Raw genomic sequence first — 115343 nt, forward strand, 5'->3', positions numbered from 1 at the left:
TCTGATTTCATAGAAGTGCCGGTAGGGACCCGTAATGTGGACATCCGTTATGCAGACTCTTCCCTGAGCCTGACGGGGACTAACAGTCCTACTTATGAAATCCAGGACCAGAAGCAGTATACCATTATCGCTTACGGGGACGCATTGAAGGCAAATTCTTTCAAACTAACGACATTCGCGCATTAACGGGGCTTCCGGAGCTGGGAAAAAATTTATATGTGAAAGTGTTGTTAAGAAAGCCGGGGACTAAGTATAATCATCTAAAAACCTTATTTTAGCCGTTCAATTTTAAAAATGTATTTAAGGAGATTAAAAAATCCACCTAACAACATGCGCACTACTAAACAACTTGTGAAAAGCGGATTACTAGCGGTACTGACAGCCGGAACATTTATTGCTTGCCAACAGACTAACAAACAGGGAAACAATAGTCCGGCGGCGGCTGCCAAGGACGGCAGTGTTGCATCTAATAACGGCTTTATCATTGCATATGTGGATATCGATACCGTTGAAGCTCACTATGAATATTTTAAAGAGAAAAAGGCAGAGTTAGAGAAAAAGCAGCAGGCTATTGACAATGAACTGCAGGCTAATGTACGCGCATTACAGAACGAAGCGGCTGATTTTCAACGCAGAGCTAATACTATGACGCAGGCAGAGGGAGAAGCAACCCAGCGTGCTTTATATAACAAACAGCAGCAGCTGGAAGGCAAGGCGCAGAATATGCGTTCCCAGTACGCAGAGCAGGAAAACAAGTTCAACGAAGAACTGCAGAAAAGGCTGAACGATTTCCTGGCTAAGTATAACAGCAATAAACGTTATGCCTATATCCTTTCGTACCGTACCGGAGCCAGCAATGTTTTGTACAAAGATGAGAAGTATGATATTACAAATGAAGTAATTAAGGGCCTGAACGAAGCAAATGCATCAACTACCGAGAAAAAATAATAGTTGCTATAGCAAAAACGTTTGAAAAATAATTATAAATTGGAATCCCGTCTCGTAAACAGTACTGAGACGGGATTTTTTTAATCATATAGACACACAGAACATATGGAAAACCACAACACAGCCTTTCGCCCCAGTTTAAGTTTACTGGATGCAACCATGATCGTAGCTGGTTCCATGATAGGGTCCGGCGTATTCCTTGTATCTGCAGAAATAGCCCGTAACGTGGGTTCTGCAGGTTGGTTAACATTGATGTGGGTATTGGGCGGTATCGTTACGATTATCGCAGCGGTGAGCTATGGAGAGTTATCTGGCATGTATCCGAAAGCAGGAGGACAATATGTTTACCTGCGCGAAGCCTATAATCCATTGGTCGCTTTCCTGTTCGGCTGGACGCAGTTCAGCGTGATCCAGACGGGAACCATTGCGGCGGTGGCAGTAGCGTTTGCCAAGTTTTCCTCTTATCTCATTCCAGCCTTTAGTGAAGAGCATATACTGCTGAACGCCGGTTTTGTGAAAGTGTCTGCTGCGCAGATAGTGGCAATCATTTCTATTATACTGCTTACCTGGATCAATACACGCGGTATAAAGAGTGGCAAGATCATCCAGACCGTATTTACGCTGGCGAAATTGCTGTCTCTGTTTGGTCTCATCATATTCGGTTTCCTGCTGGGAGCCAAACAGGAGGTATGGAATGCTAACTGGACAAATGCCTGGGACGCTGTGAGCCTGACACAGGTAGATGGACAGGTAGTTACCTCAGTGCTGTCCGGGCTTGCTTTGTGTGGCGCAATTGCGATTTCTATGAAGGGCTCATTATTCAGTAGTGATGCCTGGAACAATATTACTTTTATCGCTGCTGAGATTAAAAATCCGCAAAAGAATATAGGCCGTGCATTATTCCTGGGTACGCTGCTGGTAACCATTGTTTATGTGAGCGCTAACCTGATGTACCTGGCCGTACTGCCAATGCATGATATTGCTTTTGCGGCGAAAGACCGTGTGGCTGTTGTTGCAGCCGAGCAGATCTTTGGTGGTAGTGGTTCCCTGGTGATTGCAGTTATGATCATGGTTTCCACCTTCGGGTGTAACAATGGGCTGATCTTGTCCGGTGCGCGTATTTACTACACTATGGCAGAGGACGGGCTGTTCTTTAAAAAAGCAGCTGAGCTGAATGACAACAACGTACCCGCCAATGGGTTATGGATACAATGCGTGTGGGCATCTTTGTTATGTCTGACTGGTAAATACAATGATTTGCTGGTAATGGTAATTTTTGGTGTACTTATATTTTATGTTATCACAATTGCTGGTATCTTTGTGTTACGCAACAAACGCCCGGATATTCCACGTCCATATAAAGCATTTGGCTATCCTGTGTTACCAATGGCGTATATTGTGGTAGCATCCGTATTGGCGTTATTGTTACTTCGTTTTGAGAGCGGCTATGCTTTATCCGGATTGTTGATAATCGTTATTGGTTTCCCGCTGTATTACCTGGCCATGAAGACACAAAAAACAGCTTAACGCTTGCGGGAAAGCTAATCTGGATAAAAATAATGCGGGTTTGACACAAAAGTTGTATGTAAAACGGTTGAAAATTTATCCCACTGCTGTGGAACTTTCAGTGAATTGATGTAATTTGCATGAAGACTTCCGGAAATAGAGGATTGATTTGTGTGTAACCCTTGACGCAACGACACGTATGAATAGAAAACCCTTTGTCAACAAAGAGCATTGCTTTTCCAAAGGAGCAATGAATAGAAGGGGAGGGAACCTATCATAGTTCACTAAAGTGGAAGCCCGCAAGAATACAGGAGTAGAAAGGAAAGAATAGATGTTCAAACATTCATTAAATGATGTATGTATGAATAAATATTTATCACATTGTTTGACGATAGGTAGCACGTACTGAAACGAAAGTTAACATCAGAAGACTATATGCCGACAACAAACAACATCAAGAACAACATTTAATAAAGATATTTATAAAGGCAATTATTTCTCATTGGGTGGGAGTGAAGATGATTTGAATAAAATCACTGAACCCCATAATGACCATTAAAAGCCTACACGATTTGCATTCTCGAACATTCACATGACAATCTTAACAACAAGCGTATGGTATCTACCATACGCTTTTTTTGTGCCCGGAAGGTAAATGCAATACCTAGGAAAGCCTCACTGCCAGGACAGCTGTATAGGGGTGATACTGCCACCAGGTATTAATGTTAAGGAATTATGAACTCCGTTTTTTAATTGGGACATCTTTCTTTTGTAATCGTACTCTTATTGTATTGGGTCAAAAAACAATATTGACGCCCTGCATTTCAAGAAAATGGAAATAAACGCACAGTTACTGGATAAATATTTTAAAGGTCTTTGTACGGATGAAGAAGCAGCAATAGTAGCTGCTTATCTCGAAAGAGATGTAACGCCCGAGGCTGACGAATATTTTCTGCAGGCCAGTGAAGATGTGTCAGACGTACCGGTGGTGCCGATGACTGCGCCTCAAAAGAAGGGTAAGTCTGTAAGCCATCTTCTGCCTGTATTTGGTGCTGCAGCAGCCTTATTGATACTGTTGAGTGTCCTGTCCTGGCTCTGGACCACTCAACGCCGGGAGAAAGGAGTGAAGATGGCATTGCTGACGGATACAATCGTCAATAACACAAATACCGTACGGCTGGTGCATATGACTGATGGGTCCAACATATGGCTGAATGCAAATTCATCTATTGTGTATAACAGGCAGTATAATGGTGTGAACCGCGATATATGGTTGCAGGGTGAAGCATATTTTGATGTGAGCAAACAGGTAGCTCCTTTCCGCGTACATACTGCCTCACTGGTAACCACCGTATTAGGCACTTCATTCAATATTTCAACAGATAACAGGGCAAATGGCGCGATCCAGATAAGCCTTGTAACGGGTAAAGTAGCGGTGAGCCATATGTTGAAAGGCAATCCGTTCAGGCATATTCTAAAGCCGGGTGAAATGATAGAGTACATAGAAGGAGTACAGCCCGGAGAACCTCATGCATTTAACAGTAATGTGGTACTGGGATGGAAGAACTATAAGCTTGTCTTTGACAAAACAACACTGGAAGATGCTTTCACCATGCTGGAGAACAGGTACAATTGTAAGATTACCATAAAGGAAAAGAAACTGCTTAAAAAAGAGATATCTGGTGTATTCAACAGTACACAATCAATAAAATCTATATTAAAGACACTTAGCTACGTACATCGTTTTTCATACGAATGCGGCGCGGATACTAACCACTATATTATCAAAAGAAAATAAAAGCGGCAACCATATAGCTTAGCACAAAGGCATTATTAAATAAAATCGGACAAAACAAAATGCAAAAATCGATCAACAGATTTTGTAAGGGGATCTTTATGCCTGTATCAATCTTTTTTAACCTATTTATTCTTATATGCGGGCAATCATCAGTACTTGCGGGACAATTGTATAACGAATTGAATGAGAGCGTGAAGTTGAAAGTAGGCACTACATCAGTAGCTGAAATTATCAGATCATTGCAACAACAGACTAATTATACTTTCGTATATGACCCGGAGTATCTTGCCAGGTGCCAGGTAAAAGCTATAGAAACGGAAAATAACAAGCTGTCAGATGTATTGAAGTGGTTAGATGAAAGAGCTCCGCTGGACATCATGTACAGCGAAAACAAAATAGTGATCAGGCAAGGTATGCAGGAAAAACCTGCACAGGTAAAGAATGGGTTCATCAGTGGAAAGGTAGTGGATAATAAGAATGAACCATTACCCGGAGTAACAGTAAAGACCAGCAGTGGAAAAGGTACGCTCACTTCGGTTGACGGTACTTATCAGCTGACGCTGGAGCCGGGAAAATACACGTTGGAATTCAGTTTTATTTCATATACAACAAAGAGGATCACTGATATCACTGTAAGTGAAAAGAAGGCCACTCCTCTGAACGTAGTGATGGCGCCTTCTTCTTCTGCCTTAAAAGAAGTAGTGATCACTGCCAGTTATCAGAAAGCCTCAGTAGAAGGCTTGTATGCTATACAAAAGAATAATGCAGCATTGTCTGACGGTATCAGTGCTGAGCAGATAAAGGTAACTCCCGACAATAACGCAGCGCAGGTGTTGAAACGTGTGAGCGGACTAACCGTACAGGATGACAAATTCGTAACAGTGCGCGGGCTCAGTGAACGTTACAATAACGTAATGCTGAATGGTGCAAATCTTCCAAGTACAGAACCCAACCGCCGTAATTTCTCTTTCGATGTAGTACCAAGCGGTCTGATAGACAATATCATTGTGAATAAGACGTCCACGCCTGATATGTCTGCTGAATTTGCAGGAGGTCTGGTACAGGTAAATACGAGAGATATACCAGTAGAGAATTTTGCCTCTATAACATTGGGTAGCGGATTCAATACGAATAGTACAGGAAAGGATTTTTATGCAACGCAGCGGGGCGATAAAGACTATCTGGGATTTGATGATGGCAACCGTAAGTGGTGGAATAAGAAATGGAATGCTGACGAATATCGTAAGTACGCTGCTGCCGGCAACTATGCCAAGATGAGTGAAATGAATGCCAATATTCCCAACAACTGGGGACTGCATAAGTATAGCTATTCTCCTGTTCAGAACTATCAGCTGTCGCTGGGAAGAAGAATAAAGATCAGGGAATCATCCACGCTGGGCATTACACTGGCGGCCACTTATCGCCATGAGGAGCAGATCATGAATGAAGAACGTTTTCAGCCAACCAATTATCACTACGATAGCAGTTCCCGTGCATATCAGTTCAATACCGCATTAGGAGCAGTTGCTAATATCGGTTTTCAGACAAAAGGCCATAAGATCGTATTCAAGAATCTTTATAACAGAAGATTTCAGAATGAGACTGATGTATATTATGGAAATGAGTTCAATTTCCTGATAGTGGGTGGTACTGACCGTAATGCGGTGCAATACTACAACTCTATTACCATCATTAACGAATTACTGCAGAACAGGCTGGAAGGTGAACATGTGCTGGGAAAACACCTGAAGATCGACTGGTCCGGCGACTATATCACCGTGAACAGGGATCAGCCTGATACCCGTGCATCGAAGGGATATCATGTGGAAGGTCCTAAGGGATTTTATGAGTACGTATTGACCGACAATAACGGCTACATGACGCAGGGACTGAATATCTTTAACTCAAGACTGGAAGAGAGAAGACAGAATGCTGCAGCGAATTTTTCGGTCCCATTCAAAATAAAGGATGCGAATGAGCTCATCAAGTTTGGATATGCCGGTAACTTCCGCCAGGCAGATTTTAAATCGACCTCCCTTCGTTTGTTTAATGACCCCACTGGGAATCCCGATTCGATCAGGAACGCGACATATGGTTTAGCTGATTACCAGATGCAATCATTACTGAAGCCGGGATATCTTACCTATAAGCTGACGAGCACCGGAGCAGGAGAGAATGCAGAAAATTATGAAGGTGATCAGAAATTACATGCTGCTTATGGAATGGTGGACATTAATTTCCTTAAAAAGTTCAGGTTCATCGGTGGTGTGCGTATGGAAAGCAATGCAATGAAGATCACCGGTGTTTCTTTCAGCACTGTAACCGGTCTTCCTGTTGATACGGTTGTTAAATATAAACGTACTGACTGGTTACCGTCCCTCAACCTTGTGTATAGTCTCACGCCTGCCATGAATATCAGGTTTGCTTATTCACAGACACTGGCAAGAGCAGATTTCAGGGAAAGGGCGCCATTCATTTACTATGAGTTCCGGGAGAGAAGTATCTATCGTGGCGCAACATCGCTGAAAGATGCAAAGATCTCCAACCTTGATCTGCGGTATGAATATTATCCGGGACCAGGAGAAATAATATCAGTATCTGCTTTCCATAAGAAGTTTGATAGTCCGGTAGAGTTAGTGTCTGCGCTGGGTTCTCCTGAGTTGATCTACTTCTATTTTAACCTGAAGAGTTCAACAAACAACGGCGTAGAAATTGATCTGCGCAAGTCCTTAGGCTTTATATCCCCGGCATCCGGCTGGCTGAAAAATATTTATGTAAGCGCAAACGGTTCCTGGATGAATGCGAAGGTGAATTATGATGTAGCGTCGCTGATAAAAGCAGCATCTGATGCAGTTGGTGGTGCACCATCAGGTAATACACCAGACACACGTAAACGTGCATTGCAGGGTTTATCTCCTTATGTGATCAATGGTGGGATAGGTTATTTCGGAAAGGTGATCGGCGCTAACATTAGTTATAATAAATATGGCAGGCGCATTGTGAGTGGCGGTGTTTTCCCTTACCAGGACCAGTATGAAAAGCCGAGGGATGTAGTGGATCTGCAGTTGAGTGCGATGCTGTTGAAAAATAAACTACAGGTAAGGTTCAATATCAGTGATCTTTTACAACAGGATTATGTGATATACCAAAATATATCTGCAACGAGCCCTTACTCAAGTGGTGGCGGATCGTTTGTAGACCTGGATGAACCAGCTTTGCTGAAAGAGAATGTAAACAATGATCCTAAAGGTCTCTCGTATAACAAGCAACTGGATTATGTGTATCACAAGTGGTTTAAAGGACGGAATATGAGTTTAAACCTGACCTATAATTTCTAAGCGTTCATATCATCTTTATAAATTCTAAAAAACTCTTAAACCCTAAAGATCAAAACCATGAAAAAGTTCATGACTGTTGCGGCTGCATTGTCCGTAATCGCATTCGGTGCTTGTAAAAAAGAAGCACTGGATTCTCAGACGCCAAACAAAAACGTTCAGGCTGTAGTTAACATCAACCTCACTTCCGGCGCAACACTGCCACTGGTGATCGGTCCTGATACTAACTACGTACTGAATAGCGGTACTTACTTCCTGAATGGTAAAACCTATGTAGCCAATACAGGTAGTATCACTATCGCTGCTGGTGTTCAGATTAAAGGTATCAAGAAAGCAACAGCTGCAGAAGCATCTGCATTGGTTGTAACCCGTGGAGGTAAGATCTTCGCTAATGGTACTGCTAACAGCCCGGTTGTATTCACATCTGCTGAAGCAACTCCTGCTGTAGGCGACTGGGGTGGTATCGTAATTCTGGGTAACGCTAAAACTAACCAGAATACCGCTACTTTCTCTCCAACCATCGAAGGTATTTCTACTCCGACTTTACCTGCTGGTATCGACGCTACTTACGGAAGCGCTGATACAACTCTCAATGGCGAATCTTCCGGTTCGTTAACTTATGTTCGTTGCGAGTACGCTGGTGCTGCTATCGCTGCTAACAACGAATTAAACAGCTTCACTTTTGGTGGAGTTGGTAGAGGTACTGTTCTGCACCACCTGGAAGCTTCTTACGGAGCTGATGATTCTTTCGAATTCTTCGGTGGCGTTGTGAACGCTAAGTACCTGGCCTCTTTAAATACCAACGACGACATTTTCGATTTCGATTTCGGTTACAACGGTACGTTGCAGTTCATTTTGGGTGTTCGTAGAACTGGTTTCACTTATGCTGACGCAAACGGTATTGAATCAGACAACGACGCTTCTGGTTCTTCTCTGACTCCGAGAACACAGGCTAAAGTGTCTAACATGACATTGGTTGGTGGTTCTTCTTCAGCTTTTGCCGGTACACTGAATGGTGCTCGTTTAAGAAGAAATTCAAGCTACAGAATCGTTAACTCTGTTATTCTGGGTTATACTACAGGTGTAGCACTGGAATCAGGTGGAACTATTGCTGATTCAGCTTTCTTCAGAAACAACCTGGTACATGCATTCACTGCTCCTGCTGTAGTTGGCGGTACACTGACCGGCTTTAACTCTATCTGGGTTAACGCAACCAATTCAAACGCGAACATCCTGTTAACATCTCCATTTGTTACTGGTGGTAGCTTCGCTCCATTGCCAGCATCTCCTGCTGCAAGTGGCGCTGACTTCACTGGTTTCAGCGGTAGCTTCTTTGACACAAGTGTAGCTTACAGAGGTGCTTTCCCTCTGGCTAGCGTATCCGGTGGTAACTGGTTAGCTGGTTGGACTGCAGGTTTCTAAAAATTTTCTGATGAATGAACGGCCAGGCAGGGGATAATGGTTATCACCTGCCTGGTTTAAAAAAAATGATAATACAATATGAAGTACAAAAAAAATGCATTTTCGAAGGTAATGACAGCAATTGCAGTTGCTGGTTTTTTGTTTCTGGCCACTTCCTGCAGTAAGGACGGTGAAAGGGTGACCGCTCCTGAGGTAGTAAAAGTGACTGTAACAAATATATCGTTAGAGGGTGCTTCAGCCCGTTATACGGCTAGTATTGATGGTGAAATGATCGGGGACACATTATTAAGTGGTGAACGTCAGACAAAACTTGTTGAGCACAAGAGTGAGCAACGTTTCCTGGTGAGGGATGCCAATACAGGGAAGACTGTTATAGATACCCTGTTATCGCTTCCTGAGAAGAATGTTGTACTGACCATTCTCAAACTCAGTAGTGAGGAAGGTTCAAGTCCTTCGCTTTACATTGGGGGGCAGGAAGATATCAAGGATACGGAGAAACTCTGGTCTTTCTATTATGTAGATCCGCTATTACCGGATTCACTTACACTTACTATGTACAGGACGCGTCCCGATGGCGGCATTGACACGCTTGGGAGATTTGAACATCTTAAGAAAGGGCAGTTGGTTGATTTTAAGAAGATAGATTATACATATGGTCTGAGCACAGCGATGTTTTACTTTGATCTCAGAGATCCTGTTACCGGAGAAATATTGCTGGGGTCTGCTTTTGATCCAACTATGGGAACCGGGGGCTTAATGGCTTACAATGATTTTATGGCTACGCACTTTATTAACGACCTGGTGGTCTATGATCTTGGCGGAGGTAGTTATTTTCATTATTCTACCACTATCCTTGCCTACTGATATAACAATAGCAGGATGTTCATAATAGCATACATAACTGCTAGCTGAAGGTTACACTTCGTATGATGATGGAATCAAACGATACAAATATATCAACGATTATTAGCTGTAGTTAACCCCGGATACCTATACGCTATGAAATGTTTCTATGTTTCTAAAAAGATCGATTTCCCCGGCGTTTGTTAACCCCTTTTTACTTTTCTTATCTACGTGGCAGTATTAAGCGGCTTTCCCTGCTGGCTTTTGCACGGGTATCATAAATGGGAATGGTGGTTCTTTCCGCTGGATAATTTGTGGTTCTTCCATCACCTCTGATAACAGCCAGGGCTTTTGCAATAAACGGATCTGCAGGATCGCCCATCGGAAGTAATGGCTGCGTATTCAGTTCATAGACGGTATAGTCAGGAGCAATACCGGATGTATAATTTCCTTCGCCTTTTGCATTTGATAATAAGTAGGTAATAGGCGCCAGTGCCCACGATAAACGGCGGGGACTACGCATATCAGTTATAACAACTGCTCCCTTGTCTTTTCCATATGTTCTTTCTCCGATTGTAATAACCTGTATGTAGGGCTTAAGATTGTTGATCACAAGCTCTGCTGCGGAGGCCGTCTGAGGAGTAGTGAGGATAAATACGCGACTGATTGCTGATCTGCCGGTTGCCAGTTTGCTGAAGGGGATCACCACTTTGCTTTCGGGTACAGCGAGTGCCTGTCCGAAAGTGATGGATTGTGTGCCCAGTTTCCCGTTGCCGGTATACCTGGCTAAAATACTGTTTTCATTAGTGGCCGGTGCAATCAGCGTAATCAGTGCTGCTGCGGCTGCAACGCTTCCTCCGGGATTGTAGCGGAGGTCGATGATCAATTCCTTTATGCCGTCCTGTTTGAGCTTAGTAAATGCATCGAGCAGGGCATTGTTGTAGAAATCATCAAAATAGTTATAGAAGATATAGCCGGTAGGATGTCCCTGGTTGCTGAATGTCTGGTAGCTGTACAGTGGATTTTCCTGCAAGGTTGCACCCTGCAGGGGTATTTCCCTTGTTTCACTAACTGTATTGTTTATAATGTCAGCTTTGGTAAGCGTGCCTTGATGGTTGTCCAGGAGGTCTTCACTTAAGCCAGCCGTATTTTGTGGCGTCAGCGGTGTATTATTGATCTTTGTGAAATAGTCGCCTCGTCTTAGTCCGTCCTGCCAGGCAGCACTGCCCGGTATTACAAACTTCAGCAATCCCAGGGGGCGCTCTATTCCGTTAACAGATACCACGGTGAAGTCGAAGCCGAAGGTATGCAGGAAATCTTTCTTACTGGTTCCGGGGATATCGTTCAGGTCAATGATCTGGGAAAATGTGTCTGCAGGCTGTTTAAGTGTGTTGAAATAGGGGATGGCGGCTAATTGTGTGTCGGCTTTTTCGGGCAGGGCAGTGTTCCAGAGATAATAATAGCGCATGCTGTCCAGTATCCACTTACTTGTTTCCAGGCGTGTAACAGGGCCGGTGGGAAGCGGATCCGGAATGATCTTATCTTCTTTCCGGCAGGAGAGCATGATCATCGCAATGCCTGACAGGCATACGATTTTACGTGGGAAAATCCTTAAGTCCATAAATGGTGTTTTAATGTTGTACTATTTGGTCTCCATATCGTAACGTACCATTAGCTCCCGCTTCAGGGATTGCAGGGCAAGGGTCAGATGGTTTCTTACTGTGGTTGGTGAAAGTGAAAGCTGGTCGGCTATTTCCTTATTGCTTTGTCCTTTGTCACGGCTCAAAATATACACGTTCCTCCTTTGTTCGGGCATTTGTTCTATCACCTTGTGTACCTGTTGATTGAATTCTTTTCTCAGCAATGCATTTTCTTCTGCGTTCTCATTGCTGATGGGTTGGTGCTGGGAAATATGGGTCAATGTTTTTCTTTCGCGGTACAGTTTACGTGTTTCATCGATAACAATGTGCTTGGTAAATACGAACAATAGTGGGAAGACATCCTGTCCTTCCTGTACTTTATGCATGTTTTCCCAGAGCTTGATGAAGCACTGCTGGGTGATTTCTTCCGCCCGTTGCCGGTCATCGGTAAGTTTGAATGCGAACCGGTACACCTTTTCCCTGTTGGATTCAAATAATTGACCAAAGAGTATTCTGGATGGGTTATCAGACATATAGTTTGATATGTGGTTGCTATAATGGAAAATAAATGTAGGTGTTACATGTTACTTGAATGTTAAGACTGTACAGTCCTGCATTTGGAGGGCGGCTTAGGGGGGATGGGAAGCCCTCTATGGACTATTTCGCCAATTTATATACTTTTGTCCCATGTCTACAGAACTGTACAATCAAATATTTGATCAGAGTATTGCCGATTATCATGTGCATAACAGTGTACATCAGCCTATCCTGAACCCTTACGAAAAATCAGCTTTTGAGCACCTGCTGTATCTGAAGAACTGGATCGATACGGTGCAGTGGCACCTGGAGGATATCATCCGCGATCCCCTGATCGACCCTGTGAAAGCATTGGAAATCAAGCGTTGGATAGATCGTTCCAACCAGGAGCGTACAGATGTGGTGGAGTACATTGACAGCTATTTTCTGGATAAATATAAAGATGTGAAGCCGGGCGCCGGGGCCACCATCAATACGGAAAGCCCGGCCTGGGCGATAGACCGCCTGTCCATACTGGCACTAAAGATCTATCATATGCGGGAGGAAGCTACCCGTCCGGATGCTACCCCTGAACACAGGGAGGCCTGCCAGCGTAAGCTGGACATTCTCCTGGAGCAGCGCAGTGATCTGGGAAGCGCTATCTCCCAGCTGCTGGAAGATATTGCTGCTGGTAAGAAGTACATGAAAGTGTACAAGCAGATGAAAATGTACAATGATCCCGCCTTAAACCCTGTTCTTTACAAGGGAAAATAATATATGCCAGAACAATTGAGAACGATACTGTCTATCCGCTTTTCCGCCATGGGGGATGTGGCAATGACCATTCCGGTGATGCAGCAGGTCCTGGAGCAGCATCCGGACATACAGATCGTTTTTGTGTCTAACAAGAACTGGGAGGCTTTGTGTGAAGGTATTCCCCGGCTGATCTTCTTTCCGGCCGACCTGAAGGGGGAGCATAAAGGCTTTAGCGGATTATACCGGCTTTACAAGGCTATCAGGAAAACCTGGAAAATAGATGCGGTGGCTGACCTGCATCATGTACTGCGCTCCCAGATCGTACGCACCTTTTTCCGGTTGAGTGGCTGCCCGGTAGCTGTGATCGACAAAGGAAGAGCAGAAAAGAAGGCCCTGGCGAGACCAGAGGAGAAAGTGCTGCTACCGCTGACCAGTACTATAGAGCGATATGCCACCGTATTCCGTCAATTGGGGCTGTCCCTGACCATTAACGCTACCCGGCCTGTATATCCCCGTCAGCCGCTTACATCCGAATTGATGGCCATTACAGGGCCTAAAAACGGGGAAAAATGGATAGGACTGGCGCCTTTTGCCACGTATAAGGAAAAAACCTATCCACTGGCAAAGATGGAGGAGGTACTAGCCGCGCTGGTAAAACGGCCTGGTGTGAAGGTGTTGCTAATGGGTGGAGGTGCTGTGGAGATAGCGCAACTGACTTCACTGGCCATAAAATACCCCGAAGCAGTAGTGGTGGCAGGGCGATTCAAACTGCCGGCGGAACTGGCCATTATCAGCAACCTGGATGTGATGATCAGTATGGATTCGGCCAATATGCACCTGGCATCCCTGTTCCGCGTGCCGGTGGTCTCCATTTGGGGGGCTACGCATCCATTTGCCGGTTTTATGGGATTCGGGCAAAGTGAGACCAATACAGTGCAGCTGGAAAGCCTTTCCTGCCGTCCGTGCTCAATATTTGGCAATAAGCCCTGTTTCAGGGGGGACCATGCCTGTATGGAGTGGATCCCGCCTGCTGCTGTAGTGGATAAGGTCCTGAAAGTGGTTGGTTGAGAAGAAATTTTAAAACTTTTTTTTGGGAAATGAGAAAAAATACTAATTTCGCCATCCCAAATAACGGTGTCCCATAGTATAATGGTAGTACAACTGATTTTGGTTCAGTTTGTCTAGGTTCGAATCCTGGTGGGACAACAGAAAAGGAGAAATCCGAACTCATTTTATCAAAGGGCATGAAATGCTCAACGAATTTAAACCCGCTGAAACTTTTGTTTTCAGCGGGTTTTTTAGTGCCTTTTTTTGTTTGTTGAAATCCAGAGTAGTTGAACCCAATCCCTGTCTGCTACTATTTCATTCATACATGTTGATAAAGGATTAAGATATAAAGTCTGGAAGTAAGGCATTTTTAAAGTGTTACGCCGAAGTTGACCTTGTTGGGGATGTGGAGCCTAAGCATAGATTTTGGTTGTACAGGAAATTGATCAATGGGGTAAATTCAGCACTCGTTAGCTGTCTTCTATCGGTGATAGATGACGTGTTGATCGAACTAAGCCACAGGATGTAATGATATGTCTATCAGTAAGAGATGGCGTGTTGTTCATACTAAGCCACAAGATGTAAATGCATGCCATTGGGATTATAGCTCTCTGTAGTTTAATTTTGTGCCATATCCGGGGACGGCAAAAATCAATCGAGAATGAACTTCTATACACGTAAATGGGTGAAACCCGAAGATCTGAATGCACACGGGACTTTATTTGGCGGCAGCCTGCTGCGTTGGATAGACGAAGAGGCCGCAATTTATTCTATTATTCAGCTGGGAACAAACAGGTGTGTGACCAAATACATGTCTGAGATCAATTTCATCAACTCTGCCAAACAAGGTGATATTGTAGAGTTAGGGATCAAAGCGACCCATTTCGGAAGAACATCTTTAACGCTGACCTGCCAGGTAAGGAACAAGATCACACAGAAAACGATACTCACGGTGGATAAAATGGTATTTGTGAGTGTGGATGAAAACGGTGTGCCTGCGCCACACGGCCGCACGAAAATCACCTATACTGACGAACGCCTGAGAGAGGACGATTAACATCGTCCTACGGTGAAGCAACGCATGCTCACTGCGGCAAGAACTTCTTCGTAGGTGTAGTGAATCTCTTCATGTTTATCTGCCAGTGCAATGCTGTACAGCATAGGAATATAATGATCTTCCGTAGGCACGGCTCTGCGCGCCAGTTTCCCCAGATTCCTGTAGTAGAACAGACTGCCGAAGTCGCGTTCATTGATCCTGGCTTTTACCCACTCATCGAATTCAATAGCCCAGGAATACGGTTTCCCATTGCTGAAGGTACCCTTTAGCAGGCTTAGTTGCAGGTTATGCACAATGTTGCCGCTACCAATGATCAACACGCCTTTTTCCCGTAATGGCTTCAGGTGCTGCGCCAGATTCCAGTGATAGTCCAGTCGCTGGCTGACCGGAACGCTTAATTCCATTACCGGAATGTTGGCATCGGGCATGATGTGCCGGAGAATAGCCCAGGCGCCGTGGTCAAGATCGGTGCTTTCATCTATTTTGACTTGCGGAGACAATTCCGGTATTACGGTACTGAAGCTGGTAGCTCCGGCAACATCGTAGTAAGAGCAGTTGAAATGCGCAGGTACTTTCAGCCAGGAGTTTTCGGCTGTCAGGTAGTGGCCGGAGATGACCAATATAGCGGATGGCTTCCTTGTGAGGGAAGTTCCCATTTTCCGCAGGCTTTGGGTGAAAGGGTTGTCTCTGAATGCATTTTCCGGATCACCATGACCTACGAAGAATACCGGCATTTTTTCAGTAGGCTGGAAAATACCTGGTAAGTTAAGTAAGCGTTCGATCTGCGACGAATAGGGGATCAGTGGCAGTAGTGCCGCCATTTTAATGAATCTTTTCCGCTCCATACCACATTGATGGTTTATAAACCTGATAAATATATTCACTTTTAAGTACAAGTAGCGATGATCAAGCCTTCACCAATATGCTTCCTCTCAGGAAATTCATTTTAACAAAAGAGTCTGTTTCTTCGAATCCTGCATCCAGCCATTGTTGTTTGCATTGCGGATTGGCATAGAGGATCTTTATGGGGCGCTGTTTTCTGCGCAGGCTTTCTTGCACTTTAGCGATAAATTCCTCCATGATCACATGATCGAAGGGATTGAAGAGGAAGATCACGCCGACGGTTTCGGGAATGGTATAGGCTCGTGCATCCTGGCAGGCCACATTGATCCTGATGTTCTGATACCGGTTATACAGCATATCCCGCATTTTTACGGCGGCCTGGTAAAGTTTTGGGGAAAGGTCTATGCCGGCAAGTGCGGTAAAGCCGTACGCGGCTCCCATAGCTAATACACGTCCTTTTCCACAGCCAACGTCCAACAGGGTAGTGGACAGGTCCGTAGGCTGCAGATGGTCAAACAGCCAGGTAGCGGTGTAGTAGTTGACCGGCTCATACATGGCAATATGTTTCCTGTCCTCTTTGGAAACATCTGAAGAGAGATTGTCTGTCCCAATAGTCCGGATGCCGTATTTCTTTTCTCCGCGGATTTCGTGCCTGACGATGAAAAAGGCCAGATCTAATCCCCAGTGCCATCCGACATATAAAAAATATAACAGGTATCTCATCATTGATACGCTTGTTGATTATGGGGGTGATATATCTAGTTCTATCTCAGGATTGTAGGGTTCAGGCAGTAATATTGTAATATAAGTAATTTATGTGAGATGAGGATCATGGGGTACTACTTTCGCTTTCCCCATGACAGGTTGTACGGCCTCTTTATCATGACCCTGCAGTTACAGACTTTGTAAGGTTACAGATAAGGATTCGGTCCTTTAGATTATCTCTGTTATGTGTATGTATAGCTTAATATGTTTCATAGGGCGCCAGGAGGAGATGGGATAAAGACAAGTAGTTGTGGCCGGTAGCCACTGGCGGAACAGGTACTACACAGCTCAGACCTTCCCCGAAGGGAAAAAATTCGAATCCATCTCCTCAGAGGATTAAGAAGCCATCTTTCCAACGGGTTTAAAAAAAAGCTGCCCCGTGTGGAAGGCAGCTCTTTATGAGTTGATAAATGTTTTAGGTGTTATTCCTGCTCCTTCAGCCTCGGTTGGTGTAACTGAACTGGTTTACCGGCTTTGGACTTCATTTTCAGGTTCAGCATTTCTATGAAGACTGAGAATGCCATTGCGAAATAGATATATCCTTTCGGGATATGCTGTTCGAAGCTTTCTGCGATCAGGGAGACACCGATGAGCAACAGGAAGGAGAGTGCCAGCATTTTTACCGTAGGGTGTTTATTTACGAAGTTACTAATGCCTTCAGATGCCAGTACCATTACGCCTACCGCGATAATTACGGCAACGATCATGATCTGGATATGGTCGGCCATACCCACTGCGGTGATGACAGAGTCCAGGGAGAAGACGATGTCCAGCAGTAAGATCTGGATGATGGTTTGTGTGAAGCTGACAGGTTTCGGATTTGCTTCCTCATGTCCGCCGCCCTCCAGCTTCTCATGTATTTCGGCAGTGCTTTTATAGATCAGGAAGAGGCCTCCGATCAGCAGGATGAAATCCCTTCCGGAGATGGCAGTGGCCTCCAGCCATTTTTCATTTTCTATGCCTATCCAGTGCCCTACGTTGAACAGCGTGCTGGTCAATGACATGATCCAGCTGATGGAAAGCAGCAACAGTATGCGGACAAACATAGCAAGGGTCAAACCAAGGCGACGGGCCTTCTTTTGCTTGTCTAAAGGCAGTTTTCCCGCCATAATTGAAATAAAAACGATATTATCAATTCCAAGTACTATTTCAAGTACGCTTAAGGTTAAGAGGCTGATCAGGGAGTCTACCGTAAACAAGCCTTCGGCGGAAAAAAGATCCATATTCGATGTGCATTATAGGTTTGATGCCGCAATCTTACAATTTTTTAGGCTCATCAGGAAGTTTGTTTGATAAGTGACTGCTGTTTCCAGCCTCCTGATAAATGACCCTATTCCCACTGATGGGATTGTTGCTCCTGTGCGGCAATTGAGCGTAGCACAAAATCTGCGCCACTGCCGCGGTGAAGTTTAGTGACTAAAAAAAGGAGGAAAAGCGCTGTTAATTGGATACTTTTGTTACAGTATAACCCTTATAGAAGATATGGATATAAAAGTTATTGCCTTTGATGCGGACGATACATTGTGGATAAACGAACCTTATTTCCGTGAAACTGAGACGGAGTTTTGCCAACTGATGGAAAATTATTTACCGCAGCATACTGCAGCGCGTGAATTATTGCAGGTAGAGATCAGGAATCTTGCCCTCTACGGTTATGGTATTAAAGGATTCATGCTGTCTATGATCGAAACGGCATTGACAATATCCAACAAGACCATTGATATCAGTGCTGTAGAAAAGATCATAGACTTGGGGAAAGCCCTGCTGGCCAGGCCGGTAGAAGTGCTGGAAGGTGTACATGAGGTCTTGCAGATCCTGAAAGATGATTACCGCCTGGTGGTAGCTACTAAAGGCGACCTGCTGGACCAGGAACGTAAATTGCGTAATTCCGGTATCCTGCATTTCTTTCACCATGTTGAAGTAATGTCAGACAAACAGGAGGGCGACTACCGTAAATTATTAAAACACCTTGATATCAGGCCCGACCAGTTCCTGATGATCGGCAATTCCCTGAAATCGGATGTACTGCCGGTGCTTGCCATTGGCGGTCATGCCATTCATATTCCCTTTCATATTACCTGGGAGCATGAACATGTAGACGTGCATATTGATAACCCCAACTTCCGGCAGGTAGAACATATTTCCGAGATTCTGCCATTGCTGTATGCAACTTTGCGATGAGCATTAACAGTTGTTTATTTTGATTGTCCATCCTATACTGTCCCAGTACCAGCGGGACTTTTAATGCTTATTTATTAAGCAGGATTTACTATTTTGTAGCCTCACGTTAGAATTCCATATTATTCACTACTCAAGTCAAACTAAATGAAAATTAAATGGATGGTGTGTTGTGCACTTCCAGTGGTTTTCATGTTACCACTGGGGGCACAAGCCGGCATTAAACAGGTCTCACCCGGCGCCTACACTCCTCCCGCTTATGAAGCGCTGCCATTAGGTTCCGTTAAACCCACGGGATGGCTGAAACGTCAGTTACAGATCATGCGTAACGGTGCAACCGGTCACCTTGATGAAACGTATGCCAAAGTAAAGAACGATAATGGCTGGCTGGGAGGCAGAGGCGATGGCTGGGAGGAAACTCCTTATTGGCTGGACGGTGCATTACCGCTGGCCTATTTACTGGACGACAAGATCCTGAAAGAAAAAGTACTCCGCTATGTTAACTGGACCATAGACCATCAGCGTCCGAGCGGTTATTTCGGTCCGCTGACGAGGATGGAACTGGACAGTAATGTCACTATTGATCCGCAGCATGCGGCTTATGGTGATGACTGGTGGCCTAAGATGGTCATGCTGAAAGTATTGCAGCAGTACTATTCCGCCACCGGCGATAAAAAAGTTATCAAGCTTATGTCGAAGTATTTCCGGTATCAAACGGAGGCCCTGAAAATAGCGCCCATTGGTAAATGGACAGAATGGGCAGCATCCCGTGGTGCTGAGAACGTAATGATGGCGCAATGGCTGTACAGCATTACCAAAGAAGACTATCTGCTCGAGTTGGCCGAACTGATAGAACAGCAGGCATATCCCTGGACAAGCTGGTTTGGTAACAGGGATTGGGTGATCAACACCACTACTTATCGCAACAATTATCAGTGGATGAACCGGCATGCAGTGAACGTTGCCATGGGCCTGAAAGCGCCGGCTGTTAACTATCAGCGTACGGGCAATAAGCAATACCTGCAAAATCTGCATACCGGCTGGAAGGATCTGATGACCATACATGGATTACCGATGGGCATCTTTTCAGGAGATGAAGATCTTAATGGCAATGATCCTACACAGGGCGTAGAACTTTGCGCTATAGTGGAAGCGATGTACTCACTTGAGCAGATCAGCGCTATCACCGGAGATGTAGCCTATATGGATGCGTTGGAGAAAATGGCATTTAATGCACTGCCTACACAAACAACAGACGACTATAACGCGAGGCAATACTTCCAGGTAGCGAACCAGCTGCAGATCAGCAAGGGCGTATTTAATTTCTCCCTGCCTTTTGACCGCGAGATGTGTAATGTATTAGGGCCCCGCAGCGGTTATACCTGTTGCCTGGCGAATATGCACCAGGGCTGGACGAAATTCACTACACACCTTTGGTACCAGGCACCAGACAATGGCCTGGCCGCATTAGCATATGGTCCGAATACCATGACGGCGAAAGTAGGAAAGAAGGAGCAGGAGGTGAGCATCCGGGAGATTACCGACTATCCTTTCAACGAAACGATAAAGTTTGAAATTGCGTTAAAGAAGGAAACCGAATTTCCTTTACAACTGCGCATCCCGCAATGGTGTGATACTGCAGTTGTCCTGTTGAACGGTCAGCCTTACAGTAAGGAGAAAGGCGGGCAGATCATCACCATCAAACGAGAATGGAAGAACAAAGACATCCTGACCTTACAGCTGCCTATGAAGATTGCTACCGGCACCTGGGGACGTAACTCCAGTGCAGTAGAAAGAGGCCCGCTGGTATATGCCCTGAAAATACAGGAGCGCTGGGAAAAAGCCACTGACACCATTGAGGGAGATTACTTCAGCGTATATCCTGAAAGTAACTGGAACTATGGTCTGCGCCGTGTAGACGTACAGCATGCTGCAGACAGCATGAAAGTAAGCATGCAGCGGCCTGTGGGTGACAGCTTTGTGTGGAACCTGCAACATGTTCCTATAGAGATCACAGCGCCTGCTAAAAAGATCCCTTCCTGGAAAGTATTGAACGGTGTGGCCTATCAGCCGCCCACCGACCGCGAAGGCATTTATAAAGGGAAGGTAGATACTGTATTGCAACATATCACCCTTGTACCTTATGGATTCACTAAAGTAAGAGTTGTAGCATTTCCTGTTGTACCATAAAAAATATCACACATTGAGAATTATCTTATCTGCCATCTTTATTTTCTTTACTTATATCGCGTATGCCCAGCGTTCTGACTGGCAGGGAAACTGGATCACCAATACCGAAGATACTACCGCTACAAAAGCGCCTTATTTCAGGAAAACATTCCGGCTGCCAAAGCAGGTAGCCAGCGCTACTGCCTATGTTGTTGGGGTGGGGTATCATATTGTATATGTGAACGGGAAGCCCGTCACTGATGCAGTGCTTGAACAGGCATATACACGTTATGATAAACGTCTTTTGTACAAGGTATACAATGTCACTGCGTTGCTCTCTAAGAGTAATGCTACCACACAGAGTATTGCTGCGGAGTTAGGCAATGGCTGGTACAATATCCAGTCGCATGCTGTGTGGGGCTTTCAGAACGCTCCCTGGCGAAAGACGCCACGCCTGTTATTAGACCTCGTTGTTAAATATACTGATGGCAGCAGCGAAACCATTGCTACTGATGATAGCTGGAAATGCTCTACAAGCCCCAGTCAGTTTAATTGCCTGTACACAGGCGAGGTATACGATGCCCGTCAGGAAATACCCGGGTGGAATCAACCATCATTCAACGATGCTAAATGGGCACATGCGTTGAAAACATCTGCTCCGGGAGGCACCTTGTATGAGCAGGTGATGCCCTCTGTCAAAATCATTCGTCATATTAAACCAGTGTCTGTAAAAAAGCTGGGCAATGGCAGGTATCTCTTTGACATGGGGCAGAACTTTGCCGGTGTAGCAACTTTAAGGGTGAAAGGGAAGGCCGGTACCAAAGTGACCATGTACTACGGGGAAGTACTCAAGGATGGTGAACTTGACATGATACACAACACTGAGCATATGCGCAGTATGCCCGGCGAATTACGTTTCCAGACAGATGTATATTATCTGAAGGGAAGTGGTAATGAAGTTTTTACTCCCCGGTTTGTATATCATGGTTTTCAGTATGTGCAGGTGGAGACAGACAATGCGCTTGCCCTGGATATTCATTCGCTGGAAGGCCTGTTTTACAGTACTGCCTTTGAAGAAGCCGGGCATTTCACCAGTTCGGATACTATGGTGAATAAACTGTATGCAGCAGCCCGGCAGTCTTATCGCAGTAACTTCCTGAGTATACCTACTGACTGTCCGCAGCGTGAGAAGAACGGCTGGACGGCAGATGCACATGTCTCTGCAGAAGTAGGGCTCTGGAACTATAAAACTGCAGAAGGTTACCGCAAATGGCTGGATGATGTGCGTGATGCACAAACGTCGACTGGCGCCATGCCTGGTATTGTACCTTCCAATGGATGGGGATATGACATGGCAGGCGATGAAGAACATACTTTCGGACCTGCCTGGGGAAGTGCGCTTAGTTTTATAACATGGTACATGTACCTGTATCATGGCGATACTGCTTTGGTGCAAAAGCATTACCCCGCAATTAAAAGATATACCGACGTTGTAGCGAAAGAGGCGGAGGGCCATTTGTTTAAATACGGGCTGGATGACTGGATGTCGCTGGTGCAGACGCCAAGGATCTTTACGTCTACTGCATACTTTTATACAGACGCTATCCTGGTTGCTAAAATGGCGCGTGTGTTAGGCAATAAGGCTGATGAAGTTGCCTACACCAGACTTGCAGATAGCATTCGTACTGCGTTTAACAGTGCGTTCTTCGATCCTGTCAGTGGTCGCTATAAAGACAGCACCATGACGGCATTGAGTGCGGCGGTGTTCCATAATTTAGCGTCTCCCGATGCTGCAACGGCCACTGCGGCACAGCTGGCGTCTAAAGTAGTGCGCAGTAATTATCATGCGGATTTTGGAGTAATGGGAACGAAGTATGTTTTACCTGTTCTGAGTGAGTATGGTTATGGGGATATTGCTTTCCGGATGTTGACAGATACCGGTTATGCCGGATGGGGACATTGGATTGCACAGGGTGCTACGACCTTGTTTGAGGATTGGCCTGGAGAATTATCGCACAATCATATCTTCTTTGGAGATTACTGTGCCTGGTTTTATAAAACTTTGGCGGGGATCCGGCCGGATGAGGATGCGCCAGGGTTTAAGCATTTCTTTTTACAGCCGACTTTTGTGAAGGGGTTGAATTTTGTAAAAGCAGATTATGATAGCAGGTATGGGATGATTAAATCGGAATGGCGGCGTGCTGCGGGAAAGATCCGGTTTGCGTTTCAGGTGCCGGTAGGGGCTACAGCGACTGTGCGGTTGCCGGTGGGGAGTTTGATCTTGCCGAAGATACCGGTGAAGCGGGGTGCGCAGGGGATGGATGAAATAGTAGTGCAAGGCGGGAGGTATGTGTTTGAGTTAAAGGGAGAATAAGCAGTTTGGTTAAAAAGTTAAGCCTGGCGGATCTTGCCAGGCTTTTTTTGCTATTGAGATACCTGGACTGACAGTGATTAACAAGAAATGACAGTTGGAATGACATGGCATTCTCTATGCATCAAAACTTATGCGGATAGAAATTCACCGCCGGTTTTTTTCCCTCACTGATAGTTATATACCCGGAATTGTCAATACTAAACGTCACTCCCTCGCCCTGCTTCTCCGGCACATAAGGAAGTACCATTGCGGCCCTCGCCATCGCCGCCTCAACACTCTCCCCTGCGTTACGATGCCAGTAAAAGATCTGGTCCTTGTTTTTAATAACAATATGCCTCCCATCCTGCGAAATATCCCCCGCAGTTATCCACGTATAAGGGACTGTCCCTACTTTCTGAAACACAGCCCTGTCACCATCTTTAAAATCCAGGGACGCTTTATAAATCCCCACAGCCTTTTCCCGTTTGCTGACAATATAAAAGTATCTTCCGATAGGATCTACCATAAGCGTTTCCGCATCCCGTGGTCCATCAGCAAAAGCAACATGCAATACATCTGGTTTGACATTTTCTTTCTTCCCGGGTACCTGTACCGGCGCAGGAAAACGTAAAATGCGTGTACGCAGATCTATCTGGACATTGTTGCCAATGTCGCCGACATATACGTATTGTTTGTGTGGCATTGGGCCGGGACCTTCCGCAATATCTTCCCAGTCGCGGTTGAACACGCCTTCGAGGTGTATAGTGCTTACCAGCTGGCCCTTGTTATCCAGCAGGTAAACTTCGGGTTTATTGCCGCTGTCATTATGCGTCCAGAAATGAGCCGGCAGCGCTTTGCTGGCTGCAATGCCTGATGCCTCGGCAATAGCCGGCGACTGTACAATGCCGAGTACCACCGGTTGGACAGCCTCCGTCTGTTGGGCTTTCTTTTTCTTCTTATGTTTCTTCTTCTGTGCCGGCGCCGCGATTGCAATAGAAAGCATGATCAGCAGCAGGCTGCTAAGGCGAAAAGTCCGTTTACTCATTATACGATACTACGAAATAATGAGCATATAATCCGCGCAGCAATCCCGTCTGTAATGTTACCTTCCCGGGCCCGCAATTATGCTTTACTTCGAATTTATAAACGAGCAATTATGGTGATCAGTAGCGTGGGCATTAGTGTATCTTATTCCTGTAACTGATTACCCTGACCGCTAAGTCCCTGCAATACTGCCACTGACATATTAAATACAGGTAGTACTGATACGTGCGGTGCCCCGGAGATACTGAAGCCTGTACGGCTGCCGGTATTGACAGGGATGACGATGAACAGCTAAGGGCCTGGCTGCAGCTGAAAGACTAATCAATTAAAAAGCAGAGAAAAAAGAGACTCCGGTTTTGGAGTGTCTTTTTTCATTTGTACTTTGTCCGTCCTGATCATTCAAAAAGAATCTATGAAAAGTTACAGGCACTTGATAAGTACAGCTTTTTTACTATTGGGAACGGTCACTGGTACCATGGCTCAACAGGGCAGGGTTAGCAATGTATCGTATGTAGATCCCACTATTGGGAGTGTAGGGCTCATATTGGAACCTACCCGTCCGGCTATGTACCTGCCTAACAGTATGGTAAGAGTATTTCCCGGGCGTAAAGACCAGCTGGATGATAAGATCAGCTTTTTCCCTTTAACCATCGCTTCCCACCGCCAGGAAAGCCTGTTCGGATTTCTGCCCATTTCCGGAGAGATCAATGATGATAACTGGCGGCAGTCCCGGGTATCTGACAGGGAGGAGACCTCGCCGTATAAATACAGTGTTTACCTGGATGATGCTGACAATGTGCGGTTCTCACCTACGGCGCGCAGTGGTTATTTTAGTATCCGTTTTGCAGGCAATACCCCTCATCAGCTGCGGTTCAGCATTCTGAATGATGAAGGCGAACTATCTGTCAGCGGAAAGCGTGTGATCACCGGGAAAGAGAATTTCAGTGGCATGAGCGCTTATTTCTATGCGGAGCTGAACACAGATATTACAGGTTCAAGTTACCGCGGCGAGAATAAACATCTGTTTGTAGCAACAGGCAATAAGACCCAGCAGGTGGATGTGCGTTACGGTATTTCCTTCGTAAGTATAGAACAGGCGAAGGCTAATCTGCAGAAAGAAATTCCCGGATGGGACATTACTGCTGTTACTGACAAGGCATTCCAGGCCTGGGATAAGGTGCTGGGGCAGATCAATGTGAAAGGTGGTACACCAGCCCAGAAAAGGGTGTTCTATACCTCTCTGTACCGCTCATATGAGCGGATGGTGAACATCAATGAATATGGCAAATATTACAGCGCTTACGATCACCAGGTGCATACTTCCGACAAACCTTTTTATGTGGACAACTGGCTGTGGGATACTTACATTGCCCTGGAGCCATTACAGACCTTGCTGAATCCGGCTATGGAAGCAGATAAGATCCGTTCGTATGTAACCATGTATGAACAGAGTGGCTGGATGCCTTCCTTCTCTATATTGTGGGGTGACAATCCCTGTATGACGGGCAATCATGCAGCTGCCTGGATGGCGGACGCCTGGTTCAAAGGTATCAGGAACTTTGATATAGCCAAGGCTTATGAAGGACTGAAAAAGAACTCCCTGCAGGCTACCCTGCTGCCCTGGAGGAATGGTCCTGCCACTTCGCTGGATTCTTTTTACAATGAGCATGGATATATGCCAGCATTGAAACCCGGAGAGAAGGAAACCGTAAAGGAGGTGCATGGCTTTGAGCGCCGTCAGGCAGTAGCAGTAACGCTGGAAAACAGTTATGACGACTGGTGTATTGCCCAGCTGGCGAAAGCTGCAGGAAAACCTGAAGATACGGCCCTGTTCCTGAAACGGGCTTCCAACTATAAGCATGTATATCGTGCAGACCGCGGGTTTATGTGGCCGAAAGATGCGGACGGCAACTGGATAGAGCCTTTCGATCCTAAATTTTCCGGTGGCCAGGGAGGACGTGATTATTTCACAGAGAACAATGCCTATACGTATAACTGGGATGTGAAACACGACCTGCATGGCCTGTTTGAACTGATGGGCGGCCGTGCAAAGGCGGAAGAGAAACTGGACCAGTTATTCCGCGAGAACCTGGGGCGCAGCAAATACCAGTTATGGTATACTTTCCCGGATGCAACGGGCCTGGTTGGACAGTTTGTAATGGGAAATGAACCCAGCTTCCACATTCCTTACCTGTACAACTATATGGGAGCTCCATGGAAAACACAGAAACGCATCCGCATGTTGCTGGATACCTGGTATACAGACAACCTGTTCGGTATTCCCGGCGATGAAGATGGTGGCGGTATGACGGCTTTCGTGGTGTTTTCCATGATGGGATTTTGCCCTGTAACGCCGGGTGTGCCGGTATATAACATTGGCAGTCCTGTGTTTGAAGAAGTAACTATCAGACTGTCGAACGGAAAAATATTCACTGTATCTGCACCAGGCAGTTCTGCGAAGAACAAATACATCCAGCAGGCGTCATTGAACGGTCAGTCGTTGAATGTGCCCTGGTTTACACATGAGGCCTTGTTGAAAGGAGGAGTACTGAAATTAGTGATGGGAGAAGCGCCTAATAAACAATGGGGTAGTGGGGAGCAGGCCGCGCCGCCTTCTTCTTTGAAGTACAGGCCGGAGTAGGTTTTTGAGCGGATCAGGAATGAATCAACAGGTTCATTCCTGATCTTCCTTCCGGAAAAGCCTACAGTTCGTCCTGGATATGGAGACCCAGTTTTTTAATGGCCTCCTCGTTCCGTTTATAGAGTGTCCATTGCCCCAGGCGGGTAGCTATCAGCAGGTCGGCCCGCTGTAGCATAGACAAATATTCAGATACTGTGGATTGTGTCAGCCCCGACTTCTGCTGAATATGGCCCACACACACGCCAGTCTTGCTGAAATCACCGCATTCCTGTTTAGGGAAATGCTTTTCCGGTTCCTTCAGCCAGGCTAATATTTCTAACCTTTTTTTGTTGGATAAGGCTTTAAAAACTTCAACTTGATCCATACTGCAAAGGTATCGGAATTATCCGATTTAATAGGATCGGCGTTTCATAATGGTTATATAATGTTTTTATAACAATAATTTCTTTTATCTTACTGTTTTATAGATAATTTATTATGGATCTGTTTCAATATAAGAATGGGGTGCTGTATTGTGAGGATGTGCCGGTGAATAGTTTGCCGGAGAGAGGGCTTCCTACGCCTTTTTACCTGTATTCAGCGAATACCTTAAAGACGCACTATCAGAAGATATACGGGATCTTTGAGCAATTGCAGCCTATGATCTGCTTTTCTGTGAAATCGAGCAATAATGTACACCTGCTGAACGAACTGGCTGCCCTGGGCGCGGGGATGGATATTGTGAGCGGAGGGGAGTTGTTTGTAGTAAAACAAAGTAACGCGGACCTTTCAAAGGTAGTGTTTGCTGGCGTGGGTAAATCAGACGAAGAGATCACGGAGGCGATCCTGAGTGAAGTCGGTTTTATTAATATCGAATCAGAGCAGGAGCTGGCAAGGGTGCAGGAACTGGCCGGTGAATTGAAAAGAGAGGTGAATGTGCTGATCCGCATACTGCCGGATGTGCTGGATGAGAAAACGAATGAAAAGACCCGTACCGGTCATAAAGGCGCTAAATTCGGTATTGACTACGCCAATGTGGAAGCGCTGATAGAAGAGAATGCTGATCATCCTTATGTGAAGATCAGAGGTCTGCATTCCCATATTGGTTCACCTATCTCTTCCTATACCTTCTATGTGACGGCGATTCGTAAAATGGTGGAGCTGGTAGAGGTATTAAAGCGTAAAAATATCCGGCTGGATGTACTGAATATTGGCGGTGGTTTCCCAGCCAATTATATGGATAATGATAATTTTTCCTGGGAGAGCTTTGCCGGTCCGATCACTGAGTTGCTGGAACCCTATGTGAAAAATGAAGGCTTCAAAATCATCCTGGAGCCAGGACGTTCTATTTCTGCGAATGCAGGGATCATGGTCTGTAAGGTGTTGTATGTAAAACAGTCGGGCGATAAAAACATTGTTATCCTGGATGGTGGTATGACGGAGTTGATCCGCCCTGCCATGTATAATGCTTTTCATTTTATATGGCCGGTAAAGCCGCAGGCAGCGCATATGCTGACTAACCGTAATTACCCGGTGCCGCAGGAAGGACTGATCACTTATGATGTGGTGGGACCAATCTGTGAATCGTCCGATTATCTGGCGAAAGAAAGACCTTTGCCGGCTTTGCAGCAGGGCGATTATGTAGCCGTATTTACAGTAGGTGCTTATGGCATGGTAATGGCAAGTAATTATAACCTCCATGTAAGACCAGCAGAGATCATGGTCGACAAAGATAAAATATACGTTATCAGGGAGCGCGAAACACAGCAGGACCTGGTAAGGAAAATGATCAGACACGAACTGTAAACGTTTATTTACCTATGACTAAGGAAGAGTACAAAAAGTTATTCAATGAAGACGATGCAGTAGGATGGCTGGCAATAGACAAACAACTGGAAAGCATCTATGGAACACAGGAGCCTAGGCATTATGCTCCGCCCTTACATTTTGCGATAGGAGGTGAAGACCCCATTGACGGAACCAGCATCTATGAGAGTGAAAAGCAGATCCCGCACCTGCACCTGGTCAGCTATGGTATGTCGCAGCTGTATTATGATGAAGAGCAGGCGGGTGGTGAATTCAGTAAATGGGGATTTGAATTTACTTTCAGGATCAAGCCTTTTGCGGAAGATAATGGCGATCCTACATGGGCTATACAGGTCATGAACAACCTGGCGCGTTATGTATTTGAAAGCAAACGCTGGTTTGAGCCCTATCATTTTGTTCCTGCGAATGGACCTATCAGGCTGGAAACCGCTACCGATATCGTCGGGCTGGCATTCGTTCCTGATCCTGAACTGGGCGCTATTCAGACGCCTCACGGAGAAGTGACCTTTCTGCAGATGGTAGGATTGACCACCAAAGAAGTGGAACGCCTGCTGGCTAAACCACAGACAAGTGAAGTAGAGAAACTGATCAACGAGATGCGTGGCAACAATCCGTTGCTGATCACAGATCTTGACAGGGTAGACTAATTAAATAGCATATAAAGCAAGGGGAGACTGCTCATACTGATGGGTAGTCTCCCTTGCTTTTATAGCATGTTGTTATAATCTATACAACAACATTCTTTTCCTGCCTGGTAAACGGCAGGTGTTTCTTTTCGTAAGGGCTCTTTTTAGGTGTTGCCGTAATACCTTCCAAAGCGCTGTTCTGTGGCAATGTGATGCTCCAGAAATAATTGGCGTTTTCTGCCGTGGTCAGGTACAACACGCTGTAGAGTATACTATCATATGGTAACATCCATTGGTCCCAGTCTACATTGACGAAGTATACTTCGTCGCCATAGTGGATATCTGTTCCATCGGAAGTATCTCTTTTGTACACATACCATGCTGTTTTATCATTGCTGTCATCATCGTAATACAGAGACTTCCTGCTAAATGCGCCCAGCTGGTTTTTATCGCCTACGCTGCTTTCTGTGGTAAGGATGCGCAACATATCGCCATGAGAGAGATTATTGCCCTGAGTGGTCAGGGGATAGAACTGCAGTACCACAGGCGTATCATTACTCATATATGGGTAATCCTTGTACTCCGGCCCGATGAACTGTCCATCCTGCGAAAGGAGGTAGATGCCGGTGTTGTAAGGCACCTGTACTTCTGATGCCGCCGGAAGGCTGTACTGCTCCTGGTACAATTGAGTAGCTTCGGGATTATCAGGTGGATTATCTCCCCAGGAAGGATACTGGTAGTACGTGGTTGTAACAGGGTCGGTAGGGTTCGTTCTACCGCTGAAATCAATGATCGCGTAGGCATGATTGTAATAGGTTACCCCATTCAGATCAGCGTTGGTGGAGAGTTCTATCGGATTGCCAGTTTCCGGGTCAATGAAATTTTTGATATCCGGATAGTTCACTACATAAGGATTGGAGGATGTAAGTTCTTCGAATGCACTGCAGCCCACCAGTCGTCCTTTGGATAGTCCCAGCAGATCATTTTCAAACATCACGAAGTTGTGTTCATGTCCCCATATCCAGGCGGCTATTTTCGGGAAATAGGGGAGGAAGGTCTGGTAGAGATAGGGGTTCTGTGAAGGCAATGCGCTGAAATCGGATAAGGCACCGTTGATCTTGGCATTGTTCGAGAACAGCTGGTGATGGGAAAGCAGGATGGTAGCTCCACCGAAGTTGTTCAGCTTATCCTGGTGCCATTCTATCTCATTCTGTTGCAGCCAGGGGCCTGCATAGAGCGGGTCTGCCTGATCGGCAGGGTTGCTGTCGTTATAGCCGGTATCCATTCCCAGGAATTGCCATCCACCATCTTCTGTACGCAGGCAGAAATAACTGGCAGGCTGAAAGGCAGCTGTTCCTATCTCGCTGTTCAGGTCATAGACCATGCTATAGTATCCCCATCCCAGCGAGTAATAATCGTGGTTGCCGGGAATAGTGAAAACCGGAACGGGATCTTTTTCTGCGATATCAAAAGCGCTTTTAATAACGGCTGAGAAATTGTTGATACATTCTTCAGGAGTACCGGAGTAATAGATATCTCCGAGGTGAATGATACAATGGGGGTCATGCTTTTGGATGATATCTACCAGCAAGGCCTGCGCATCTGCCAGCCCGGTGCCCCAGTCGCCGATGATGGCGACTCTTGCGTCTGAAGGAAGGGAGAAGCCGTTGCCACCATTATTTTCATTGATGACGCTGTAAGTGGAGATATCTTCTCCCAATTCTTTCCAGTCATTGTAGGCGAAGACACCTCCATATTTTGCATAGTATTCCGCGAAAGTAAGAACACAGGAAGCGAAGCCAATGATATCCTTATCACTATACTTACGGTATTCTGTATCCAGGGCGGCGGCTCTTTGTACATCGCCTTCTACCAGGCATAGCGCTTTTTCGTAGGCCAGATGGGAGAGGTATACCGTCTGCTGGTCTGGATCAGTAAGGTCCAAAGTGTCTGGTCCGGGAGGTGTGCCCTTAGCCGTTAAGGTAACATGTTTTGCCGTAGCGGCGATTGCAGGATGTTTGAGCAGGTGATTGTGGCTGACCTTATTGCCGGTCAGTTCCAGTAGTTGGCGTACGCGTTGTGATACAACAGATTGCCAAAAGGACAGATTGGCATTGTGTACACGTACAAAATTTTGCAGAGACATAAAGCGGGTTTTAGGAATGATTAAATGTTTACGATCGAAAAGTGCGTAGTGTACCGTATGAATAAGTCAATTTCTTATTCATAAGATGTTAGTAACAGTGGCTATATGTCTCAGGAAGTGTGGGTATAAAATTGCGTAGTATCTACGTGACCTGAACAAATTTAAATAAAAAATTAACACCGCCTTATGGAATCTTTTTATTTCTTGCATCATTATAGAAATTTGTCGAATTGAAGTACTTCTCATGGACCTCAATGGTCATGTTTGTTAGCGGAGCGTTCCTTCTGTTCTGGCATTATCTTGAAGCCAGGAGCCTGCAACTGAGACCGGCAGTTCGTTATGAAACTGTAGGGCAGATACCATTGCCTGCGGGGTATAAACGGGTATCGCCGGAAGCGGGTTCTTTTGGAGCGTGGTTGCGGGAGCTACGTTTGAAGACCAATAATACTGTATACCTCTATAACGGTGAAATTAAGCCAAATCAGTCAGCACAATTTGCTGTACTGGATGTTTCCGTGGGAAAGAAAGACCTGCAACAATGTGCGGATGCCGTGATCCGGTTATATGCAGAGTATATGTATAGTTCCCGGCGGTATACACAGATAGCGTTTCATGCTACTGATGGCACGCTGATGGATTATAACAGCTGGATGAAGGGATACCGCTTTCCTGTTAAGAACGGCCGTTTGCAGCGACAGTTGACAGGTATTGCTTGTCAGGGGCGGGATTGTTTTTATCAATATTTGCAGACGGTGTTTTCTTATGCGGGAACTTTATCCCTGAGTAAAGAGCTTGTAGCTGTTCCTTCGCCATCGGATATACAGGCGGGAGATGTGTTTATCCGTGGAGGTTCTCCGGGGCATGCGGTGCTTGTCATGGATATGGCGGTGAATACTGCAGGGCAGAAGGTATTTTTATTAGCGCAGAGTTATATGCCGGCGCAGGATATACATGTATTAAAGAATCCGGGTAATTCATTTCAGCCGTGGTATTATGTTGCGGGTGCCGGTAAGCTGCTGACTACGCCGGAATGGATCTTTAAATGGGATGAGTTGATGCGGTTCAGATAAAGACTGTCGTTTCCCTATACCATGCGACGCTGGTGAGCTGCTTCGGCATGCTTGCCAGCTTTTTTTCATCTGGGGTAGCGTCTGCAGGGTTTAGGGTAAGATGCTGGTTAGTGTGGAGTATTGGCGTCTGCACGGTTTGAAGTAGGATGCCGGTCGGCGCCTCTCCGGGCCGTTGGATTACTATTACACTTTATCAATCGTGTGGATGGAGAATCGCTGACAGGCTTTATCAATCGTATATCCGAAGAGCCGAAGGCCCGCCATTCCTACCTCAAACCGCTTTACGCTATTTTCCCCCAATTGATACCTTCTCTTCTCCATCTCTTTACGATTCAGCTGCTTCTGGTTTCCGTTTTTAGATAAGAAATTAAGGGTAGAATTGCTACATTTAGTTTTGTAAAGCAAAAAAACTTACATGAAACTTCCATGGAAGTTCAGTAGCTGAGGAAATAATAATGGTGAATGATAAATAGTGATCGTACAAAAATAATTCATAGAAGAACGCCGGAATCAGCGGCTATGGTGGCCAATGTTAAACGGGCTACAGCGATTACCGCTAAACTTAACTGCTTGACCTTCGATGATGCTGATGAAATCCGATCTTTGTTCAGCCAGCTCATTGAAAAGGAAGTGGATGAAAGCTTTTTATTGATCCCGCCATTTTTTACTGCCGGCGGAAATGAGATCCGTGTCGGACATAATGTGTTCATCAATCAGAACTGCACCTTTTATGATCTCGGCGGCCTTGATATTGGCGACGATGTTATGATCGGACCTAATGTAAGCATCATTGCCACAAGCCATCCTCTTGATCCTGTACAGAGACGCGCTGTTACAATCGGAAAGCCTGTTGTGATTGAAAGAAACGTTTGGATAGCTGCAGGAGCAACTATTATTGGAGGCGTGACCATAGGCGAAAACTCGGTTGTGGCCGCAGGCGCTGTAGTGACCAAAGATGTACCACCTGGTACACTGGTTGGAGGCAATCCGGCGAGGATCATTCGCGTTATTGGCAATGAGTAAATGCATGTGCGACGCGTGTGCGTGCAAGTACGTGTATATGCGCGTAAGATGGGTTGAGTGTGAGTATTGTCTTGTACTTTGAGTATTGCTTTTGTACTTATTGTAAATTTGAATACTTTGCATTAATGTAGCCCGTAACCCGGTCATTCAATCACCTATAAAACATTTCATGAAAACTTTAGTATTAATTTTCAGTGCCGTTTTTTCATCAACATTTTTATACGCTCAAAATAATCAGATGAAGTGGAATAACGAACCTAAGAAATGGTCAGGCGATGAAAAGAAACTGACCTGCACCATTGAACCCAACACAGATTTCTGGCGTGTGACACACTATGGTTTCATCCGCGATAATGGCCCTTTCTACTATAAAGAAATGACCGGCAACTTCGAGGCCAGCGTTAAGATCAGTGGTCATTACAAAGAACTATTCCACCAGGCCGGATTAATGGTGCGCATAGACGAAAAAAACTGGATCAAAACTGGGATAGAATATGTGGATGGTGTACAAAACGTAAGCGCCGTCGTGACCCGTGAGGTTTCCGACTGGTCAGTAGTGCCAAGACATGACAGTCCAGCCTCCATCTGGCTGAAATTGTTAAGGAAGGGCGATTACGTGGAGATAAAATATTCCTTCGATGGAGTGAAATACGATATGCTGCGTTTGGCCTATTTCCCGCCAAATGTAAAGGCAGGAATCGGTATCGTGGCTGCTGCTCCGGGTAAACAGAGTTTTGATGTAACGTATGAGAATTTTGAAGTGAAGGCTGTAGAATAGTTTGCAGATAAGACAAGATAATTGCAGGGGCTGCCTCATGTGTTATGAGGTGGCCTCTATGTTTTTAGCGGTATGCTTTTTTATGAAAATGGAATTATGTTGAAATCTTTCTGAATAGTGTGTGGTGGAACGGAGAGGTAGCCAAGCGTGGTTATAAATGTTTGGAAGCGTATGAAGCGTGTGGGGAAGGAGGGGATTGTGACCGACAGGCAGATTATAAGGCATAATGACGGATATATAGGGAAGTGAATACAGGTAATTTTTGCGTATTAATTTTTGCAGTATTACCTGTATTCACTATAGATTGATAGTTATCCGTTATTGGTTTTTGCTATTGTTGATAGCCTGGCGGAACATGTTCCTTTCCTGTTCAGGAATGTTCTGGCCATATTTCTCCAGGTAGGTGTTAGCCGCGGATGCATAATTTGACCAATCCTGTTTGTTAAATGTATACACTGTTTTCGCTCTCAGGAAGATCTCTTCACCTGGTTCACCGTAAGGTTTGATACTATTGGCGATTGCGTTCCAGTCAGGAGTATCTCCGCTTTTCTGCAGTACCGGGTCGATCACGTCTTTGAACACAATGTTCATCAGTTTAACAGTAACAGGCCTTTTTTCCAGTTTGGAATTGTTGGATTGTAACTGTTCCTGTAATACGCTGAAACCCTTATCCTTTGTACTGGAGGTGAACTGCAGAATGAGAGCCAGCTGTTCAGGTGTATAAGGGGCCTGTAAGGTAGCGATGTATGCGCCGCCCGCAATGTTGGCGCCGTTCTTATCGCCCGCCTGTTGTGCCATCATGGCCATTTTGAACAGGAATTCCGGATCGCGGCGGCCATTGATGTAGTCTTGTAGCATTTTGCTGTATACTTCTGCCGGATCAGTAAGATCAGCATTTTTAGCTGTTACCGCGGGAATGGCGCCCAGGTCAGGATTCAGCGGTGAATGGATCTTGCGCATCTGCTCAAAGGGGATCTTGATCACTTCACGGTCGTAGGTAAGCAGACCGTTCTGCTCTCCTTCCACATCAAATGGCTGTGTGTAGATAGAACCTGAAAGACCTTCTGCTTCCAGCAATTTCAGGTGCTGATTCATGATCGTGTATTTGGTGGCAAGGCCCGCTGCTTTCTCCTGGATATAACCCCATGCGCTACCGGTATTCCACTGATGTTCGGGAATGAATACACCGATACCGCCGAATTCACCAAGTACCCTTGCCTTGCCTGGTTCAGCAGGTGCATTCATCGGGTCTGGGTAGGAATGAACGTCCGTCATATCGGCACTTACCCAGGCGTTGGGAGATGGACTGCGAAGCTGTTCATTGACATATAACATTTCACCGGAGTGACCATTCACAATACGGGACGGATCTGTCGCCTTTACCCATTCGGTGATACGCTGCTGATCGTACGCGCCCCATTTTTCGTTAAAGATCACCCAGGTTGTAATAGAAGGGTTATTGTGCAGCTGCTCAAGTGTTTCTTTGGTCTCTTTCTCGTATTCCGCTTTAGCGCCTTCCGGCAGGCCCTGGTTAGGGTTTACGAAATCCTGCCATACCAGCATGCCCAATTTGTCGGCGTGATAATACCAACGGGCAGGTTCTATCTTGATGTGTTTGCGGATGGTGTTAAAGCCCATTGCTTTGATGGCTTCTATGTCGAATTTTAGCGCATTGTCGGTGGGGGCAGTATACAGCCCGTCGGGCCAGAAGCCCTGATCTAAGGTACCCAGGTTGAAGTAAGCCTGGTTGTTGAGGAAGATGCGGTCCACGCCTTTTTCATCTTTCTGAATAGCAATCTTACGCATACCGAAGTAGCTCTTTACCTGGTCTATGGTCTGGCCGCCTTTGGTAAGTTTTACGGTCAGGTCGTAGAGGAAAGGATTCGAAGGAGACCACAGCTTTGCGTTCTTTACAGGCAGTTTCAAGGCGCTTCCTGCCTTGCCTTTTATTTTGCTGACTTCAGCACCTGCATCGCTGGCAATGAGCTCAACATTTGTGCCCGCAGGGGCATTTACGGTAATATTCAGGACGCCTTTGTCAATGTCGGGTGTCATGACCAATCCGGAGATGTAGACAGCAGGCACTGTTTCCAGCCATACTGTCTGCCAGATTCCGGAGGTGGGGGTGTAGTAGATATTAGCCGGGTTGAGCACCTGTTTACCGTGTGGACCGATGCCTTCACTGGTAGGGTCAAACACCTTTACCACGATCTCGTTTTCGCCATCTTTCAGCGCGGAGGTAATATCCTGTGAGAACGCCTGGTAACCGCCGCTATGGCTGCCTGTTTCTTTGCCGTTCACATATACGGTGGCCTGCCAGTCAACGGCGCCAAAATGCAGCAATACGTGCTCGCCGTCTTTGAGGGCAGGTTTGGTAAAGGTGCGTTTATACCAGAGGTTTTCCGAGGGCTGTAAAGGCTTTTTTACGCCTGACAGGGCAGATTCCAGCGGGTAGGGAACGAGGATCTGTGCCTCATAGCCGGAAGGCATGGCTGCATCTTTAGGCGTGATGGTATAGCTCCACAGGCCATTCAGGTTTTGCCAGTTCTCCCTGACCATCTGCGGACGGGGATACTCAGGTAAAGCGTTGGTAGGGGAAACTTCCTTAGCCCAACGGGTCTTGATAGTTGTGGGCTGGACTTGCCAGTTGGTCTGCGCCATCAGGCCTTGACCAAGCACGACACTCAAAAAACATACACTAGCAGTCTTAGACAGGTTCATTGTTGTAAATGATTGGTTATTAATTGATTTATTGTGTTTTAGATAAGCTATCCTTGTCTGGTAATCGATTACGTCGTGGGTGGTAAAAGATCATCTTTGAGGTGTCACAAATTCAATAAGTATTTATTGGTAAAATGGTAACGTGCTGCCGTCTTTCTTCGGTGGAGATTGTTTTGGTCTTAACTTCCTTCTTTTGAGCTGTCTGGAATAAAGATATGGAAAATCACTGATAATCATTCTACTTTCATCACCGGGCTCCTTTTGCCAACGCCATTCTCATTGATGGGCTCAATGGAAAAATAGTAGGTGGTATTTTTATCGAGTGTCTTCAGGTAGTATTCAGAAGCGTTGTAAACCATGATGCTGGTATACAGCTTGTCGGGGGCAATGCCGTAATAGATGTTACAGGCGTAGGCATCGTTTGAGGGATACCATTTCAGCCAGGCATTCCGCTTGTCGGATTGCTGCCGGAGTACCATGAAGTTCTTTATTTCAGCGGGAGGGGTGCCATTGCCTTTGCCGAATACCCGTAGTCCGCTGATGGCGAATTTCCCATTGGCCATATGGATGTTCTCCAGTTTTATGAAACGGGTCCTGACAGGATGGGGAAGTTCTAAATAGTCGTGCGGGACATCGGTTTTATTCCGGCTTTTATCCACCAGTAATTTCCAGTTCCTGCCGTCAGCAGATTGCCATAGGCGGTATTGATGATAGATATCTGTGCGTTTACCCAATATGTCAGCATCCTGGTCGGCGTAGTTGATCTGGATCGCATTGACGGTAGATACTGCTCCCAGGTCGGTTTGAATCCATTCTCCGGTATTGGCGGTGGCGGCACACCAGTAAGTCTTTATGCTTTCGTCCACGGCGTTATTGGCATAATAAGCACCGTGGGTCGAAGATACAGTAACAGGGTGTTGATAATTCAGGAGCATCCAGCCGGTGAAATGTCCCTGTTCTTTTTCCGTAGGCAGGTAATAGGGATAATCCCCGAAGGCGGTATTGCAATAAAGAATATCGTCTTTATCAAATCCTGCAGGCCAGATGCCGATCCTTCTTTCAAAATTGTTTTTCACATTGATGACCATGGTGGAAACATGCCACCAATGATGGTATTTATCCTGGTAGGTAGCACCATGTCCTGCGCCGCGGATAAAGCCTCCCGCTTTATAACTGAAAGGGTTATGGGACTGGTAGGTAAAAGGCCCTAACGGGCGATCGCTGATATATACGCCATCTGCGTAACCGCTGAACTCTGTGCCGGGAGCGCCATACTGCAGGTAGTACCTGCCATTGTGTTTATTGACCCATGCACCTTCCATAAAGGGAGGCATGAAATTGTTGTCATTATATTCACCGAAACGCTCCCATCCATGTTGTTCATCGTGGAGTTTAATAAGGTCTTGCCGTTTTCCGATGGGTTGTAAAGTACGGCGGTCCACTTCCTGGCCATACAGCGGATAGGTGTTGCTGGAACCATGATAGAGATAGAGCCGGTTATCATCGTCAAGGAAAAAGGAAGGATCCCATGCACCAGCCTGGAAAGAGTCAACAGCTTCTTTCCAGTTGTCTGTCCTGGGATTGGTACTCATCCAAATGGGAAAGTTCTTTTCGTAGGTAGAGCCGATCACCAGTAACGTATCTCCCAAAACAAATACAGCGGGCGCGCAGAGTTCGTCATAAACTTTATGATAAGGTTTGAGAAATTTCCTGGGTACAAAATGCCAGTTGTACATATCGCTACTCCACCAGTAACCCCATTGGTTAGTGGAAAAGAGGTAGTAATCGCCTTTGAAAAGTGTGATAACGGGATCGGCTGTGGCACGGTGCCTGCCAGCTTCGGAGAAGTTGGGAATAGGCGTGAAGCCGTAGTCTATATTGATGGGATTGCAATATGTCTTTTGTTGGGCTTTGCCGGCGGTAGAATGTAGCAGCAGTATCGCAAATATGTATACTAAATTTTTCATCGGCCATTCTTTTCTCTGACCGAAATTAAGAAAAGGATATCGGCCGGGGATATATGGCGGAATAGAATATCTGTGGAGATAACAGCAGGGATGAAACAAATGTGAACCGGAACACGGGCTGTAAACCTGCATTCCGGTGGGTTAACCAATGGGATTGAAATGGCCGAACTGTTCTTTGAATGCATCAGCTGTGTTCTTCTTTTTTGAAGAATCATAGATAGCGAAAACGATGTGTTTAAATGCATGTTTGAAGGTCTCGTTCTTCAGCAGATGATGTGCAAACCAGGCAGCTACGTCTTCTGTACGGTTCCTGAATACGCCACAGCCCCAGGCGCCGAGTATCAGCGAGCTCTGTTGATTGGCTACAGCCACTGACAAGACATTTTCTATCCTGTTGAGCATCACGCTTTCAATTTTTGGCAGGCTGTCAGGTTCGTTGGTCATCAGCGCTCCTCTGTTCACAGCAGGAGATGTGATGATGGAAACCAGGTAGTGGTTGTCCGTCAGCTGATCGTTATCATCTCTGAAAACGGGTACTGAAGGCGAGTATATCATATGCTCGGTGTACAGGAGGCTTCTGTATGCCCTGTTCGTTTCATACATTTCAGCATGTTGCTTCAGCGTGGGATAGAGCCCGCTGGCCCTTGCCAGGCTTTCTTCCTGGGCCTGGGCACCTCCGAGGAAGCCGCCGCCGGGGTTTTTGGCAGAGGCGAAATTGAGGCAGCATACACTTTCTTCTCCTTCACTTACCACCAGTCTGCGCGCAGCAGCAAAAGTGCTTTCATCAGTTACTTCAATGCGGCAGTTGCCGGCAGGAATATCTTTCAACCGGGCGTCCCTTGCGATGAACACTTTTTCAAAGTCTTCGGGTTTGTAGTGAATAGTATTTTCTACAGCGTGTCTGAGGTCCTTACTGATATCCACCAATTCCTGTCGCTTGTTCCGGTACTGTCCTGCGGCCAGGATGTCCAGTGTTTCATAGGCAATAGCCACTCTTGCACTTTTGTTCATAGGGGTATATTTTGTTTGTGTTATTATGACGCAAAGTGAAAGTATTTTTATGAAACAGTCAAATTTTTTTTGTGGAAGTGAGCTTTGGGAAGGGGGAGAACCAATGGGTAATAGACTGTAATGATGGCTAAGTGGCTGATAGATATTTGCTTCTGTGTCCCGGAAAAATTTCGGCAACAATGTCAATCGGTTTGAGCATATCAATGACCTCTTGTGGAGGTCTAAGTAAGATTGCTTGCGTGAAATAATGTTCAGTGTTAAGCGGATAGATAATTATTGTAATTTCACCATTCCCTAAACCTAATACCGCAATATGAGCCGCACATTCGTTGTTGGAGATATCCATGGCTGTTATGATGAGTTAATCCGTTTAACCGCCCGTATCGGGCTAAAAGAGGACGATCTGCTTATTTCTGTTGGTGATATCATTGACCGCGGCGGAAAGTCGAAAGAAGTGTATCATTATTTCAGGAACCGGCCTAATAGCATTGTAATTGCGGGCAATCATGAACGCAAACATCAGTATGGCGTCTTGAGTTATGCGCAGGAGATCGTAAAACTGCAATTTGGCGAAGAGTATGCTGCGTTCCTGGATTGGTGTGCTGGTCTTGCTTATTATCATGAAACAGAGGATGCTGTTATTGTACATGCTGCTTTTGAACATGACTGTGCATTGGAGGCGCAAAGAGAGGATGTATTGTCCGGATCGACTGCGGGCGACAGATACCTGGAAAAGAAATATGGAACATCTGCAGAATGGGTAAATAAATACCAGGGAATAAAGCCGGTTATTTATGGTCATCATGTGGCCGGCGATATGCCGGAAGTGAGGAACAATACATATGGCATTGATACCGGGGCTTGTCATGGCGGATATCTCACGGCGATTGAGCTGCCTGGTTTCATTGTGCACCAGGTGAAGGCTGAAAAAGATCACTGGAAAGAAGAACAGGCCAGTTGGCAGATACCCGTATTGCGGGCGAAGGATTGGGAGAATATGTCTTTTGACTCTATCAGAAAGCAGCTGGATAAACTGGCTTACATTGAAGTGCCGGAGGTAAAGGCTTTCCTGGCGGATATTGAAAGCCGGGCATCCGGGCTTACGGCATTATATCCCGTCATCATGGATGCGCTGGCTGTTTTGGTGGCGCAGCTGGAGTCAGCACATGGGGCAGACTTTTCTAAAGTTGCTACTCAGTACATGTTCAAGGCATACCTGTTTAAGAGTAAGGCAAATAATCTGAAGATAGAAGATATGCAAAAGAGTCTTAATACGCCTGGCAAAGTGATGGAACTTGCAAGGACATTGGGAGTGACAGTTGTTCCTGTAAGAAATGATTAAATCCGGATAAGGCCCCAAACGAAGTTTTTGTTTTTTTATAAAATTGCTCTAATTTCAATGCACAAGATGTGCTCAGATAACCTTTTTGCTTTAATATAACCAGACCTCAAGTTCTAATATCATCAACAATTTTTAACATCATAACATTGCTGTTATCGCATCACGAACATTATTTCCGTTGATGTAGTGCAGCGCACGCGCTTTTACTGAGAATCGCAGACTGTAAAGAAAATACATCTTATTGTTTAAGACCCGGACGGTATGTCCGGCTGTAATACCGTACCCTATTGTATGTAACTCTCAAATGAATAATAAACCATCATTCATGCAAAACACCACCTTTACCGTTGCGGATTATCTTTTAACCCGGTTAAAACAATTGAATGTAACCGAGGTATTCCAGATACCCGGCGACTATGTTAAACACTTTACCCAGGCATTGGAGCATTTTGATGGCGTTAAGGCCATTGGTTGTATCAATGAGCTGGATGCTGCCTATGCTGCCGATGCATATGGCAGGACCAGGGGACTTGGCGCCGTGTCCCTGCAATACGGTGTAAGTACATTTATAGCATTGAACTCCATTGGCGGCGCTTATGTAGAGCGTAGTCCCGTTGTTGTTATCTCGGCAACGCCGGGATCAGATGCACGCCAGATCACAAAGATGTATGATGTATTATACCATCATTCTACGGGCAACCTGGCGGCAGACCAGGAAGTGTATGACCAGGTAACAGTAGCCAGTGAAACGCTTAGTACCTCTGCCGGCGCTGCTGAAAAGATAGACAATCTCCTGATTGCGGCGTTGACCCACAAAAGACCGGTATTCATCGAGTGTTATAAGGAAGTATGGGGTGAACCCTGTCCACCGCCATCAGACACTATATTGCAACCCATTATTCCCCAAAGCGATCCTCTTGCCCTGGAGAATGCCGTTAGCGCTGCCTGGGCGCAGATCGCCCAGGCCAGGAATCCACTGATCTTTGCAGGAGTGGAAGTGTTGCGTCATGGTTTGTCGCCGCTTTTACAGGAACTGATCGATGCAAGCGGTTTCCTGTACACGACCACCAGCCTGGGTAAAACAGTGCTGGATGAAGGCGGGGATAAATTCATCGGCACTTATTCCGACCAGGCGTCTATTCAGCATGTGCTGGATCTCGTATCGGCGGCAGATTGTTTCCTGACGTTGGGTACTATCATGACTGACGATTATCTCTGGTTTATCGAGAACAAATATGCTGATATGGTATTAGCCACAACGGAGTCGATCAGGGTTGGATATTTCACCTATGAGAACGTGACCATGCGCGATTTCATGGAGGCGCTGACAACCCGTTTTAAAGCCCAGGGGAAGCCTTACCCGCTGGAGGTAAAAGCGCCGCCACAACCTCCCTATCCGGAGCCCTGGTTGTCTAATTCCGATCCCCGTTGGAATGATCAGCCCCAGGTGATCACCTACAACCGTTTCTTCCAGCATGCCATGAAGTTCCTGAATGACAGTAATATGCTGAAGGATATCGTCTGGACTTTCGGTATCAGCTCTGCCATGTATGTGGCTACAAATGCCTATGGGCTGCCGCAGAACAGCTTCCTGGCGTCAGCAGCCTGGCAGATCATCGGGTATGAAACAGGGGCAGCATCAGGGGCGCAGCTTGGCAGCGGAAAGCGGGTATGGACGGTAGCAGGGGATGGTGGTTTTATGATGGTTTGCCAGTCCTTGTCGACACTGGCGAGGAACAAACTCAATGCAGTGATCTTTGTCATGAGTAACGGCGTATATGCCATTGAGCAGGTGTATGTGAATATGGACGCCTTTGAACCCGGCCCGGAACACAAATTTGATACATTCGATATCCTGCCTAAGTGGGACTACCTGGCACTGGCACAGGCCTTCGGCGCGAAAGGATATCGTGTCACTACCATTGACGAACTGGTGAAGGCATTGGGCGATATCAACAAACTGACAGATGTACCTGCGCTGGTGGAAGTCGTGATCCCTGAAAAAGATCTTCCGCAGCAGATGCGACGCCTTGGTCTCGAATAACACTCAGATATCAATACACTCTCAACAACATTAAACCATACATCTATGGCTAAAACCTATTCTATTTTCGGCGCCGGCGCTGCCGGACTTTATACCGCATGGCGACTGCTCAATGGTTCTGCAAACAGCGAATCTGGCAAAGCTAAACAACTGCAATCAGGCGATACCCTGGAACTCTTTGACTGGGGCGAGTATGCCTTTAATGACGATAATAAGGGCACACGTGCGGCTGGCGCACGTGTGTGTACATGGCATTATAAAGATGATCCGAATAAATCGTACCTGGAGGTAGGAGGGATGCGTTATTCTTACTGGGATGGTAATAACGATGGTAAGAGTGGGGGGCACCGCCTGGTAACAACTGTTATTGAAAAGCTTGGATTGAAACCATTGTCGGTGCCATTTAATGAATCTACCAATCCGCTGTTCTATTTGCGTACAAAGAATATGTACCTGAATGACATTACATCCAGCAAGCCTGCCCCCTATAATGCAGATCATTATGCCGCATCGGACTCTCCTGATACGGGGTTCAACACGGTAGAGAACCTGGCTGTTACTGCCAGTTCCGGTCCTTCAACAAGGATGGAATGGTGTAATTTCTATCAGAATGGGGTGATCAAGGCAGATCTGCCGGACACTTCTATTTTTAAGAAGGGGGATAAATTGAGCGATATCGGCTACTGGAACCTGATGTTCGATCAGCTGGGTTCCGAGGGATATAGCTATACGAATGATGGCAATGGTTATACTTCCAATGTGATCAACTGGAACTCGGCGGTGGCTTTCCAGGCAAATAATGAATTTACACCGGGCACGGAATACAGGACGTTGAAAACAGGATATTCCACCATGTTCAATGCCTTATTTGATGCTATCTGGCAACTTGCAAAAGATAAAGGTGTGAATTTTAATTATCAGCCTAATACACGTTTGCATTCCGTCCTGGCAACAGACGATGGTAAAGTGCAGTATAGTACGGCTACCCGTTCAAATCCCAATAAAAAGAGCGGTACTTTTACCACCAATGCAGCATGGATGGCAATGCCCAGGGCATCTATCGAATTGGTGGCCCAGGCTACCCGTTATGAAGACCATAAAGGTACTGACGTGTTAAACGATAGCAAGGTACAGCTGTATCTGGAATCGGCTGTATTGCAGCCTTCCTACAAGGTAGGTATGTTCTTTAAAGATCCATGGTGGGCAAATAATTATAGCGGGGATAATGCTGCTTTTTACCCTGCACAGATCAATGCTTACGAAGTGACACAGGAGGTTATCAATAACCTGCAGTCGCAGGGATTTCCGCAGGGCTACCTGAATGCCATGGCCGATCCGGAGAATAATATACTGGAAGAACCTTATGCGTCTGCTGTGGATTTTATCAAGGCAGTGGAGCATGCTATCCAGGCACGACTGACAGTGCCGCAGGAGGAACAGCTGCTGGCCGCCGCAGAGCGTAATACTATCGGACCAAGTGTTACCGATACGCCTATCCGGCAGGTCGTTTATTTTGGTAACAATGCACTGGACCAGAGTGGCGAGAAAGTATACGGATTACTGGCGGCTTACGACGATGAGCAGTTCACTGCCTTCTGGCGGGAATTAGAACTGGGACCTGAACGGGCGCGTACCATACCTACTACCGAGGACCTGCAAACGCTGGACGGGCCGCGTACAGTGCCGGACATCATGGTAAAGATGCTGCGTAAGCAACTGGCAGCGGTGCATTATGGTCCGGCGGCAGATTATACTTTCGTTCCTGAGCCATTGGAAGCACGGTATATGGACTGGTCATTACCACCGTTCAATGCGGGCTATCATGCCTATGCTGCGCACTATGACGTTTGTGATGTGCAGCAGAAGATCAGGAAACCATCGCAACTGATACCGGGTGCGGATGCGAATATCTTCATTGTAGGAGAAGCGTATTCGAATGACCAGGCCTGGGTGGAAGGCGCATATTGTACGGCAGAATCAGTGCTGAATGATTTCTTTGGTATCGAGCCGCTCATAGATAATACACATTATCCGTTTATATGCCCTTGCGGGAAATGATTTTTGCTTGTGAAAAACAGGAGCCCGTTGTGATTCATGCAGCGGGCTTCCTTGTTTTTGAGATGTATTTTCGTTCTTAATGTCATATTATTTTCGTGATGCTGATGTCATTATTCCCTAATAATAAATGAACTGATCGAGTGTGTTTTTTTCTCCCGATTTTTCTTGCAGGGTGCGCTTTTTTTTCGTACATTTGATGCATTGAATTGTTTAACCCATTAGGACTTCTAATGACCAATAACCATTTATTTTACACAAAAAAATCTCAATAGTTAGTTACCCGTAGTGCTTTCGCACGGATACCCTGTTTTTTTAATCCTAAATATATACTATGAAGAAGATCCTTACGAGGAAAGCCATGCTTATGGCCCTATGTGGCATGTTAACCACTTTTGCAGCCTCCGCCCAGGGCTGGGTAGCAGATGCTACCGGACAGCGACTGTACGCTGTAAATGATTCCCTGAAATTTGGTAGCCTGTTTGTTGGCATAGGCACCAATGTTCCTTCTGCCCAACTGCATACAACCGGAACGGTGCGTTTCGCAGGTATTACGCAGAACAATACATTCAGCCGCCTGTTGGTACAAGATACCAGTGGCCGTTTATTCTGGAGAGATGTTGCCTCTGTAGGCGGTGGCGCCGGGTGGTTATTAACCGGTAATGCGGGAACAAATCCGGCATCTAATTTTCTTGGAACATTGGATACTGCCAGATTGGTATTCAGAACCAACAACACAGAAAAAGCCACTATTCTGTCCAACGGTAATGTGGGTATCGGTGTAAGTCAGGCAGCTAAATTGCTGCATGTGCACAACAGCAACCCAAATGTCGAGGATAACAATGTGTTCCTTTCCGGCCGTGCTCCTTCTCTTTATTTTAACCTGAATCCTGTTCAACCGACGGCTCCGCCTTTTAACAGTCCTTATGCCAGGATAGGATTATCGACAAGATTAGGCACTTTTGTTAACACCAGCCAGGTGGGCGATTTTGTTATTCATGCCATTACCGCCGGCGGAAGCCTGGTATTTGGCGTAGGAGTGGATGCTTCAGGTACTAACGGCGTAGAGCGTGCCCGTTTGAACAGCAATGGTAATTTGGGTATCAATACCCTTAATCCCTCAGCAAAATTGCATGTAAACGGTAATGTGCGTTTCCAGAACCTGCCTTCCGGTACTGGCAGAGTACTGGTAGTAGATGACAGCGGGTATGTATACAGAAGTAATACCAGCAGTGCACGTGCTGCGGAAACTGCTGGTTCAGGTGAAGATGTAGCAGCCCTGCAACAGGAAGTGAATGCTTTAAAACAGACACTGGCAGAAGTACAGGCCCAGTTAGCCGCCATTAAAAGCGGCAGTCTGCAGGTAGCTGCAAATACTTCGGGTGAGTCTTATGTTCTTGGTAATGCGCCTAACCCCTTCAATGGCAGCACAACTATTAAGTATGCTTATCCACGCTCAGCTTCAAAAGCATATCTGACGGTGTCCGACCTGAGCGGTAAACAGATCAGACGTTTTGACCTGAAAGGTAATAGCGGTAACAGTGTTACTTTGACATTGGATGGCGTTAATGCCGGTACTTATATTTATAGCCTGGAAGTAGATGGAAGGGTTATAGAAAGCAAGAAAATGGTATATACTAAATAAGCGTGATAATGGCGGATCCCGCTTAGTAAAAGGCCCGTTGCGATTTGCAGCGGGCTTTCTTATTATTTTACTACTGTCGTTTCCCAGCCATCATATATGCCGTTACATTGTTTTGCTTCTTTTCTCAATTCAGTAGTGATGGTGCTGATGGATGGCAGGTCCACTTTATCTGTTCGGGAAATATGGAGTTTGAACAGTTCACTTTTGGTGTCTTTCCCTTTTGTTTCTGCTTTGAAACCCTGTTGCGTGGCATATGAAATAAAGCAATCCATGTCCTTTTCCGTAGTGAAGTTTATCCGGTGCTTAACGCGTCTTGCTTTTTCCAGCTTATCACCCTGCTTTTCCAGTGCCAATAGTATTTTCTCATTCTGCATGTATTCCAGCGTTTCTGCATTGGGATATAAGAACTTCAGGTAGGCGTCCCAGTCTTTATCAGGTTTGATGTTGATATTAGCTTCGTAAGCACTGAAATATTTTTGAAAAAGCGTTGCCAGACGTTCCCTTATGTTTGTTGTATCCACGATATAGTAATATTCCAGCCGTTCGCACTGATAAGTGAATGTCCCAGCCATGATATTCTTTACATGCCTGGTGACATTGGCATAGACGGAGTCGGATACCCTGTCCAGGTTAGCCTGCTCTTTTTCTGTAGGCACGCCTTTATCGCAATCTTTGAATTTCACCCCTGTTATAAGCACAAATGAAAAGCCGCTGACAGGTGCCGTTTGTTTGAGTCCTTTGTTGAAGACGGTGTTGCCGGCTCCCTGGTCGTATTGGGCTTTATAGGCGTCAAAATTTGCCTGCTGGGCGAGGAGGGAGGGAGAGAGCAGGGATAGTAGAATAATGGATAGTATAAGGCGGATATGGCTATTCATTTTTGTCTGGTATTTTGGCAGGTAAATTCCGGAAAATACCTGACAATGGAAATGGCTGATTATGGGTATTCGTGATTCGTTAATATCTCCCTGGTCTTCAAACAAGATCGGCTTACGTCAAACTCCTGCTTACGGACAATACCATTAACTAAAATGGATCCTTTATCCTCGTGGTCGACGAGTGACTTTTCATGATGGACAGGTATTGTTGTGATGAAATCCTTCGCAGGGCTAATTGCTCTGATTCCATCAATGCTCATAACATAGCCCAGATCTTCATTGTGGACGCTATTTTCCCCTTTCTGAAAATTCATCATATCTCCACAGTACCGGATGCTCCCTTGGTAAAGGTTTGCTTTTGCTAATGCCATAGTAATAAGTTTAGTGATAAAAAAATGTGGTTTAATCACAATCATGATCACCAGGTCAAACAGGAGGCATCTCCCTCCTGTTTTAGGCGCAGTTCCGTTGATCCCGATTGCTGACACAATATTAGCGCGATTAATAACTTCATTCCGGGCGATGTGTACAACCTGCAAATCCATGTATACAAACTGCAAATACGTGAGGACGAACTGCAAAAGCGTGAAGATGGGAACCTATTCGGATGCTGGATTTGTTAGGCAATTACTTTTTCCCAATTTTTATACAAAAATGCAACTGTTATGGTGATGTTTTCAATGTTACTTTTTGCCGTCCTGACACCGCTTTGATACCGCTAATCTTACGTTAATCTTACGTTCAGGAACGTAGAATTAACGTAAGATTAGCGGTATCAAAGCGGCATCAAGACGGTATCTGAAAGGGAATTGTCTTAGTACAGAAAAACTTTACAGTTTTTGGGGTGAGCTGTCTTTAGTGCTAAAAAAACTTTACAGTTTTTTATGATGAGGTGCAGGATTAGCTTTACGGATCAACAACGTTCCACCATCATCTGCTCTGCCGATGGATGCCAGGCTATAAAAACTCTTGTTGGCAGGTCAATATTAAATACTTTGAAAGTTGGAGAATTGCGTCTATTTTAGAGTTAGCTGCTATAAAACCGTGATACTTCAGAAACTCATACAGACAAGTTTCCTTTTGACAATCTTGTTCTCTTGCAAGGAACCAAAGGTTGACAACAAGCAAAGCCAACCAACAACAATCGTTCAAAAAGTAAATAAGGATAGCCTGTTAAAAAAACTCAATGAAAACATAAATTTTTATGGTGACAGTTTGTTTGCTAACAAATCTTTTTTAATAAAGGAACTTGTCTACTCTTATCAAGCCGACACATGTGGAATTATTGCCTACGAAGACACAACTCTAAAAGAAGGTTTTGAGGGTTTCAAAACTATTGGAGATATAAATGGCGACAAAATACCTGACACCATTTTTGTAATGCCGCCGTTTAATTATTGTGACGACGGCGATTCATATTATTTCTTTGACCCGGCTTTGCCACGACTATATACTGACTCTTATTGTTGCCATCCCGACAACTTATTTCCGATTGGTGACATTGACGAAGACGGCATAACAGAAATTTGCATTTTCTATTCAAGCTGTGTAAGCAGATTTAAATCATTGATTGCTTTCAGCCTGAAAAATAATACGTGGACACAAATTGGACGCTGCACATTTGATGTTGACTTCATGAAACCCGATAAAGAAAATAGGGTTAGAAAAACTGGTAAAGGAAAGTTTGAAATGCTTGAAATTGTTGACAGAAAAGAAAACAAAGAGTGGAAACAATTTTCGTTCTGACACTTTATGGCAACTAACATGAGATTTCAGGGGGATTAGACTCAAGTTGAATTATTTTAAAAATAATATTCATAAGTTATCTGATTGCCATGTGAGCTCTGGTAAAATAGCTGACTAAAAAAAAAGCCCGCTCATTGAGCGGGCTTTTTAGTTGCCTGAATGCGGTTTTAATCTATGCTGAAAATCAATTAGTTATGAAAAAGGTGTAAAACATATCGTAAAACATATAAAAGGGGCCGTTTTATGCTCTTTTTAAGCTAATTACTACTTTTTGCTGAGTCCGCCATTTAGTTACTGAAAATATCCCGTGCCAATTTTTCTATTCACGATTTCAAAGAGCTATTTTCTGTGGATAACTTTTCGTCTCAAGCGACTCAAAACATGCCTTTCATTAGGCCGACCATTCAGAGAATTAGGTCAAATGCTTTGTCGATGTCCGGATTTTCCTTGAACTCGCTAATCAAAGCAGGGAGCATAATAAGGGTCGCCATTTGGTTATTTATAACTTCCGGTAGTCGGCGCTTTTGCCAGTTGAGGATGTGTCGGCCACAAAAAGACTGAATTTTATCGTATTGTTGTTACTTGATTTATAGAAACGATTCGCAATCGCTCTTGGTGGTATGCTTGATTTTCGAGCGTACATGTTCGATTAAGTGATAAAAAAGGATAATTTGATAAAAAACAATCAGCCCCCCAATCTCTGAACCCTAAAGCCTTTCAAGTGGACCTTCATAATTTTTTAGAAATCTTAAGAGACGAGGATATTGGTAACAGAGAAAAATATGACGCCTTCATTGCATTCAAAATATACTATGATGGCTTGTGTGATTTCATACTGAAAAACCAGAAATTTTCCGATGATCAGTTGACGCCGCATATTTTTAATAGTAAATGGCCTGAAGCGCAGGATGACCTGGTTTTTAAAAAGCATCTTTTCGCCGCAAAAATGACTTTTGAACGATTGAATAAACTCATCAAAGAGGCAAATTTTGAACATTATGAATTTTTGCTGAGTGTGGTTGCCCATGACTTATTCAGTATAATTAAAGTGGGTGAGGAAAACTATCGACACAGTAGATTGTCCTTTGTTATGAAGGCTAGACCAGATCAGGATCCCAGAGAAGTATTTGATGTTGCTGAGGTAATGTTACATTTTGGTACAATCGATCCTAAAAATGCCTATTTGAGAGAAGTGTTTCCAGTTTCTATCTTTTTGCTCAGACAAACCATTGAGTTGTATGGTAAACGGGTTTTGGGATTTAAGTCCATTACAGACAAATACGGTAATAGGACCCGTAGTGTTTCCACCCAGGTTGCCTGGGAATTTGTAAAAAGGGAAGCGAAGAAGAAGGATTCGAGAATAAAGCTTCCAGTCAATGTTGATACTATTGTTAGGATAGAAGAATGGACCAATAGGTATGTTCATACCGGAGATTTGCAACGTTTATACTTAATTGAGAATGCTATTCATTTTGTAGGAAAGTTAATCTACTCAATGAATGAAGAGATAAAAGATTATGAGGGTAAAATTAAGTATTATGGTACAACACAGATTACTGGCTACAACGCAATTAAGGATGAATTTGAACGATATGTCAATCCTGCGAAACCAAAAAGGAATAAGTTGGTTGAGCTTTGGCACCGGTTTTTTATTCTCATCAGAATGAAGAAGAAACCTAAAGAAATTATCGTTAACTGGGTACATGTTGACAAGGTTCATGCTACAATATTGTCTCTCTAATTGTTATAGAAAACGCATTTTTCTTACTGGCACGATTTAATTGGCACTCTTTTATAAATGACATCATGACTGAAGAAGTAACACTACACCAAGTAATGGTAAAGACCTCATACCTAACGCAGATTACAGCGCCGGAAGATAAGGGGGTGGAGCATCCAATTGGATTTGGATCGGGATTTATTGTTAGACACAACAGCAATGAACAGTTTTTTGTGACGGCTGATCATACTATTCATCCGGATGATTCCGATGGCGAAATTGAGCAGAGAACCTGGAAAGATTATACCATTTCGGTGTTCACAAACTATGTAGATCCTGCCAACCCGCTGTCTACGCCAATCATCCCTCTAGGTGGGTTTTACTATGCGGAAGAATTTGATCTACTTAAACCTGAAAAAATGCCTCGACTAGTGGATGTAAGTTTGTGTAAGCTGAAAGACATAAACCTTCAATACCCCTTTTTGACTGATGAAGTTTCTTTCCTAAATGGAGAGCTTATAAAAGCTGGTGAAAATAAGTTTGCAATTATGGAAGAATGTTTTGCAGAACCCAATGTGGATAAGGAATATTTTGTGTTTGGTAAAGTGAGAGCCAAGCTTATTGATGTTATCCCTATGCAATGGGAAAACACGATAAAGGAAGATATTAAATTTATTTCTCAAGCTGGAGATTATCTGTTGTTCAACGCGCCGGCCATCATCACAGACAAAGCTGACTGGAAAGGACTCAGTGGCTCTCCAGTGCTAAGCAAGGAAGGCTATTGTGTTGGTGTATTGTGCGATGTGTTAGAAAATTCTAGCTCAGTTTGGGTAATGCCCTTCATATTGTTAAAAGGTTGCTCACGGTTGCAGTTCAGGAGGAGACAATTAACATGAAGAAGTAACCGTTTAGGTAAGCAACTAAATAAATGTATAAGGAAGACTCAGCTAAACGCGCACTTACCTTGATCGAAACCCGATGGTAAGAAACTGTGGCATAATAAAAAAAGGTGTTTTTCCGGTATTTGTCCTTTTTTCAAATTGCTATAGCAGTGCAAAGACATTTTGTTGCGTCTTAAAAAAAACATATTTTAGATTAGTTTTTCGTTTGTTCCATTTCGCCTATTTCCGCTGATAATGTGATGTTGAAGCTCCCTACCTTCTGAAGATATCGATTCATGTGCTGATCACTGTTCACTAAAAGATACTTTGAGAGATAACTGTAATGTCTACAAACGTGCAACCGCAATAATCTAACAACTAGGCGTCGCCTTTAGTACTACCACAATGGCATTAATCCCCTAACAATAACGCTAACTACAACTAACATGAAACGAACATTAGTGGCATTATCCCTGGCCGTATTTACTGCGATGGCGGCCTGTGACACTAAGCCAAAACCTACTGTACCCCCAGCGCCCCGATCTGAAGAAGATTCCATTACCGCTCTTTTTAAAAAGCCCGGCGATTCTGTGCCTCCGACGGCGCGATGGTGTACTGAAATGTTTCCCAGTCAGGCCGCCGACAGCTTCACTATCGAGAAAATGCAGGCCGGCGTGCTGACAGCTTATAAATGGAAATGGCAGCTAGGTCAGCCCAAACGAATAACGGTACGGTTCAACGATGGGATACCGGCTATCCAGGACCGCATAAAAACCATTGCTGCAAAATGGGAGCCTTTTGTCGGTGCCAAGTTTGTTTACGTGCCATCGTCTCAGGAAGCTGATATTAAAATTTCCTTTCAGCAGCGAGGTGCATCCTGGTCGCGTATTGGCACTGATTCAAAAGGGCATAGTCCTTCAATGAATTTTGGCTGGCTGGAAGAAGAGACTGTAGACTCGCTATTTGAACAGGTGGTTCTCCATGAGTTTGGACACGCAATTGGCCTGGTTCATGAGCACCAGCTACCCAATGGCAACCCAATCAAGTGGAATGTCGATTCAGTATATGCCTACTACCTTAACTATCCAAATTACTGGACCGTGCAGTGTGTCAAAGACAATATATTTTTTCGGTATCAACGCAATCAGCTAAACGCCGGCATGTTCGATCCCACTTCCATCATGATGTATGAAATACCGGCACGATTTACTACCAACGGTTATTCGACACCAATTAACGTACGACTCTCCCCAGAAGATAAACGCCTTGTTTCAGATGTTTACCGGCGCTAATTGGTGGGCCTTGCTTTTTCTGTGCGGCTTGCTGGCATGTCACCAGCAACGCTTTGTAGCACCCGGTACAGATAACAAAGGAAGCATTGATCTATCCTTGACACCGTTTTGCGGCGCTTTGCCCTTCGGTGATTCTGCCATTAAACGCTATGAACTGACCCTGGCCAGTCCAAGGGCACAAGACGTCATGCGGCAGTTGGTGGAGTATTCCGGTATAGATCTGAATATTGCGATCTATCAGGGAAAGGTACCTAATGCCCTCGCCACTACCATTGATGGTCAGAGAGTGATCATTTACAACGAGGATTTCATCGATGAAATAGACAAGGTTTCCCGTACCTTTTTCTGGCAATCGATTTTTATTCTGTCCCATGAAACAGGTCACCTGTTGTATGGCCACGTCCTAAGTGCTGATACGGCGGTTCGTTACAGGCAAGAGTTGGAGGCCGATGAATTTGCTGGCTTTATTTTATACAGGATGGGAGCTGACATAAATGCCTCAACCTGGATAATGAATTCCGTCCATCTACAAAACGATATCGACCTGCGTACGCATCCTTCCAGGGAAAGGCGTGCTGCAGCCATTGATCGAGGCTGGCAGAAAGGGTATACCCAGGCGTTTACAATTCCTGTCCCTCCGCCGCCGCCCTTTGACATGCAGGAAAGAAACAACTTCATGCCTGAAGGATACTGTGATTGCCGAGACTTGCTGAGCAGTGATAGTATTTACCGTTTTCACTCTGACTTTACAGACGGGTGTGGATTAGATTCAATGATTACCGTTGGTGAGGGTATGATCGATTATTTTATGAGTGACAGCCTGGTAGGTCCAATGGTCTACCGGGATACACTGATTGGTGTGATCATTGACCTGCGAAATGACGAATATGAACAGGACTTGGGCGGGATGCTAGAATCCACTGACCTAAAGGTCAGGATCTTTCGATATAACAGGGCTGTTAATCCCCTTTTTACTAATTATAATCTATACATAACAGATCTGCAACACCCTAAACCGGAAGAAGGCGCGTGGAATTATTTTACAAAAATGGTAAAGCCTGGACAGTGGATCAAATTCAAGGTTATTGTTGAAAACGCCACGACCATGTTCAATACCTACCGCTTCTCTTACCTGGAGTTTATCCCTCCGCCAAAGGAGGTGGCCGGAAGCATTATTCTATCACCTTTTTCAAAAAATACCAATAAATGAAGCGAATATTTTTTCTGCTGACCATTAGCCTGTTAGGCCATACCTGTATCTACGCACAAAACACCCTGGTACAGGGCACAAAAATTAAAGATGGCAAAATGTACCTTAAAATAGAAGACGGCGCTCTTCGGGCCTTTGTAGACAAAGACAACGCAGCTGGAAGCCAATCAGTCGGCGACCTTAAGAAATTTGCGATGACATCTGATGAATGTGGCGTGTATGTTCAGTGGATGAACCCACTGCATTATGAGTTAAAGTGGAAAGATTCCACCTTCAAAAATGAAAGTGATCTGGCTGTACAACAATTCTTAGGTAAGCTGGCAGCGCAGTTTGGGTCGCAGGTAACTGACTTGAACAAGGACAATAAAGCAAGTGCAGCGGCGATTGCCAAAGCTGGGCTGCCGGACCCCGGTAATGGCGCAGCGGAGCTGCACTATCCTCCGAGCGGCTTTAATAGTCCGGAACTCACTTTTTTATACCTGATGCTTCGGCAGTTGAGCACACCTCTCTCGTCAGCAGACATCGCCGCTATCAATTCGATAGAAACAGATCTAAATTCACTCGATCAACATATGGCTACTGATATAGCTGAAAAGGCCAACGTTTTATTCAAGCAGCTATTTGATATTAACACTGCTGAAGATCTCGCTAATCAATTACCCGGTATTAGTAGTGATATTGATGGCTTTGAGACACTGGATTTTAAACCTGCCGAAAATAATGCCACCAACATTTCCACTGCATTGTCTAAACTTGTACTGAGTAATAAGCTGGTTGAGGGCTTCTATAAAACGCAGATCAAAAACTTCCTGGATAAATCGCTGGCAACCCTGGTTGCTAACCGAGCCTTAATTGGGAAGCTAAAGGAAATCTTACCGACAATGAAGGCTTCTGTGGCTAAACCCGGCGATGTTCCCAATACGACGCCTGGTGTGAAAACGGAGTACTATAAAAATAGAGATATCGTAATAACCGAAGGTAACGGCTTGCATACGGCGGTATCGCTGGTGGAGAAGGAGTATGACGAAAAAAATCATGAGTATAAAGTAAAATCTGAAACCAAAAAAGGCGGCTTGCAATTTCGGCAATATGATCCAGTGACCATTTTTGTGAGCGTAGGTGCTTTCTGGGGCACTACCACATTGAAAGGTTTTGGGGTAGACAAGGATATGAAGGTGGTTGAAGACGACATCCAAAAGGATAATTTTGTATCAGCTACCTTTTTGAACTTTTCCTTCGCACCTAGCCGCTTTATCTCACCGCTCGCCCAGATCGGCATCGATCCTACCAAAAAACGGCCGTTTATGTTGCTCGGTGGAGGCTTTGCGGTACCGGTGGCTAAAATAGCATTAACGGCTGGCGGTATATGGACATGGCAGCCCACACTTAAGGACCTGCAGGTAGATCAGGTCATTGAGTCGACAACGCAACTGGAAAAGGATGTGACCTATAAATTTTCGGGGCAACCGAAGGGATGGTATTTAGGTGTACAGTATAATTTCTGATGTATGCGGTGATCGCTTGTTGACGTAGGCATGCTTACGCAGTATTCCTTTCATGGCATTTAATTGAGTGCTGTGTTGTTATTTACCACGATTTTCTTAACCGAATAATACATGCTTACCCATTATATAATGGTTCTATAACACAGTTTATTTGTTTCATAATGGCTTATTACAATGATTCGCGATTTGCGACGCTACTACTTGTGCGCCGACGCGATAAAGCTGTTGCTCCTACACACGGGGTAGCCATGTTTAGATTAATTATTTTTGCTTGTGGCCAGCATGAGGCGAAAGTGTGCAGACGGACGGTGAGTGCGAGAAATTATACTGCCCCAGGGCAAACGATGTTTGGATATTTATGGGGAGGGTTGATACACAAAAACAATTATGTCCACCGGTTACAATATTACTACCACGTCACAGAATAATAGCTAAATCTCTTCGTCATGTATTTTAATTTTACAGAGGGCTCTTACAACCTTTCCCTGTTTAGTGTTTACGTTGATACCGATTTCTCATTTGCTGAATTGAAAGATCAGCCGCCTGATGTACTGGCTGCATTTTACCATGAATACTTTCATTTTCTCCAGGATGTGACTTCTCCTTTTACTATTAATGTCATGTGGCAGCTTTATGGCAGTACTGCTGAATTGATCCATTATGCCCAGACGCATGGAAATGTAATTCGGCTTCCACTGGGGGATGTACCTGAACTAAAACACCTGGAACGCCAAAAAAGGTTTATCGATTTGATTTTCGGTAGCCAGTATTGCGGATTTGACAATGAGCCAGCCACTGCTCCTTATGCTGTTGTTAAGGTGAATGTTGCGTCAAGAGCCGACTTTTCAGATATCCCGGAGAGCGAAAAGGTGATGTTTGTGGAACTAGCCATAAAAGACGCCACCGGTCAGCAATCTGAATATAGTTTTGGCGCCCTGGCGGTTATTGAAACAATGACCTATCTTATTCAGAAAAAGTTTTTCGGAGAGAGCCCTGTACCGGAGGTGCCTTATATGATCGCGGTAAGGGTTGCGGCATTTATTTGTCCGGGCATCGGCCGTAATGAAGAGTATGTGTTTGCAGTTTGTGATCTTGCTTTAAAAACACCCTATCCTGGTTGGATGTTTGTTTTTTTGCTGACAGAGCTGAATAGGGTGATGCCGGATCCGACGTCAGCTGCGGCTATCTATGAACGCTGCCTGCCCATTTTAGAAGAAATGTGGCATTATCAGGAAAGTTTCACGCATTATAAGCAAAAGGTACTGTATTGCCTGGGACAGATACAGGGACACGCTGCTTTTAAAGAGAACCTGAACTGGATCACCACCTTAATTGAACGGGGCTATCAGAGAAGGTTAGGCGAGCCGATGATGATGTTGCTGATTTATCAGCAGCAAACTCCTTTTAACGAGTATCTGCTTGGCTTCAGAAATGATCTGGGCATGCCTGAAATTATCAACAATCTCCGGAATCGGTGGTTCCATCTACCTGATTCAATACAAGATGCGGGAGACCTTATAGATCCTACAATTTTAGGTGCTGCTATGCAGCTGCACGCCACACTCCTGGAGGGAGATACCTGTTGCGCGCTGCAGCCCCAGTGTGCAAAATCCCATCGTCCGATGCCGGTAGACGCGGACTGTTCAACCGCCCCCTGGAAAAAGGCCAGTCTTCATCCCTCCTGTGCTTTTGGTGCCCTCTGGGCATCGTTTGATCTCCATAATTTTACCATTGAGCAGGATGAATGGATTTTGGATGAGATGGAAATGATTACAGATACTACAACGGTCAATAAACTCTGGATTAAAGGTTATCCTAATAACCAGTGGGTTAACGCCCCCTTCGGTAAATATATTGTAAGGGTAGATCCTGCGGGGCCGGCAGGGCAGGTGCATATTCATATCGCCCATCCCGAGCACCGGAAATCAAAAAAAGAACAGGTTTCCTGGAACATTGACGGCACCCGCCATGATGCGGGTTCCTTTAATGAGAATTTTGTTGGGATGAAGCAGGCCAAAAAGATCGCAAGAGAGGTATTGCAGATCCCGGATAATGTGGTCTTACAGTACAAGACGCGGCTAGCCTACACGAACATGATGTTGAACGAGCATGAATTTCCACTGGAAATAATTGCCTGCAAGATCATTCCACTTACCAAAGAAGAATGACCAAAAGAGCTAGCGGCTTAATGATGGGGGAGCTGCCCGAATGTATGTTGTGATTTTTAATTTTTGGACCTATCAGTCCAGGTCAGAGACAGAATTTAAGATTGCGTTGGAAAAAAACCATAGCGCCCGTTTGTGTTTGAGCCTGTAAATATAATGTGATTGATACTATCAGCTATATCGGCAGGGGGTTCTTCGTTTTCTAAGATGATAATTTGTGGAAGGGTGCTGGTCGCCAGGTACCTGTAAAAGTTCATAGCCAGGTCCACTGGAATTTCTTCGCCTTCCGTTTCTGGTTTACGGTAGGTAACCAAAGGAGAATCTAAGACCGGGGTACAAATACCGTAAGGCCGCGATATAATATGTAATTGGAGTCCAACAATAAAAGTCGCGTATGTGATGGCGCGATAGCCTTTACCGGTGAGCTCCCGGTCTCTTCCTGAAATAATAAAATCGAGTTTTTCCTCATTAAAAGACACGGTGGTAATACCTGGATACTGGCACTGCTGTAAGACACCCAGCATTTGCCTGTTAAGTGGTTCAATAGTGGACGATAGTGCTTCTTTTGCCACCTTACCTGATCTTGTGGTGATGGAACCTTCGATTTCCTGCTTTGAGGCCTCTAGGTTAGCCATACGGACCAACCGCATTTGTTGTAGTTGAATGGCTTCCCGAGTTGTCTGCAGCGCTTGTAATTGAGTTAAATGCTCGCTGACTATGTTATTAACTCTCGACTCTATTTCGCCGTTTATTCTCCTGATATGTTCATCTGCATCAGTTATAGCAGCTGATTTGGCGCTTATCTCATTTTGCAATGCTAATTGAGAGGCCTTAAGCTCGGTTTGTAACAGTTGTATTTTTACCAGTTCCTGTTGACAGGCGGCCGAAATTGCATCCAGATTGGTTTGGCCGGGTGGGCGTTGAAGCTGAGTATGACAGAGGGGGCAGGCTTGCTCCGGGGCCTTTTCGGCCGCAAAGAGCTCACAAGCCTCAATGGTGCTAGCAAGCCTGCTGGCGTCCGATTCATACTGATATGCTAGGATCTGGCTTCTCTCCAGTACATTTGATAACTCCGCATGCTGGATGACGTCTGCGCGCCGGGCATCCTCGATTGTCGTTCTGGTATGGGCCAGTTCCCTGTTGACCTGATCGGCCTGCCGTAACTGTTGGCTTATTTGCTGTTCTGCGACAGAAATGCGGGTAAGCTGATTTTGATCTACGTCCACTCCTGCTTGGGTAATTTCAGTTCGTAAGTCAGAGATCAGGGAATTTAGCATTTCAAGCTTACCGCGGCGGTTCGCTATTTCCTTGTCGCCTAACTTTTCAACCAATTCACTATCATCTATTCCGGTAAGCAATAGTTTAAAGGCGCTGATTTGGCCGGTTTTGTCATAAGGATTATTTCCTAAAATAGGTGAGCCAGAGGTAAGTATTTCCTCCTCATCCACCAGCGATAGGCGAGCAAGGTCTCTAAAGGTCAAATTCCGTTTCTGTCCTTTTTCGTTTTTCTTTAGTTTCTTATGTTGCAGGTTGCAAAGACTTAAAAAAAATTGGGATACGCTATCCTGACTGTCATCATTATGTACTCTACCCAACACTGAAATGGGGCTACTAATAAGGGTTGTGTTGTAATCTCCGTCAAATAGCTCGACGTTCCCACCGCGTAAATCACTTTTAAGAGTAAAGGCCCTGCCTGCCATGTCAGAGACGGTAAGATGGCAATAGGCATAATGGAGCGATTCGTCGATTTTTTTGGGAGGGTTTTTGGCACCGAACATATAATCCAAGCACTGGAAAATGTAGCTTTTGCCTGTATTTGACGCCCCGGAAATGATGTTTAGCCCGGCTGAAAAGGTGACGAAGGCATCTGGCACAGTGGGGCCGGTAACGCGCAATTCATGCAGTAAAAAGCCGCTTGCCATATTAAGTCCTTGATTGGAATGCATAATTAAATGTCTTTTCTTTGACCATGCCTGCGATGGCGGCATTATCTGTTTGTTGCAGATGTTGTGCTATCATGTTAGCCCTTGCAACCAACGCTACGGAATAGGGGGCCGACACGCGATCCAGGAAACTAGTAGCCAGATCGGTGGCCTTATACTCGATTCCTGACGGCAAATAATTCACGCAGATTAGGTTTTTAGCGTGTAAAAAATTGAGGGCGTCTTCAATAATCGTGCGGCGCACCAACACCTCTCCCGTTCTATTGGGGTTTTCAGGGTGCAGACTCTCAATACCTACAAAGAAATCTGCACTATGCACACAGATATAATCCAAACATACCAACAACTCCAAATCTACCGACCTGGGATAGATGGCATCCAAAACGCTTAGTGTTCGAAAAGCAGTTTCTACTGTATTGTTGAACGGGAAGGCCATGTTATCTATACCCATTTTATTTTGTTTTCATTACACAACTGATGGCATACACCAATCTTATCTTTATTGATACTTACGTCCTTGAGCGGATTGGAGGGGATGTCGACAACGGTTGCCTGCGTTTCTACTGCCTTTACCTTGACAAAACCATTAGTATGGGTATCTTCGCAGATATTAGCGATGCCCTGATAGATATCATCCTGAAAGCGTTCAAACGTACCTACAGGTAAACTATCCCGATATAATGTTCTTAGCTGTTCGGCATAATGAAAATTAATACGCGCCCTTCTAAAATGGCTTTCGTAGGGAGGGCCAAGTGTACTGACATCTGAAAAAGTAGCCCCCGAAGCAGTACCATAGGCAAGTAGCAGTTGAGCTACATAGGTGCTTTCAAGTGCTTGCACGGTAGATGGTATAGCATTTTCATCCATTGCTTCCCTTACAGGCAGCCCTCCTCCAAACCATATATAATAATTATTATGTCTCTTGAATTCTTCTACCATTGTGGCCGGAGTAACTTTGTCAAATATGCTGAAGTCGAAGTTGTCTACATAAGTGCGAAGCGCTCCATCAAGGGTTATATCTGCACCTTTCGTGATTTTTTTCTCACAATAACCTGCCCAGTTGTCAATCAAGCCTTGTTTAAGGTTAGCTGGATTTTGCAATAACCTCGAAAAATCGCCTCCGCAGCCTTTTGGAGCAACAAAGTAATACTTGTCTGGAACCTTTAAATGGCCGGTAGAACAAAAATAAATGAACTTGCCAATCTCGCCCCACATTTGAGACGGGGAAAGAGGATTGTTGTAATGCTTACACTGATAGCAATCCCAGGTGTATCCCATTTCTCTTGGGTCTGATATATACGCGGCAACATCAACGCCTTTGTCGCCTGCACCGGCAAACTTTTCTATGGAATGATAGGTGTGACCCGTTCTAACAGAAAGCCATTCTTGAACAAAAGTCTCCCACTCATCAGGCGAAAATGTTTCTATTCGAACAACGGGCAAAATTGGTCTTCCATTGGTCACAACCGACGCATTAGGAATAACGCTACTCAAATCACCAGGGTTAAAAGTTATAAATGAAGTAAATATACGTTTTTCGCTGGATTTTTAAATCTGGTGCTGGTGAATGGATTGCGCTGCCAGGAGCGCTGCTTTCAAAATATCGGCTGGCTATTGTATTTAGATGTCCAACTTCTCTTTAATCTTGAGCGGTTTTTTTCAGTCGGTGATAAAATATTCCATTCTAAAAGACAGGGATCCGTAGGAAAATTGCTATAGTATTTTCAAAAAAGTTCGATGTCATAACGAAACTTTCACAATGGAATAATAGCCAGGTATTCATTGGAAATGTCCCCGGTAGCTGACGTAAGATGTTGTTCGTCCAAACTATTTTTCAAAAGAGCTATTTTCTTGTGATAACTTTTATGGTTAGCGGCTGCGAATCGTGAAATTCAATTGGCAGAACGCCCGGCTAATAGCCGGTGTTATAATAATCTTTATTTGCTTATAATTGGGAATAACCGTTAATCTTGTATGCATCAATGAGTGTTTTCGCAAATCCTTTTCTGGGTGCAACTTCGAGCTTTTGTTGCAGCCAGTCAGCCTGCCGACTAGTAGCTTCAGCGTCCAGATCAAGTTTCACAGCCGAATGAGCTGCAAACTCACTAATTTCCAACAACATAAGTGTCATATTGTATGCATTCAGATAACGGTGGTGATCCAGGAACGTTTGAAGTGCCTCTTTTGCAAAAGATGTATAGATTGTAATATTTCTTTTGAGTTCTGGTGCCTGGAAATCAAATTTTTTAATGGGGTGTAATAATGCGTTCAGGCGTAACTCCAACCAAATGGCTACTTGAGATTCATAACACTGGGCCAGGCTTATTTCATGCACAAAGTTGCGGGCGATAGGCTTTAAGTGGGCGAATGTGTATTCGATTTCATTGGTCAACTTACCTACCAAACCGTCAACTTCAGCAATTAGCCCATGATCGATCTTCTTTCCGTTTTTGTTCTCAGCGACAAGCCTGCGTCTAATGAACGTATCGAACTTTATCAGTACAGCTCCGAGGTTAGTGACATTTTCAAGGTAAAGTCCAACTCTTGCATCAGTACTCAGATTAGCCGTACTAATCCTGTAGTTAAAAAGCATGCATCGGTTAGGTACATCAAAGATGGCGGTCAGGTCGGTTGGGCCTAGCAAACCAATTTCATTCCTAGTAATGCACAGCTCGTATTTTAAACGTTGCCCTATATCATCTGCAGGCACCTGGGCATGCTGCGTCTTCATTAGCTGGTTGTATTCTTGTAGACTGATTTTCCCCAGATAAAAATCCAGGTATCCCTTTGTCCATGTCGCATGTGCGCGATCTTCACCGGTAATGACTGGGTTACTTAACGATTTACCCAGCCAAAAGGAAGCTTCCACGGCGTTACCCATCGACCAGTTAGTAATACCCGCAAGTAGGGATAAATGAGAGTCTTCTCGAAGCACTTTTATCTGCGTCTGGTCTATTAGGCCACTGAGTGTCGGAATTTCGTTGTTATAGAACATTTCCAGCCCCGTAGTCTTCAAAAGTTCAACCGGATTTGCGGCCAGTTCGGGCATTGATGAAGAGCTAGGTTCCCTATTGGATTCAACCGCTTTCGGATATAGAGCTGGCGATCGGTCTTGAGAGTTTTGATGTCGCGTTAAGATTTCCTGGTGTATCCTGGTTAAGCTGATACGATCCACAACATTACCGACCGGTATATGTATGTTGACATTTTCCTTCGTCTTCCATGCCATATTACCATCATGCCTCTCCAAAAGCCGATTATAAATAGCTTCGGCGTAGTCGTAGTATAAACAATTTTTTTTTGGCCAGTAAAGTATAATCAGCCCAACTGGAGGTATTGATTCCAACATATACCGCAAACGCGATATTTCAAAGCTGTAAGAGATAACCGTCTCCTTTTCGATAAACTTTGGATTCTCAATGCTTTTTAGTTGAACCGGGAATCGCCAATTGGTAGACATACCCTTGTGAATCAGCTCGACAAGAAAGTCGCAACCCTTGTCTTTTTCAGGCTTTGTATGAAGAAAGCCATTTCGTTCCGAAAAGTGTTTTCTAAACTCACTATTGCTTTCGTCTTCATTTTCGGAATAGCGGTCCACTCTGGGAAATTCGTCGAAGCTCATTTACAGGATCCTTTTTTATGTAATATGGGTTTTGTTAAGTTTAACACTTACCCGGCAATCTGGTGAGCAGCCGTTGCAGGTTTAGTGTGTGGCACCTGGTTCCTGCAGGAGGCGCAGTGGTAGAAAAGTACCAAAGTTGCTTAGAGGTGTTTAACTTAAAGACTAATATTTATTTAAGTTAACATTGAATGTAGGAAAATATTGTAATATATCATTACAAACAGATATTTTCATTAAATCGCGGCAGCATGCACCATAACCAAATCATTGATGCTACTTCTTTAAACAAAATGCCTGTTATTGAAATAATAAAGTCACTCCGTCAGAGAAATTTGATTTTTTCATCCTCTCAGTTTGGCAGTATTGTGTTAGGCAATGTTTAACCAGGAAGGCCCTATCACCATCAAAAAGTTGTTCACTAAGTACCGGGACAGCTGCCTGTGTTAGATCTAGTAGGTGACAAGTATTACGTGGATGTTCGCATGCATGAGCTTCGATCAATCAAAAATTTTATGAAGACCATATCTTTCCATGATTTTGAATCCAATGGTGAGAATTGTACCGGATGGTATGATAAGAAAAAGAAAAGCATGATAGACATTGATCCAGGATTAACGCAGACACCAGTAAATGTTTACTTAATCGAAGTTCCGGGTTGGGATCGAATTGATCCAATAGGCAAATCGCGAACAGATACGTGGTTCACCGGAACTGAATCGAATGATGTCAGGTATATCAATGATATTCCAATGGTTGTAAACCCAACAGCGACTTTTAAACATATTTCAGAAACCTCTGTGGCGAAGATTATTAGAGATAATAGAAGGAAACAGGGCCTTCCTGCCGAAAGGGTGGTTGTACCTAAAACGGTTAAAGTCAGGTATAGAGGTTTATAACTTGACAGCTTTTTCCAATGCCAGCCACCTTTACGCCGGACGGCTATTTTATATATACCATTTTCTACGGTTACTTTTGGATATGGGAGAATCTGTCCTGTTTGCCGCGAGTGTGCAGAGGATATCGGCGAGAACGATGCGCAGCAGGTCGGTTAAAGTAAAGAAGCCCGAAAGGGCTTCTTTATCTATTTCTAGGCCGATTGTCTTACAAACCAGTCTGGATTGGTTGTAAGAAACCATGCTTTATGACCGGTAATCGGACAAATTGAGTGGTATACCTCCCATAGAAGTCCCCTTCGCTCCAAATATCGCTTATATCTACACAAGTTCTTCTGAGCAATGCCGAGCACATTGGACGCTTCAGAGCATGTACAAATACGATTTGAAAGAAATTCATAAAACATTTGTAGCTCTGAAAAATGTTCTGCGTTTTTCACCCGCCGGTTAAAATTATGCTTCATCTTTTGAATTTTGAAGCAAGAGACGAAGTGTAAAAAGTGAAAAAAATAATGATTTTAGTGAAAAACGGTCTGTTAAGTGGGTGAGATAAAATATTTATGCAAGTTAGACGTCTTGTAGGTTGAATCCTCTATTTCTTGCGTGGAAAAAACTGAAAATAGATTTCTGCACATCTTTAAATAACTAAGCGGGATGGCATCATTATACGTATTCCTCCAGATCTCCCCCAATGCGTAAGCTATTCTTCTTATTTTTCCCTTACGAACAAATACTTGTTTTACGTCATGGGACTGCCGGATATTTAGAAAGTTTGAGATTGTATAAACGGCTTGATTGAACTGTTCGTCACTTTGAAAAAGCGGTTTAAACTGCGTTAGTTGCTTTCGAACTGTCATTTCATGAAGTAATAAAGGAGCTACTTCTTCATTTTTCTCAGCTGTCAGATCGTTAGAGTCGTCAAGTTGCCACAGCAATTTTTCGGCAGCGAAATTGTCTTGCTTTAGCTGTTGGTCTTTTCGTTCATAGCGGAGATATTCTTGAAAGGTAATGCGGTTTAAGAACGGCTTGTAGGTTGATTCGTCGCCCAGGGTCCACCCTTTAAATTCGGCCAACCAGCAGTTAAAGCGATAATTGCAGCTTTTTTCTTGTATAACATATTGATTTTTGGTTTTGAAAGGACCTACTGCTTCCATAAGCGTCGCTTCACGGAAAAGATCTTCAAATCGTTCGAATTGTTTTTCACGATCATTGCCATCCATTTCCTTTAAGAACTCGTTTACGTCTATACCATTGTTAATGGCACCGGTGAAAGCCAGCCCCAACTTAATAAACTGCTTACGGACATTCATATCGGCTTTACAAAATTCACGCTCAGGTGAATCAGGCTCACCTGTTAAAAATATTTCTTCAATTCCTTTAAGTGTTGGCTCCTGTTCCCTCTCAGCAGAGCGTACCGGGTAGCCACCCGTCCACTTCAGCACAAAGCCAGTTAATATGTGTTTTTGAAGCGGAGATAAGGGGAGAGTTCGGAAATGGTTACTAACCACTTCAGCGTCGTATATGTTTTCTATTACGAACCGGAATTGCTTATATAAGAGGTTCAAAAATTCGAGCGGAGCATACGCCCTTTGCCCTGGACCTGTTTCGAACCATTGGATGGTTTTTTGCACCAACTCCTGGTTAGGAATATTTGATGGATCTGTGAACCAGGTAACTGGATAATTAAAGCTCAGATCCTTAACTATTTTACTTTTATTTCGGGTTGCCATCGATTTAATACGATAATTTCTATAATAAAATTACGCATAAAAGTGGTCGAATTAATAACAACTGGTTTGAGCAGAAAGCCTTACAAGCATGTGGTCTGTTAAAAGAGGCTGGCAATGAGGATGTAATTATCGGACCGATTGGAGTAGAGGTAGGAAATTGAGCACATTTTGCCTTGCGTACAAACTTAATTACTAATTAAAACAATGCTGTTTTGGGTGTTCTTACAACAGGATGTGTCGTATCTTCCCAGTATCCTTGGTTATTAAAATCTAAAAATTTCGTATGGCCAGTTTTTCAGATGCACAACCATATATAGATAGCGTTTGTAACCGCTTTCCAATGCTTTCTGCTATGTTTTCGGTGGAAACGACGCCGGTGTGGGAAAGATATTTGAATCCCTATAATGACGTTTTGGACATCCTTCAGATCCCGCACTTAAATTTTTTGGCTGCTGTTATTGGAGGCGCAGAGGAAGTTCGCCAAGTTGAGGGTCAGGGTCCAATGATCAAAGTATTAACTACGCTTGCCCATTATCTGCAGGAATTTACTGATTTAGTGACAGATAAGAAATTTACCGATAAATTGTTGAATCCAGATGGACTTACGTTTCTTAATACGATGTCGGAATTGTCGCTGGCCTACCGTCTCAAAACTGCTGGGTATATTATCACATTTGAAGTTCCTTTTCGTCAGCAGGGCAAGCAATCGGATAATGACGTAGACCTGAAAGCCGTTTCTTCAGAAAATAAAACCTACTATTTTGAAGTGTACGATCCCGCTGAAATGGCATCAGATGGTTTCGGCGACCCACTGCGGCAGGATCGTATGGCCTTCAAAGTACAGAGAAAGTTAAGTAAGAAGTTCGGCCTCGGAGACCTATCCGGATTGGCGGAAGGAGTTGTCTTACTCGCTGTCAACACAGCCCATGTCGATGAGTTCAGGATTGGATCTATAGTAGCGCCTTGGCATTTGAATCAGGAGTTGGAGACTTTTACTCAATTCCTGCCATCAGCCGTGGATGGCTATGTCTTCTTTGACGATGATTTCACCGGCGAGTTTGTGTTTCAGGGATTGTTTCTTCGAAAATGAGTATCTTATTAACTACTCTGTTGTCAAACGTGGACTGATCGGAGTCGTGCTTTTACCGGTATCAGGTCTTCCCGCTTGGAGACCTTCATTGGAATTTTTACCTCCGGGTAGATAGAGCGGCGGTTCACGGTGGCACGGATATGAATTTTGTACCGGCCACTTTTGTTGACCTGTCCCCGCCAGTTGTGCACGACTTCGTATGTGGGCATATACATAATTCAAACACCTTTTAAACACCATGGAAGATGAGATGAATATTGAAAATTTCCAAGTCACTGGGAAAAGCTGGGATGCGTTTTTGTGGATAACTTTTGGCGAGTAAAGTGTAAAATTGGAGGACGGGGCCTGCACTCATGGCGCTGCGTCGCAAAACGGATTATAAGGGCCAAAAATAGGGTGTATCGCCATTTTTTTGCCCCGAAAACTTCGTGTAGCCGTGGTCAAAACGTGTGTGGTTGCAATTTTAACAGTAATGATCAAACGAAAATAAAAACCGTAAAACAAACTGTAAAACAAACCGTAAAACAAGTGGCGGAAATCGGCGGTTTTTGGCGGTAGTCGGCGGATATTAAAAAACCGCTACAATCTGTGACTGTAGCGGTTTTGAGTGCTGTTGAGCGTTTTCGGTTCATGCTCAAAAGTTGCCTGACCTGGATTCGAACCAAGACAAACAGAGTCAGAGTCTGTCGTACTACCGTTATACTATCAGGCAATAGTACCAGGGATATATTTCCCCGTTCAGGACGGCAAAATTATATATTTCTCTTCAATTTCCAAAAAAATCTCCAAGAAAATTATAAATGCCTGTAAATCAAAAAAGTAGTTCCACATTAGCGGAACTACTTTTCTATTGGAAAAAGGCAATTGATTCTCTTATTTGTAGGTGGCAGCCAGTTCCAGTGCTTTGTAAGCATTTACCACACCACCGGTGCGGCAGAGGTCTGTCATCTGTACTGTTTTAGGCTGACCATCTTCGAAGATGGTTACCGGGTGGTCTACTTTTACCACTGATTTCAGGATGATATCTTTTACCTGTATTGCACTCAGTTTAGGGTAATAAGAACGGATCAGGGCCGCCAGACCGGTTACTACAGGGGCCGCCATACTGGTACCGTCATGATAATCGTAATGAGAACCCGGGGTAGATGAGTAGATGCCTACACCAGGCGCAAATACATCTACAGAGACCTTCCCGTAGTTAGAGAATGGTGCTGCCAGTGTTTCATCATTGTCAGGGCCGGATGCACCCACTTCTATCCAGGCAGTTGCAGTATCACCATTCTGGTAAACACGGCTGGGGTAGTTAGGTGTAATGTCTATATTCTCTGCGTCATTACCTGCGGCATGAACCAGTAACACGTCTTTGGAAATGGCATATTTAACCGCCTCGTCCACCACATTCTTGTTGGGGGAGTAGGCCTTGCCGAAACTCATATTGATTACACGGGCGCCATTGTCTGCCGCATAGCGGATCGCATTGGCTACGTCCTTGTCTCTTTCATCGCCATTAGGAACAGCCCTTACCGACATGATCTGTACATTGCCGGCAACACCATTGATGCCCAGGTTGTTATTCCTGCCGGCGCCAATGATACCTGCCACGTGTGTACCATGGTCAGCATCCGGGCCGGTTGCATCACCGGACCCATAATATCTTTCTGTCGGATTGTTATAATCGTCGCCCACAATAGCGCGGGGATCGTAATCCAGGTTCAGCTGGTATTGTACCTGCTCTTTATAATGAGCTACGGCAGCGTCCAGTTCTTTTTCCCGGAAGGTCTTAAAGTCAGGGAAACGCTCCAGCTGCTGGGAAACCACCTGTTTGATCTGTGCTTCTGCAGGGTTCTGCGGCGTATAGGCCTGTAACTCTGCCGCTGTCGGGTTATTATTACCCAGTTTGATCAGCATGGTATCCAGCATACCCACAAAACGGGTGATACCATAGAGTGTTTGCTGCGCTTCTGACAGTTTCAGCTCATATTTGCTTCTGAGTACTTTGTATTGGTACAGTCCGGCGGTGTCTTTAGGTACACTATTCAGACTGCCGAATTGCTTCTGTTGCTGGCGGATAATACGGGTGAGCTCGAGGTTGTCGTAGTCGACATTACCCTTTGTAGAACCGATGAAGTTCCATCCATTGATATCATCTGCGTAGTGGTTCTTATCATCATCTTTACCATTGCCTCGTTTTTCCTTAGCGTTTACCCACAGCACGCTTTTCAGGTCCTCATGAGTTGTATCAATACCGCTGTCTATTACTGCGACAATTACTGGTTTGGATTTCTTGTCCTTCAGCAGTTCTGTATAGGCTTTCTCAACACTGATACCGAATACGGAATCTTTCTGAAGGTCCATGTTCTGCCAGTTCTGCGTCTGCGCCTGTGCAATATAACCTGACAATAATAATGAGGCAATGACTGCCGACCGCTTAAAGATATTCATGTGATAAATCATTGAATCAGCTGTAGTCCTGTTCTATATATGACTAGCTGGGGTTGGTTTAAGATTGAATTGAATATTGTTAAAAAATGCTACGTCCAATCCTGAGTTGCTCTGACCGTGCTCCTGAAGGAAATACTGTTGCGCAAGGTAGAAATTTAATAGTATTGGAAATGTTAAAAGTTGCCCAGTGGTAAGGGATTTATTCAAGTGGATTAACTGTTTTTTCTTAGAACCGGATGTTATAAGGGTAATATTTCATTGAGAAATAGGTTTTGCGGGCAGATTTAATAAATATCCTGCTGGAAGCTGGAAGGGCGTTTATTCGTGAGCTGATAAAATACTTTACTAAAAGCGGCAATACTGCTATACCCGGTCTGATAAGCGATTTCGCTCAATGTCTGGTTGGTTTGAAGGATCATTTCGATGCCTTTCACAACCCTTAACGTCTTCAGGTATTGCACAAAAGACATGTCGAGAATATTGGTGAAGAGGCGGGAAAGCGTACGTGGGCTTAAGTCGAACTGATGACTGACACTTTCCAGTGTCAGCTGCTGGTCAAAATGCTGCGCAATGTATTGCAGTACCGGCTGCAGCCGCTCATGTTGTGTGGTTGGTAATGCCACAGGCAATGCCGTGGTACTGATATCGGGTAAAATATCCTTCATGGCGCTCAGAAAGCTGAAGCCGGGATCACCTGGTAATACATGCCGTTCCCAGCGGGCTGAATAGCTGATCATTTGCAACAGTAATTCATTGACAGGGTAGATGCCCAGGCGGCTATAAAAAGGGTTCAGATGATCATTATGACTATAGAAATACAGGTTACGCGTAGTGGTCGCTTTTGAATGTTTTATCTGCATGTAATGCTGCTGATGTTTCGGTATCCATATATAATGACGGGCCGGAATTACATAGGACCGGTCAGGCATATTGCAATATGCAATACCTCCTTCTACGTAGGTCAGCTGCCCTTTCTCATGCGTATGCATGGAAAACCTTCTCTCTACTTTTTCGTGCAAAACATAGACTGATTGCGGATGTACATCTATCTCACTTAAATAACCTGCCAGGGGCTGCATGTTCTTAAATGGCTTGAATGGATAAATAATTGGCAATTTAGATAAAAGTGTTCATATCCACGCATAGTACCTTTGCATGCAGAATAAAGAATATGTGTACGACTATCAGAAAGGCATACGTCCTGTTGCCTTTTATGTTTCTGACATTGTGTGTAACGGCACAACAACCTCATAACACCACCCAACCGTTACATCTATCGATTGAGCAGATATGGGAACAGGCGGAATTAAACAATAAGCGGATAGCAATGTCCAGGCTGGGCGTGGAAAGGAGTAAAGAAGCATGGAAGGATGCGAAGGCTGAGCGACTACCGGAGATCAATGCTGCAGGTGCATATGCGCGTGTAACAAATATGCCGATATATGAAGACGGCCTCTTTCATACACCACAACAGTTTCCTGTCTTGCATAACTATTATAAGATAGGAGGAGAAGCATACTTTAACATCTACAACGGGAATAAAACGAGCCTTGAAATAAAAAAAGAAGCGACGGAACATGCAATAGCTGAACAACAGCAAAACCTGACCGTGTCTGAAGTGAAATTCAATGCGGCAGTCTGTTACCTGGATCTGGCGCGTAGTTGCAGGTTTAAAGAATTAATAGCAAAGGATATTGACGAACAGGAAAAGCAACTCGCCCATATCCGGGAATTACAGAAAAATGGCGTTGTGCTGAAAAGTGATGTACTAAGAGCTGAATTGAAATTATCGCGTCAGCAAATGGGGATGGTACAGATCAACAATGATATTGCCATCGCCAGTCAGAAGCTGGCTATTATGATCGGGGCAGATGAGCATGTACTGATAGCGCCTGACACCTCATTGGCAGAACAGGCTGTCGTACCGGGTACATATGAAGATTATCTAACCACTGCTGCAGATCATGCATATGAATATAAGATATCCGAAGGAGAGACGGCACTCAGAGCACTATCGCTTAAACAGGTAAAAGCAAATGTATCTCCGAAGGTTGGTTTGTTTGCAGAATATGCATGGGCTTATCCGCAGATACAGTTCTATCCTTATGCGGGGGCGGCGTATGGGTTGGGGATGTATGGCGTGAAAGCATCTTTTCCTATCTCTTCTTTTTATCAGAATAAGCATAAGGAAAAGATGGCGAAGTTACAATTGGAAAGACAGGAAGTAGAACATATGGAAATAGGCGACGAGATAAGAGAAGAGGTAAACGAGGCATTCCTGCGTTATAAGGAGGCCCTGACACGTATAGACGTGGCAAAAACAAATGTAAAACAAGCTGCAGAAAATCTCAGGATTGTGAACAATACCTATTTCAATCAGCTCTCTCTTATGACAGATCTGCTTGATGCGGATACACAAATGTTACAGACCCGTTTCGACCTGGTGTCGGCCAATATTGCTGCGCGCGTCAGGTATTACCAGTTACAAAAAGTTATAGGCAATTTATAAATTATGACAGGCAAGAGGAATAAATATGCGAAGACGGACAGGCTGATCACGGCTATTACCGGCTGGATAGCCGGTATCATCCTGGTAGCGCTGGCTATCTGGGGAGGCGTTACACTGTTTGAACTGCGCAGGTATGAAGAGACCAATGATGCTCAGGTGGAGGAATATATCAACCCTGTTACCTCACGTGTAACGGGCTATATCAGTAAGATCAACTATGAGGAAAACCAGGATGTAAAAAAAGGAGATACCTTATTGGTGATAGATGACAGCGAATATGTTTTGCAGGAACAGGAGGCGAATGCCGCACTGATGAATGCAAGAGCACAGATACAGGTCCTGGAAAGTAATGTAGTGACCAGCAGTAAAACTGCTGATGGTACGCAGGCGCAGATCGCAGCTGCAAAAGCGAAACTCTGGAAGCAGCAGCAGGAATATGATCGTTATAAGAAATTGTACGATGCAGAATCGGCTACAAAACAACAACTGGAGAATGTGGAAACAGCCTTGAATGTGGCAAAGGCGGACTATGAATCTGTTGTTAACAATTACGATGCTGCCGTATCAAAAGTTAATGATATCAGGTCACAGAAAGCGGTATTAAACGCCGAGATACAACGAAGGGAAGCGCTGCTCGGACGTAACAAGCTGGACGTTTCCTACACAGTGATCAGGGCGCCTTATGATGGTAAAATGGGGCGCCGCACCATACAGGAAGGACAGCTGGTGCAGGCAGGACAGACCCTGGCATTTATTGTGAACCAGGCTACCGGTAAATGGATCATTGCTAACTTTAAAGAAACACAGGTCAGCAAAATGCATATAGGGCAGGCGGCCGACATTGAAATAGATGCTTTTCCAGGCAAAACCTTCAACGGAACGATAGAGTCATTATCACCTGCCACAGGTGCCCGTTTCTCGCTTTTGCCACCGGATAATTCATCGGGCAATTTCGTGAAGATCGTGCAACGCATACCCGTGCGTATTAAACTGACAAATGCTTCCAGCGAGACTACCCTGTTACGTGCAGGTATGAATGCTACCGTTTTAATCAGTAAGAAACATGGCTAAGCGTATTCCCATTTTTAAACCATGGGCGGCTGAATGGCTGATCAGGGTGGTGATCTTTATCAACCTGGTTCCTTCTATGCTGATGTTCGGGCTTTCAACTGCGTACGGGCCTGCCGCGGCGGGTTACTATGGTATTGAGCCCGCAGACGTGCAATATTCGATGGTATTATTCTATGCATCGCTGGCAGGATTTTTTGCACTGGAAAGAAGGTTCTTTGTTTTTATTGCCAGTAAAGAATATTTGATCATAGGAACTGTCATACAGATCATTGCTTCCTACGGCTGTTATATCACCCGCGATCTGCACGTATTATTGGGGCTTCGTTTCATACAGGGTATGGCGAACTGTGTAACCACGAGCGTATGTATTACGCTTGTGTTCAGCAGATTGCGGACAAACCGTGCCAGGGAGATCGGTTATTCCCTTTTTTATGGTACCCTGCTTTGTATCGCAGCCATCACTACATTATTGACCGCACCTGTCATTGATGCCTTTGATTATAATGTGCTGTACAAGTGGATGATCTTTATGTATATACCCGGTGCTGTACTGCTGGTCTTGATCATGAACCGGATACGGCTGAACAGGAAATTCCCTTTGTACCAACTTGACTGGGCCAGCTATGTGATCTATACTACGGCGCTTTGTTTGCTGGGATATATTCTCCTGTATGGGCAGCAGTATTACTGGTGGAACGATGACAGGATCATAATGGCCACCATAGCGGTGATAGTACTGGGAATTATACACGTGCTCCGGCAGCGTTCTTTAAAGCGACCATACCTGAGCCTGGATGTATTCCGTTACCGGAACTATGTGATAGGCGTCGGACTTATAGTGATCCTCTATATCTGCAGGGGAGCATTGAACATTACAACCAATTATTTTACTACTGTATTGGGTATGGACCCAAAACATTTGTCTTATATCCTCGTGGCCAATATTGGCGGTATTGCAGGTGGCGCTTTGTATTCATCAAGATGGATCGTCATGGAAAGGCCGGTGCGGTGGATATGGATAACAGGCTTTGCATTGCTGTTGGTATTTCATCTGTGGATGCATGCTTTATTTGCCACACAGGCAGATGCGTCCACCTTTATTGTACCATTGATCGTACAGGGGCTGGGTGCAGGAATGCTGATGGCGCCCATGATCATTTATACTATCTCTTCAGTACCATCGCACCTGGGAAGTACAGCCTCGGCAACAGGCGTCTTTTTCCGCTTTGCAGGCTTTTGCCTCAGTATAGCGCTCATCAACTACTTTCAACTCTTTTCAAGGAAGGTGCACTACAACCGTTTCCTTGAACTGGTCACTTCGCTGGATCCCTTTGTAACAGCAAGGCTGGAGGGATATAAAAGAGCTGTTACTGCAAAAGGGATTCCGGCAGACCAGGCTGCGAAAATGGCCAACGGATTATTATACCGCTCTGCAGATATACAGGCGCAGATCCGTTTTGCAATGGATTACTATTACCTGATCAGTTGCCTGCTGGTTGTGATCATTCTGTTGATCGCATTCGTACCTTATCTGAACAGAACTGTTATTAACCTGAGGAATAACCAGCCTGCGCCTGCCTCGTATTGAGTAAATATGATGATGGAGATTTGAACCGATTAGTTCCTGGTTTTCTCCTGCAACACCGCACTTAGGGATTTTCGCTTCAACTTTGCTTCTATCCAGGCAGAGAAGTCAAAAAGCTTCAGCTGCTGGCGTTCATATTTATCGGCTTTTATTTTCTCGAAACTGGCATTGATCTTTTTCCAGAGTGCTGCACGATAGGCTGTGACGGTAGGAATTTCGCCATTTCCAAGGAATTTGATAACTGTTCTCTCCAGCAGGTAAGAGCGTTTGGTATCCGGCTGCAGGTGACGCCGGAATGCTCTTGTCTCATAACGGATATATTCGTAATTCCCCAGTTCATATTGTATAAGCAGATGTACGAGGCGACAGGTACGATAAATAGGAAGTGTACTGTAAAGATTGCTTTGCAATACCTGCTCGAGACTATTGTGAGCATTGTTGATATCTTCATTGCCGAGGTAAATGAGTGTCATATGAAGATAGATCTCCGCCTGCTTGCTAATGTCCATCAACAGGATATTCTTCATTATCCCTGGCATATACTGCTGCAGTAATGTAAGTGCAAGTGAGAAATTACCACTGTCTATGTAAGCGCCTGCCTCATAGATAAATAACAGGCGTTGCCGCAGAATGTCGAAATAAACGCTATCTCCATTCAAACGTTTTACCTTGTCTATGAATGAAAATAGCTCCTCATAATGTTTTCCTGCCCGCAGGCTGTCCAGTATGCCTTCTACGATCAGCAAATGATCGGCTGGAGTATCTTCAAAAAGCTCAGGATGTGTATCCAGTAACTGATGTAGTTTATGGAATGCCTGTAATGCCGCAGGGTAGTCGCTGGTGATCAGGTGGTAGTGCGCTTCAAACAGGAGGTGGACTTTTAGACTGGTGGCCGAATGAGGCACAGGTGGAGGCATGCCGGCAGTCAGTGCATCTATCGTGTTCTGTTGGTGAACAGTACGGGTACTGCCTCTGTATAACAGGTGATGCCTGAGCGTTTCATACAGCGAAGTCTGTTGTCTTACCTGTTGCATAGTCTGCATTGTTTGCTGTATAGCAGCTTGTTTTTGTGACAGGTCTTCTTCTGTAATACCTGGAAAATTCATCTGTTGCAGCAGTTGCATCTCCTGTTGTTGTGCCCATAACTGCAACAATTGCTTTTCATTTGCTGATGCTGTTGTTTGGGCTTTATGTAATTGTTTCAATGCATCTTCATGCAGCGAGCGTTCAAAAAGAATATCACATTTCAGAATGCCTGCTGTGAGTGTAGCTGTAGGATGCCTTTGCATACGCAGATGCAGGAGGCAATCCAGTAACACTTTGTACAGGTATTTACTGCAAACTTCATAACTACAACCGGCATATTGTTGCTGAAACGCCTGCTTTAATTCAGCAGTACTTCTGAAAGACAGGCGTTCCATCATATTGAAAAGGTTGACATAGTCTTTATTACCCTGTTGAAGCGCCGTATACAAACGGAAATATCTTTTTTCAGCTTTTGTAAGTGTATTTATAAGTCTGCTAAGCATATCAGCTTTAGCCATAGTCCAGTTGGTTTAAATTTATAAGGCCCCCAAGCTTTCCATTTTTCAGTAACAGATCTGGTTGATACGAACCAAAATAAGTTAAATAACGAATAGTATCTAATGATGTTATAAAGACAATATTATTGCTTTCGGATTATCTTATTTGTATAATGATATTGTTATATTTGTGCTGTAATGTTTGATTATAATTAGTTGATTGTAAATTATATGAATTCTGTTTAGTTGCGGCAATTACCATTTAAAAGTCGTCTTGGGAATGTCCATTCTTTATAAAAAAAGGTTAAAAAGTTATCAGACGGCTCATTATATTTGAATCGTAATAAAGGCACAAATGCGACTAGCATTGTAACCTGTATTTTGTAGATTCCCGTTAACAAGCCCTGATGAAATGAAGAGTGTTAGTTAATCGTAAGAGTTCAACCTAAATCGCAAACCAAAAAAAATATTGTAGCAGGAACTAAGAAATCAAGTAAACAGGATTACAAGTAACCAGTAGCTTCACAAAGTATCAACAGCAAACAATTTATTTCTAAAACTTAAACATATTTCTATTGATGAAAAGTATACGCTAAAACGTTTTATACAAGCAGTTAAGAGATACTAAGTCCAATGCAGCAACACTGCATATTATTTATTTCACGTTATAGTTTCCACGGGTCAGGTTCGGTGTTGTTCTCCCAGTTTACTCAAGTATAAATACCACTTTTAGCGTTTAACTACGCGGGGGGAAGGCCTATCATTGTTGGCCTGTACCTTCTATTAGAATCAATTTCAGATAAAGGATGTAATCGATTACTCAGTGTGCTTTTGTCACTGTAGTGATCTGCTCTGCCTATTTTAAATCATTTACGTTATGCGTGTAATTGTACGGATCTTCATCACGTGCCTGGCTGTGTATTGCCCACGGTATGCCTTTTCACAGGATACAGTCAAACAATATCATCCGGTGGTGAAGTTGACAAAAGCGGATTCCATATCGCCTGAGCGCGAGCATATTTACCCTTATTCATCACTGCAACAGTTATTAAAAGGAAATACCGCGGGGATATACATACAGAAACCTACAGGGGAGTCAGGGTCCTTTAGCAGTATAGCTTTGAGGGGTACTGCGATCCCTTTCATCACGAGCAAGGATATCTATGAATCCCAGCCTACCATTGTGTTGGATGGTATTCCGCTTATCATGGATCATCCCTTTACTTTTGACATACAACTGTTCGGATACAATCACCTGGGGCCTGCTACCAATCTTTTATCTGCCATCGATATGAATAATATCGAGAAGATAGAAGTGGTCAAAGACTTCGGCAGAGCTGCATTGTACGGACCACGGGCTGTCAATGGCGGCGTGATATTGCTGACTACCAAGGCGCCTGTTACCGGCCGCCGGAAGATCAGCTTTAACACCTACTTTGGTGTGGTACAACGACCGCATATTTATACAACGAATGCGAAGTTTGAAAATGATTTCCGTCGGCGGTTCTATGATAAATATGCTACCACTGAGCAATTGCAAACCTACCCGCTCTATCTGCGCGACTCTACGAACAATGCTTATTACGGGCCATCCAACTGGACAGATCTTTATTTTAAGAATACACCGGTATATGGTGTAAATGCCAGTCTTTCCAGTGGCACCGACAGGGCGAACTTCAGGTTTGCCGCCGGCAATCAACGATCTGCCAATACCGCAGACAATAGCAGGATGGACAGGTACAACGCAATGTTTGAGATCAATATGGTGCCATTGCATGGATTTACAGTATCCTCCATGATCAGCGCTTCCAGGCTGGAAAGAACAAGGAGCAGATGGCTGCGCGACCGGTTTGCAGAAATGCAGTATCTGCCGGACCTGAGCAGTCCTCTGCCACCTAACAAGCAGTATTATGGACAGTATCTGAATGAGTTTACCAAATCATTCGACGATAACAAAACCAATGAAATAAACGGGTATTTTAAGATCAATATAAAGCCTTCCAACAGCCTGCAGATCAATTCACAGTTTGGGTTTGATTACAATGAAGGACTGAGGGACCTGTTCTATCCCAGTACCCTGCTGGAAACTGTGAACTACCTGTCTAACTATTTCGGGTATAATCAGCGGGTATTCTTCAATAATACCATTACCTACGATCACACTTTTAAACAGCAGCATCACCTGACCATCGAAGCTGGTGAGGGATTCCAGGCGGACTATCACCGGTATAACTATGCTTATGCCTATAAAGGACCTAATGATCTGATCCGTATCAACCTGTTACATTCTGACAATACGAAAACAGAATACCTGTCGCCAAAGTCATTCGATCATGCATTGATCTTTTCTTTCCTCGACAAGCAACGCGCCCGCTTGTTGTCTTTTTATGGTCGTGCGGCTTATTCCTACAACGAACAACTGGACTTTTCCGTATTGTTGCGCGCAGACGGTTCTTCCAGCGCACAGCCTGACAACTGGTGGTTATTTACCCCAACATTCTCTGCAGGATTGAATGTTAAAAATACCTGGCTAAAAGATAACGATGCTATCAACGCATTAAAGCTGCAAGCCAGCTGGGGAAGAGTAGGCCGGTTGATGCCGGACGACCGTTTCGGTGAAGGATCGCAATATACTTCCGACCTTTCATTCAGTAATAACCCCGTTCGCTTCTCCTATAACGGTTTTCCGGGTATCAGCCGGGGCTACTCTTCGGGTTATATTGGCTACGGTATCACATGGCCTTATGCCGACCAGCTGAACGTAAATATCAGTACAGCATTGCTGAACAATAAACTGCAGGTCTCCCTGGACCTCTATAACAGGACCGATCATAACATGTTGCTGGGTGTGCCTTTTTCGGCAGAATACGGTTATAACCTCCGTTATAAGAATGGGATGACTGTGCGCAACCGTGGGATAGATCTAGCCCTGAAGGCTGCAGTACTGCCTGCAAAGAGCGCTGTCCAGTGGGTGCCTGGTATCACCCTCAATTACAACAAAAATACTTTGCTCGCTTTACCGGACGGTTTGAACGAACTGACTGTTGCCAATGGCAGCAAACTATTGAAGGTTGGTAAGGCAATAGATCAATATTGGGTATTGGAGAATGAAGGTATCTATAACCGCGATGCGGATATTCCCACCAGCCAGGAAGGCAAACGCCTGAACTACAAAGGTATTCCCCTGATGGCCGGCGATCCCCGCTGGAAAGATATCAACGGCGATAACGTGATCGATGATAAGGACAAGGTATTAAAGGGACATGTTTCGCCTGTTATCTCCGGTGGGTTTAACAACGACATTTACTGGAAAGGGTTTACGCTTGGCCTGTCATTTTATTATGCGCTTGGCAGAAAGGTCATGAATGCAGAAGTAGCAGATCGTTTTGATTTCATTAACAGGGAGGGGAAAATTGATATGAGCGCGGTAAAGGAGATCACTTTCTGGAGCAAGGTAGGCAACTATGACAAATACCCCTTATACAACCCATGGAGCACGGTAGATGCATACCGTATAGATCAGGACCTGTTCCTGGAAAATGGTTCCTTCCTGAAACTGCGTAACCTGTCCCTGCAGTACGATGTAACAACGGCGAAGTGGTGGAACAAGAAAGGCAGGATCAACGGACTGGCTATTTATGCTACTGCTACGAATGTTTTTACGATCACACCTTATACCGGGGGCGATCCTGAGCTGGTTGATTTCAATGGTTTTGATACTGGCTATTCACTGCCACTATCCAGGACATATACAATAGGGTTAAAAATGGATCTCTGATGAAACGCTTATTCCTGATAACAATCATTTTCTATTGCACCGCATTTACCGGTTGCAGGAAATTGCTGGATATTGATTCCTCTCATGCTGTATCAGAAGAGAATTTCTGGAACTCGCATGAAGATACTCGTACAGCGTTGGTAGCTGTTTACGGCCTGCTTCGTGCTGCCATGGCAGATAATAATGCCTGGTGGATGTACGGTGAACTACGCAAAGGCGATTTCTATGCACTGCAACGGCAGGATATGAAAGCCATCATACGCAATGATCTGAGGGCTGCTTATCCCTTACTGGAATCACTATCCAACTGGCGCCGCTTTTATGCCGTGATCAATGCTGCTAATATGTTCCTTGAGCATGTGGGAGAGGTAAAAGCGCGTGATCCTAAATACTCCGAGGAAAATATGCGTGTGGACATTGCACAAATGCGTTGTATACGGGCATATGTTTATTTCTTTCTCGTATCGGTGTGGGGTGATGTGCCACTGATCACATCATCGCATGATGGCGAATTTGCCAATAAACCCAGGGAAGATAAACAGACCGTACTCGCATTCGTGGAAAAGGAACTGGTGCAGTCTGCCGCCGATCTTCCATATAAATACAGTGCTGATGATCCGCAACAATCAGGCTCCTACTACAATGAAAGCAGTACCCGCTGGTATGGTGTACTGGCACGTAAACATACTGCCTATGCAATCCTTGCCCATGTGGCCGCATGGCAGGGAAAGTATGTTGACGCCTCTGTATATGGCCAGTTTGTGTTGGACAACTACTCCAAAGGAGGCAGTTACTATGTGGGTACAGATGAACTGGTAAGCGGCAACGGATTTTTCAAATGGAAGAAAGACAACCATATCCTTGCTTTTAATTTTGACTGGGGGCATGTGGATGCTTCTTTCTCCGGCCACCTGGAAGAAATGACCCTGGCAGCCCCGGTTATCAATAAAGCACTACCGGATATCTATGTGCCGAAAGACACTATCCTGTCAGTATTCGACCAGCCGGTGGATGAACGCTTTAGCCTCGATACACTGACAGGCGTACCTACTTCGCAACGTTACTTTACCAATTTCAACAGCCAGATTCCCATCTTCAGTAAAATAAAGGTCATTCAGGATGGCAATACTTCCGACCCTTCTTTCAGGATCTATTCCAGCACTATTGTGATTACCCGCCTGGAGAACATTGCATTGCTGCAGGCAGAAGCACTGGCCGTAATAGGAGAACAGCAGCGGGCTATTGATCTGCTTAACACGATCAGGGACCTGCGCAGGATAAAACGTTACGACAGTGCCAGGGAAGGCGACCTGATAGATGCCATTTTCAAAGAGCGGCGTAAAGAGTTGATGGGAGAAGGCTGGCGCTGGTTTGACCTCATCCGCTACAACAAGATCAAACAGAATGATCCCGCTTTTATGGAGCTGATTGCCAAAGGGGGCATCTATTGGCCGGTGGCTGACGAGGTCATTAAACAAAATCCATTGATCACCCAGAATCCTTATTGGCAATGATAAAAACGATGAGATATATGACCAACATAAAGATGCTCCTGCTGGCAGGACTGGGTATACTGTTGTTATCTCCTGCCTGCAAAAAGGATAGCGGCTATTACAATTATGAGAATCAGCTGAGGGAATTTGATGGCAGCACCCTTGAGTTCCTGCAAAGTGAGCATCAGTACGATTCCTTTTTACTGGCAGTGGAAAGGGTGCATCTGACAGATACATTGAAGTCCGGTCTGTACACGGTATTCGCTCCTACTGACGCCAGCTTCAAACAGGCGATCGAGAATATGAATACGCTCCGCACCATCCAGGGACGGGGACATATGTTCATCAGCACAGTGCCTTATGAACAACTGGATACGCTCGTATGCCGCTATATAGTCCGGGACACTTTTGCTTCCCGCGCTATGGTATTGCAGGACGGTATTGGGCTGACGGCTATCAGGTACAACTATCCTATGCATGGCAAGTTCAATCGTACAGATGCGGAAGGCCACGTAAATGGTGGGCCCGGCGTGATCACCTTCAGTGATACAAAAGGAGTGATATATACTAATCGCTGGAGTAATGCCAGCACGGTAGCTATTGACATTAAAACCAAAACAGGGCTGGTGAATGTGCTGGACAAAGACCACATGTTCGGCTTTGACGAATTCATTCCCCGGATGAACCCAACTGTATCTACTCCCTGGAATGAATTCCCTTTTTATATACCTGGTGTAATCGGGCTGGAACAATTCAACCGCGGTGGCAACAAGGTGGCATACCTGGACTTCTCCCTGAATAACCAGGGAGGACAGTACCGTCCCGCCGATCAGGTGGATATCACCACTGCTTCCAGTGAAAATGGCCTTAAGGTGGGATGGACAGAAACCGGGGAGTGGATGGATTATACGGTGCAGGTAACGGAAACCGGTGAATATGATATGACCTTACGTTACGGTAGCGGTGGAAGTGATGGCCGGGTACACCTGGAAATAGATGGAAAGCCTGTAGTAGGTAGTGCGCTGGTGATGCCGGGAACAGGTGGATACGATAGCTTTCGTGATATTACTACAACAGTGCAGCTGACCGCAGGCCGCCATCTCATGAAGATATTCTATGACTTTGCCAACTTCGATCTGCGTTACCTCAAATTCATGCGTAAAGGCGCCCCGATGACTATCCCTGGTGTGATCACTCTGGAGGACTTTGACAACGGAGGAGAAGGTGTCGCATACCACGATAATAATACGGGAAATAACGGAGGTAAATACCGCCCCTCTGAAGGAGTGGATATTGACTTCTCCAGAAATGAGGGTGGCGGCTACCAGGTAGGCTGGACCGAGACGGGAGAATGGATGAATTATACAGTAGTGGTGAAAGAAACAGGCTACTATAACACATACATACTCGCCGGTTCTGAAAGGAGTGATGGCGTTGTTCATCTTGAATTTGATGGTGTGGATGTTACCGGTCCGCTGAAAATGCCTAACACCGGCGATTATCATAAAAGGCAGAATGTCACCACCAGTATCTATCTCACCAAAGGCACGCATGTGATGCGCTTCTTTGTAGATCATGAAGGATTTGATGTGAAGTCTGTCACATTCCGGCCATTAAACTAAAACATTACTACCCATGCGGCGACTTTCTATATTACTGTCTTTATCACTATTGTTCTTTGCCTGCCGGAAATGGGCGGCAGATGATCTTGACTACCTTAGCAAACGGGCGGTGTACAACCAGCGGGTATTCTCTCCTATACTGGGAAGAACAACTTTATACTCCCAGATCTTCAACACAGACAATTCTACCACACCCATCAACTTCCGTATACTGAACGTCAGGTACAAGAAGGATGGTAAACCTACCAATGATTTTGAGCAGAAAGTGCAGGCACTGGTCTGGAAAGTGGCTTATACCGGCGAGGAAAAATCACTGGCGGAAATAGAAGCCAAACGTGGTATAGAGACTCATTCCGCCTTTGAAGTAAGGCAACAATCGGGCGATTTTGTTTTCTGGGCAGAAGCGAACGGTACTTCCATGCGCCAGCAGCCGGACTCCGGTTATTTGTTCGACGTGGAAGCTTCCAACTCCGGGGGCACCAACATGTACAAAGATCTTTCCCTGATGCCGTTCAGGGAACAGACCTATGCGCCTTATGAATATGATGCGATCACGGGCCTGCATCGTGCTAATTATCCCAATCCCAGTGATTCATCCGTATTTGAGTTGATCTATAATCACCCGGGTGTATACAACATGATAGATGATGGCACCAACCTGCAATTGAAAGGCGATAGTGTCAGGGTGTTCTTTCATCGCAAAGGGGATGGCAATGCTTTATCATTCAAGTTTATGGATAAAGATTCCCTGCCCATCAATCCTGAGAAGTTCAATCTCACACCCTGGGATTCTCTGTTACATGGCTTCAATAAACAGATGACTGCAACGGAAGTGACGTACCAGGTGGCTTATCCGATCCCGGCAATGCGCTTTAAAACACGTTACACTAACGGAGACGGATCACAGGCATATGTGAAGTTCAGCTTCAGCAGGCTTGGATTTGGGAATATCAGGGAGATAGGCATATTGGACCTGAATTTCAATATCTACCAGAAAGGCGACTGGGAAATCATTTTCTATTTCCGGAATAATCCAAGGTTCAGGGATGAATGAGTTAACAACACAAAAAACTGTGACTATGCAATGTCTGCGTTTATATAAAATGATAGGGCTGTTACTGTTGCTGCCGCTACTGGTGGCACAGGCGCAGGATAAAATACAGGTAAAGGGCGTGGTAAGGGATGCTCAGACCAATGAGCCGCTGGTAGGCGTAAGTATCATGGCGGGTACTCCACCCAAAGCAGTAGGCGTTACCAATGCTTCAGGCGCCTTCAGTGTGTCTGTTGCTGCAGACGCTAACTTACTGTTCCGTTATATCGGGTTTTCAGACTATAAGTTTAAGCTGAAAGACAAACGAGACCTGGTGATAAGGCTGGTGGTAACAGAGAACAAACTGAATGAAGCAATTGTGATCGGATACCAGAAGAAAACCAGGGAGGTTACTACAGGTTCCGCCGTGATAGTAAGTGGTAAGGAACTGCAGGATATTCCTGTATCCAATGTGGAACAACTCTTACAGGGGCGTGTAGCCGGTCTGAATATCCAGAATAACACCGGTACGCCGGGCGGCCGTGGTATTATACAGATCAGGGGTTTGTCCAACATCAGCGTTACTGGCAGCGGTAATGACGCCTTTCTTTCTCCTACGTCCCCGCTATACGTGATAGATGGCGTACCGGTAGAAGCAGATGCCAATTTTGAATATGGATATCAGTCGGCGGGACCGGGTGTAAGTCCCCTGTCACTGATCCCTCCTGAAGATATTGAAAGCATGGAGATCCTGAAAGATTCACAGGCTACGGCCCTGTATGGATCCAGAGGTGCGTATGGTGTGATCCTGATCACGACAAGACGCGGTAGTTCTCCTATTCCCCTGGTGAGGTATACGGGCAATTTCTTCATCAACAATCCTCCTAAACTACGCCCCACTATAGGCGGTAAGGAGGAAAGAAGGATCAGACTGGGAATGATCTATGGAGGAAATAACATGGATGATATCTACAAGATCTCTAACCAACCATTCCTGGCGGATAGTCTGAATCCTTACTACAACAATTCCACGGACTGGCAGGATGTATTCTATGCTACTACGTACAACCAGACGCACAACGTGAATATCAGCGGTGGCGATCCGAAGTTTAACTATAAAGTAGACCTGGGATACTATCATGAAAATGGAGTGATCCGCAATACGGGATTTGACCGCTATTCTATCAATACAAATATGCTGTATCAGCCTAATCCTAAATTCAGGGTGTTCACGACTTTATCTACACAGGTGGGTAGAAGGAATAAGGGAGATGGTAATGGTCTTACACAAAGTGGCGTATCGAGTAATGCGTCGGCTTCGTCCCTGTTACCGGGACCTTCTTTCTACCAGAGCACTGCCGGTGTATTGTCGGCATTGAACACCAGGAACGACAATAAAACAGGCAACGTGCGCAGCAGCCTTGATGTGAGCTATCAGCTGGTAAAAGGACTGAACCTGGGATCAAGTGTGAGTTATGAATATGCTTCCAATACGGAAGACAGGTTCACTCCTGCAGAGGCACATAACGATTTCTCACAGATCTACGCTTACAATGACCGGAAGTACACGCTGTACAACCGCAATACGATATCCTATAACTATATCCTGAATACAAACCATAATTTCTTCATTTCTGCTTTTAACGAATTCTATAACCGCGGTTTCCAGGCACAGGTGATTCAGCAGGAAAAAACGCCGAATAACCAATACGAGGGACCGCTCGGTTATGATGGATATGCTTCCCGCGGGGGAGGTCTCCTGGATAACTACAGCAAACAGCATGTGGCCTCCTTTGCAGGAACATTTTCCTACAATTACAAGCAGAAATATGTATTGGATGTCAGTTACCGTATGGATGGTACATCCAGCAGCGGTTTTGAAGATCCTTACTCCAAGAACCCGGCTGTCGGTATCCGTTGGAACTTCAACAAAGAGCCGGGTCTTAGCGACAGCAAATGGCTCACTTATGGATCCCTGCGTGGTAGCTGGGGCCAGAACATCGTACCTACGGGTGACATCTTTTCCATCTATGGAACCTACGATCCCCGCGGTACCTATAATGCCAATCCACGCTTAGGTATCAACTTCGGCCAGCTGCCCAATACGTACCTGCAGCCTACCGCCACAACGCAGTATAATTTTGGTTTCGAGGCAGGATTCTTTGACAGCAGGGTAGAGGTGATCTTCGATGGTTATTATAAAACAGTGAAAAACCTGTTGCGTACCAAGTCATTGTCCAACATCACCGGCTTCAATGAGATCACTACCAATGAGACCTCACTGATCAATTATGGATATGAACTGACTTTCACCTTCCGTCCTTTACCGCGTACCAGCGCCGTACAATGGACCATCTCACTGAATGGCGCCCTGAATAAGGATGTGCTGACCAGTCTTCCGAACGGTGCAAGACAACTGGTGCAATACGACAATTCGACCAGCCAGCATACCTTGTTCCGTGTAGGACGCAACAGTCTTACCAACTACCTGTTGAAAACAGAAGGCGTGTACGCCACCGATGCAGACGTACCGGTAGACCCTGCTACAGGGCAACGTTACCGTACTGCAAACGGTACTTTCTTTAAAGCGGGCGATCCTATCTGGAAGGATGTGGATGGCAACTACATACTGGATGGGAATGATTATGTGCCTGCCGGTAACTCGCAACCATTGATCACGGGAGGTATACAGTCTTATGTGAACTGGAAGAGCTTCTCCCTCAACATCAGCAGTTCTTTCACGCTCATCAGGGATATCCTGAACAACGCATTTGCCGAAAGAATGCAGTTCCTGGGAGATCCTTATAACAAGAAAGCGATGGTTGATTTCAATGATGTGGACTATTGGAAAGGACCTGGTTCCACAGCGAAATATCCCAATCCATTTGACTATAAACGTTACAATGATATAAGGCCTTACCGTTATGATCAGACCCTGATACAGGAAGACGGTTCTTACTTCAAGATCAATACGGTAACACTGGCTTATCTGGTGAACAGGAAATTCACCAGCCGTTACAGTATCAACTCTGTCCGCATGTATCTGTCTGCCAATAACCTGATCACATTCTCGCCATACAGCGGCCCCAACCCGGAGAACGTATCTGCTCTGGGGCGCGATCAGTCGGGAGGTTATCCTATTGCCCGCAGTTACAACTTCGGGATGAATGTTGAATTCTAATGTTTTTAAAAGTATTGCTATGCTCCGGAGGTTTATTTATATCACTGCCTGTTTGCTGCTCTGCAGTCAGTACGGGTGTAAGAAGTTCCTGAATGTGGAGCCGCTGGACCGGCTTTCGGGGAACACATTCTTCAAATCAGCGAAAGATGTGGAAGATAATATATGGGACATCTATGGCCTGTTCAGAGATGCTACAGGTTCCTGTCCATTGTTTGCCCTGGCGGGAGAGGCAAGGGGCGGTATGCTGGCTATGTCGCCCAAGGGAGACGGGGCCGACAGGACTTTCGTGGAGTATGTGGCCAAGAATGACCTGATACCGGTTATTTACAGGCCGCCAGGTAAAGACTTCTGGGACATATTTGATCTCTATATGCTGGCAGACTGGAAGCCTTTCTATCGCGTCATACAGGCTTGTAATATCCTGATCTATGAAGTGGACAGGCGTGACATACCAGACCTGACCGAGGACCGTAAAAAGACCTATAAAGCGGAAGCCATTTTTATGCGCTGTCTTTCCTATTTCATTATGGTAAGGCTCTGGGGAGATGTAGTGTACTATACGGATGCTTATCACCAGGCGCCATTACCCCGCGAGAAGATGGTGACAGTGATGAACAATTGTATTGCAGACCTGACGGCGGTAATGGAAGCGCTGCCATGGAGCTTTACTGAGCCTGCCTACCAGGGCGCCCGTACCAGCCGGGGATCTGCCATAGGACTGCTGATGGAAATGCATATGTGGAATGCGGGTTTTGATAAAGCGAATGCACAGAAATATTACCAGGCTACAGCTGACCTGGGCGATGAGCTGATGAAGAGCGGCGCTTATATGCTGTTGCCGATAGAGGAGTCGTTCACCATCTTTAAGGGCCGTTCAAGGGAAAGCCTGTTCGATATTGTGATCAGCTCCAACTACGGCGAAGGGCTGGCAGAGAAATGGAATGATCTTTCCGAGCTGGTAGTACATTATCCATATAAACGCCCGGCATGGAACCACCAGTACAGTTTCTGTTACTTCCGTGCAGAGTACCTGCGCCGCCTGTATCCTTCCGGCGTTCCCGATGCCAGGATACAGATGTGGTTCGACTCACAGATGTTTGCCAATGACGGCACTTTTATGTTCCTCAAGTATAATAGTCTGTATGAGCAGGGTAACTCGGACGTGAATGTGGATAACAACCTCATAGTACTAAGATATGCCGGCGCTGTACTGCTGAGGGCAGAGGCACTGGCTGAACTGGGACAGACAGATGAGGCTATCCGTTTGATGAATATGATCAGGCAGCGCGCGAAGACCACCTTGTACCAGGGAGGAACAGTCCAGGCCCTGAAGGATGCTATTTTTACGGAGCGGGCGAAAGAGCTGATGATGGAAGGACATTATTATTTTGACGTGGTGCGTACCGGCAGGGTGACTAACCAGCAATGGTGTTACTATCCGCTTACACAGGCGCAATTCGATAATGGTGGCTGGACATGGCCTGTCAACTCTGCTGCGTTGGATAACAATCCCTATATGCAACTGAACAATTATTGGTTAAGATAAAATAATACTTATGCGGACAATACTGTGCTTTATGGCTGCCCTCTTACTGGGTTTGTGCGCCTGTAATAAAGATAAATACTACCAGGACTCGGGTACCCACGATCCTGCTTTTAAAGGAACTACACTGGATTACCTGGATGCCGTGCCTTTCTATTTTGATACGGTAGCGACTATTGTGAGACTAGCTGGCATGGAAGAAGTTTTTAACAGCGATACGCTTACTTTCTTCGCCCCGACCGACAGGAGTGTGCTGCGTTTGATGCAGTCACTTAATTACGAACTGTACCGACTTGGGTATGATACGGTGAAAGTGCTGTCGGACGTACCGAAGGAGATCTGGTTTAAATACCTGCAACGATATATGTTCCATGGCAGCAATGAGCTGAAGGATTATCCACAGATAGATTATAACCTGCTGAACACTTACCCGGGACAAGGTTTCCTTTCATGGAACGGGTCGCCCATGAACATCGGTGTTGTGTATAATGATGACAACGGTGTAAAATATGTGGGATACCGGCAACTCTCCATTGCCTGCATCCCGGATCCTGCGCGGCCAAAGGAAAACTGGATCATTGATTATGTAGCCTCCTGCAATATCACAACGTACAACGGGGTGGTTCATACATTAACGAATGATCATTACTATTTCGGATTCCAGGGAGATCTCTTCATTGCAGACATGATCTCTGTAGTGGAAAACGGAGGTTAATAAAAAGCGTGTATCACATGAGAATAATTTCAATGGCAGTGCTGTTCATGATGCTTTTCGTAACAGCCTGTAAAAAAGATAAGGCCTACGATGATCCTTATGCCGGGGGAAAAGAACCACTGGGAGTAATGTTAAGTACGGAGACACCCAATCCGTCTGAGGCCGCGCCAGGTACTGTGGTGACCTTTAAAGGCAAAGGACTGATGAAATACATGGATTCCCTGCTGTTCAACTTTAATGGAGAGGCAGCAGAGATTGTAAAGGTGGACTCTGCCGGCATACAGGTGAAAGTACCGGTTACAGCCAGTACAGGTGTAACTTCTGTAACTATCGGCGATCAGATCTTCTTTGGCCCTCTTTTCAGGGTAAGGGGTAACCTGGATATTGACAATAACTATAAGGTAGTTGTAGGCGCCAACAGCTGGGTGAGTGATGTATATCGCTTCGCTGATGGAAGAATATTGCTGGTAGGCGATTTCCTGGACTATGAAAGGAAAGGTATAGTAAGACCCATCAGCAGGATAGTACTGACCTCCCGCGACGGCGAAATTGACCGTAGCCTGCAGTCAGGAAGAGGGGCCGATGGTTCACTGAACAGTATAGCGGCATTGCCCAGTGGCAAACTGGTGGTTGGCGGCAGCTTTGCTTCTTACGATATCCACCAGGCCGAGATTCACAATATTACTGTGTTGAACAGTAACGGGTCGCTTGATTCCATGAGTGTAAACACGTTTACCGATAAGGATACAGTACCTTCTTTCAACGGTGGTACCGATGGAAGGATCAATAGGGTATTTGTGTATAACAACCGTATTACCGCTATTGGTGGTTTCAATTATTACCTGCGGTTTGTATATGGTAAATCAGATTATCTGCAGGAGCGGGATTCACTTGTTACGGATAGTATACTGGTTCGCCAGCTGATACGCTTTTACCCCGACGGAACGCTGGATACTTCATTCAACTATGACCTGGCACGCCACAGGAGTTTCGATGGTCCAAACGGCCCTGTCAGCGATGCCTATCAGCAGGCAGACGGGAAGATCATTATTGTAGGCCGTTTTACGCGCTATAATGGGCAGCCGGCTCCCTACATCGCACGTCTGAACCTTGACGGTAGCCTGGACGCTGGTTTTGGCGGGAGTGGTGCTGACAATGATATTATTTCCATCCGTTATAACGAGACTACAAAACGCTTCGTGCTGGCGGGCAACTTTGATAAGTTCGATGGTACTGCACATAGCGGGCTGGTAATGTTACGGGAAGATGGTACGCCCGATGAACAATTTACTGCAGCACAGAGGGCCAGCAACGAAGTCTATTACTGTGCACAACAGCTTAGCAATGGCCTGGTGGTTGTCAACGGGAGCTTCACCCGCTATGATAATGTACACCGCAGTGGCTTTATGGTGTTGGACAAAACAGGCAAACTGGCGCCCGGATATAACAATACTGCTGATTTTTCAGGTGTCCTGCTCAGGGTATTCGAAACCATCAATACTTCCGGACAAACGCAGGCCCTCATCATGGGAAGGTTCAGCCGCTTCAATAATAAAGAGATCAATAACGTAGTCCGCCTGTTATTCAAATGATAAAATTATCCGCATATATGAAGAATTTCAACTGGCTGGCAGTTATCATTGTGACTATACTGCTTTCAGCCTGTAACAAAGGCTATGACAGGTTGCTCGACGAGAGAGAATATGAAGATACGACGGGCGTGACCGGTAAGCAGCCCAAAATACTGTTTCTCGTGGTAGATGGCGCCCGTGGAGAAGCAGTACGGAATGCACAGGCATCACATCTGCTTGAGTTGAGTGATAATGCCATCTATTCCTGGAACAGCATCAGCGATACGCTTAGCCTGGATGCCACGGCATGGTCTGATCTGCTGACAGGCGTCCATAAGGAAAAACATGGTGTGGTGAAAAGTGATTTCAGCGACAACCGGCTTGGGCAATATCCTGTCTTCTTCAAATACATTAAAGCACGTATGCCTGCATTCAGAATTGCGGCTTACAGTGCAAGCGACTCACTGGGAAAAATGCTGATCACTGATGCTGATGTGAACCACACCTTTGGTAATGACGATGATGCAACAGAGCAGGCTATCCTGGATGAACTGAAGATCGATACCGCCGGATTGATATTCGGGCAGTTTAGCCAGGTGGCTACCGCTGGTAAGGCATATGGCTATGATGCCGGCATACCGGAATACAAGGCGGCGATCCTTCGTGTGGATGAATACATCGGAAACATTATGAATGCCCTACGGCAGCGTAAGAACTATCAGCATGAAAACTGGCTGGTAGTGGTAACATCAGGCAGGGGAGGCCCTTTCAGTATTCCTCCTGATGAAGATGATGGCACCATCCTCAGTAATCCGAAGGTGAATACTTTCACTATATTTTATTCACCCCGTTATATGCCGAACTTTATAGACCGGCCATATACCGGCGCCCGTTATACGGGCAAAGCGGTGCGTCTCTATGGTAAAACGGCTACAGACGCCGTATACGCCACCATTGACGAAGGTAAGGAGGATCTGAACCTTGGCAAGACCAATGAAATGACCATTGCGCTGAAGATCAAAAAGAATAAGACTACTTATGGTGACTATTCCTATACCTTTCCCAATATCATTGGTAATAACCTGTCCCTGGACTGGTGGAAGAATACCGGCTGGGCAATATCCCTGGAAACAAACGCCTGGGGCGTGCACTATGGACAGAATGGTGCCGGTTTCAATATGGTGACCGGCGCCAATATCAGTGATGGCAAATGGCATGATCTGACAGCAGTATTCCTGAACAGGGACAATAAACGTTTCCTCCGCCTGTTCACCGATGGCAACTTTAATACCGAGACAGAGATCACTTCCTATGGTAGCTTTGATACAGATGATCCGCTGACACTGGGTTATGTACCGGGAAATGTTACTGATGATAACCGCTGGCTGAATGCCTATGTGACAGAGATCCGTTTCTGGCGTGCTGCATTGCCAGACAATGTGATCAAAGAATATGTCTGTGCGGAAGAATTACCCACATCCCATCCTTATCATGATTACCTGATAGGATACTGGCCCTGCAGGGATGGATTTGGTGGTGTGTTCAAGGACCAGACGGAATACAAACATGATTTCCAGATACATAATAATTACCAGTGGGATGATTTCAGTGACCTGATGTGCCCCAGCTCCGCTTCCAACCTGACGCAACTTGTGCCGCAGCCAGTGGATGTAGCCCGGCAGATCCTGAACTGGCTGCAGATAGCAGTAGATACCAAATGGCAGATGGATGGAAGGGTGTGGGTAACCTCCTACACATCCATCTGATTATATTTTTTAACTGCAAATATGCTGATATGAGTCGCAATAAACTCTCTGTGTTGTTACTGCTCCTGTTGTCCGGTGTGTGGTCCTGCAAAAAGGACGACAAGTTCCGCGATGAGCAGCTGAATCCTGTGAATATATCCATTCAAAGCACAAACGGACGGATAGCTGTGCCTGCGGGCAATAATTACACCAAAACAACTGATTATCTCAATATACCTGTAAAGATCGTACTCTCTGCCACTGCCCCGAAGATCTTTACAGTAGATGTGCATGTAAACAATGATACCATCACCCATCTGATAGAACAGCAACAACTTGGCGATGCTGTGCTGCTGGAACAAACCTATTATCAGTTGCCAAAAACTGCTGAGATCAGGTTTGGTATAGACACGTTCACATTACCGCTGCAGGTTAGTATGCAGGCTGTTGAACGGTATTATGGCAAGACGCTGGCGCTGGCAGTTGGTCTTTCCGATGCAGGGAAGAACAATACCCTGGATGCTGCCGCAAAGACAGCTATCCTGCTGATCAATACGGCAGAAATTATCCGGCCGGAGGATATTCATTATATCTCCTTTACGGCGGCGGGCAGTGTGTTGCAGCAACCTTCCGGAACTGACCAGACACTGGGTACTAATGAAGTAGTGCTGCCAGTCAGTGTAACGTTGGGAGGAGTAGCAGGAGGCGCGTTTACTGTAAACCTCAGCGCAAGCCCTGATACAGCCCAGGCATTGATAGATAATGGTACATTGAGCGGGTCGGTGCTACTGAAAGAAGGAGATGATTACAGCATCCCGTCCACGCTGACGTTCCCGGCCAATACGAATACGGCGAGATTTAACCTGGTGGTGAAAACGGAAGCCCTGAAGCGGAATGTACAGAATAAACCGGTACTGGCATTAAGTCTCAGTAATCCGACCAGGCACCTGTTGGATGGAGAACGCAGTACCATTGTAATGACAATGGACCCGTCCAGGCTGATCGAAACAGATATTACCAATACCAATATCAGTTATAAGACACAATATGAGAACACCAGTAACGCCAATGAAACATCGGGTAAGTTGATAGACAACAATATCAACTCAAAGTTCCTGTTGTTTAATTTTTCAACGGTATGGGCGCAGCTGGAGTTTGCCACTCCGCAAACCACCGGCGCCTATACCATGACGTCCGCCAATGACGCCCCGGAACGTGATCCTAAGAACTGGACACTGGAAGGGTCAGACAACGGGACGGATTGGACAGTGCTGGATACGCGGACAGATCAGTCTTTTGGCTCCAGGTTCCTGACGGTAAAATATACCTTCAATAACCAGGTCGCCTTTAAGTTCTATCGTCTGAACGTATCTGCCGTGAAAAACAGTTCATTATTCCAGCTGGCCGAGTGGCGGCTTTTAAAACGCCCATAATATTTTTCCTGTTCCCTCAGAACCAGGAGGTTTAGATCCAGAGGCCGGTTACAACCGGCCTCTTTTATGTTTAGGGGATCAGCCTTCTTTGAAGTTACAGATACGGTTTTTATCATCAGCTGGTGAAATGCTCAGGATATCGCTTATCTCAAAGTGACAAAAAGCAGAGGCCAGGATTAAGGGGGTATAGGGGGAAAGATATGAGGCATACCGCAGCAGCGAATGATATTAATTTTATTATTTTGGAGTTTATTAAACACCTTGCCTATGAGAAGAATATTATCTTTTCTCCTGCTACTGAACCTGCAAGCCTTCGCCCAGACGGATAACGCCTTACAGCATATCAAAGAAAGATACCAGGAAGTAAATAAAAATATCAGTTCCTACAGAATGGCCCGGGTGGATCTGCCTGATATAAGTACAGAAGGCGCTGATCTGGAAGGGTATTTTACCGGAGATACACTGCAATTGATGGTGCATACGATATATGGAGAGATGGGTAAAATGAGGTTGGAAGTGTACTATGAAAAGGGGGCGCCCGTGTTTTATTATGACAGGGATTACAAGTATGAGGTGCCTATGTATGATTCCACTTTTGAGCAACATAAGATGGCTGTCAAAGAATACAGAGGATATTTTTACAAGGGCAAAATGATCCGGTTGATTGATGAAAAGAACCTGATTTTTACGAAAAGGGATGAGGAGTTTATAAAAACAGAGCAGGAATATCTGAAATCGGCAGCAGATTTGTATAAGATTATCTTTGCACACAGATCTAGCGGGGTATCCCGTGAATAATGAAAGTATGAAAATAACACTGTTACAAGGCGACATCACAAAAATGGAGACAGATGCGATTGTCAATGCCGCTAATTCGTCATTATTAGGCGGTGGAGGCGTAGATGGCGCTATTCATAGAGCGGGAGGACCTGCCATACTCGAAGAGTGCCGTAAGATCCGTGACAGGCAGGGAAGATGTGCTCCCGGTGAAGCGGTCATCACAACAGCTGGCCGATTGCCTGCAAAATATGTTATTCATACGGTAGGGCCCGTATGGAATAAAGGAAGTGAGGAAGAGAAAGCATTGCTGAGAACGGCTTATATGAATAGCCTGCAGCTGGCAGCGAAGCACGACGTGCAGACGATCGCTTTTCCCAATATCAGTACAGGCGTATATCGTTTTCCCAAACAGGTAGCGGCTGAAATAGCGGTAGCTGCTGTGACGGATTTTCTTAAAAACGATAACAAGATAAGTAATGTGATATTCGTTTGTTTCGAAAAGGAGAACTACGACATTTATACCCAACTGCTTAGTCAGCAGGGGCCCTTATAGGTTCCGAAGTAACGAAGTAAGTCAGAAGATACCGGCGTGATTGCATACAGTTGCAGTTACGCTTTTCTTTTTTAAGATTCATTTGTACTTTCTCCCTTAAAGCAAAAGACTATGAAAAAATTCCCGTTATTATTACTCTTGTACTGTTTTACTGTACCCGTGTTTGCCCAGCAGTTCAATGGTCTGGATATGAACCTTGGCAACCTGTACCGTTTGTCGAATGCAAAGACCCGCTCTATCAGCCCCGAAAACTTTAATGGTGAGAAAGGGAAAGGAGGGATGGCCATGCCTGGGAAAGATGCACCGGTCAATACTGCCAATGCTTCGCATGCCGCACGGGAGCTCGGACAAGGCTGGAAGGTCAATCCTTTTGTGATTATCAAACCCGGGCAAACGTTCACGCTTGCAGAAGTAAGCGGACCCGGAGCTATTCAGCATATCTGGATGACACCGACAGGTATATGGCGTTATTCCATCCTGCGTATATACTGGGACGATGAAAAGGAGCCTTCTGTGGAATGTCCTGTGGGCGACTTCTTCGGCATGGCCTGGAATGAATATGCACCGCTGAACTCCATGGCTGTTACTGTTAATCCCGGCAGTGCCTTTAACAGTTATTGGATGATGCCTTTCCGCAAGAAATGCCGCATTACGATGGAGAACATTCATACAGAACAGATGACGCTGTATTACCAGGTGGATTATACGCTGACGGAGGTACCCGATGATGCGGCCTATTTCCATGCACAATTCCGTCGTACCAATCCCGATACTACTTCAGACTATGTACTGGTAGACAACATCCGCGGGAAAGGGCAGTATGTAGGCACCTTTATGGCGCTGGGAGTGAACAATTCCGGCTGGTGGGGAGAAGGAGAGATCAAGTTTTTTATGGACGGGGATACAAAATTTCCCACTATCTGCGGGACAGGTACCGAAGACTACTTCTGTGGTTCCTACAATTTTGACAGGGGCGGCAGGTATACAACGTTCTGTACACCCTATGCCGGCCTGCACCAGGTAATACTTCCCGATGGTACCTACCGGGCACGTCAGCGTTTTGGAATGTACCGATGGCATATTATGGACCCTATCCGTTTTGAAAAGGAATTGCGGGTTACTATCCAGGATCTCGGCTGGAGAGAAGGAGGAAGGTATCTGCAACAGCATTCGGATATTTCATCGGTCGTATACTGGTACCAGACAGAGCCTCATCAGCCATTTCCTAAACTACCTGTGAAGGATAAACTGGAGGTCTATTAAGCAAGGGCTTTGTTCAGTACATTTTCGAGCTGTTTGCACAGCTCGCCGAAGCTGGAAGGCTTGGTCAGGAAGTGTGAGGCGCCCAGTTCGGCAGTCTCAATGCCGTCCTTTTCTCTTAGGGAAGTGGTGAAAATAACAACAGGAATATCGCGATAGGCGCTGTTCTTTTTTTTGATTTCAGCCAGAAACTGTTTGCCGTTCATTTTAGGCATATTCAGGTCCAGGAATATAAGATCGCATTGAAGGTTGCCGCTGGCCAGCATTCGCAAGCCTTCTTCCCCGTCAGAAGCAAAATAACAGGTAGCAGCACTATCCACGATGGACATTGCCTCTCCAAAAAGCTCCTGATCGTCCATATCATCGTCTACCAGTAAAATTACTTTTTTTGCCATACGTGCCGCAAAATTAGGGATAATCCGCCAATCTATGGCGGGTTTAGGGAGAATGTTTATGGTTACAGATATTATAAAAAAGAAACATGAATATGTCGCATAGCGAATGTCGCAGGTGCTGCAGCAAAGATATGTAAGTTGCTGCCTGGCGGCAAGCCGGATACTGCCACGATGCCTGCACCAGGTTTTTCTCCCATTGTACTGACATGCAGCAGGGGAAGATGTTTGCGTAATATGGTAAAATAGAACGGCTTATGATTATTATTAATTGTTGTAACTTTTTTCGCAGGAAATGTTGTATATTCAATTAGTCGCAATTAGTCTATAATGCAATACTGCACTGCAATTGCAGTGTTGCAGGGAACCCAAGTTGATCCCCGGGCAGGGCACATATAAAGTTAACCTGATTGAAATGGAAGACAACCTTTATCTGCGTATACTCAACGCATTGTCTTTGAAATTGTATTTATACTTCACTCATCCAGGTGTTCAGGTAATTCACCGCCAACATTACTGCAACGATTCCGCAGCACAGTCTGCAAGCTGGCTGAATATTCATCCCGGATAGTATCGCGTAAACGCAACAATCCCTATCAAGTCTCTTCCTCACCTAAAATAACTAACATGAAACTAGATGTTAACTTTAATCCACTTCTGGCATTTCAGCAAACTGAAAATGTACCTGCATCTCTTGAACATTATCTGTCTTCAGAGAAACCTCCGTTATTTTATACCGCACCGCAATGCAATGTGTTGATACAGCAGCTGCAGCTCTTTGAAAGAAGCTTCTGGTATACTGTTATCAATTCCACTGAAGATAACCTGCTGCTAAGATTTGACCTTATCCCCGGCCTGAGTAAATTATTGATCTACACCATTCAGAATGATGATGAAATGATGTTCCTGCATCAGGATATAGGCATTGATATAGGCGAGAATGATTATTGTTACCTGGGCGGTGGCTTTCAGCCGAAAGATCTCCGGGTGCTGGTGAGCAAAGGTACATATCAGTCCCTCGCTTTTCCTTTCTCTCCTGAACAGGATGACAGTGAAAGTATGAAGAGTGCGGAAACCTTTTCGTTCGTAAACAAATTTCTTTTCGCACTGGGCCTGTTGAATACAGAGACGAGGAAATAGAAAACAGATACCATTTATTCTATCATAAAAACCTTACCAATATGCCAATTGAGTTCCGGTTGCCTGACCATTTAGTGCAGGACGTTGTGGTAACGCATGCCGTGCCGGCCCGTTACCGTAAATTGAGAGTACCCGTTGAAGACACCACAGCATTGTTCTTATCCGGCAAGTGGGGCGCGCTGCTTAAACAGAAGGTGCAGGTAGCAGATAGTTTTTACTGTGAATTGTATGCAGAACCGGCAGCTGACATGGAATTGCTGCTCTCTGTCTCCGAGCCGGTCATTATCATGCAGACAATGATGACCGGTAGTATACGTATTGCGTACGCCGGTAGCCATATGCAGCTGCAACCCGGAAAAGTGGGCATGCAGTACCTGGCCCCGGGAGTTGTTTACACCATTAGCCTGACAGCTGGCCAGCATTACCGCAGTGTTTATTTCCAGGTACCGGTAGCCATGCTGGAAGAGCTGGATGACACATATCCGCAGATAAGCGATATGTTACATACCCTGAAAAACAACAGCGGTTTTTCAGCACACCTTCCTTATATCCGCTTGAGCGCCGCTATGCGCAGTGAAATAGAAAAAATGAAGAATTGTCCGCTGACGGGGCAGGCGCGTGCCCTTTATTACAGTAACCGTATCAGTGATGCCGTGATCGCTTACCTGGACACTATGCATCGGATCACTTTGCAGGATAGCAGGTTGATACTACTGCATGAAAAGGAGATCGACGAATTTATTGAAAGAGTAGACAAGTGTCCGGAAGAATATGTGAACGTGGAACAGCGCGCACATGCGCTTGGACTGACGGAACGTGCACTGGAAAATGCTTTCAAGTTGAAGTTGGGTAGCACTGTAAAAATATACATACTGCAGCAGCGGGTTGAAAAGGCCAAACAGCTGTTACTGGCCACCATGCATACGATAACAGATATCGCCATGGAAGTTGGTTATTCTGATCCCTCTTATTTTATCCGGGTGTTTAAACAAACAGAAGGCATCACGCCGGGTCGGTACAGAAGTGATCACAGTGCAGCTATATAGCTGTATATAGGACAAAAGAAATAAAAAAGTACCGGTAATTTGCTGCCTTTGTCCTATCCATTTTATAGATGACTAACGATATTTGAATTGTATTTATGAGATTACCCCTATGGAAAGCCATTACGTAAGAATTGTTAATACCAGTAAAGAAATAGTCTTATGAAAGATCTCTAAAGATGCCTTGTTTGTAAAATGATTTTCAGGTCTTAGTTAAACCGTCATAGCATAACATATTTTGCCTTTTCATAATAATGCGGGCAGGCATTCTCACCGGATGCTGTTTTCCTCAACTACTTACGGCGTAAGTATGCCTGCGGGAGATCAATCAGCCGGATGTCCACTCCTTTGCCGTGCAAAGGTTTGGAGTCCGCTGATGGGAGGTCTGGACAGCTCTTTTTAATGGTATATTGAGGATAATCAGCTGTTCTGCTTGTCCAGGCGGGACATTCCTGAAACTAATTACATTATTTGCCATGGAGATGGTTATTTAATGAGATCCCATAAAACGCGATGCATGTTCGTAAACACGTTTAAGCGTTGGTTCCTGGTCTGCCGCCCCTTCTTCATCCATTGAACGGACCCCTTCCCCAAGGCAGGCTGTACTTTCGCAATACAGTTACATATTGACTCGACTTTCCCTCGTTGACAATTGTGAGTCATCAACTGTATTTTAATCGTTCCGGGAGAATTGCCATCAGGCTTTTTTCCCGGAATTTGTATTTTCTCCCCGCTGCTCACAACGGGCCTCCTGAAATGCCCGGTATTTGTTATCTTATACCCCACAAATCAACTCTCCATGAAGAATCCCGCATTATTATGCTTAGCGTTATGCTGCCTGTTCCCGCAGGTTTTTGCCCAGAAAAGGGTTCACGTTATACCAGAACCGGCGTCCGTACAGGAACAACCGGGAGAATTTATTATCGACAATAATGTGGCTATTACGACTACGTCGGCAGACAAACAGCTGGAAGGTACCCTGCAGTGGTTTTCAGACCGCGTAAACACCGCCACCGGGTTTCGTTTAAAACAAAACAGGCAGCCTGGTGCCAAGACGATCAACGTTGTGTTGAAACAGGGCGAAAAAGAGGAAGGATATACCCTGGCGGTAACACCAAAGGAAATGACCCTGACAGCCGGAAGTCCGGCGGGTGTTTTTTACGGTCTGCAAACCCTGTTGCAGCTACTGCCACCGGATATTGAGAGCAGTCAGCCTGTTGCCCGTAGCTGGGCCGTACCCTGCGCCACCATTACGGATTATCCCCGCTTTGGATGGCGGGGCCTGATGTTGGATGTGAGCCGTCATTTCTATACAAAGGAAGAAGTGAAGCGCTACATTGATGAAATGGCTAAATACAAATACAACATTTTCCACTGGCACCTGAGCGATGATAACGGCTGGCGCATAGAAATAAAAAGTCTGCCGGAGCTGACAAAGACAGGTGCATGGCGGGTGCCGCGTACCGGCAGATGGGGGAATTTTGATTCGCCACAGCCAGGGGAAGCTGCTACAGATGGTGGCTTCTACACCCAGGATGATATAAAGGAGGTGATTGCATATGCCCGCTCCCGTTATATCACCATCCTGCCGGAAATAGATGTGCCGGCACATAGCCTGGCGATGATCGCGTCATATCCTAACCTGTCCTGCACTCAGCTACAGTACAACGTAAATCCGGGCAGCCACTTCTATAAAGCAGAAGATAATGCTTTATGTATCGGCAACGATTCTGTTTTCACAGTACTGGATAAGGTTTTCACAGAAATAGCCGCTTTGTTCCCTTTCAACTACATTCATGTAGGCGGAGATGAAGCTTTTAAAGGCTTCTGGGATAAATGTCCGAAATGCCAGAAAAGAATGTCACAGGAACATCTGAAGAACGTGGATGAATTGCAGAGCTATTTTGTGAAACGCATGGAAAAAATGTTGAAAAGCAAGGGTAAAAAACTGATCGGATGGGATGAGATCCTGGAAGGCGGATTGGCGCCGGAGGCAACCGTTATGAGCTGGAGAGGTATGAAGGGCGGCATTGAGGCTGCAAAACAAAATCATCATGTGGTAATGAGCCCCTGGGACTTTTGTTATCTCGACCTGTATCAGGGCGATCCTGCGGCGGAACCACCTACCTATGGCATGTGCCGTTTGACTGATTCGTACAACTACGACCCGGTGCCGGTAGGGGTGGATGAGCAATACATTCTCGGCGGACAAGGAAACCTGTGGACAGAATCCGTATCTAACTACAGGCACATTCAATATATGACCTGGCCCAGGGCGCTGGCATTGTCTGAAGTGTACTGGAGCCCGAAATCAAAACGTAACTGGGATGATTTTATCAGCAGGATGGAAATTGAATTTGTCCGCATGGATACTGCTCATATCAAATATTCCCGCAGCGCCTGGAATGCTGTTATAAAGCCTCAGCAGAACAGTGACGGAGAAGTGTCAGTACAGTTGTCAACCGAGATCAAAGGACTGGATATTTATTACACATTCGACAATTCTGATCCTGATAACTGGTACCCGCGTTATACCGGACAAGCGCTGACATTCCCACGTGGTGCAACAAATTTGAGTGTCATTACTTACAGGAATGGAAAGCCCGTCGGAGACCAGATTACCGTTAGTAAAGAAGAGTTGTTAAAACGACTGAAAGATAACTGATTAATACCCAGCCGGGTAATTTAAAAAGCGTCGTCTGAGTTATCAGGCGGCGCTTTACTGTATTACATATATAACATTTTTATTCTTTTTTCAGAAAACAATTCCTTACTTTGAATGTAATTTAACTATCCGGAAAACCTGATGACTATACCAACTAGGAGTTTACTTCCCTCGGTAACTCTAACCATTATTTATTGCCTGGTCTCTTCTATTTTTATTCATGCGCGGAATAACAGTATTACAGACAGTGAGCTTTGTTACCAGCCATCCGGCTTACAGGTGAACAGCAGGAACAGTGGAGGGGCTGCAACCCGTGACATGGATACAACGCCTGTTGTTACTACTATTTCTACTACCGCTGCAAATGGTGTTTATGGTGTTGGGAGTACGATCACATTTAACATCACGTTCGACCAGGTTGTAAGGGTAAGTGGCGGCACGCCGGCGCTTATACTGGGTACAAGCCCTGTCAGCAGGACGGCCTTATATATTTCCGGAGATAGTACGAATACCCTCGCTTTTGCCTATACTGTAAATACAGGAGACACCACTGCCAAACTGGATTACACTGGTACGGATGCATTGCTCTTCAACGGCGCTGTCATTCGCGGCAGTGGAGGCTCCATTGCCTCACTGTTATTGCCTGCGCCCGGCAGTGCCGGTTCAATTGCCGGTCAGCGCGCAATTACAATTGACGGGAATGCGCCTGCTGCGCCGGTTATCAGGATACCAGCCAGCAATACCGTATTCAATACAACTGATATGCTGATCAGCGGCACAGCTGAACCGAATACGCTGATCACGGTATACATAGATGGCAATGTGCTGACCACAACTACTACTGACGCAGGTGGCAGCTGGTCGTCGGCTTTTACAGCCGGTTCCCTCGCAGACGGTAATCACAATATCAGGGCTACTGCCACTGATATGGCGAAGAATGTAAGTCTGCCGAGTACATCCGTCCCCGTTGTAACGGATGTTACTATTCCCAGCGTTATGTCTGTGGCAGTACGTTCCAATAATCAGAATGCTGCTTATGCTACTACAGATAATGTGATCACGGTTTATTTTACGGTAGATGATAATATTTATCTACCCGACATTACAATACTGGGTAAGCCGGTCGCTGTTACTATGGTAGGTGCGAAAGAATACGTTGGCCGGTACACCGTAACAGCAAATGATCCTGACGGCGCGGTTCCCTTCTCTATCAATTTTAAAGACCTGCATGGAAATGCAGGCGCTACCATCACTGCCACAACAGATAACAGTAAAGTATATATAGACAGAAAGCGACCGGCTGTTACCCTGAATACAATAGAAATGTCGCCGCTCAGGCATGCATTTCTTGTCTACATCAGTTTCAGTGAAGCGATAGCCGATTTCGACCTGAGTTATCTGACTGCTACAAACGCTGTTATTTCCGATCTTACAAGTGTAAGTAACAATGTCATGACCGTACTGGTCACACCGCAGTACGATGGTATAGTTACCCTGAGGCTGGCCGCCAATGCCGCTCACGACGTAGCCGGCAATCCCAGTCAGGCTGCTGAAGACCTCGCGGTAGAAGCACTCTTCGGGGGATATTTTGAGAAAGTATATCCTAATCCCGCTTCCGGTATCATGCATCTTCACTTTACCGGCACCGTGAATGAAAAGGCAAAAGTGACTATGACAAGTTTCATGGGGGTAGTAGTATACGAAAAGGATCTGCAGATGGATGATAAAACACTGACAGTAGATGTGAGCGGTCTGGAACAGGGAGCGTATATCATGAGGATTAAGTCAAAGAATTATAATTTTTATACCAATGTAATGGTGGTACATTGACGTAATGCCTTGCCTGAGGTATTATTGTTGCAATACTTCTTAATATTTCCCCTGCATTTTATGCGCGGTGTCATTAGCCCATATACAGTTGAAAAATAGCTGTATTCCTTTGTACCAGGAGGTTCAGGTCTTCCCTTCTCCGCTGCTGTGACGGAGCGGATCGCCGCCGGATGCGCATAAGGACGTAAAAATAAAGCGTATGAAGAAGGTCGGATTGAAATAACAGCCGGGTCCGGCGATTACAGATCTGTGTTTAAACAAGGGCATCACTAGCCTATGAAAGGCTTCAGGTAAGCCTGGAGATTCGGTGGAACCTTCTACCTACAGGCGCTCTTCTATAGCATTATAGGCACTGTTCTATAGCGAACGCTATAGAATAGTAGGTGAAATGTAGGACTATAGCGCTTATAGGTAGGAACCGGTAGGATAGTCGCACCGAATCCTTAGCGAAGAGGTACCGGATATGGTCCCGGAATGCCCGGTAACGATTGCGTAAATAAAAAGGCTCGCTTTCTTCGTCAAGCGCAGGGATTTTTATAGTTTGTTCCACATCTGTATGACTAAATTCCTTGTTATGAAGAACAATGTTCACCTTATCGCCATATTGTTTTTACTATTGCCAGTCTGTGTACATGGGCAGGATACACGTAAGCATTTGGTGGTGGCACAGGATGGTTCCGGCGATTACCGCTCGATCCAGGAGGCGGTGAATGCCGTGCGGGATTTTACATATTTCCGTGTGACGATCTTTATCCGGAAAGGTGTGTATCATGAAAAATTGTGCATTCCTTCCTGGAAATGCAGCATCACCCTGGAAGGAGAGGACCGGGACAGTACCATTATCACCAACAGTGACTATTGGGGAAAACCCTATCCCGGCAGGGATGCATCCGGAAGGGATAAATTCGGCACCTTTACTTCGTATACGGTATTGATAGCGGGAGATGATATCGTTGCTGAAAACCTGACCATTGAAAACGGTGCAGGTCCGGTAGGACAGGCAGTAGCGCTGCATGTGGAAGGTGATCGCTGCATGTTCCGTAATTGCCGGTTGCTGGGCAACCAGGATACGCTATATGCGGGAAGAGCAGATAGCCGGCAGTATTACAGGGATTGTTATATAGCCGGTACAACTGATTTCATTTTTGGTGCAGCAACAGTATGGTTTGAAGGTTGTACTATCCACAGTAAAAGAGATTCTTACATTACGGCCGCTTCTACGACAGACCGGCAATCGTACGGGTTTGTGTTCAGCCATTGCATATTAACGGCAGATACAAGTGCGAAGAAAGTGTACCTGGGTCGCCCCTGGCGTCCCTATGCGGCGACTGTGTTCATCTATTGTACACTGGGCGCGCACATCCTGCCACAGGGATGGCATAACTGGGACAATGCAGAGAATGAAAAAACGGCCAGGTATGCGGAATATGAAAACACAGGCGATGGTGCAGATAGCCGTCAGCGGGTGAGGTGGTCAAAACAACTGAGCGCTAAGGAAGCAAGAAATATCACATTCAGGAAAGTATTTGGCAATTGGGACCCTTTAAAGGAATAGCGGCAATATGTATTTTATTTCCCCACATCTGTGTGCGCAGCCGGGAAATGGCAGATGGGAAATCATTACATAAAATATACGCTGGAGAATACACTAAACGGTGTACCGACCGGTTTAACAGCCTTGATCCGGAATATGTGGTCAACTATGTGAGTAATACGTAGGCATTCGACTGGTTGAAAATAAATGTGCCCTTACTGAAGTGTCCTGACAGTATCATTGAACAAACCTATTATTATCATGGGCGCCTGGTGTCGGTGAAATGGGATAAAACAGGAGAGCACTATAAGAAAGGGAAGGGGTTGAAGCTGTTGGATAGATGGGATAGATGTGTATAGTAGGAGGCGGTTGAGGAAGGTGTTGGTAAGGCTGGATGAGGAGTGAGAAGTATGGAACTACAGTGAAATGATTTTTCATATATTGGTAATGTCTTAATAGTTAATTAGTTGGCAATTTGTTGTGGAGGCTTTACTTTTGCCGAAAGCAATACATCCATATGGTATATACTGTTAACCCAATCGAGGTTATTTTTTGTCTAAATCCAACACTAACGCAGGAGATATTATTTCGCCATTAAAGTTGCAGAAGTTCGTTTACTATGCACAGGCATGGCATTTGGCTGTTTTTAACGCCCCTTTTTTATGAGGATATTGAAACCTGAACACATGGACGGGTATTCCAGGCCTTTATCACCGCTTTAGAGATACGTTACGGGATTCTAATAAATTTGATGCAATTGAATGGAGGGGCGTTACATTTGTTTCGGAAACGGAGTAATTACTAAAGGAAGTTTATTCTCTTTATGGAGAACATCCGCTGCTTATTTGGAAAAGCTTACACATAGTTGGTCACCCTGGATGCTAGGAACAGAGTGGCTCTGTATCAACGTTCGGAATGGATAATTATACATGAATCCATGACAAAATATTATAGTAGTTTGAAGATGAAAAACAAGACTGAACAACGACGGGTAAATTTCCAATGTACTGTTGACTTCAAACAAAAATTTAAATATATCACTTCAATGCTGAGAAAGGTGATAAATAGAACGTCTGAACTGAAGAAAGATAACGCCATCTTACTATCTCAATGTGATCTGGAGTTTTTTTTAAGTACAGTTGAGCCTAATAAGGCTCTTACAGAGGCGGCAGCGGAATATAGAGTAAGTTCCTTATCTTAGGAACTCATTTGACAGAGATCTCTCTTTTTGTTTTTTTGATTAGATAATTTATAATTTCACATATTAAACTTACTTTGTAGGTACGCTTTCGAGCTTTTAATAAATGGCTTTTATTGTATGAGAGATTACGAAATTAGGGACGTGCTGAAACAGACACATTTGTTCAAGTATTACCATGACGAAAAATCTTTGGTAGTAGATGAACTAGACATTACTAGCGCTGGGGCACGGATAGATATTGCAGTAGTGAATGGCCAGTTACACGGGTTTGAAATTAAAGGAGCAAGCGATACATTGAACCGTTTGCCGTATCAAATAGAGGCATATAGAAAAATATTTGATTATTTAACTATTGTGACAGAAGAAAAGCACTACGGTAAGGTGTCGGAAATAATACCAGATTGGGTCGGAGTAATACTACTTGATGAAGGCGAACACGGAGAGATAACAATAGAACAAAAAAAAGAAGCTCAATTTAATTCCCAAAAGGACGCCTTCTTTTTAGCAAAACTTTTATGGAAAGAAGAACTACTCTCTCTACTTAAAGATCTAAATATACCGCATAAGAAAAACTTAAGGACTTGGCTTTTGTGTGAACTGATAGCCAAGTCCATTGAAGTAGAAGAATTGTCATCTCTTGTTAGGAGTATAATGAAAAAAAGGTCCAATTGGAAGAATGTCAAAGAAGCGTTAGTAGCTTAGATATATGTCTGCTGTGCCCAATTCTAACCCATGTCTCTGCATTGCCAGGTTTGTCTGTAACTGCTTTAAGTGCATAAGTATTTATCTCGTTATCTGCCCATGAGAATGTTGGCGAGTCATATTCAGGCTTTGTTACAAGGCTTTTACAGTGTAAAATATATTGGCCGTTTCCGTCAGGATGGTCCTTTGGTTTTATCCCTCTAAAAATATAGTAAGAATTCTTAGTGGTGTATTTAATACTTGCGGTTGACGGGAACTGCATAACTTCCGGGTCATATATTGGATGTTTAATCCCATAGTCTCCATAAAAGATAGGATAATCGATTTCCTCATTAATTTGATTCCATATGAGTGCCTCAATACGCTCCAGTTGTATTTCGCTCTTAGCCGGAATCTGACTTAAATCTTTTGGGAAAGAACCCGATGCAGTAACAATTTGATAAAATGATTCGATTGATTTTAAAGCTTTTATATTAGCTATGGCAGAGTTTGATAAATGTTGGTAGTTGTCATCATTTGAGTGCGCTAAATCAAATAATATAATGCATCTATCATATGAAGTTTGAAGGTCCTCAATCATTGAGGCAATCAATGCGTTGAATGTTCTTGGTTTTGCATAATCGTTGGTAATCCTGATACAAAACAGACTTTTATACTCGTTAATGTAGTCTTTAACTAGTGAAATATAGTCTTCGTCACTATTCAATCTTAATACAGGGATCGCATTTACATTTTGTTCCTGAAGCCTGGTATAAAGTTCCTCTAATTCTGTTGTATCGGAGTCTGTCTCTAAGATTATCGCAGGATCTATCAAAATCTGATTGTTGTTGAAAGGCCAGCTGGCAGTTAATCGGGTCAATACAGAATCATAGCTGTCAGGCAATAATTCAATTACAGGCGATAGGGAATTTTTTTCATTTGGTTTAAGCGTCTCAATGGCTTTTAATTCACCTGCTTTTGCCTTTAGGATTGGGAAATACTTTTTGTGCATAATTATAGGAATTAATGTTTAAAAATATAGGTATAATGACTCTATGGAATTTGAGTAGTTAACAAGATTTAGTTCGTAATGGATTGGTGATGAAATTATTTTAATATTAATTGTATTGTCAATGGTTACATTAATGGTATAGCTGATTACTGCTAATTATGTCGTTGTGTTTATAAAAAAGTACTCTTCCCTTATAAACGGAAAATAAACTTCCCTACCTTAGTCCCCTCTTGTAAACATTAAAAACACAGTTATGAAGAACCCGAAGCGCTTGCTGGTAGCATCTCTGCTGCTGGCTGCCCTCAGCGTGAAGGCGCAAACTGCGAAGCAAACCTTCGTCAACAATCTGATCAAACGCATGACCCTGGAAGAGAAGATCGGGCAGCTGAACCTGCTGACCAGTGATATGGATGTAACGGGTCCTTTCATGAAACCGGGATATAAAAAAGACATTGAGGCCGGCCTGTGTGGCTCGATCTTCAATGCATATACTCCAAAGTATACCCGTCAGTTACAGGAAATGGCCATGAAAACCAGGTTGAAAATACCGCTCTTATTCGGATACGATGTCATCCACGGGCATAAGACCATTTTCCCCATTCCACTGGGAGAGGCCTGTACCTGGGACATGACGCTGCTGGAACAGAGCGCGAGGATTGCAGCACAGGAAGCCAGTGCTGATGGTTTACACTGGACCTACTCACCAATGGTAGACATTGCCCGTGATCCCCGCTGGGGCCGCGTGGCAGAAGGCGTGGGCGAAGATACCTGGTATGGTACCCAGGTGGCAAAGGCTAAAGTAAAGGGCTATCAGGGTTCGGACCTGTCTGCCAATAATACCGTCCTGGCCTGTGTGAAACACTTTGCCTTATATGGCGCTATTGAAGCGGGGCGTGATTATAATACGGTTGACATGAGCCGCCGGCAGATGTTCCAGTATTACCTGCCACCTTACAAGGCCGCTATAGACGCCGGTGTTGCTACTGTCATGACATCTTTCAACGAAATTGACGGCACCCCTGCCACTGCCAATAAATGGCTGCTGACAGAACTGCTGCGGAAAGAATGGGGCTTTAAAGGCTTCGTGGTGACAGACTATACTGCTATCAATGAAATGATTTCCCACGGCAATGTAAAAGATGAATATGAGGCCGGCGCAGCTGCGTTGAATGCCGGAGTGGACATGGATATGCAGGGAGGTGTTTTTGCCGGTCAGCTGAAAAAGTTGCTGAAGGACGGGAAAGTGACCCAGAAAGAGATCGACAGTGCGGTATACCGCATACTGGCGGCCAAATATGACCTGGGCCTGTTCCAGGATCCATTTAAGTACTGCGACACTGCCAGGGCGACAAAAGAGATCATGTCTGCAGAGAACCTGGCCACTGCACAGAAAATAGCAGAACGCTCCATCGTACTGCTGAAGAATGAAAACCAGCTCCTGCCCCTGAAGAAGGATGCGAAGATCGCCCTGATAGGGCCCCTGGCTAATAGTCAGCGGGACATGATCGGCAACTGGTCGGCGGCGGGTGATTATACCAGGGCAGTAACCTTACTGGAGGCCCTGAAACAGCGTTCCGCCAATGTGCAATATCTGCCGGGAGCCCATTATACTGCAGACACCACCTTACTGAAAAGGGCTACGCAGAAATACAAACTGGAAGCAACAGATACCGCCGGTAGTCAGCAGATGCTGGCTGCAGCAGTGGAGCTGGCAAGACAGTCGGAGATCGTTGTGATGGCACTGGGCGAATCCCAGGGTATGACGGGAGAGGCGGCCAGCAGATCTAACATCAGCATACCGGAGAACCAGCAGCAGCTTCTGAAGGCGGTATATGCTACCGGTAAACCCATCGTGCTGGTGCTGATGAACGGCCGGCCCATGACCCTGGAATGGGAAGATGCCCACGTTCCCGCCATCCTGGAAACCTGGTTCCTGGGCACCAGGGCAGGGAGCGCCATCAGTTCCGTGTTGTTCGGTGATTATAACCCGGCAGGTAAACTGACTATGAGCTTCCCAAGGAATGTAGGTCAGATCCCCATCTACTATAATCATAAGAACACCGGCCGGCCGCTGAATCCTGATAACAAATACTCCACCAAGTACCTGGATACGGATAATGAGCCCCTGTATCCCTTCGGTTATGGCCTGAGCTATACAAAGTTTACCTATGGCGACCTGAAACTGAGCAAGCAGCAGATCACGGCGACAGATAGGCTGCAGGTGAGCATACCCGTAACTAACAGCGGTAGCTACGATGGGGAAGAAGTGGTACAGCTCTATATCAGGGACCTGGTAGGATCGGTGACCCGCCCCGTAAAGGAGCTGAAAGCCTATAAAAAGATCTCCCTGGCTAAGGGAGAGACCAGGACGGTGACCTTTGATATTTCCGTGGAAGACCTGAAGTTCTACGACAAGGATATGCGCTGGAAGGCAGAACCGGGCGATTTTACCGTATTTGTGGGTACCAATAGCAGGGATGTTAAGTCAGCAGGGTTTACATTAAAATAATGGCAGATAAGGCAAAAATTAGTTTGATTATTCAAAATTGTTATTACCTTCGCATCGTTATTCAAATTATGAACATTAACGTACATACACATCATCACCATCATTTCTTACCACGCAGGTAGGCTGGGATGATTTTATGTATTACATAATAAGATATTAAAACATCATCAGGGGCTTACCAAACGGTAAGCCCCTTTTTGTTTTCACCGAACATTGTCAAAAAACATGAAACTGAGAATTGCCATTCAGAAATCCGGTCGCTTACACGACGACTCTATCAAGCTGTTGAAAGAATGTGGTATCGACATCAACAACGGTGTTAACAAGCTGAAAACGGAAGCCAGCAACTTTCCGCTGGAAGTTTTCTTCCTGCGTGATGATGATATCCCGCAATACGTGGAAGACGGCGTGGCTGATATCGGTATTGTCGGTGAAAATGTGATCCTGGAAAAGAACCGTCCTGTAAAGATCGCGGAGAAGCTGGGATTCGGTAAATGCCGCCTTTCCCTGGCAGTACCGAAAACAGTAGAGTATAACGGTGTGAAAGATATGGACAAGCTGCGTATCGCTACCAGTTATCCGGTAATATTACAGAACTTCCTGAATGAGCATAATATCAGCGCTGAGATCCATGAGATCAGCGGTTCGGTGGAAATTGCACCGGGCATCGGATTGGCAGACGCTATCTGCGACCTGGTAAGCAGTGGTTCTACACTATTCATGAATGGTCTCAAGGAAGTAGAAGTGATCCTGAAATCTGAAGCGGCACTGATCAGCAATGGTAACCTGACGCCTGAGCAGGATGCTCTGTTGCAGAAGCTCCTGTTCCGCATCCAGGCAGTAAAGAAAGCAAAGAATAATAAATACGTGCTGTTGAACGCACCGAATGATAAACTGAAGGAGATCATCGCGCTCCTGCCCGGTATGAAAAGTCCTACCGTACTGCCGCTGGCGGAAGAGGGTTGGAGCTCCGTGCATTCTGTGTTGAATGAAAATGCTTTCTGGGATATCATTGAAAGCCTGAAAGCAGCCGGTGCACAGGGGATCCTGGTAGTACCAATTGAAAAGATGATCATTTAATCAAAAAGATCATTGCATCATCACTGATCTTTCGCCATCATATAGCTCAACCGTAATTGACATACCATGCGTGTATTCGAATATCCAGAACGTGCACAATGGCCGGCATTACTCCAACGTCCGGTTTTAGATACAACAGCGCTGGAAACCAGCGTAGGAAATATTCTTGCAGCAGTAAAGCAGGAGGGAGACACAGCGGTGCGCAGATATGCGCAGCAATTTGACAAAGTACAACTGGATGCGCTGGCAGTGAGCCCGGCGGAATTTGCACATGCCAATAATGTGCTGGATGCAGAGCTGAAAAAAGCCATCCTCCAGGCGAAACATAATATAGAAGTTTTTCACAAGGCACAACAGGAACAAAGCAGGATCATAGAAACCATGCCGGGGGTACAATGCTGGCGTAAGCCGGTGGCTATTGAAAAAGTAGGCCTGTATATTCCGGGAGGTTCCGCTCCTTTATTCTCCACGATCCTTATGCTGGGTATACCAGCTATGATAGCAGGTTGTAAGGAGATCATCCTTTGTACGCCATCTAATGCTGCGGGTGAAGTGCATCCTGCGGTATTATTTGCCGCACAGGAAGTTGGTGTGGAACGCGTGTTCAAAATAGGCGGTGTGCAGGCGATCGGTGCTATGGCCTATGGTACGGAAAGTGTACCACGTGTGCATAAGATCTTTGGTCCGGGTAACCAGTATGTAACCTGCGCGAAACAGCTTGTTAATAAAAGCGGTGTGGCGATCGACATGCCTGCCGGTCCATCTGAAGTAGCCGTACTCGCAGATGAAACCTGTGTACCAGCCTTCGTAGCGGCCGATCTGCTTTCACAGGCGGAACATGGTCCTGATAGCCAGGTATTGCTGGTTACAACAGCGCCGGATATCATTAAAGCAGTACAAAAGGAAGTGGCCGATCAGCTGGCGCAACTGCCCCGTAAAGATATTGCAGCGCAGGCATTAGAGAACAGCCGGATCATTCTTGTAAAAGATACACCGGAGGCTATGGACCTGCTGAATGCATATGCTCCTGAACACCTGATCGTAGCCTGTAAGGATGATATCTCCATCGCAGACGCAGTAGTGAATGCAGGTTCTGTATTCCTGGGGAACTATTCTCCGGAGAGTGCGGGCGATTATGCTTCCGGCACCAATCACACATTGCCAACGAATGGATATGCGACTGCATACAGCGGCGTGTCTCTCGATAGTTTTGTAAAGAAGATCACCTTCCAGCGCCTCACACAAGAGGGACTTCAGCAGATAGGCGCGACTATTGAAACAATGGCTGCTGCAGAAGGACTGGACGCTCATAAGAATGCAGTGACTGTCCGCCTGAAACAAAAGACTCAACTATAAAATCTTTTATCAATGTTCGATCTCAATAGCTTACTACGCGACAATATAAAACGCCTGGTGCCTTACTCTACCGCCAGGGATGAATTTAAAGGAGAGGCTTCCATTTTCCTGGATGCCAATGAAAACAGTTTTGGTTCTCCGCTGCCGGTAGCTTACAATCGCTATCCTGACCCAATGCAGTGGAAAGTGAAATATAAGCTGGCGGATATCAAAGGTGTACCGCCACAGAATATCTTTCTCGGTAATGGTAGTGATGAGGTGATAGATGTGTTGTACCGCTCTTTTTGTCGCCCGGGTGTTGACAACGTGGTATTATTCCCGCCAACCTACGGTATGTATGAAGTGAGTGCCAATATCAACGATGTCATTGTACGTAAAGTATCGCTGACACCCGACTACCAGATCGATATGGCGGCATTGCAGGAAGCGGTGGATGAGCGTACAAAACTGATCTTCATCTGCTCCCCCAACAATCCCACCGGCAACTCCATTAATCGTTCCGATATAGAAATGATCCTGAACAATTTTGATGGTATTGTAGTGATCGACGAAGCATACATCAATTTCGCCCGCCAGAAAACATTTATACCTGAACTCACGGAATATCCTAACCTCGTGGTGATGCAGACCCTTTCCAAAGCATGGGGACTGGCAGCCTTACGTGTAGGTATGGCTTTCGCCGGAGAGGAGATCATCAACGTACTGAATAAGGTAAAGCCGCCGTACAACATCAACCAGGCAGCGCAGGACCTTGTGCTGGAAGCGCTCGATAATATTATCCAGGTAAATGAATGGATCAAGGATACTGTAGTGGAAAGAGATAAACTTGCCGCCTCCCTGATCAACCTGCCGCAGGTACTGGAAGTATACCCCAGTGATGCCAACTTCCTGCTGGCCAAAACAGTGGATGCAAAAGGCATCTACAACTACCTGGTGGAAAGAGGTATCATCGTACGCGACCGTTCCAAAGTGGAATTGTGTAACGGCTGTCTGCGCATCACTGTAGGCACGCCGGAAGAAAATATCACTTTACTGGAAACAATCGCCCAGGTTACCGTATAATATAATCACACAGTTCGCCACTGTACAACATAACAACACACAGCTACAATGAAACGAGTGCTCTTCATAGACAGGGATGGTACCATTATCAGGGAAGTACCACCTACATATCAGATCGATAGCCTTGAAAAAGTAGAATTCTATCCGAAGGTGTTTACTTACCTTTCCCGCATTGCTGCGGAACTGGACTATGAGCTGGTAATGGTGACCAACCAGGATGGCCTGGGTACTGCCAGC

Annotated in this window: 83 protein-coding genes and 2 tRNA genes (2 of these 85 running past the window's edge); 60 read left to right on the forward strand and 25 right to left on the reverse strand. The window is 45.2% G+C overall.

The window, feature by feature from the left end:
• The 7 genes from MYF79_RS08645 to MYF79_RS08675 all read left to right on the forward strand — a co-directional run.
• A protein-coding gene (locus MYF79_RS08645; RefSeq protein ID WP_247813427.1) for a DUF4397 domain-containing protein crosses the window boundary here: on the forward strand, window positions 1–186 show its final stretch. The gene continues 504 nt to the left of window position 1, outside the view; only the last 186 of its 690 coding nucleotides appear in the window; its start codon lies beyond the left edge, outside the window; it ends in the stop codon at window positions 184–186.
• A 144-nt stretch (window positions 187–330) separates the two neighbouring features.
• Entirely contained in the window at window positions 331–948 is a 618-nt protein-coding gene (locus MYF79_RS08650) for an OmpH family outer membrane protein (protein ID WP_247813428.1), read from the forward strand.
• A gap of 105 nt (window positions 949–1053) precedes the next feature.
• Complete coding sequence (locus MYF79_RS08655) at window positions 1054–2475, forward strand: APC family permease (RefSeq protein WP_199657684.1); 1422 nt, start codon at window positions 1054–1056, stop codon at window positions 2473–2475.
• Window positions 2476–3286: 811 nt separating this feature from the next.
• A complete protein-coding gene (locus tag MYF79_RS08660; RefSeq protein ID WP_247813429.1) occupies window positions 3287–4252 on the forward strand; it encodes a FecR family protein in 966 nt (321 codons plus the stop codon).
• A 191-nt stretch (window positions 4253–4443) separates the two neighbouring features.
• Window positions 4444–7590, forward strand: a complete 3147-nt coding sequence (locus MYF79_RS08665; protein ID WP_247813430.1) for a TonB-dependent receptor — start codon at window positions 4444–4446, stop codon at window positions 7588–7590.
• A gap of 57 nt (window positions 7591–7647) precedes the next feature.
• Window positions 7648–9009, forward strand: a complete 1362-nt coding sequence (locus MYF79_RS08670; protein WP_247813431.1) for a hypothetical protein — start codon at window positions 7648–7650, stop codon at window positions 9007–9009.
• Between the two features lie 78 nt (window positions 9010–9087).
• Window positions 9088–9873 (forward strand): hypothetical protein, encoded by a 786-nt coding sequence (locus tag MYF79_RS08675; protein ID WP_247813432.1) that lies wholly within the window; start codon window positions 9088–9090, stop codon window positions 9871–9873.
• Between the two features lie 202 nt (window positions 9874–10075).
• Here the strand turns inward: MYF79_RS08675 and MYF79_RS08680 are convergent, their stop codons facing one another.
• Together MYF79_RS08680 and MYF79_RS08685 are read right to left on the reverse strand one after the other, a co-directional pair.
• Window positions 10076–11473, reverse strand: coding sequence for a S41 family peptidase (locus tag MYF79_RS08680; RefSeq protein ID WP_247813433.1), 1398 nt, complete (start codon window positions 11471–11473; stop codon window positions 10076–10078).
• Window positions 11474–11494: 21 nt separating this feature from the next.
• Window positions 11495–12025 (reverse strand): RNA polymerase sigma-70 factor, encoded by a 531-nt coding sequence (locus MYF79_RS08685; protein ID WP_199657678.1) that lies wholly within the window; start codon window positions 12023–12025, stop codon window positions 11495–11497.
• Window positions 12026–12179: 154 nt separating this feature from the next.
• Between MYF79_RS08685 and MYF79_RS08690 the strand changes: the two genes are divergently transcribed.
• The 4 genes from MYF79_RS08690 to MYF79_RS08705 all read left to right on the forward strand — a co-directional run bounded on the left by MYF79_RS08690 (window position 12180) and on the right by MYF79_RS08705 (window position 14868).
• Window positions 12180–12782, forward strand: coding sequence for a DUF4254 domain-containing protein (locus tag MYF79_RS08690; RefSeq protein ID WP_247813434.1), 603 nt, complete (start codon window positions 12180–12182; stop codon window positions 12780–12782).
• A gap of 3 nt (window positions 12783–12785) precedes the next feature.
• A complete protein-coding gene (locus MYF79_RS08695) occupies window positions 12786–13832 on the forward strand; it encodes a glycosyltransferase family 9 protein (RefSeq protein ID WP_247813435.1) in 1047 nt (348 codons plus the stop codon).
• Between the two features lie 67 nt (window positions 13833–13899).
• A tRNA-Gln gene (locus MYF79_RS08700) sits at window positions 13900–13970 on the forward strand.
• A 502-nt stretch (window positions 13971–14472) separates the two neighbouring features.
• On the forward strand, window positions 14473–14868 hold the full coding sequence (locus MYF79_RS08705; RefSeq protein ID WP_089835151.1) for an acyl-CoA thioesterase: 396 nt from the start codon (window positions 14473–14475) through the stop codon (window positions 14866–14868).
• Here MYF79_RS08705 and MYF79_RS08710 read toward each other — a convergent pair.
• From MYF79_RS08710 to MYF79_RS08720, 3 genes are all read right to left on the reverse strand, one after another.
• Entirely contained in the window at window positions 14865–15713 is an 849-nt protein-coding gene (locus tag MYF79_RS08710) for a dioxygenase (RefSeq protein ID WP_247813436.1), read from the reverse strand. The genes MYF79_RS08705 and MYF79_RS08710 overlap by 4 nt on opposite strands.
• A gap of 61 nt (window positions 15714–15774) precedes the next feature.
• Window positions 15775–16437: a class I SAM-dependent methyltransferase gene (locus tag MYF79_RS08715; RefSeq protein WP_247813437.1), complete on the reverse strand. Its 663-nt coding sequence runs from the start codon at window positions 16435–16437 to the stop codon at window positions 15775–15777.
• Window positions 16438–16898: 461 nt separating this feature from the next.
• Window positions 16899–17699: a TerC family protein gene (locus tag MYF79_RS08720; protein ID WP_247813438.1), complete on the reverse strand. Its 801-nt coding sequence runs from the start codon at window positions 17697–17699 to the stop codon at window positions 16899–16901.
• A gap of 259 nt (window positions 17700–17958) precedes the next feature.
• On the opposite strand from MYF79_RS08720, the gene MYF79_RS08725 reads away from it, so the two are divergent.
• The 3 genes from MYF79_RS08725 (at window position 17959) to MYF79_RS08735 (ending at window position 23197) form a co-directional block, all read left to right on the forward strand.
• A complete protein-coding gene (locus MYF79_RS08725) occupies window positions 17959–18657 on the forward strand; it encodes an HAD family hydrolase (RefSeq protein ID WP_247813439.1) in 699 nt (232 codons plus the stop codon).
• Between the two features lie 144 nt (window positions 18658–18801).
• Complete coding sequence (locus tag MYF79_RS08730; RefSeq protein ID WP_247813440.1) at window positions 18802–20844, forward strand: beta-L-arabinofuranosidase domain-containing protein; 2043 nt, start codon at window positions 18802–18804, stop codon at window positions 20842–20844.
• 13 nt (window positions 20845–20857) lie between these two features.
• Window positions 20858–23197, forward strand: a complete 2340-nt coding sequence (locus tag MYF79_RS08735; RefSeq protein ID WP_247813441.1) for a family 78 glycoside hydrolase catalytic domain — start codon at window positions 20858–20860, stop codon at window positions 23195–23197.
• Window positions 23198–23318: 121 nt separating this feature from the next.
• Here the strand turns inward: MYF79_RS08735 and MYF79_RS08740 are convergent, their stop codons facing one another.
• Window positions 23319–24221 (reverse strand): hypothetical protein, encoded by a 903-nt coding sequence (locus MYF79_RS08740; protein ID WP_247813442.1) that lies wholly within the window; start codon window positions 24219–24221, stop codon window positions 23319–23321.
• A gap of 411 nt (window positions 24222–24632) precedes the next feature.
• On the opposite strand from MYF79_RS08740, the gene MYF79_RS08745 reads away from it, so the two are divergent.
• On the forward strand, window positions 24633–26861 hold the full coding sequence (locus tag MYF79_RS08745) for a GH92 family glycosyl hydrolase (protein ID WP_247813443.1): 2229 nt from the start codon (window positions 24633–24635) through the stop codon (window positions 26859–26861).
• 61 nt (window positions 26862–26922) lie between these two features.
• On the opposite strand, the gene MYF79_RS08750 is transcribed toward MYF79_RS08745, so the two are convergent.
• Entirely contained in the window at window positions 26923–27225 is a 303-nt protein-coding gene (locus MYF79_RS08750; protein ID WP_247813444.1) for an ArsR/SmtB family transcription factor, read from the reverse strand.
• A gap of 113 nt (window positions 27226–27338) precedes the next feature.
• Here MYF79_RS08750 and lysA point away from each other — a divergent pair, with 113 nt between their 5' ends.
• Window positions 27339–28646 carry a diaminopimelate decarboxylase gene (lysA, locus tag MYF79_RS08755; RefSeq protein WP_247813445.1) on the forward strand — a complete coding sequence of 436 codons (1308 nt, stop codon included), beginning with the start codon at window positions 27339–27341 and terminating at the stop codon, window positions 28644–28646.
• A 14-nt stretch (window positions 28647–28660) separates the two neighbouring features.
• A complete protein-coding gene (locus tag MYF79_RS08760; RefSeq protein WP_247813446.1) occupies window positions 28661–29314 on the forward strand; it encodes a suppressor of fused domain protein in 654 nt (217 codons plus the stop codon).
• A gap of 79 nt (window positions 29315–29393) precedes the next feature.
• Here the strand turns inward: MYF79_RS08760 and MYF79_RS08765 are convergent, their stop codons facing one another.
• Window positions 29394–31439 carry a metallophosphoesterase family protein gene (locus MYF79_RS08765; RefSeq protein ID WP_247813447.1) on the reverse strand — a complete coding sequence of 682 codons (2046 nt, stop codon included), beginning with the start codon at window positions 31437–31439 and terminating at the stop codon, window positions 29394–29396.
• Window positions 31440–31669: 230 nt separating this feature from the next.
• On the opposite strand from MYF79_RS08765, the gene MYF79_RS08770 reads away from it, so the two are divergent.
• Entirely contained in the window at window positions 31670–32509 is an 840-nt protein-coding gene (locus tag MYF79_RS08770) for a DUF4846 domain-containing protein (RefSeq protein ID WP_247813448.1), read from the forward strand.
• 183 nt (window positions 32510–32692) lie between these two features.
• On the opposite strand, the gene MYF79_RS08775 is transcribed toward MYF79_RS08770, so the two are convergent.
• Entirely contained in the window at window positions 32693–32830 is a 138-nt protein-coding gene (locus tag MYF79_RS08775; protein ID WP_247813449.1) for a hypothetical protein, read from the reverse strand.
• A 141-nt stretch (window positions 32831–32971) separates the two neighbouring features.
• Here MYF79_RS08775 and MYF79_RS08780 point away from each other — a divergent pair, with 141 nt between their 5' ends.
• Window positions 32972–33532, forward strand: coding sequence for a sugar O-acetyltransferase (locus tag MYF79_RS08780; RefSeq protein ID WP_247813450.1), 561 nt, complete (start codon window positions 32972–32974; stop codon window positions 33530–33532).
• Window positions 33533–33770: 238 nt separating this feature from the next.
• Window positions 33771–34310 carry a DUF1349 domain-containing protein gene (locus MYF79_RS08785; RefSeq protein WP_089835125.1) on the forward strand — a complete coding sequence of 180 codons (540 nt, stop codon included), beginning with the start codon at window positions 33771–33773 and terminating at the stop codon, window positions 34308–34310.
• Between the two features lie 318 nt (window positions 34311–34628).
• Here the strand turns inward: MYF79_RS08785 and MYF79_RS08790 are convergent, their stop codons facing one another.
• The 3 genes from MYF79_RS08790 to MYF79_RS08800 all read right to left on the reverse strand — a co-directional run bounded on the left by MYF79_RS08790 (window position 34629) and on the right by MYF79_RS08800 (window position 40009).
• The gene (locus MYF79_RS08790) at window positions 34629–37031 is read right to left on the reverse strand and encodes a glycoside hydrolase family 2 protein (protein ID WP_247813451.1); all 2403 of its coding nucleotides are present in this window, start codon (window positions 37029–37031) and stop codon (window positions 34629–34631) included.
• Between the two features lie 233 nt (window positions 37032–37264).
• Window positions 37265–38998, reverse strand: coding sequence for a family 43 glycosylhydrolase (locus MYF79_RS08795; RefSeq protein WP_247813452.1), 1734 nt, complete (start codon window positions 38996–38998; stop codon window positions 37265–37267).
• Between the two features lie 141 nt (window positions 38999–39139).
• Window positions 39140–40009: a TIGR02452 family protein gene (locus tag MYF79_RS08800; RefSeq protein WP_247813453.1), complete on the reverse strand. Its 870-nt coding sequence runs from the start codon at window positions 40007–40009 to the stop codon at window positions 39140–39142.
• A 313-nt stretch (window positions 40010–40322) separates the two neighbouring features.
• On the opposite strand from MYF79_RS08800, the gene MYF79_RS08805 reads away from it, so the two are divergent.
• The 4 genes from MYF79_RS08805 (at window position 40323) to MYF79_RS08820 (ending at window position 47095) form a co-directional block, all read left to right on the forward strand.
• Window positions 40323–41351, forward strand: coding sequence for a metallophosphoesterase (locus tag MYF79_RS08805; RefSeq protein ID WP_247813454.1), 1029 nt, complete (start codon window positions 40323–40325; stop codon window positions 41349–41351).
• 325 nt (window positions 41352–41676) lie between these two features.
• Complete coding sequence (locus tag MYF79_RS08810; protein WP_247813455.1) at window positions 41677–43395, forward strand: alpha-keto acid decarboxylase family protein; 1719 nt, start codon at window positions 41677–41679, stop codon at window positions 43393–43395.
• Between the two features lie 45 nt (window positions 43396–43440).
• Window positions 43441–45453 (forward strand): hypothetical protein, encoded by a 2013-nt coding sequence (locus MYF79_RS08815; RefSeq protein WP_247813456.1) that lies wholly within the window; start codon window positions 43441–43443, stop codon window positions 45451–45453.
• A 331-nt stretch (window positions 45454–45784) separates the two neighbouring features.
• Window positions 45785–47095, forward strand: a complete 1311-nt coding sequence (locus MYF79_RS08820) for a T9SS type A sorting domain-containing protein (protein ID WP_247813457.1) — start codon at window positions 45785–45787, stop codon at window positions 47093–47095.
• Window positions 47096–47157: 62 nt separating this feature from the next.
• Here the strand turns inward: MYF79_RS08820 and MYF79_RS08825 are convergent, their stop codons facing one another.
• Together MYF79_RS08825 and MYF79_RS08830 are read right to left on the reverse strand one after the other, a co-directional pair.
• Window positions 47158–47970: a DUF695 domain-containing protein gene (locus tag MYF79_RS08825; protein WP_247813458.1), complete on the reverse strand. Its 813-nt coding sequence runs from the start codon at window positions 47968–47970 to the stop codon at window positions 47158–47160.
• A gap of 59 nt (window positions 47971–48029) precedes the next feature.
• Window positions 48030–48515: a hypothetical protein gene (locus tag MYF79_RS08830; protein ID WP_247813459.1), complete on the reverse strand. Its 486-nt coding sequence runs from the start codon at window positions 48513–48515 to the stop codon at window positions 48030–48032.
• A gap of 535 nt (window positions 48516–49050) precedes the next feature.
• On the opposite strand from MYF79_RS08830, the gene MYF79_RS08835 reads away from it, so the two are divergent.
• From MYF79_RS08835 to MYF79_RS08865, 7 genes are all read left to right on the forward strand, one after another.
• Complete coding sequence (locus tag MYF79_RS08835; protein ID WP_247813460.1) at window positions 49051–49716, forward strand: hypothetical protein; 666 nt, start codon at window positions 49051–49053, stop codon at window positions 49714–49716.
• A 721-nt stretch (window positions 49717–50437) separates the two neighbouring features.
• Window positions 50438–51457, forward strand: coding sequence for a hypothetical protein (locus MYF79_RS08840; RefSeq protein WP_247813461.1), 1020 nt, complete (start codon window positions 50438–50440; stop codon window positions 51455–51457).
• Between the two features lie 65 nt (window positions 51458–51522).
• Window positions 51523–52332, forward strand: coding sequence for a hypothetical protein (locus MYF79_RS08845; RefSeq protein WP_247813462.1), 810 nt, complete (start codon window positions 51523–51525; stop codon window positions 52330–52332).
• Window positions 52333–52763: 431 nt separating this feature from the next.
• Window positions 52764–53609 (forward strand): M12 family metallopeptidase, encoded by an 846-nt coding sequence (locus MYF79_RS08850; protein ID WP_247813463.1) that lies wholly within the window; start codon window positions 52764–52766, stop codon window positions 53607–53609.
• Window positions 53506–54819 (forward strand): hypothetical protein, encoded by a 1314-nt coding sequence (locus MYF79_RS08855; protein ID WP_247813464.1) that lies wholly within the window; start codon window positions 53506–53508, stop codon window positions 54817–54819. The genes MYF79_RS08850 and MYF79_RS08855 overlap by 104 nt, the downstream gene beginning before the upstream one ends.
• 98 nt (window positions 54820–54917) lie before the next feature.
• Window positions 54918–56324 carry a hypothetical protein gene (locus tag MYF79_RS08860; RefSeq protein WP_247813465.1) on the forward strand — a complete coding sequence of 469 codons (1407 nt, stop codon included), beginning with the start codon at window positions 54918–54920 and terminating at the stop codon, window positions 56322–56324.
• Between the two features lie 446 nt (window positions 56325–56770).
• Window positions 56771–58492 carry a DUF6367 family protein gene (locus tag MYF79_RS08865; RefSeq protein ID WP_247813466.1) on the forward strand — a complete coding sequence of 574 codons (1722 nt, stop codon included), beginning with the start codon at window positions 56771–56773 and terminating at the stop codon, window positions 58490–58492.
• A gap of 95 nt (window positions 58493–58587) precedes the next feature.
• Here MYF79_RS08865 and MYF79_RS08870 read toward each other — a convergent pair whose 3' ends face one another.
• The 4 genes from MYF79_RS08870 to MYF79_RS08885 all read right to left on the reverse strand — a co-directional run bounded on the left by MYF79_RS08870 (window position 58588) and on the right by MYF79_RS08885 (window position 64054).
• A complete protein-coding gene (locus MYF79_RS08870) occupies window positions 58588–60435 on the reverse strand; it encodes a hypothetical protein (RefSeq protein WP_247813467.1) in 1848 nt (615 codons plus the stop codon).
• A complete protein-coding gene (locus MYF79_RS08875; RefSeq protein WP_247813468.1) occupies window positions 60413–60883 on the reverse strand; it encodes an ABC-three component system middle component 2 in 471 nt (156 codons plus the stop codon). Before MYF79_RS08875 ends, MYF79_RS08870 begins: the two co-directional genes overlap by 23 nt.
• The gene (locus tag MYF79_RS08880) at window positions 60874–61926 is read right to left on the reverse strand and encodes an ABC-three component system protein (protein WP_247813469.1); all 1053 of its coding nucleotides are present in this window, start codon (window positions 61924–61926) and stop codon (window positions 60874–60876) included. The genes MYF79_RS08875 and MYF79_RS08880 overlap by 10 nt, the downstream gene beginning before the upstream one ends.
• A 451-nt stretch (window positions 61927–62377) precedes the next feature.
• Complete coding sequence (locus MYF79_RS08885; protein WP_247813470.1) at window positions 62378–64054, reverse strand: DUF4365 domain-containing protein; 1677 nt, start codon at window positions 64052–64054, stop codon at window positions 62378–62380.
• A gap of 512 nt (window positions 64055–64566) precedes the next feature.
• Here MYF79_RS08885 and MYF79_RS08890 point away from each other — a divergent pair.
• Window positions 64567–64950 (forward strand): hypothetical protein, encoded by a 384-nt coding sequence (locus MYF79_RS08890; RefSeq protein ID WP_247813471.1) that lies wholly within the window; start codon window positions 64567–64569, stop codon window positions 64948–64950.
• A gap of 533 nt (window positions 64951–65483) precedes the next feature.
• On the opposite strand, the gene MYF79_RS08895 is transcribed toward MYF79_RS08890, so the two are convergent.
• Entirely contained in the window at window positions 65484–66677 is a 1194-nt protein-coding gene (locus tag MYF79_RS08895; protein WP_247813472.1) for a hypothetical protein, read from the reverse strand.
• Between the two features lie 283 nt (window positions 66678–66960).
• Here MYF79_RS08895 and MYF79_RS08900 point away from each other — a divergent pair, with 283 nt between their 5' ends.
• On the forward strand, window positions 66961–67767 hold the full coding sequence (locus tag MYF79_RS08900; protein ID WP_247813473.1) for a hypothetical protein: 807 nt from the start codon (window positions 66961–66963) through the stop codon (window positions 67765–67767).
• A gap of 641 nt (window positions 67768–68408) precedes the next feature.
• On the opposite strand, the gene MYF79_RS08905 is transcribed toward MYF79_RS08900, so the two are convergent.
• The 3 genes from MYF79_RS08905 to MYF79_RS08915 form a co-directional block, all read right to left on the reverse strand.
• Window positions 68409–68479: transfer RNA gene (locus MYF79_RS08905), tRNA-Gln, on the reverse strand.
• Between the two features lie 161 nt (window positions 68480–68640).
• Window positions 68641–70209, reverse strand: a complete 1569-nt coding sequence (locus tag MYF79_RS08910) for a S8 family peptidase (RefSeq protein WP_247813474.1) — start codon at window positions 70207–70209, stop codon at window positions 68641–68643.
• A gap of 284 nt (window positions 70210–70493) precedes the next feature.
• Window positions 70494–71324 (reverse strand): AraC family transcriptional regulator, encoded by an 831-nt coding sequence (locus MYF79_RS08915; protein ID WP_247813475.1) that lies wholly within the window; start codon window positions 71322–71324, stop codon window positions 70494–70496.
• A gap of 56 nt (window positions 71325–71380) precedes the next feature.
• Here MYF79_RS08915 and MYF79_RS08920 point away from each other — a divergent pair, with 56 nt between their 5' ends.
• The 3 genes from MYF79_RS08920 to MYF79_RS08930 are packed head-to-tail and all read left to right on the forward strand — an operon-like array spanning window position 71381 to window position 75377.
• Window positions 71381–72718 carry a TolC family protein gene (locus MYF79_RS08920; protein ID WP_247813476.1) on the forward strand — a complete coding sequence of 446 codons (1338 nt, stop codon included), beginning with the start codon at window positions 71381–71383 and terminating at the stop codon, window positions 72716–72718.
• A 3-nt stretch (window positions 72719–72721) separates the two neighbouring features.
• Window positions 72722–73789 carry an HlyD family secretion protein gene (locus tag MYF79_RS08925; protein WP_247813477.1) on the forward strand — a complete coding sequence of 356 codons (1068 nt, stop codon included), beginning with the start codon at window positions 72722–72724 and terminating at the stop codon, window positions 73787–73789.
• The gene (locus MYF79_RS08930) at window positions 73782–75377 is read left to right on the forward strand and encodes an MFS transporter (RefSeq protein WP_247813478.1); all 1596 of its coding nucleotides are present in this window, start codon (window positions 73782–73784) and stop codon (window positions 75375–75377) included. Before MYF79_RS08925 ends, MYF79_RS08930 begins: the two co-directional genes overlap by 8 nt.
• A 29-nt stretch (window positions 75378–75406) precedes the next feature.
• Here the strand turns inward: MYF79_RS08930 and MYF79_RS08935 are convergent, their stop codons facing one another.
• Window positions 75407–76918, reverse strand: coding sequence for a hypothetical protein (locus tag MYF79_RS08935; protein WP_247813479.1), 1512 nt, complete (start codon window positions 76916–76918; stop codon window positions 75407–75409).
• A gap of 856 nt (window positions 76919–77774) precedes the next feature.
• On the opposite strand from MYF79_RS08935, the gene MYF79_RS08940 reads away from it, so the two are divergent.
• From MYF79_RS08940 to MYF79_RS09000, 13 genes are all read left to right on the forward strand, one after another.
• Window positions 77775–80675 (forward strand): SusC/RagA family TonB-linked outer membrane protein, encoded by a 2901-nt coding sequence (locus MYF79_RS08940; RefSeq protein ID WP_247813480.1) that lies wholly within the window; start codon window positions 77775–77777, stop codon window positions 80673–80675.
• Window positions 80675–82189: a RagB/SusD family nutrient uptake outer membrane protein gene (locus MYF79_RS08945; RefSeq protein WP_247813481.1), complete on the forward strand. Its 1515-nt coding sequence runs from the start codon at window positions 80675–80677 to the stop codon at window positions 82187–82189. Before MYF79_RS08940 ends, MYF79_RS08945 begins: the two co-directional genes overlap by 1 nt.
• 17 nt (window positions 82190–82206) lie before the next feature.
• Window positions 82207–83790, forward strand: a complete 1584-nt coding sequence (locus tag MYF79_RS08950) for a carbohydrate-binding protein (RefSeq protein WP_247813482.1) — start codon at window positions 82207–82209, stop codon at window positions 83788–83790.
• 13 nt (window positions 83791–83803) lie between these two features.
• Entirely contained in the window at window positions 83804–84844 is a 1041-nt protein-coding gene (locus MYF79_RS08955) for a DUF5007 domain-containing protein (protein WP_247813483.1), read from the forward strand.
• A gap of 25 nt (window positions 84845–84869) precedes the next feature.
• Complete coding sequence (locus MYF79_RS08960; protein ID WP_247813484.1) at window positions 84870–88001, forward strand: SusC/RagA family TonB-linked outer membrane protein; 3132 nt, start codon at window positions 84870–84872, stop codon at window positions 87999–88001.
• Window positions 88002–88020: 19 nt separating this feature from the next.
• Window positions 88021–89547, forward strand: a complete 1527-nt coding sequence (locus MYF79_RS08965; RefSeq protein WP_199657644.1) for a RagB/SusD family nutrient uptake outer membrane protein — start codon at window positions 88021–88023, stop codon at window positions 89545–89547.
• A gap of 10 nt (window positions 89548–89557) precedes the next feature.
• A complete protein-coding gene (locus MYF79_RS08970; RefSeq protein WP_247813485.1) occupies window positions 89558–90259 on the forward strand; it encodes a hypothetical protein in 702 nt (233 codons plus the stop codon).
• A gap of 17 nt (window positions 90260–90276) precedes the next feature.
• A complete protein-coding gene (locus tag MYF79_RS08975) occupies window positions 90277–91851 on the forward strand; it encodes a DUF5008 domain-containing protein (RefSeq protein ID WP_247813486.1) in 1575 nt (524 codons plus the stop codon).
• Between the two features lie 17 nt (window positions 91852–91868).
• Window positions 91869–93596, forward strand: a complete 1728-nt coding sequence (locus tag MYF79_RS08980; protein WP_247813487.1) for an alkaline phosphatase family protein — start codon at window positions 91869–91871, stop codon at window positions 93594–93596.
• Between the two features lie 29 nt (window positions 93597–93625).
• Window positions 93626–95008, forward strand: a complete 1383-nt coding sequence (locus MYF79_RS08985; protein ID WP_247813488.1) for a discoidin domain-containing protein — start codon at window positions 93626–93628, stop codon at window positions 95006–95008.
• Between the two features lie 267 nt (window positions 95009–95275).
• Entirely contained in the window at window positions 95276–95806 is a 531-nt protein-coding gene (locus tag MYF79_RS08990; protein WP_247813489.1) for a hypothetical protein, read from the forward strand.
• Between the two features lie 7 nt (window positions 95807–95813).
• Entirely contained in the window at window positions 95814–96341 is a 528-nt protein-coding gene (locus MYF79_RS08995) for an O-acetyl-ADP-ribose deacetylase (RefSeq protein ID WP_247813490.1), read from the forward strand.
• Window positions 96342–96452: 111 nt separating this feature from the next.
• The gene (locus MYF79_RS09000) at window positions 96453–97604 is read left to right on the forward strand and encodes a glycoside hydrolase family 172 protein (RefSeq protein ID WP_247813491.1); all 1152 of its coding nucleotides are present in this window, start codon (window positions 96453–96455) and stop codon (window positions 97602–97604) included.
• Here MYF79_RS09000 and MYF79_RS09005 read toward each other — a convergent pair.
• Window positions 97601–97996, reverse strand: coding sequence for a response regulator (locus tag MYF79_RS09005; protein WP_247813492.1), 396 nt, complete (start codon window positions 97994–97996; stop codon window positions 97601–97603). The two genes, MYF79_RS09000 and MYF79_RS09005, sit on opposite strands and share 4 nt — an antisense overlap.
• 624 nt (window positions 97997–98620) lie before the next feature.
• Here MYF79_RS09005 and MYF79_RS09010 point away from each other — a divergent pair.
• The 6 genes from MYF79_RS09010 (at window position 98621) to MYF79_RS09035 (ending at window position 108108) form a co-directional block, all read left to right on the forward strand.
• Window positions 98621–99133, forward strand: a complete 513-nt coding sequence (locus tag MYF79_RS09010; RefSeq protein ID WP_247813493.1) for a hypothetical protein — start codon at window positions 98621–98623, stop codon at window positions 99131–99133.
• Between the two features lie 41 nt (window positions 99134–99174).
• A complete protein-coding gene (locus MYF79_RS09015; RefSeq protein WP_247813494.1) occupies window positions 99175–100179 on the forward strand; it encodes a helix-turn-helix transcriptional regulator in 1005 nt (334 codons plus the stop codon).
• A 796-nt stretch (window positions 100180–100975) separates the two neighbouring features.
• A complete protein-coding gene (locus tag MYF79_RS09020; RefSeq protein WP_247813495.1) occupies window positions 100976–102841 on the forward strand; it encodes a family 20 glycosylhydrolase in 1866 nt (621 codons plus the stop codon).
• Between the two features lie 141 nt (window positions 102842–102982).
• Window positions 102983–104671 (forward strand): T9SS type A sorting domain-containing protein, encoded by a 1689-nt coding sequence (locus tag MYF79_RS09025; RefSeq protein ID WP_247813496.1) that lies wholly within the window; start codon window positions 102983–102985, stop codon window positions 104669–104671.
• A gap of 574 nt (window positions 104672–105245) precedes the next feature.
• Window positions 105246–106226 carry a pectinesterase family protein gene (locus tag MYF79_RS09030; RefSeq protein WP_247813497.1) on the forward strand — a complete coding sequence of 327 codons (981 nt, stop codon included), beginning with the start codon at window positions 105246–105248 and terminating at the stop codon, window positions 106224–106226.
• 1297 nt (window positions 106227–107523) lie between these two features.
• On the forward strand, window positions 107524–108108 hold the full coding sequence (locus MYF79_RS09035; protein ID WP_247813498.1) for a sce7726 family protein: 585 nt from the start codon (window positions 107524–107526) through the stop codon (window positions 108106–108108).
• Here the strand turns inward: MYF79_RS09035 and MYF79_RS09040 are convergent.
• Window positions 108086–109099 carry a beta family protein gene (locus tag MYF79_RS09040; protein ID WP_247813499.1) on the reverse strand — a complete coding sequence of 338 codons (1014 nt, stop codon included), beginning with the start codon at window positions 109097–109099 and terminating at the stop codon, window positions 108086–108088. The genes MYF79_RS09035 and MYF79_RS09040 overlap by 23 nt on opposite strands.
• 253 nt (window positions 109100–109352) lie before the next feature.
• On the opposite strand from MYF79_RS09040, the gene bglX reads away from it, so the two are divergent.
• The 5 genes from bglX to hisB all read left to right on the forward strand — a co-directional run.
• Entirely contained in the window at window positions 109353–111608 is a 2256-nt protein-coding gene (bglX, locus tag MYF79_RS09045) for a beta-glucosidase BglX (protein WP_247813501.1), read from the forward strand.
• 225 nt (window positions 111609–111833) lie between these two features.
• Window positions 111834–112688: an ATP phosphoribosyltransferase gene (gene hisG, locus MYF79_RS09050; RefSeq protein WP_247813503.1), complete on the forward strand. Its 855-nt coding sequence runs from the start codon at window positions 111834–111836 to the stop codon at window positions 112686–112688.
• A gap of 66 nt (window positions 112689–112754) precedes the next feature.
• Window positions 112755–114044 (forward strand): histidinol dehydrogenase, encoded by a 1290-nt coding sequence (gene hisD, locus MYF79_RS09055; protein ID WP_247813504.1) that lies wholly within the window; start codon window positions 112755–112757, stop codon window positions 114042–114044.
• Between the two features lie 12 nt (window positions 114045–114056).
• Window positions 114057–115106, forward strand: coding sequence for a histidinol-phosphate transaminase (gene hisC / locus MYF79_RS09060; protein ID WP_247813506.1), 1050 nt, complete (start codon window positions 114057–114059; stop codon window positions 115104–115106).
• Window positions 115107–115154: 48 nt separating this feature from the next.
• Window positions 115155–115343, forward strand: the start of a protein-coding gene (gene hisB / locus MYF79_RS09065; RefSeq protein WP_247813508.1) for a bifunctional histidinol-phosphatase/imidazoleglycerol-phosphate dehydratase HisB. 948 nt of this gene lie beyond the right edge of the window; only the first 189 of its 1137 coding nucleotides appear in the window; the start codon lies at window positions 115155–115157; its stop codon lies off the right edge, out of view.

It is taken from the genome of Chitinophaga filiformis (genome assembly GCF_023100805.1).
GTDB classification, from domain to species: Bacteria; Bacteroidota; Bacteroidia; order Chitinophagales; family Chitinophagaceae; genus Chitinophaga; species Chitinophaga filiformis_B.

Bases quoted from the DNA above. Each gene is read 5' to 3' on its own strand.
- MYF79_RS08815 (WP_247813456.1), top strand. From the start codon at position 43,441: ATGGCTAAAACCTATTCTATTTTCGGCGCCGGCGCTGCCGGACTTTAT.
- MYF79_RS08925 (WP_247813477.1), top strand. From the start codon at position 72,722: ATGACAGGCAAGAGGAATAAATATGCGAAGACGGACAGGCTGATCACG.
- MYF79_RS08875 (WP_247813468.1), bottom strand. From the start codon at position 60,883: ATGGGTATAGATAACATGGCCTTCCCGTTCAACAATACAGTAGAAACT.
- MYF79_RS09010 (WP_247813493.1), top strand. From the start codon at position 98,621: ATGAAACTAGATGTTAACTTTAATCCACTTCTGGCATTTCAGCAAACT.
- MYF79_RS08730 (WP_247813440.1), top strand. From the start codon at position 18,802: ATGAAAATTAAATGGATGGTGTGTTGTGCACTTCCAGTGGTTTTCATG.
- MYF79_RS09040 (WP_247813499.1), bottom strand. From the start codon at position 109,099: ATGCACAAAAAGTATTTCCCAATCCTAAAGGCAAAAGCAGGTGAATTA.
- MYF79_RS08850 (WP_247813463.1), top strand. From the start codon at position 52,764: ATGAAACGAACATTAGTGGCATTATCCCTGGCCGTATTTACTGCGATG.
- MYF79_RS08855 (WP_247813464.1), top strand. From the start codon at position 53,506: ATGAAATACCGGCACGATTTACTACCAACGGTTATTCGACACCAATTA.
- MYF79_RS08810 (WP_247813455.1), top strand. From the start codon at position 41,677: ATGCAAAACACCACCTTTACCGTTGCGGATTATCTTTTAACCCGGTTA.
- MYF79_RS08965 (WP_199657644.1), top strand. From the start codon at position 88,021: ATGCTCCGGAGGTTTATTTATATCACTGCCTGTTTGCTGCTCTGCAGT.
- MYF79_RS08830 (WP_247813459.1), bottom strand. From the start codon at position 48,515: ATGGATTTGCAGGTTGTACACATCGCCCGGAATGAAGTTATTAATCGC.
- hisG (WP_247813503.1), top strand. From the start codon at position 111,834: ATGAAACTGAGAATTGCCATTCAGAAATCCGGTCGCTTACACGACGAC.
- MYF79_RS08655 (WP_199657684.1), top strand. From the start codon at position 1,054: ATGGAAAACCACAACACAGCCTTTCGCCCCAGTTTAAGTTTACTGGAT.
- MYF79_RS08980 (WP_247813487.1), top strand. From the start codon at position 91,869: ATGAAGAATTTCAACTGGCTGGCAGTTATCATTGTGACTATACTGCTT.
- MYF79_RS09005 (WP_247813492.1), bottom strand. From the start codon at position 97,996: ATGGCAAAAAAAGTAATTTTACTGGTAGACGATGATATGGACGATCAG.
- MYF79_RS08715 (WP_247813437.1), bottom strand. From the start codon at position 16,437: ATGATGAGATACCTGTTATATTTTTTATATGTCGGATGGCACTGGGGA.
- MYF79_RS09020 (WP_247813495.1), top strand. From the start codon at position 100,976: ATGAAGAATCCCGCATTATTATGCTTAGCGTTATGCTGCCTGTTCCCG.
- MYF79_RS08660 (WP_247813429.1), top strand. From the start codon at position 3,287: ATGGAAATAAACGCACAGTTACTGGATAAATATTTTAAAGGTCTTTGT.
- MYF79_RS08775 (WP_247813449.1), bottom strand. From the start codon at position 32,830: ATGGAGAAGAGAAGGTATCAATTGGGGGAAAATAGCGTAAAGCGGTTT.
- MYF79_RS08910 (WP_247813474.1), bottom strand. From the start codon at position 70,209: ATGAATATCTTTAAGCGGTCGGCAGTCATTGCCTCATTATTATTGTCA.
- MYF79_RS08800 (WP_247813453.1), bottom strand. From the start codon at position 40,009: ATGAACAAAAGTGCAAGAGTGGCTATTGCCTATGAAACACTGGACATC.
- MYF79_RS08935 (WP_247813479.1), bottom strand. From the start codon at position 76,918: ATGGCTAAAGCTGATATGCTTAGCAGACTTATAAATACACTTACAAAA.
- MYF79_RS08725 (WP_247813439.1), top strand. From the start codon at position 17,959: ATGGATATAAAAGTTATTGCCTTTGATGCGGACGATACATTGTGGATA.
- MYF79_RS08945 (WP_247813481.1), top strand. From the start codon at position 80,675: ATGAAACGCTTATTCCTGATAACAATCATTTTCTATTGCACCGCATTT.
- MYF79_RS08780 (WP_247813450.1), top strand. From the start codon at position 32,972: ATGATAAATAGTGATCGTACAAAAATAATTCATAGAAGAACGCCGGAA.
- bglX (WP_247813501.1), top strand. From the start codon at position 109,353: ATGAAGAACCCGAAGCGCTTGCTGGTAGCATCTCTGCTGCTGGCTGCC.
- MYF79_RS08825 (WP_247813458.1), bottom strand. From the start codon at position 47,970: ATGAATAGCCATATCCGCCTTATACTATCCATTATTCTACTATCCCTG.
- lysA (WP_247813445.1), top strand. From the start codon at position 27,339: ATGGATCTGTTTCAATATAAGAATGGGGTGCTGTATTGTGAGGATGTG.
- MYF79_RS08960 (WP_247813484.1), top strand. From the start codon at position 84,870: ATGCAATGTCTGCGTTTATATAAAATGATAGGGCTGTTACTGTTGCTG.
- MYF79_RS08895 (WP_247813472.1), bottom strand. From the start codon at position 66,677: ATGGCAACCCGAAATAAAAGTAAAATAGTTAAGGATCTGAGCTTTAAT.
- MYF79_RS08705 (WP_089835151.1), top strand. From the start codon at position 14,473: ATGAACTTCTATACACGTAAATGGGTGAAACCCGAAGATCTGAATGCA.
- MYF79_RS08820 (WP_247813457.1), top strand. From the start codon at position 45,785: ATGAAGAAGATCCTTACGAGGAAAGCCATGCTTATGGCCCTATGTGGC.
- MYF79_RS08885 (WP_247813470.1), bottom strand. From the start codon at position 64,054: ATGAGCTTCGACGAATTTCCCAGAGTGGACCGCTATTCCGAAAATGAA.
- MYF79_RS08900 (WP_247813473.1), top strand. From the start codon at position 66,961: ATGGCCAGTTTTTCAGATGCACAACCATATATAGATAGCGTTTGTAAC.
- MYF79_RS08790 (WP_247813451.1), bottom strand. From the start codon at position 37,031: ATGAACCTGTCTAAGACTGCTAGTGTATGTTTTTTGAGTGTCGTGCTT.
- MYF79_RS08795 (WP_247813452.1), bottom strand. From the start codon at position 38,998: ATGAAAAATTTAGTATACATATTTGCGATACTGCTGCTACATTCTACC.
- MYF79_RS08970 (WP_247813485.1), top strand. From the start codon at position 89,558: ATGCGGACAATACTGTGCTTTATGGCTGCCCTCTTACTGGGTTTGTGC.
- MYF79_RS08750 (WP_247813444.1), bottom strand. From the start codon at position 27,225: ATGGATCAAGTTGAAGTTTTTAAAGCCTTATCCAACAAAAAAAGGTTA.
- MYF79_RS08650 (WP_247813428.1), top strand. From the start codon at position 331: ATGCGCACTACTAAACAACTTGTGAAAAGCGGATTACTAGCGGTACTG.
- MYF79_RS08760 (WP_247813446.1), top strand. From the start codon at position 28,661: ATGACTAAGGAAGAGTACAAAAAGTTATTCAATGAAGACGATGCAGTA.
- MYF79_RS09025 (WP_247813496.1), top strand. From the start codon at position 102,983: ATGACTATACCAACTAGGAGTTTACTTCCCTCGGTAACTCTAACCATT.
- MYF79_RS08680 (WP_247813433.1), bottom strand. From the start codon at position 11,473: ATGGACTTAAGGATTTTCCCACGTAAAATCGTATGCCTGTCAGGCATT.
- MYF79_RS09035 (WP_247813498.1), top strand. From the start codon at position 107,524: ATGAGAGATTACGAAATTAGGGACGTGCTGAAACAGACACATTTGTTC.
- MYF79_RS08860 (WP_247813465.1), top strand. From the start codon at position 54,918: ATGTACCTTAAAATAGAAGACGGCGCTCTTCGGGCCTTTGTAGACAAA.
- MYF79_RS08930 (WP_247813478.1), top strand. From the start codon at position 73,782: ATGGCTAAGCGTATTCCCATTTTTAAACCATGGGCGGCTGAATGGCTG.
- MYF79_RS08785 (WP_089835125.1), top strand. From the start codon at position 33,771: ATGAAGTGGAATAACGAACCTAAGAAATGGTCAGGCGATGAAAAGAAA.
- MYF79_RS09015 (WP_247813494.1), top strand. From the start codon at position 99,175: ATGCCAATTGAGTTCCGGTTGCCTGACCATTTAGTGCAGGACGTTGTG.
- MYF79_RS08890 (WP_247813471.1), top strand. From the start codon at position 64,567: ATGAAGACCATATCTTTCCATGATTTTGAATCCAATGGTGAGAATTGT.
- MYF79_RS08940 (WP_247813480.1), top strand. From the start codon at position 77,775: ATGCGTGTAATTGTACGGATCTTCATCACGTGCCTGGCTGTGTATTGC.
- MYF79_RS08975 (WP_247813486.1), top strand. From the start codon at position 90,277: ATGAGAATAATTTCAATGGCAGTGCTGTTCATGATGCTTTTCGTAACA.
- MYF79_RS09030 (WP_247813497.1), top strand. From the start codon at position 105,246: ATGAAGAACAATGTTCACCTTATCGCCATATTGTTTTTACTATTGCCA.
- MYF79_RS08805 (WP_247813454.1), top strand. From the start codon at position 40,323: ATGAGCCGCACATTCGTTGTTGGAGATATCCATGGCTGTTATGATGAG.
- MYF79_RS08720 (WP_247813438.1), bottom strand. From the start codon at position 17,699: ATGGATCTTTTTTCCGCCGAAGGCTTGTTTACGGTAGACTCCCTGATC.
- MYF79_RS08845 (WP_247813462.1), top strand. From the start codon at position 51,523: ATGACTGAAGAAGTAACACTACACCAAGTAATGGTAAAGACCTCATAC.
- MYF79_RS08675 (WP_247813432.1), top strand. From the start codon at position 9,088: ATGAAGTACAAAAAAAATGCATTTTCGAAGGTAATGACAGCAATTGCA.
- MYF79_RS08745 (WP_247813443.1), top strand. From the start codon at position 24,633: ATGAAAAGTTACAGGCACTTGATAAGTACAGCTTTTTTACTATTGGGA.
- MYF79_RS08690 (WP_247813434.1), top strand. From the start codon at position 12,180: ATGTCTACAGAACTGTACAATCAAATATTTGATCAGAGTATTGCCGAT.
- MYF79_RS08670 (WP_247813431.1), top strand. From the start codon at position 7,648: ATGAAAAAGTTCATGACTGTTGCGGCTGCATTGTCCGTAATCGCATTC.
- MYF79_RS08985 (WP_247813488.1), top strand. From the start codon at position 93,626: ATGAGTCGCAATAAACTCTCTGTGTTGTTACTGCTCCTGTTGTCCGGT.
- MYF79_RS08950 (WP_247813482.1), top strand. From the start codon at position 82,207: ATGACCAACATAAAGATGCTCCTGCTGGCAGGACTGGGTATACTGTTG.
- MYF79_RS08995 (WP_247813490.1), top strand. From the start codon at position 95,814: ATGAAAATAACACTGTTACAAGGCGACATCACAAAAATGGAGACAGAT.
- MYF79_RS08710 (WP_247813436.1), bottom strand. From the start codon at position 15,713: ATGGAGCGGAAAAGATTCATTAAAATGGCGGCACTACTGCCACTGATC.
- hisC (WP_247813506.1), top strand. From the start codon at position 114,057: ATGTTCGATCTCAATAGCTTACTACGCGACAATATAAAACGCCTGGTG.
- MYF79_RS08740 (WP_247813442.1), bottom strand. From the start codon at position 24,221: ATGAGTAAACGGACTTTTCGCCTTAGCAGCCTGCTGCTGATCATGCTT.
- MYF79_RS08685 (WP_199657678.1), bottom strand. From the start codon at position 12,025: ATGTCTGATAACCCATCCAGAATACTCTTTGGTCAATTATTTGAATCC.
- MYF79_RS08695 (WP_247813435.1), top strand. From the start codon at position 12,786: ATGCCAGAACAATTGAGAACGATACTGTCTATCCGCTTTTCCGCCATG.
- MYF79_RS08870 (WP_247813467.1), bottom strand. From the start codon at position 60,435: ATGCATTCCAATCAAGGACTTAATATGGCAAGCGGCTTTTTACTGCAT.
- MYF79_RS08920 (WP_247813476.1), top strand. From the start codon at position 71,381: ATGTGTACGACTATCAGAAAGGCATACGTCCTGTTGCCTTTTATGTTT.
- MYF79_RS08865 (WP_247813466.1), top strand. From the start codon at position 56,771: ATGTATTTTAATTTTACAGAGGGCTCTTACAACCTTTCCCTGTTTAGT.
- MYF79_RS08765 (WP_247813447.1), bottom strand. From the start codon at position 31,439: ATGTCTCTGCAAAATTTTGTACGTGTACACAATGCCAATCTGTCCTTT.
- hisD (WP_247813504.1), top strand. From the start codon at position 112,755: ATGCGTGTATTCGAATATCCAGAACGTGCACAATGGCCGGCATTACTC.
- MYF79_RS08955 (WP_247813483.1), top strand. From the start codon at position 83,804: ATGCGGCGACTTTCTATATTACTGTCTTTATCACTATTGTTCTTTGCC.
- MYF79_RS08990 (WP_247813489.1), top strand. From the start codon at position 95,276: ATGAGAAGAATATTATCTTTTCTCCTGCTACTGAACCTGCAAGCCTTC.
- MYF79_RS09000 (WP_247813491.1), top strand. From the start codon at position 96,453: ATGAAAAAATTCCCGTTATTATTACTCTTGTACTGTTTTACTGTACCC.